Source organism: Streptomyces griseofuscus, assembly GCF_014673495.1.
In the GTDB taxonomy this organism is placed as follows: Bacteria; Actinomycetota; Actinomycetes; order Streptomycetales; family Streptomycetaceae; genus Streptomyces; species Streptomyces murinus.
Window position 1 is genome coordinate 4,838,260 of the sequence record NZ_CP051006.1, and the last position, 115,343, is coordinate 4,953,602.

At 70.9% G+C, this 115,343-nt stretch carries 98 protein-coding genes, 2 tRNA genes and 5 pseudogenes (1 of these 105 running past the window's edge); 53 read left to right on the plus strand and 52 right to left on the minus strand.

Features of this window, described 5'->3' with window-relative positions:
- Positions 1–913, plus strand: partial view of a FadD3 family acyl-CoA ligase gene (locus tag HEP81_RS21710; RefSeq protein WP_051850294.1) — the 3' portion only. It extends 698 nt beyond the left edge of the window; 913 of the gene's 1,611 nt are visible here — the last part of the coding sequence; the start codon falls outside the window, past its left edge; its stop codon occupies positions 911–913.
- 467 nt (positions 914–1,380) lie between these two features.
- Here the strand turns inward: HEP81_RS21710 and HEP81_RS21715 are convergent, their stop codons facing one another.
- Positions 1,381–1,587 (minus strand): hypothetical protein, encoded by a 207-nt coding sequence (locus HEP81_RS21715; RefSeq protein ID WP_037657796.1) that lies wholly within the window; start codon positions 1,585–1,587, stop codon positions 1,381–1,383.
- A gap of 205 nt (positions 1,588–1,792) precedes the next feature.
- On the minus strand, positions 1,793–4,756 hold the full coding sequence (gene afsR, locus HEP81_RS21720; protein WP_078967465.1) for an SARP-family global regulator AfsR: 2,964 nt from the start codon (positions 4,754–4,756) through the stop codon (positions 1,793–1,795).
- 188 nt (positions 4,757–4,944) lie between these two features.
- Between afsR and HEP81_RS21725 the strand changes: the two genes are divergently transcribed.
- From HEP81_RS21725 to HEP81_RS21750, 6 genes are all read left to right on the plus strand, one after another.
- A complete protein-coding gene (locus HEP81_RS21725; protein ID WP_037657794.1) occupies positions 4,945–6,180 on the plus strand; it encodes an amidohydrolase family protein in 1,236 nt (411 codons plus the stop codon).
- Entirely contained in the window at positions 6,177–7,103 is a 927-nt protein-coding gene (locus HEP81_RS21730; protein WP_243279514.1) for a TIGR03619 family F420-dependent LLM class oxidoreductase, read from the plus strand. The genes HEP81_RS21725 and HEP81_RS21730 overlap by 4 nt, the downstream gene beginning before the upstream one ends.
- Positions 7,104–7,114: 11 nt before the next feature.
- Entirely contained in the window at positions 7,115–7,882 is a 768-nt protein-coding gene (locus HEP81_RS21735) for an SDR family NAD(P)-dependent oxidoreductase (protein ID WP_037657790.1), read from the plus strand.
- An 85-nt stretch (positions 7,883–7,967) separates the two neighbouring features.
- Entirely contained in the window at positions 7,968–9,086 is a 1,119-nt protein-coding gene (locus HEP81_RS21740; RefSeq protein ID WP_037657788.1) for an LLM class flavin-dependent oxidoreductase, read from the plus strand.
- A gap of 15 nt (positions 9,087–9,101) precedes the next feature.
- Positions 9,102–10,832: an N-acyl-D-amino-acid deacylase family protein gene (locus HEP81_RS21745; protein WP_037657787.1), complete on the plus strand. Its 1,731-nt coding sequence runs from the start codon at positions 9,102–9,104 to the stop codon at positions 10,830–10,832.
- Positions 10,727–12,310, plus strand: a complete 1,584-nt coding sequence (locus HEP81_RS21750) for an aldehyde dehydrogenase family protein (RefSeq protein WP_078967464.1) — start codon at positions 10,727–10,729, stop codon at positions 12,308–12,310. The genes HEP81_RS21745 and HEP81_RS21750 overlap by 106 nt, the downstream gene beginning before the upstream one ends.
- A 40-nt stretch (positions 12,311–12,350) precedes the next feature.
- Here the strand turns inward: HEP81_RS21750 and HEP81_RS21755 are convergent, their stop codons facing one another.
- Complete coding sequence (locus HEP81_RS21755; protein ID WP_037657786.1) at positions 12,351–12,743, minus strand: nitroreductase/quinone reductase family protein; 393 nt, start codon at positions 12,741–12,743, stop codon at positions 12,351–12,353.
- Positions 12,744–12,836: 93 nt separating this feature from the next.
- The gene (locus HEP81_RS21760; protein ID WP_037657784.1) at positions 12,837–14,384 is read right to left on the minus strand and encodes a CehA/McbA family metallohydrolase; all 1,548 of its coding nucleotides are present in this window, start codon (positions 14,382–14,384) and stop codon (positions 12,837–12,839) included.
- Between the two features lie 124 nt (positions 14,385–14,508).
- On the opposite strand from HEP81_RS21760, the gene HEP81_RS21765 reads away from it, so the two are divergent.
- Together HEP81_RS21765 and HEP81_RS21770 are read left to right on the plus strand one after the other, a co-directional pair.
- Positions 14,509–17,097, plus strand: coding sequence for a bifunctional FO biosynthesis protein CofGH (locus HEP81_RS21765; protein WP_037657781.1), 2,589 nt, complete (start codon positions 14,509–14,511; stop codon positions 17,095–17,097).
- 133 nt (positions 17,098–17,230) lie between these two features.
- Positions 17,231–17,797, plus strand: a complete 567-nt coding sequence (locus tag HEP81_RS21770) for a hypothetical protein (RefSeq protein WP_037657780.1) — start codon at positions 17,231–17,233, stop codon at positions 17,795–17,797.
- Between the two features lie 10 nt (positions 17,798–17,807).
- Here the strand turns inward: HEP81_RS21770 and HEP81_RS21775 are convergent, their stop codons facing one another.
- Positions 17,808–18,347, minus strand: coding sequence for a DUF2165 domain-containing protein (locus HEP81_RS21775; protein ID WP_037657777.1), 540 nt, complete (start codon positions 18,345–18,347; stop codon positions 17,808–17,810).
- Between the two features lie 90 nt (positions 18,348–18,437).
- On the opposite strand from HEP81_RS21775, the gene HEP81_RS42175 reads away from it, so the two are divergent.
- Positions 18,438–21,449 (plus strand): tetratricopeptide repeat protein, encoded by a 3,012-nt coding sequence (locus tag HEP81_RS42175; RefSeq protein ID WP_063755249.1) that lies wholly within the window; start codon positions 18,438–18,440, stop codon positions 21,447–21,449.
- On the opposite strand, the gene HEP81_RS21785 is transcribed toward HEP81_RS42175, so the two are convergent.
- Positions 21,437–21,613, minus strand: a complete 177-nt coding sequence (locus HEP81_RS21785) for a DUF397 domain-containing protein (protein WP_078967463.1) — start codon at positions 21,611–21,613, stop codon at positions 21,437–21,439. The genes HEP81_RS42175 and HEP81_RS21785 overlap by 13 nt on opposite strands.
- A gap of 266 nt (positions 21,614–21,879) precedes the next feature.
- Complete coding sequence (locus HEP81_RS21790; RefSeq protein WP_037657776.1) at positions 21,880–22,905, minus strand: alpha/beta fold hydrolase; 1,026 nt, start codon at positions 22,903–22,905, stop codon at positions 21,880–21,882.
- 68 nt (positions 22,906–22,973) lie between these two features.
- Between HEP81_RS21790 and HEP81_RS21795 the strand changes: the two genes are divergently transcribed.
- Both HEP81_RS21795 and HEP81_RS21800 read left to right on the plus strand, forming a co-directional pair.
- Positions 22,974–23,777 (plus strand): TetR/AcrR family transcriptional regulator, encoded by an 804-nt coding sequence (locus HEP81_RS21795; RefSeq protein ID WP_243279516.1) that lies wholly within the window; start codon positions 22,974–22,976, stop codon positions 23,775–23,777.
- A gap of 95 nt (positions 23,778–23,872) precedes the next feature.
- Positions 23,873–24,985: an ADP-ribosylglycohydrolase family protein gene (locus HEP81_RS21800; RefSeq protein WP_037657774.1), complete on the plus strand. Its 1,113-nt coding sequence runs from the start codon at positions 23,873–23,875 to the stop codon at positions 24,983–24,985.
- 25 nt (positions 24,986–25,010) lie between these two features.
- Here HEP81_RS21800 and HEP81_RS21805 read toward each other — a convergent pair whose 3' ends face one another.
- The gene (locus HEP81_RS21805) at positions 25,011–26,927 is read right to left on the minus strand and encodes an MFS transporter (protein ID WP_172636935.1); all 1,917 of its coding nucleotides are present in this window, start codon (positions 26,925–26,927) and stop codon (positions 25,011–25,013) included.
- 196 nt (positions 26,928–27,123) lie between these two features.
- The gene (locus tag HEP81_RS21810) at positions 27,124–29,895 is read right to left on the minus strand and encodes a D-alanyl-D-alanine carboxypeptidase (RefSeq protein ID WP_037657772.1); all 2,772 of its coding nucleotides are present in this window, start codon (positions 29,893–29,895) and stop codon (positions 27,124–27,126) included.
- A 195-nt stretch (positions 29,896–30,090) separates the two neighbouring features.
- Here HEP81_RS21810 and HEP81_RS21815 point away from each other — a divergent pair, with 195 nt between their 5' ends.
- The 3 genes from HEP81_RS21815 (at position 30,091) to HEP81_RS21825 (ending at position 32,355) form a co-directional block, all read left to right on the plus strand.
- Positions 30,091–30,846, plus strand: coding sequence for a GOLPH3/VPS74 family protein (locus tag HEP81_RS21815; protein ID WP_037657770.1), 756 nt, complete (start codon positions 30,091–30,093; stop codon positions 30,844–30,846).
- Positions 30,847–31,116: 270 nt separating this feature from the next.
- Positions 31,117–31,974 (plus strand): helix-turn-helix domain-containing protein, encoded by an 858-nt coding sequence (locus tag HEP81_RS21820; RefSeq protein ID WP_190276023.1) that lies wholly within the window; start codon positions 31,117–31,119, stop codon positions 31,972–31,974.
- A 189-nt stretch (positions 31,975–32,163) separates the two neighbouring features.
- Complete coding sequence (locus HEP81_RS21825) at positions 32,164–32,355, plus strand: DUF397 domain-containing protein (protein WP_037657766.1); 192 nt, start codon at positions 32,164–32,166, stop codon at positions 32,353–32,355.
- A 135-nt stretch (positions 32,356–32,490) separates the two neighbouring features.
- Here the strand turns inward: HEP81_RS21825 and HEP81_RS21830 are convergent, their stop codons facing one another.
- The 3 genes from HEP81_RS21830 to HEP81_RS21840 all read right to left on the minus strand — a co-directional run bounded on the left by HEP81_RS21830 (position 32,491) and on the right by HEP81_RS21840 (position 34,945).
- Positions 32,491–33,354, minus strand: a complete 864-nt coding sequence (locus HEP81_RS21830; RefSeq protein ID WP_037657764.1) for a MerR family transcriptional regulator — start codon at positions 33,352–33,354, stop codon at positions 32,491–32,493.
- Positions 33,355–33,431: 77 nt separating this feature from the next.
- Positions 33,432–33,920: a glutathione peroxidase gene (locus tag HEP81_RS21835; RefSeq protein ID WP_037657763.1), complete on the minus strand. Its 489-nt coding sequence runs from the start codon at positions 33,918–33,920 to the stop codon at positions 33,432–33,434.
- A 44-nt stretch (positions 33,921–33,964) separates the two neighbouring features.
- Positions 33,965–34,945, minus strand: coding sequence for an ArsR/SmtB family transcription factor (locus tag HEP81_RS21840; protein WP_037657762.1), 981 nt, complete (start codon positions 34,943–34,945; stop codon positions 33,965–33,967).
- Positions 34,946–35,035: 90 nt separating this feature from the next.
- Between HEP81_RS21840 and HEP81_RS21845 the strand changes: the two genes are divergently transcribed.
- The gene (locus tag HEP81_RS21845) at positions 35,036–36,250 is read left to right on the plus strand and encodes an MFS transporter (protein ID WP_037657760.1); all 1,215 of its coding nucleotides are present in this window, start codon (positions 35,036–35,038) and stop codon (positions 36,248–36,250) included.
- Here HEP81_RS21845 and HEP81_RS41570 read toward each other — a convergent pair.
- Positions 36,204–38,765 carry an amino acid permease gene (locus HEP81_RS41570; protein WP_063755248.1) on the minus strand — a complete coding sequence of 854 codons (2,562 nt, stop codon included), beginning with the start codon at positions 38,763–38,765 and terminating at the stop codon, positions 36,204–36,206. The two genes, HEP81_RS21845 and HEP81_RS41570, sit on opposite strands and share 47 nt — an antisense overlap.
- Before the next feature lie 365 nt (positions 38,766–39,130).
- Here HEP81_RS41570 and HEP81_RS21855 point away from each other — a divergent pair, with 365 nt between their 5' ends.
- The 7 genes and pseudogenes from HEP81_RS21855 (at position 39,131) to HEP81_RS21880 (ending at position 48,969) form a co-directional block, all read left to right on the plus strand.
- Positions 39,131–39,715: a hypothetical protein gene (locus HEP81_RS21855; RefSeq protein ID WP_106979961.1), complete on the plus strand. Its 585-nt coding sequence runs from the start codon at positions 39,131–39,133 to the stop codon at positions 39,713–39,715.
- A gap of 225 nt (positions 39,716–39,940) precedes the next feature.
- Positions 39,941–42,589, plus strand: coding sequence for a pullulanase X25 domain-containing protein (locus tag HEP81_RS21860; protein ID WP_051850291.1), 2,649 nt, complete (start codon positions 39,941–39,943; stop codon positions 42,587–42,589).
- A 1,030-nt stretch (positions 42,590–43,619) separates the two neighbouring features.
- Positions 43,620–44,192, plus strand: coding sequence for a GNAT family N-acetyltransferase (locus tag HEP81_RS21865; protein WP_037657756.1), 573 nt, complete (start codon positions 43,620–43,622; stop codon positions 44,190–44,192).
- Positions 44,193–44,344: 152 nt separating this feature from the next.
- Entirely contained in the window at positions 44,345–44,797 is a 453-nt protein-coding gene (locus HEP81_RS21870; protein WP_051850290.1) for an effector-associated constant component EACC1, read from the plus strand.
- Positions 44,700–45,407 (plus strand): annotated as a pseudogene (locus tag HEP81_RS41575) (caspase, EACC1-associated type); the annotation flags it as partial. The gene HEP81_RS21870 and the pseudogene HEP81_RS41575, both read left to right, overlap by 98 nt.
- A gap of 222 nt (positions 45,408–45,629) precedes the next feature.
- Positions 45,630–46,553 (plus strand): annotated as a pseudogene (gene cdgB, locus HEP81_RS41580) (diguanylate cyclase CdgB); the annotation flags it as partial.
- A 661-nt stretch (positions 46,554–47,214) separates the two neighbouring features.
- Positions 47,215–48,969 (plus strand): GmrSD restriction endonuclease domain-containing protein, encoded by a 1,755-nt coding sequence (locus HEP81_RS21880; RefSeq protein ID WP_037657752.1) that lies wholly within the window; start codon positions 47,215–47,217, stop codon positions 48,967–48,969.
- 261 nt (positions 48,970–49,230) lie between these two features.
- Here the strand turns inward: HEP81_RS21880 and HEP81_RS21885 are convergent, their stop codons facing one another.
- The 3 genes from HEP81_RS21885 to HEP81_RS21895 form a co-directional block, all read right to left on the minus strand.
- Entirely contained in the window at positions 49,231–49,482 is a 252-nt protein-coding gene (locus HEP81_RS21885) for a hypothetical protein (RefSeq protein ID WP_078967461.1), read from the minus strand.
- A 308-nt stretch (positions 49,483–49,790) separates the two neighbouring features.
- Positions 49,791–50,963 carry a serine hydrolase domain-containing protein gene (locus tag HEP81_RS21890; RefSeq protein ID WP_037657750.1) on the minus strand — a complete coding sequence of 391 codons (1,173 nt, stop codon included), beginning with the start codon at positions 50,961–50,963 and terminating at the stop codon, positions 49,791–49,793.
- Between the two features lie 72 nt (positions 50,964–51,035).
- Complete coding sequence (locus HEP81_RS21895) at positions 51,036–52,379, minus strand: NsdA family TPR-like regulatory protein (RefSeq protein WP_037657749.1); 1,344 nt, start codon at positions 52,377–52,379, stop codon at positions 51,036–51,038.
- Positions 52,380–52,657: 278 nt separating this feature from the next.
- Here HEP81_RS21895 and HEP81_RS41585 point away from each other — a divergent pair, with 278 nt between their 5' ends.
- From HEP81_RS41585 to HEP81_RS21915, 4 genes are all read left to right on the plus strand, one after another.
- Positions 52,658–53,128: an ATP-binding protein gene (locus HEP81_RS41585; protein WP_243279517.1), complete on the plus strand. Its 471-nt coding sequence runs from the start codon at positions 52,658–52,660 to the stop codon at positions 53,126–53,128.
- A 458-nt stretch (positions 53,129–53,586) separates the two neighbouring features.
- Positions 53,587–53,754, plus strand: coding sequence for a hypothetical protein (locus HEP81_RS21905; RefSeq protein WP_157854473.1), 168 nt, complete (start codon positions 53,587–53,589; stop codon positions 53,752–53,754).
- A gap of 88 nt (positions 53,755–53,842) precedes the next feature.
- Entirely contained in the window at positions 53,843–55,039 is a 1,197-nt protein-coding gene (locus tag HEP81_RS21910) for a JmjC domain-containing protein (protein WP_037657747.1), read from the plus strand.
- Entirely contained in the window at positions 54,973–55,830 is an 858-nt protein-coding gene (locus tag HEP81_RS21915) for an aldo/keto reductase (protein ID WP_037657745.1), read from the plus strand. Before HEP81_RS21910 ends, HEP81_RS21915 begins: the two co-directional genes overlap by 67 nt.
- Here the strand turns inward: HEP81_RS21915 and HEP81_RS21920 are convergent.
- Positions 55,818–56,675 (minus strand): hypothetical protein, encoded by an 858-nt coding sequence (locus HEP81_RS21920; RefSeq protein ID WP_037657744.1) that lies wholly within the window; start codon positions 56,673–56,675, stop codon positions 55,818–55,820. The genes HEP81_RS21915 and HEP81_RS21920 overlap by 13 nt on opposite strands.
- Before the next feature lie 413 nt (positions 56,676–57,088).
- Between HEP81_RS21920 and HEP81_RS21925 the strand changes: the two genes are divergently transcribed.
- Entirely contained in the window at positions 57,089–57,571 is a 483-nt protein-coding gene (locus HEP81_RS21925; protein WP_037657832.1) for a DUF5994 family protein, read from the plus strand.
- A gap of 93 nt (positions 57,572–57,664) precedes the next feature.
- Here HEP81_RS21925 and HEP81_RS21930 read toward each other — a convergent pair whose 3' ends face one another.
- From HEP81_RS21930 to HEP81_RS21955, 6 genes are all read right to left on the minus strand, one after another.
- On the minus strand, positions 57,665–58,012 hold the full coding sequence (locus HEP81_RS21930) for an STAS domain-containing protein (protein ID WP_037657743.1): 348 nt from the start codon (positions 58,010–58,012) through the stop codon (positions 57,665–57,667).
- An 11-nt stretch (positions 58,013–58,023) separates the two neighbouring features.
- Complete coding sequence (locus tag HEP81_RS21935) at positions 58,024–58,296, minus strand: hypothetical protein (RefSeq protein ID WP_243279519.1); 273 nt, start codon at positions 58,294–58,296, stop codon at positions 58,024–58,026.
- Between the two features lie 10 nt (positions 58,297–58,306).
- Positions 58,307–59,026 (minus strand): DUF5994 family protein, encoded by a 720-nt coding sequence (locus HEP81_RS21940; protein ID WP_037657741.1) that lies wholly within the window; start codon positions 59,024–59,026, stop codon positions 58,307–58,309.
- Positions 59,027–59,229: 203 nt separating this feature from the next.
- Entirely contained in the window at positions 59,230–60,456 is a 1,227-nt protein-coding gene (locus HEP81_RS21945; protein ID WP_381125863.1) for an HTTM domain-containing protein, read from the minus strand.
- Positions 60,446–61,009 (minus strand): DUF5819 family protein, encoded by a 564-nt coding sequence (locus HEP81_RS21950; protein ID WP_078967458.1) that lies wholly within the window; start codon positions 61,007–61,009, stop codon positions 60,446–60,448. The genes HEP81_RS21945 and HEP81_RS21950 overlap by 11 nt, the downstream gene beginning before the upstream one ends.
- 286 nt (positions 61,010–61,295) lie before the next feature.
- Entirely contained in the window at positions 61,296–62,540 is a 1,245-nt protein-coding gene (locus HEP81_RS21955) for an ice-binding family protein (protein ID WP_037657739.1), read from the minus strand.
- Positions 62,541–62,876: 336 nt separating this feature from the next.
- Here HEP81_RS21955 and HEP81_RS21960 point away from each other — a divergent pair.
- Together HEP81_RS21960 and HEP81_RS21965 are read left to right on the plus strand one after the other, a co-directional pair.
- Positions 62,877–63,747 (plus strand): annotated as a pseudogene (locus HEP81_RS21960) (helix-turn-helix domain-containing protein).
- Positions 63,748–64,156: 409 nt separating this feature from the next.
- Entirely contained in the window at positions 64,157–65,131 is a 975-nt protein-coding gene (locus HEP81_RS21965) for a magnesium transporter CorA family protein (RefSeq protein ID WP_037657736.1), read from the plus strand.
- A gap of 399 nt (positions 65,132–65,530) precedes the next feature.
- On the opposite strand, the gene HEP81_RS21970 is transcribed toward HEP81_RS21965, so the two are convergent.
- Complete coding sequence (locus HEP81_RS21970; RefSeq protein ID WP_078967457.1) at positions 65,531–66,433, minus strand: serine hydrolase domain-containing protein; 903 nt, start codon at positions 66,431–66,433, stop codon at positions 65,531–65,533.
- On the opposite strand from HEP81_RS21970, the gene HEP81_RS21975 reads away from it, so the two are divergent.
- Complete coding sequence (locus HEP81_RS21975) at positions 66,411–67,646, plus strand: PP2C family protein-serine/threonine phosphatase (RefSeq protein WP_243279524.1); 1,236 nt, start codon at positions 66,411–66,413, stop codon at positions 67,644–67,646. The genes HEP81_RS21970 and HEP81_RS21975 overlap by 23 nt on opposite strands.
- 15 nt (positions 67,647–67,661) lie before the next feature.
- Complete coding sequence (locus HEP81_RS41590; protein WP_338058775.1) at positions 67,662–68,108, plus strand: ATP-binding protein; 447 nt, start codon at positions 67,662–67,664, stop codon at positions 68,106–68,108.
- On the opposite strand, the gene HEP81_RS21980 is transcribed toward HEP81_RS41590, so the two are convergent.
- The 6 genes from HEP81_RS21980 to HEP81_RS22005 form a co-directional block, all read right to left on the minus strand.
- On the minus strand, positions 68,066–68,440 hold the full coding sequence (locus HEP81_RS21980; RefSeq protein ID WP_078967456.1) for an ATP-binding protein: 375 nt from the start codon (positions 68,438–68,440) through the stop codon (positions 68,066–68,068). The genes HEP81_RS41590 and HEP81_RS21980 overlap by 43 nt on opposite strands.
- 184 nt (positions 68,441–68,624) lie before the next feature.
- Positions 68,625–70,334, minus strand: a complete 1,710-nt coding sequence (locus tag HEP81_RS21985) for a relaxase/mobilization nuclease domain-containing protein (protein WP_037657732.1) — start codon at positions 70,332–70,334, stop codon at positions 68,625–68,627.
- Positions 70,331–70,981, minus strand: coding sequence for a plasmid mobilization relaxosome protein MobC (mobC, locus tag HEP81_RS21990; RefSeq protein WP_078967455.1), 651 nt, complete (start codon positions 70,979–70,981; stop codon positions 70,331–70,333). The genes HEP81_RS21985 and mobC overlap by 4 nt, the downstream gene beginning before the upstream one ends.
- Positions 70,982–71,103: 122 nt before the next feature.
- Positions 71,104–71,958: a DUF2637 domain-containing protein gene (locus HEP81_RS21995; protein ID WP_037657727.1), complete on the minus strand. Its 855-nt coding sequence runs from the start codon at positions 71,956–71,958 to the stop codon at positions 71,104–71,106.
- A gap of 220 nt (positions 71,959–72,178) precedes the next feature.
- On the minus strand, positions 72,179–73,432 hold the full coding sequence (locus tag HEP81_RS22000; RefSeq protein ID WP_037657725.1) for a DUF3631 domain-containing protein: 1,254 nt from the start codon (positions 73,430–73,432) through the stop codon (positions 72,179–72,181).
- 136 nt (positions 73,433–73,568) lie between these two features.
- Positions 73,569–73,808 (minus strand): helix-turn-helix transcriptional regulator, encoded by a 240-nt coding sequence (locus HEP81_RS22005; RefSeq protein ID WP_078967454.1) that lies wholly within the window; start codon positions 73,806–73,808, stop codon positions 73,569–73,571.
- A 465-nt stretch (positions 73,809–74,273) separates the two neighbouring features.
- Here HEP81_RS22005 and HEP81_RS22010 point away from each other — a divergent pair, with 465 nt between their 5' ends.
- Both HEP81_RS22010 and HEP81_RS22015 read left to right on the plus strand, forming a co-directional pair.
- Positions 74,274–74,555 (plus strand): helix-turn-helix domain-containing protein, encoded by a 282-nt coding sequence (locus HEP81_RS22010; RefSeq protein ID WP_037657824.1) that lies wholly within the window; start codon positions 74,274–74,276, stop codon positions 74,553–74,555.
- Positions 74,556–75,794 (plus strand): tyrosine-type recombinase/integrase, encoded by a 1,239-nt coding sequence (locus HEP81_RS22015; RefSeq protein WP_167739855.1) that lies wholly within the window; start codon positions 74,556–74,558, stop codon positions 75,792–75,794.
- A gap of 89 nt (positions 75,795–75,883) precedes the next feature.
- Here HEP81_RS22015 and HEP81_RS22020 read toward each other — a convergent pair whose 3' ends face one another.
- From HEP81_RS22020 to HEP81_RS22040, 6 genes and pseudogenes are all read right to left on the minus strand, one after another.
- On the minus strand, positions 75,884–76,231 hold the full coding sequence (locus HEP81_RS22020; RefSeq protein ID WP_037657721.1) for a hypothetical protein: 348 nt from the start codon (positions 76,229–76,231) through the stop codon (positions 75,884–75,886).
- A 114-nt stretch (positions 76,232–76,345) separates the two neighbouring features.
- Positions 76,346–76,418 (minus strand) — tRNA-Arg (locus tag HEP81_RS22025).
- Entirely contained in the window at positions 76,381–76,869 is a 489-nt protein-coding gene (locus tag HEP81_RS42690; RefSeq protein WP_381126048.1) for a hypothetical protein, read from the minus strand. The genes HEP81_RS22025 and HEP81_RS42690 overlap by 38 nt, the downstream gene beginning before the upstream one ends.
- 54 nt (positions 76,870–76,923) lie before the next feature.
- Positions 76,924–76,986: pseudogene (locus tag HEP81_RS42695) on the minus strand (TetR family transcriptional regulator); the annotation flags it as partial.
- A 634-nt stretch (positions 76,987–77,620) separates the two neighbouring features.
- Complete coding sequence (locus tag HEP81_RS22035) at positions 77,621–78,781, minus strand: alpha-hydroxy-acid oxidizing protein (RefSeq protein WP_037657717.1); 1,161 nt, start codon at positions 78,779–78,781, stop codon at positions 77,621–77,623.
- 96 nt (positions 78,782–78,877) lie between these two features.
- Positions 78,878–80,194 (minus strand): M6 family metalloprotease domain-containing protein, encoded by a 1,317-nt coding sequence (locus HEP81_RS22040; RefSeq protein WP_037657715.1) that lies wholly within the window; start codon positions 80,192–80,194, stop codon positions 78,878–78,880.
- Positions 80,195–80,527: 333 nt separating this feature from the next.
- Here HEP81_RS22040 and HEP81_RS22045 point away from each other — a divergent pair, with 333 nt between their 5' ends.
- Positions 80,528–81,187 carry a TetR/AcrR family transcriptional regulator gene (locus HEP81_RS22045; RefSeq protein WP_037657713.1) on the plus strand — a complete coding sequence of 220 codons (660 nt, stop codon included), beginning with the start codon at positions 80,528–80,530 and terminating at the stop codon, positions 81,185–81,187.
- Positions 81,188–81,352: 165 nt separating this feature from the next.
- The gene (locus tag HEP81_RS22050) at positions 81,353–82,888 is read left to right on the plus strand and encodes an MFS transporter (RefSeq protein ID WP_037657712.1); all 1,536 of its coding nucleotides are present in this window, start codon (positions 81,353–81,355) and stop codon (positions 82,886–82,888) included.
- Positions 82,889–82,916: 28 nt separating this feature from the next.
- On the opposite strand, the gene HEP81_RS22055 is transcribed toward HEP81_RS22050, so the two are convergent.
- The gene (locus HEP81_RS22055; RefSeq protein WP_037657711.1) at positions 82,917–83,426 is read right to left on the minus strand and encodes a MarR family winged helix-turn-helix transcriptional regulator; all 510 of its coding nucleotides are present in this window, start codon (positions 83,424–83,426) and stop codon (positions 82,917–82,919) included.
- A gap of 116 nt (positions 83,427–83,542) precedes the next feature.
- Here HEP81_RS22055 and HEP81_RS22060 point away from each other — a divergent pair, with 116 nt between their 5' ends.
- Positions 83,543–84,337 carry a dioxygenase family protein gene (locus tag HEP81_RS22060; RefSeq protein ID WP_037657710.1) on the plus strand — a complete coding sequence of 265 codons (795 nt, stop codon included), beginning with the start codon at positions 83,543–83,545 and terminating at the stop codon, positions 84,335–84,337.
- A gap of 24 nt (positions 84,338–84,361) precedes the next feature.
- Here the strand turns inward: HEP81_RS22060 and HEP81_RS22065 are convergent, their stop codons facing one another.
- Positions 84,362–84,892 (minus strand): GNAT family N-acetyltransferase, encoded by a 531-nt coding sequence (locus HEP81_RS22065; RefSeq protein ID WP_037657709.1) that lies wholly within the window; start codon positions 84,890–84,892, stop codon positions 84,362–84,364.
- Between the two features lie 192 nt (positions 84,893–85,084).
- Between HEP81_RS22065 and HEP81_RS22070 the strand changes: the two genes are divergently transcribed.
- Both HEP81_RS22070 and HEP81_RS22075 read left to right on the plus strand, forming a co-directional pair.
- Positions 85,085–86,086, plus strand: coding sequence for a sigma-70 family RNA polymerase sigma factor (locus HEP81_RS22070; RefSeq protein WP_037657708.1), 1,002 nt, complete (start codon positions 85,085–85,087; stop codon positions 86,084–86,086).
- 837 nt (positions 86,087–86,923) lie between these two features.
- Positions 86,924–87,331, plus strand: a pseudogene (locus tag HEP81_RS22075) (TetR/AcrR family transcriptional regulator); the annotation flags it as partial.
- A gap of 550 nt (positions 87,332–87,881) precedes the next feature.
- Here the strand turns inward: HEP81_RS22075 and HEP81_RS22085 are convergent.
- Positions 87,882–88,868 (minus strand): helix-turn-helix transcriptional regulator, encoded by a 987-nt coding sequence (locus tag HEP81_RS22085; RefSeq protein WP_190276025.1) that lies wholly within the window; start codon positions 88,866–88,868, stop codon positions 87,882–87,884.
- Between the two features lie 186 nt (positions 88,869–89,054).
- Here HEP81_RS22085 and HEP81_RS22090 point away from each other — a divergent pair, with 186 nt between their 5' ends.
- Entirely contained in the window at positions 89,055–89,303 is a 249-nt protein-coding gene (locus tag HEP81_RS22090; protein WP_037657706.1) for a hypothetical protein, read from the plus strand.
- Positions 89,304–89,356: 53 nt separating this feature from the next.
- On the opposite strand, the gene HEP81_RS22095 is transcribed toward HEP81_RS22090, so the two are convergent.
- The 4 genes from HEP81_RS22095 to HEP81_RS22110 form a co-directional block, all read right to left on the minus strand.
- Complete coding sequence (locus HEP81_RS22095) at positions 89,357–90,103, minus strand: DUF6227 family protein (RefSeq protein WP_037657704.1); 747 nt, start codon at positions 90,101–90,103, stop codon at positions 89,357–89,359.
- 157 nt (positions 90,104–90,260) lie between these two features.
- Positions 90,261–91,475: a L,D-transpeptidase gene (locus HEP81_RS22100; protein ID WP_172624661.1), complete on the minus strand. Its 1,215-nt coding sequence runs from the start codon at positions 91,473–91,475 to the stop codon at positions 90,261–90,263.
- A gap of 150 nt (positions 91,476–91,625) precedes the next feature.
- Complete coding sequence (locus tag HEP81_RS22105) at positions 91,626–92,648, minus strand: P1 family peptidase (protein ID WP_037657702.1); 1,023 nt, start codon at positions 92,646–92,648, stop codon at positions 91,626–91,628.
- A gap of 104 nt (positions 92,649–92,752) precedes the next feature.
- Complete coding sequence (locus tag HEP81_RS22110; protein WP_037657700.1) at positions 92,753–94,003, minus strand: low temperature requirement protein A; 1,251 nt, start codon at positions 94,001–94,003, stop codon at positions 92,753–92,755.
- Between the two features lie 94 nt (positions 94,004–94,097).
- Here HEP81_RS22110 and HEP81_RS22115 point away from each other — a divergent pair, with 94 nt between their 5' ends.
- The gene (locus HEP81_RS22115) at positions 94,098–94,274 is read left to right on the plus strand and encodes a hypothetical protein (protein ID WP_086812599.1); all 177 of its coding nucleotides are present in this window, start codon (positions 94,098–94,100) and stop codon (positions 94,272–94,274) included.
- A 4-nt stretch (positions 94,275–94,278) separates the two neighbouring features.
- On the opposite strand, the gene mscL is transcribed toward HEP81_RS22115, so the two are convergent.
- From mscL to HEP81_RS22145, 6 genes are all read right to left on the minus strand, one after another.
- Complete coding sequence (mscL, locus tag HEP81_RS22120; protein ID WP_037657698.1) at positions 94,279–94,737, minus strand: large conductance mechanosensitive channel protein MscL; 459 nt, start codon at positions 94,735–94,737, stop codon at positions 94,279–94,281.
- 138 nt (positions 94,738–94,875) lie between these two features.
- Positions 94,876–95,502 (minus strand): CpaB family protein, encoded by a 627-nt coding sequence (locus tag HEP81_RS22125; RefSeq protein ID WP_037657696.1) that lies wholly within the window; start codon positions 95,500–95,502, stop codon positions 94,876–94,878.
- Positions 95,503–95,681: 179 nt separating this feature from the next.
- Positions 95,682–96,515, minus strand: a complete 834-nt coding sequence (locus HEP81_RS22130) for an S-methyl-5'-thioadenosine phosphorylase (RefSeq protein WP_037657694.1) — start codon at positions 96,513–96,515, stop codon at positions 95,682–95,684.
- Positions 96,516–96,629: 114 nt separating this feature from the next.
- Entirely contained in the window at positions 96,630–96,944 is a 315-nt protein-coding gene (locus HEP81_RS22135; protein ID WP_078967453.1) for an FmdB family zinc ribbon protein, read from the minus strand.
- A 67-nt stretch (positions 96,945–97,011) separates the two neighbouring features.
- Complete coding sequence (locus HEP81_RS22140) at positions 97,012–98,307, minus strand: MFS transporter (RefSeq protein ID WP_037657692.1); 1,296 nt, start codon at positions 98,305–98,307, stop codon at positions 97,012–97,014.
- A gap of 293 nt (positions 98,308–98,600) precedes the next feature.
- Positions 98,601–100,226, minus strand: a complete 1,626-nt coding sequence (locus HEP81_RS22145) for a potassium/proton antiporter (protein ID WP_037657818.1) — start codon at positions 100,224–100,226, stop codon at positions 98,601–98,603.
- A 216-nt stretch (positions 100,227–100,442) separates the two neighbouring features.
- Here HEP81_RS22145 and HEP81_RS22150 point away from each other — a divergent pair, with 216 nt between their 5' ends.
- A complete protein-coding gene (locus HEP81_RS22150; protein ID WP_037657690.1) occupies positions 100,443–103,298 on the plus strand; it encodes a penicillin acylase family protein in 2,856 nt (951 codons plus the stop codon).
- Positions 103,299–103,367: 69 nt separating this feature from the next.
- Here the strand turns inward: HEP81_RS22150 and HEP81_RS22155 are convergent, their stop codons facing one another.
- Positions 103,368–103,919 (minus strand): 5-formyltetrahydrofolate cyclo-ligase, encoded by a 552-nt coding sequence (locus tag HEP81_RS22155; RefSeq protein ID WP_051850284.1) that lies wholly within the window; start codon positions 103,917–103,919, stop codon positions 103,368–103,370.
- A 185-nt stretch (positions 103,920–104,104) separates the two neighbouring features.
- Here HEP81_RS22155 and galU point away from each other — a divergent pair, with 185 nt between their 5' ends.
- From galU to HEP81_RS22190, 7 genes are all read left to right on the plus strand, one after another.
- Positions 104,105–105,016, plus strand: coding sequence for a UTP--glucose-1-phosphate uridylyltransferase GalU (gene galU, locus HEP81_RS22160; protein WP_154823068.1), 912 nt, complete (start codon positions 104,105–104,107; stop codon positions 105,014–105,016).
- Positions 105,013–106,335: a molybdotransferase-like divisome protein Glp gene (gene glp / locus HEP81_RS22165; protein WP_037663557.1), complete on the plus strand. Its 1,323-nt coding sequence runs from the start codon at positions 105,013–105,015 to the stop codon at positions 106,333–106,335. The genes galU and glp overlap by 4 nt, the downstream gene beginning before the upstream one ends.
- A gap of 104 nt (positions 106,336–106,439) precedes the next feature.
- Entirely contained in the window at positions 106,440–106,952 is a 513-nt protein-coding gene (gene moaC / locus HEP81_RS22170; RefSeq protein ID WP_037663560.1) for a cyclic pyranopterin monophosphate synthase MoaC, read from the plus strand.
- A complete protein-coding gene (locus HEP81_RS22175; RefSeq protein WP_037663561.1) occupies positions 106,949–107,449 on the plus strand; it encodes a MogA/MoaB family molybdenum cofactor biosynthesis protein in 501 nt (166 codons plus the stop codon). Before moaC ends, HEP81_RS22175 begins: the two co-directional genes overlap by 4 nt.
- Before the next feature lie 20 nt (positions 107,450–107,469).
- On the plus strand, positions 107,470–108,078 hold the full coding sequence (locus HEP81_RS22180; protein WP_172636937.1) for a GNAT family N-acetyltransferase: 609 nt from the start codon (positions 107,470–107,472) through the stop codon (positions 108,076–108,078).
- Between the two features lie 121 nt (positions 108,079–108,199).
- A complete protein-coding gene (sepX, locus tag HEP81_RS22185) occupies positions 108,200–109,372 on the plus strand; it encodes a divisome protein SepX/GlpR (protein ID WP_172636938.1) in 1,173 nt (390 codons plus the stop codon).
- A 90-nt stretch (positions 109,373–109,462) separates the two neighbouring features.
- Positions 109,463–109,536, plus strand: a tRNA-Ala gene (locus HEP81_RS22190).
- Between the two features lie 137 nt (positions 109,537–109,673).
- Here HEP81_RS22190 and HEP81_RS22195 read toward each other — a convergent pair.
- Positions 109,674–110,150, minus strand: a complete 477-nt coding sequence (locus HEP81_RS22195; RefSeq protein ID WP_037663564.1) for a GNAT family N-acetyltransferase — start codon at positions 110,148–110,150, stop codon at positions 109,674–109,676.
- An 85-nt stretch (positions 110,151–110,235) separates the two neighbouring features.
- Between HEP81_RS22195 and HEP81_RS22200 the strand changes: the two genes are divergently transcribed.
- Positions 110,236–111,030, plus strand: coding sequence for an exodeoxyribonuclease III (locus HEP81_RS22200; RefSeq protein WP_037663603.1), 795 nt, complete (start codon positions 110,236–110,238; stop codon positions 111,028–111,030).
- 39 nt (positions 111,031–111,069) lie between these two features.
- Here the strand turns inward: HEP81_RS22200 and HEP81_RS22205 are convergent, their stop codons facing one another.
- The gene (locus tag HEP81_RS22205; protein ID WP_051850695.1) at positions 111,070–111,747 is read right to left on the minus strand and encodes a MerR family transcriptional regulator; all 678 of its coding nucleotides are present in this window, start codon (positions 111,745–111,747) and stop codon (positions 111,070–111,072) included.
- A 146-nt stretch (positions 111,748–111,893) separates the two neighbouring features.
- Between HEP81_RS22205 and HEP81_RS22210 the strand changes: the two genes are divergently transcribed.
- From HEP81_RS22210 to HEP81_RS22220, 3 genes are read left to right on the plus strand one after another with little or no spacing between them, the layout of a single operon-like run.
- The gene (locus HEP81_RS22210) at positions 111,894–113,432 is read left to right on the plus strand and encodes a flavin-containing monooxygenase (protein ID WP_037663566.1); all 1,539 of its coding nucleotides are present in this window, start codon (positions 111,894–111,896) and stop codon (positions 113,430–113,432) included.
- Positions 113,429–114,379 (plus strand): alpha/beta fold hydrolase, encoded by a 951-nt coding sequence (locus HEP81_RS22215; RefSeq protein ID WP_037663568.1) that lies wholly within the window; start codon positions 113,429–113,431, stop codon positions 114,377–114,379. The genes HEP81_RS22210 and HEP81_RS22215 overlap by 4 nt, the downstream gene beginning before the upstream one ends.
- Entirely contained in the window at positions 114,376–115,260 is an 885-nt protein-coding gene (locus HEP81_RS22220) for an SDR family oxidoreductase (RefSeq protein ID WP_037663570.1), read from the plus strand. Before HEP81_RS22215 ends, HEP81_RS22220 begins: the two co-directional genes overlap by 4 nt.
- Positions 115,261–115,343: the final 83 nt, after the last annotated feature.

Genomic DNA, 115,343 nt, shown 5'->3' on the forward strand with positions numbered 1-115,343 from the left:
CCACACGTTCGGTTACAAGGCCGGGGTGCTCGCCTGTCTGATGCGCGGGGCGACGATGATCCCGCAGCCGGTGTTCGACGTGGACACGACGCTGGCCCATATGACGGCGGAACGCGTCTCCGTCCTCCCCGGCCCGCCGACCCTGCACCAGACCCTCCTGGACCACCCCGCCCGCGCCGCGCACGACCTGTCCGCGCTGCGGCTGGTGGTGACCGGCGCGGCGATGATCCCGCTGCGCCTGGTGGAACGCCTGCGCACGGAGCTGGGCGTCGGTACGGTCCTCACCGCGTACGGCCTCTCGGAGGCGACCGGGATGGTCACGATGTGCCGGCGCGGCGACGAGCCCTCGGTGATCGCGGCGACGTCGGGGCGGGCGATCCCCGGGGTGGAGGTGCGCGTGGTGTCACCGGCCGGTGCGGCGGTCCCCGCCGGGTCGCCGGGCGAGATCTGGGTGCGGGGCTTCAACGTGATGCGCGGCTACGACGCGGACGGGCCGGCCACGGCGGAGGCCATCACGCCGGAGGGGTGGCTGCGCACGGGTGACATCGGGGTGCTGGACGAGGCGGGCAATCTGCGGGTGACGGACCGCCTGAAGGACATGTTCACCGTCGGCGGCTTCAACGCCTACCCCGCCGAGATAGAACGCCTGCTCTCCACCCACCCCGAGGTCGCCGACGCCGCCGTGGTCGGCATCCCCCACCCCCGCCTCGGCGAGGTCCCCAAGGCCTACGTCGTCCGCCACCCCACCTCCCACCTCACCGCCACCGACCTGATCACCTGGTCCCGCGGCACCATGGCGAACTACAAGGTGCCGAGAGAGATCGAGTTCCTCCCGGAACTACCGAGGAACGCGAGCGGGAAGGTGGTGAAGGGGGTGCTGCGGGGACGGGGGAGTGCCTACTCGTTCGGGTGAGACACCAGCGCTCGCCCTCCGCGCCCGGCCGACCGCTCGTTGACCACATCGCCGAGCTGGACACGAGAGAGTACGAATGAGCACCGTCCGCTGGGCGGACAGTTGCGTGTGGTCGCGGACTTCGGGGACACGCAGTACACGGTGGCCTGAACCCCGCCCCGCGCGCGGCGACCTGCCCCCGGACACGCGTCGGCCGCGACGGCTCCCCCTCCGCGCCGCCGCGGCCGATCCCCCGTTTGTGGCTCCCTCGGACCGCTCCCCGGATCCGGCCCCCGTCGGGCCGTTCCCCCCCGTTGCGGTCCCCTTGAACCATTCCCCCGATGCGGCCCCCCGGGACCACCCCGTTGCGGTCCCCCCCCGGGACCACCCCCGTTGTGATCCCCCCCGGGACCCATCCCCGTTGTGATCCCCCCGGGACCCATCCCCCGTCGCGGCTCCCCCGAGCCGCCCCCGGCGGGGGAGAGTGCTTACGCCTTCTCGGAACCGGCGTGGTTCTCCGCCGGCTTCACGATGTCCTCGGCCACGAGACCCGCGTGGTTCTCGAGCGGCTTGATGGTTTCGTTGCCCGCCACGGCGCCGGCGTGGTTCTCCAGCGGCTTGACGGTGGCGCCGGAGTCCGGGCTGCCGGCGTGGTTCTCCATGGTGCTGATCTTCTTCTTCGCGGTCTCGCTCATCGTCGGCAACTTCCTGTCGGCGTCCTGAAAGGGCGATTGAACCGTCCGGCGACTCCCCCGGGTGCCGCCGGACGGATTTGGAGGCCGTCACCCTAACGGTGAGACCAGGCGCCGGTTCGTCTGGCCCCCCGCCGCGACGAACCGGCACTCATGAGAATGGGGTGCGGCGATAAACAAACAATGAACGCCGGACCGGTGCGGCCCGTCAGGCCGCCGCTGCGGGACTGAGGAAGGCCCGCACCTGCTCGGCCTCGGCCGCGCCCGACCGCTCGTGCTCGGCGAGCGCCTCCTGCCAGCACGCGCGGGCCCGGTCCGTCTGCCCGAGGCGGCTGAGTGCCTGCCCCAGCGTCGTCAGCACGTTGGCCCGCATCCAATCACCTCCGATGACGCGAAGCGCAAGAGCCTGCTCGGCGTGGCGCGCCGCCAGCGCGTACTGGCCGCAGGCGAAGTGGGCTTCTGCGATACGGAAGTTGGCCGTACCCTCCCACAGGCGCTGCCTGTTCTCCTGGAACAGCCGCAGCGCCTCGTGCAGTTGGTCCAGTGCCTCGCCGCCCCGGTCCGCCGCGTTCAACGCGATGCCCAGGGCGAGCCGTGCGTTGGCCACCCGCAGCGTCATGCCGAGCTGGTCGTAGACGGCCAGGCCCTGCCGTGCCAGCTCGACCGCGCTCTCCAGCCGACCGAGTTTGACGTGGATCCGGGAGAGGTTGCACAGGGCGCTCGCCTCACCCGGGAGGTTGCCGTCGGCCCGGTAGTTGGTGATCGCCTCCCGCAGATGCCGGGCGCCGTCGTCGTTGCGGCCCTGGTAGAGGGCGATGATGCCGCGGTCGTTGGGAACCCAGCAGCACGGCGCGAGATCGTTCGCCGCCTGCGCCAGCTGGATGGCCAGCCGGGCCTCCTCATCGGCCTGGTTGAACCGGTCGGACACCAGCAGCGCGTTGGTCAGGGCGGTGCGCGCACGGCCCTCGGCCCGCTGGTCGCCCGCGTCCCGCGCCATGTCCCGCACGGCGACGGCGGTCGTCTCGTACTGGTAGGCATTGGCACCCGACTCGGCCAGGTCCTTGGCCACCCACAGCAGATCGACGGACCGTCTGAGCATGCCCTGGCCGGCGCTCTGCCGGACACACGCCAGCAGGCAGTCCCCCTCGGCGTGCAGCCAGTCGACGGCGCCCTTGGAGTCGCCGAAGGACAGACCTGGATGCCGCGTCGGCTCCAGATGGTCCACCAACCGGTCGCCCGGTCTCTCGATCGCGTACACCCCCGCCGCCGTCGCCAGATAGAAGTCCAGCAACCGCGACATCGCCGCCCCCCGCTCGCTCGGCGGCTGTTCGTCGCGTTCCGCGCAGGCGCGGGCGTAGAGGCGGACCAGGTCGTGGAAGCGGTAGCGGCCGGGGGCCGCGGACTCCAGGAGGGAGGTGTCGACCAGGGATTCGAGGAGGTCTTCCGTGGACTCCAGCGGGAGGTCGAGGACCGCGGCCGCGGCGGCCAGGGAGATGTCCGGGCCGTCGGCGAGGCCGAGGAGGCGGAAAGCGCGGGCCTGGACGCGGTCGAGCTGGCCGTAGCCGAGCTCGAAGGTCGCCTTCACCGCGAGATCCCCGGCCTGGAGTTCGTCCAGGCGGCGCCGCTCGTCGGCCAGCTTCGCGGCGAGCACCGAGACCGTCCAGGTGCGCCGCGCCGCGAGCCGGGAGGCGGCGATGCGGATGGCCAGGGGCAGGAATCCGCACGCGGCGACGACATCGAGCGCGGCGTCCCGCTCCGGGGTCACCCGCTCCGCGCCGACGATCCGGGTGAACAGCGCCAGCGCCTCGTCGGGGGACATGACATCGAGGTCCACCAGATGCGCCCCGGCCAGCCCCACCATCCGCACCCGGGAGGTGACCAGCGCCGCGCACCCCTCCGTGCCCGGCAGCAGCGGTCGTACCTGCGCCGCGTCCTTCGCGTTGTCCAGCAGGACGAGGACCCGGCGGCCGTCGAGGACGGAGCGGTACAGCGCCGCCCGCTCCTCCAGGGAGTCCGGGATCGCCGAGTCCGCGGTGCCGAGGGCACGCAGGAAGGAGCCGAGGACCGTCTCCGGTTCGGCGGGGCGGGGTCCCGCGCCCTGGAGGTCGACGTAGAGCTGGCCGTCCGGGAAGGAGGTCCGGGCCCGGTGCGCCACATGCACCGCGAGCGTCGTCTTGCCGACACCCCCGATCCCCGCCATCGCGGAGACCGCCATGACGCTGCCCTCCGTCTCCCCGGCCGACGCCAGCACCGCGCTGAGCTCGTCCACGAAGGAGGCGCGGCCCGTGAAGTCCGGTACGGACGCGGGCAGCTGGGCCGGCCGCACCGGCGCCGCGGGCGGTTCCGCGACCGGTGCGGAGGGCTCCGCGAGGGCTGGGTCGGCCTGGAGGATGCGCTGCTGGAGCTCGCGCAGCCCGGGGCGCGGATCGACGCCCAGTTCCTCGGCGAGCAGCCGGCGCGTGTCGGCGTACACCGCGAGGGCCTCCGCCTGCCGGCCGCTGCGGTACAGCGCCAGCATCAGCAGTTCGCGCAGCCGCTCGCGCAGCGGGTGCGCGGCGGTGAGCGCCGTCAGCTCCGACACCGCCTCCGCGTGGCAGCCCTGTTCCAGGTCCATGTCCAGACGGGACTCCAGCAGACCGAGCCGCCATTCCTCCAGGCGCACCCGCTGCGTCTCCGCGTAAGGTCCGGGCACTCCGGCCAGGGGCTCGCCGTCCCACAGGTCCAGCGCCTCGTTGAGCAGCGCGCGGGCCCGGGTCAGATCCCCGGTGCCGCGTGCCTTCTCCGCCTCCGCGCCGAGGTCCTGGGCCTGTACGAGGTCCAGCGCGCCCTCGCCGAGCCCGCGTATCGCGTACCCGCCGGACTCGCTCACCAGCACCCCGGGGTCCAGGACCTTGCGCAGCCGGGACGCGTAGGTGCGGACGGCCGCCAGCGCCTGGGACGGCGGTTCGGGCCCCCACAGCGCGTCGATCAGCTCCGCCGCCGTGGCCGTACGGCCCTCGCGCAGCAGCAGGGCGGCCAGCAGGGCCCGCTGCTGCGGGGAGCCCGTGGCCAGGGCTTCCTCGCCGCGCCAGGCCCGCACCGGACCGAGCACGCCGAACCGCAGCGCCTCCGGTTCCGCGCTTCTCGCGGAGCCGGAACGCCGCTGCTCAGGCACTCGCGGCCGACCGTCCATGCGTTCGCCCCCTAGGCATCACAGACAACCCCGTCAGTTTGCCTTGTTCCGGCTGGTTGCGTCAGCCGTGCGAGACGCCGATCACAGACCGCCGAGCGGCAGTCCACAAACCCCACACATGCTCTTCGCACATACCGGGCCCTCCGCGACAGCTGACGGTCCGTCAGATCGGCGCTACCGTGGGCGTCATGGACACCCACGCGAGCACGTTTCCGCTGATCATCTCCGTGGACGACCACACCGTGGAGCCCGCGGGCGTCTGGCAGGACCGGCTGCCGGCGCGCTACCAGGACACCGCGCCCCGTGTCGTGCGGGCCCCGCTCAAGGAGATGACCTTCCTCGGCGGCCGCTTCCGGCCGGTCATGGGTGAGCCCGGCGACGAGGGCCCGCTCGGCGACTGGTGGGTCTACGGCGACCTGCGCCGCCCCCTCACCCGCCTCGACACCGCCGTCGGCGTCGACCGCGACGAGGTGCGGCTGGAGGTCATCACCTACGAGCAGATGCGCCCCGGTTCGTACGACGTCCCCGCGCGCCTGGCCGACATGGACGTCAACCATGTGCAGTCCGCGCTGTGTTTCCCCACCTTCCCCCGCTTCTGCGGCCAGACCTTCACCGAGGCCCGCGACCGTGAGCTGGCCCTGCTCTGTGTGCGCGCCTACAACGACTGGATGGTGGAGGAGTGGTGCGGGCCGCGGGCGCGGGGCCGACTGATACCGCTCACCCTCATCCCTTTGTGGGACCCGGAGTTGGCCGCTGCCGAGGTGCGGCGGAACGCGGCGCGCGGGGTGCGGGCCGTCGCCTTCTCCGAGATCCCCCCGCATCTCGGCCTGCCCTCCGTGCACACCGACGCCTGGGACCCCTTCCTGGCCGCCTGCGACGAGACCGGCACGGTCGTGGCCATGCACATCGGCTCCAGCAGCCGGATGCCCTCCACCTCCGCCGACGCCCCACCCGCAGTCGGCTCCGTCATCACCTTCGCCAACTGCTGCTTCTCCATGGTCGACTGGCTGATGAGCGGCAAGTTCGAACGCTTCCCGAACCTCAGAGTGATGTACGCCGAGGGGCAGATCGGCTGGATCCCGTACATCCTGGAACGCGCCGACGTGGTGTGGGAGGAGAACCGCGGCTGGGGCGGGGTCGCCGACAAGGTCACCCGGCCGCCGTCCGAGCTGTTCGCCGAGCACGTCTACGGCTGCTTCTTCGACGACGCCTTCGGCCTGCGCAACCTCGACTCCATCGGCCTCGGCAACGTCCTGTACGAGACCGACTACCCGCACTCCGACTCCACCTGGCCCAAGTCCCGCGAGGTCGGCGAGGCCCAGATGGGGCACCTCCCGGCGGACGTGGTGGAGCGGATCGTACGGGGCAACGCGATCGAACTGCTGGAGCTGACCTCGGACGGCCTGTGGCAGGGGCCCGCGTGAGTCTCACCCACGGCATCCAGCTGCCCGTGCAGTCGCAGAGCACCCTGTACGCCGAGGCGTGGGAGGCCGGGGCCGGGCCCGCGGATCTGGTGGCGGTCGCCCAAGCCGCCGACCGGGCCGGCTTCGGCTATCTGGCCTGCTGCGACCATGTGGCCGTGCCGCGCCGGCTCGCCCCGGCCATGGGCACGGTCTGGTACGACCCCGTCGCCACCCTCGCCCACCTCGCCGCCGTCACCGAACGCGTCCGGCTGCTCAGCCATGTCGCCGTGGTGGGCCTGCGCCACCCCCTGCTCACCGCCAAGCAGTACGCCACCCTCGACCGGCTCTCCGGCGGCCGGCTGATCCTCGGCGTGGGCGCCGGACACGTACGGGAGGAATTCGAGGCCGTCGGCGCCGAGTTCGAGCGGCGGGGCGCGGTCCTGGACGAGACGATCGACGCGCTGCGCTCCGCGCTCGGGCCCGCGGAGTACCCCGAACACCACGGCAAGCACTACGACTTCGCCGACCTCGGCCAGCTGCCCCGCCCGGCGCAGCGGCACGTCCCCCTCTGGGTCGGCGGTTCGTCCCCCGCCGCCGTACGCCGGGCCGCGCTGAAGGCGGACGGCTGGCTGCCGCAGGGGGACCCGCGCGGACGGCTGCCCGGACAGCTCGCCCGGATCCGCAGGCTGCGTGAAGGGGCGTCCTTGGACGGGGAGTTCACCGTCGGCGCGATCACGGAGGCGCTGTACGTGGGGGAGCCGGGCTGGGACGTCGGGCCGTGCACCCTCACCGGGGCGCCCGAGGAGATCGCCGGGTCGCTGCGGGCGTACCCGGCGATGGGCGTGGACCAGATCCAGGTGCGGTTCCGCAGCCGGAGCCGGACCGAACTCATCGACCAGATCGGCGCGTTCGGGGCCACCGTCGCGCCGTTGCTCACCGACTGACGAGGAGCGTCATGGGTGAACTGGACGGGCGGGTCGTCGTCATCACCGGCGCGGCGCGCGGGCAGGGTGAGCAGGAGGCGCGGCTCTTCCGGGCGGAGGGCGCGCGGGTCGTCGTCACGGATGTGCTGGACGAACAGGGGCAGGCGCTGGCCAAGGAGATCGGGGCGCTCTACGTCCACCTGGACGTCGGCTCCGAGGACGGCTGGCGGGCGGCCGTCACGGCGGCCAAGGAGGCGTACGGGCGGATCGACGGGCTGGTCAACAACGCGGGCATCCTGCGCTTCAACGCCCTCGTGGACACCCCGCTGGACGAGTTCATGCAGGTGGTCCAGGTCAACCAGGTCGGCTGCTTCCTGGGCATCAGGACGGTGGCGCCGGAGCTGGCGGAGGGCGGCACGATCGTCAACACCGCCTCCTACACGGCGCTGACCGGCATGCCGGCCGTGGGCACGTACGCGGCGACCAAGCACGCCATTCTGGGGCTGACCCGGGTGGCCGCGCTGGAGCTGGCCCCCCGGCGGATACGGGTCAACGCGATCTGCCCGGGCGCCATCGACACCCCCATGTCCAACCCGGCCCGCCTGGACCCGGATGCCGACCCGGAGGAGCTGAACCGGGCGCTGGACGAGCTGTACCGCAAGCTGGTGCCGCTCGGCCGGGTGGGCCGGCCCGAGGAGGTGGCCCGCCTCGCGCTCTTCCTCACCTCGGACGACTCCTCGTACATCACCGGGCAGCCCTTCGTGATCGACGGGGGCTGGCTGGCGGGCGTCGGCTATTGACGGTCGCGGTGGCCGGTGCGACAGTCGGCCTCTATCTGACGGTGTGTCAGATCTGCTCACTCAACCTCTGGGACGGTGAACCGCCGTGGAATTCGGGCTCTTTGTACAGGGATACGTCGGCAAGCGCGCCGAGACCGACCCGCTCGCCGAGCACAAGGCGCTGATGGAGGAGACCGAGTACGTCATCCAGGCGGACCGGTCCGGCTTCAAGTACGCGTGGGCCTCCGAGCACCACTTCCTGGAGGAGTACTCCCATCTCTCCGCCAACGACGTGTTCCTGGGCTACCTGGCACACGCCACCGACCGCATCCACCTCGGCTCCGGGATCTTCAACCCGCTCGCCCCCGTCAACCACCCGGTGAAGGTCGCCGAGAAGGTCGCCATGCTCGACCATCTCACCGAGGGCCGCTTCGAGTTCGGCAGCGGGCGGGGCGCGGGCAGCCACGAGATCCTCGGCTTCCTGCCCGGCATCACCGACATGAACCACACCAAGGAGATCTGGGAGGAGACGATCGCCGAGTTCCCGAAGATGTGGCTCCAGGACGAGTACGAGGGCTTCCAGGGCAAGCACTGGCAGCTCCCGCCGCGCAAGGTCCTGCCGAAGCCGTACGGGAGGTCGCACCCGGCGATGTGGTACGCGGCCGGGTCCCCGGCGTCGTACGCCATGGCCGCGAGGAAGGGGCTCGGCGTGCTCGGCTTCAGCATCCAGAAGGTCGCCGACATGGAGTGGGTGCTGGAGCAGTACAAGACGGCGGTCGTGGACGCCGAGCCGGTGGGGGAGTTCGTCAACGACAACGTGATGGTGACGACGACGGCGATCTGCGCGCCGACCCACGCGGAGGCGATCGAGATCGCGGTGAACGGCGGGCTGCACTATCTGCCCTCGCTGGTCTTCCGCTACCACGACACGTTCCCGCGGCCCGAGGGCTTCCCGGAGTGGCCGGAGACGCTGCCGCCCTACACCCCGGAGTTCGTCGAGCTGCTGATCGAGGAGGAGCTGCTGATCTGCGGCGACCCCGCGGAGGTGCGGCGGCAGTGCGGGCGCTGGGAGGAGGCGGGCGCGGACCAGCTCAGCTTCGGGCTGCCGGTGGGGGTGCCGAAGGAGGAGACGCTCCAGACGATCAGACTGATCGGGGAGCATGTGATCCCAAAGATCGACACGGACCCGGTGCACCGGACGTCGCGGTTCCGGCAGGCGGTCTGAGGGGGTTCGGAGAACATGCTCGATCACCTCATCAAGGACGCCACCGTCGTCGACGGCACCGGCAACCCCGCCTATGTCGCCGACGTCGGCCTGCGCGACGGACGGATCGCCGCCCTCGGCCGGATCGACGCCGAGGCGCGCACCAGCGAGGACGCCCGGGGACTCGTACTCACCCCCGGCTTCGTCGATCCGCACACCCACTACGACGCCCAGCTGTTCTGGGACCCGTACGCCACCCCTTCCCTCAATCACGGGGTGACGACCGTGGCCGCCGGGAACTGCGGGTTCACGCTCGCGCCGCTGCACCCCGGCCGCCCCGAGGACGCCGACTACACCCGGCGGATGATGTCCAAGGTGGAGGGCATGTCCCTGGTCGCGCTGGAGCAGGGCGCGCCCTGGAACTGGCACACCTTCGGGGACTACCTCGACGCCCTGGAGGGGCGGACGGCGGTCAACGTCGGCTTCATGGTGGGGCATTGCGCGCTGCGCCGGTACGTCATGGGCCCGGACGCCGTCGGCGGGCAGCCGGACGAGCAGCAACTGAACGCGATGGTACGGCTGTTGCGCGAGGCCATGGACGCCGGCGCCTGGGGTCTTTCGACCACCCAGTCCCGCACCCACTCCGACGGGGACGGCCGCCCCGTCGCCTCCCGGCACGCCGGACCCGCGGAGCTGATCGCGCTGTCCCGGGCCGTCGGGGAACACGAGGGCACCCAGATCGAGGCGATCGTGGCCGGCTGCCTCGACCAGTTCAGCGACGCCGAGATCGATCTGCTGACCGAGATGAGCGCGGCCGCCGGACGCCCCCTGAACTGGAACGTCCTCACCGTCGACGCCGCCGTGCCCGAACGCGTGCCCCGGCAGCTCGGCGCGAGCGAACGGGCCCGGAAGGCGGGCGGCCGGATCGTCGCCCTCACCATGCCGATCCTCACCCCGATGAACATGTCCCTCGGCACCTTCTGCGCCCTCAACCTCATTCCCGGCTGGGGCGAGATCCTCGGACTCCCGGTCCCCGAACGCATCGCGCGGCTGCGGGACCCCGACGTCCGTGCCGAGCTGCTGCGCCGGGCCCGCTCCAAGGAGGCGGGCGTCTTCCGGCGGCTGGCGAACTTCGGGCGCTACGTCATCGGCGACACCTACAGCGAGGCCAACCGGGGGCTCGGTGGCCGGGTCGTCCGGGACATCGCGGAGGAACGCGGGCAGGACCCCTTCCACTGCCTGGTGGAGATCTGTGCCGCCGACCGGCTGCGTACGGTCCTGTGGCCGATGCCCACCGACAACGACCCCGCCTCCTGGGCCCTGCGCGCCGAGACCTGGCGGCACGAGGACGTGCTGCTCGGCGGCTCCGACGCGGGCGCCCATCTGGACCGGATGTGCGGGGCGCCGTACACCACCCGCTTCCTCGGGGACTGTCTGCGCGGCCGGAAACTCGTCGCTCTGGAGCAGGCCGTGAAGATGCTGACCGACGACCCCGCGCGGCTGTTCGGGCTGCGTGAGCGCGGGCAGATCCAGCGGGGCTGGCACGCGGACCTGGTCCTCCTCGACCCGGAGCGGATCGACGCGGCCCAGGCCCGGCTGGTGCACGATCTGCCGGGGGACAGCCCCCGGCTGGACTCGCGGGCGCTCGGGGTGCGGGCCGTATGGGTCGGCGGGGTGGAGGCGATCCGGGACGACGTGGTGAGCGGGGCCGTACCGGGCAAGGTGCTGCGCTCGGGGCGGGACACCCGGACGGTGAGCACCCGGTGAGCGGCCGGCCCCTCGCGGACCATGGGCTTCTCGCCGGCCAGCGGCTCTTCATCGCGGGGGAGTGGGCCGATCCTGACCTCGGCCACTACCCGGTCACCGACCCCGCCACCGAGGAGACCGTCGGTCACGCCCCCGAGGCCTCGCCTCAGCAGGTCCGGGCGGCCTGCGCGGCGGCCCGCGACGCGTTCGGGCCCTGGTCGCGGACCCGCCCCGAGGAACGGGCCGCGCTGCTCGGCCGCGCGGCCGAGATCATCCGGTCCCGCCTGGTGCCCTACGCCGACCTCGCCACCGCCGAGACGGGCGCCACGACCGGCACGGCCCGCGCCCTCCAGGTCGGCGTCGCCGCCGCCCGCTTCCGCCGCTACGCCCGGGTGGAACCCGCCGAGTGGCCCGTTGTGCCGCAGCTCAACGAGGCCGGGCCGATGGGCGGGGCGGCCGTCATGAGCGCGCTGGCGATCCGGCAGCCCGTGGGCGTCGTCGCCTGCGTCACCTCCTACAACAACCCCTGGGCCAACCCCGCGGGCAAGATCGCCCCCGCGCTCGCCATGGGCAACACGGTCGTGGTCAAACCCGCCCCGCAGGACCCGCTGTCCGTCTACCGGATGGCCGAGGCGCTGGCGGAGGCCGGGGTGCCGCGCGGTGTGGTGAACGTCGTCTCCGGCCGGGCCACCGCGGTCGGCGAGGCGGCGGTGGCCTCGCCCGACGTCGACATGGTCAGCTTCACCGGTTCCACCGCCGTCGGCCGGCGCATCGCGGAGGTGTGCGGCCGGGGCATGAAGCGGCAGCTGATGGAACTGGGCGGCAAGGGCGCCGCGTTGGTGTTCGCCGACGCCGACCTCTCCGCCGCCGTCGCGGGCATCGGCACCACCTTCTCCTTCTACAGCGGCCAGATCTGCACGGCCCCCACCCGGGTCCTGGCCCAACGCCCGGTGTACGACCGCCTGGTCGAGCAACTGGCCGCCTACGCCCGCCGCCTGCCGATCGGCGACCCCCGTGACCCGGCCACGGTCGTCGGGCCGCTCATCTCCGCCGAGCACCGGGCGCGCGTGGAGTCGTACGTCGAACTGGGCCGCAAGGAGGGCGCGGCGGTGGTGACGGGCGGCGAACGCCCACCCCTGGACCGGGGTTTCTACCTCCGCCCCACCCTCCTCGCGGACTGCGCCAACGACATGCGGGTCGCGCGCGAGGAGATCTTCGGGCCCGTGGTCTCCGTGATCCCCTTCGAGGACGAGGACGAGGGCGTGGCCCTCGCCAACGACTCCGACTACGGCCTGATCGACTACGTCTGGTCCGCCGACATCTCCCGCGCCTTCCGCGTCGCCCGCCTCCTGCGCGCCGGCGGCGTGGGCGTCAACACCGTCGCCCGCAACATGGAGGCCCCCTTCGGCGGCTTCAAACAGAGCGGAGTGGGCCGCGACGTGGGCGTGCACGCCCTGCACGCCTACAGCGAGGTGCAGTCGATCGTCTGGCCGGGGTGAGACACCCCCAGCCCACCAGGTCCGCCCGGCGGGCCCGCCCTCAGTCCGCCAAGTCCACCCGGATGGTCAGCAGATCCGTGCCGAGGGCCCGTACCGCTGTGCTGTTGAGCCGGGGCAGGCCCCGCAGCCGGGCTCGTGGATCGTCGTCCGGCAGCAGATGGGCGGTGCCGTGGTGCCACCGTCCCGCGATCCGCACCCGCACCCTGGGGTCGGCCTCGATGTTGCGTACGTACTGCGACCTGTGCCCGAACTCCGACACCAGCCAGAACGCCCCACCGACCCGCCGCCCGCCCACCGGCGTCCGCCGCGGCACCCCGGAGACACGGCCGGTGGTCTCCAGCACGGTCTGCAAGGGGAGCCGTCGGATCAGCGGATTGAGCCGGCGCTGGAAACTGGTCACGATGTGGTGCTTGCGGTCTGCTCGGCCGGTCATGGCTCCGGAACCTCCTGCGGAATCCTGCGGGACGGCGGTTGCTCGGCCCAGGATGCCGCAACCGGCAGCCCCACCGGCACAGGAAGCGCCGTGTCAGGAAGCCCCGAGGAAGACCGGGTTGGTGAACGCCGCCAGCGCCCCCGGCAGCGGGCCCGCCGCCGTCTCGTGGCGGACCTCCGCGCGGACGTACGCCGCGTACGAGGGGGTCGTACGCCATTCGACCGTGCCCGCGCCCGACACCGACAGGGGGTCGCTCGTGTACAGGGTGCCCTCGTCGGTGACGAGGTGGAGGGTGCAGCGGGGCGCGCCGGTGACGGCGAGGCGGACGGTCACCGGGGCGTCGGCCGGCAGCGGCAGCCGCTCCCCGATGCCCGCCCGCTGCCCCCGCCCGCCCGTCGCGGTGAGGGAGACGGTGATGTGCTGGGACTCGGCGACATAGGAGCGGCCCGCGCGGATGCCCTCCTGGACGGCCTCCCGGGTCAGATCGTCGGCGAGGACGACGGTCTGCGGAAGCCCGACCGCGTCCGGATCGCGGTGGGCGTCGCTGTTGCCCATCGCCGGGAGCCAGGGGCGGCCCTGCCGTACCGCGGCGACCAGGAGGTTGTCCCACTCGGCGAGGGTGACCTCGTCGTCGGGCGTGTAGGGGCCGTTCCACACCTCCACCGCGTCCGCCTCGGCGAAGCCGAACTTCCAGCCGCAGCCGACGCAGGTGGCGTGCGGATGGGCCGGTACGACCAGGCCCCCGGCGCGCCGGATGTCGCGGGCGAAGCGGGCCCAGCGGTTGTCGCGGGCACGGTAGCGCCAGTCCACGAAGGTGCCGGGCTCGGTGCCGAGCGCCACCACATGCCCGTTGCGGGTGGTGATCTCCTCGCCGAGCATGATCAGAAGGTCGTCACCGGCCTCGTTAGCCCAATGGGGGTGGGACGTATGGGTGTTGTGGTCCGAGGAGTTGACGAAGTCCAGGCCCGCCGCCCGGGCGAGGGCCGCGATCTCGGCGGGGGTGCGGCGGCCGTCGGAGTACCAGGAGTGCAGATGGCAGTCGCCCCGGTACCAGGCCCGGCCCCGCCCCTTGGCCCGGGACGGCGGGTACACCGGGCGGGGGGTCTCGCCGCTCTCGCCATAGGTCAGGGTGATCGTCAGCTCGTACGACAGCCCCTGTGGCGCCACCGTGTAGGGGCCCAGCGCGATGTGCCAGGTGCCCGCGCGCACCGGTCCCGGCACATAGCCCGGGGTCGCGTCGTCGGTCCGTACGAAGAACTCCGTGCGGGCGCCGCCCGACCAGCCCCGGAAGCCCTTGCCGCCCAGCTCGGTGCCGTGCTGGTCGAAGAGGCCGATGTCGAGCGCGTTGCCCTGGGTGCCGGCCGGGACCGAGGGCCTGTCGTAGGTGTAGGAGACCTTGAACTCCCACACCCCGGAAGGCACTTCGACCGGTACGTACACGAAGTCGGGGGCGCCGGGCGGCAGAGTGCCCCGCACCGTCCGCGTCTCCTGGCCCTGGCTCTGACCTCGGCCCTGACCTTGGCCCTGACCGTCCGCCGCCGCGAAGTTCACGGATCCCAACGTAAGGGCAGCGGCGGCGCCGGTCACGAACAGCGCGCGCCTGGCGATTCCCCCGGCGTGATCGTGCGTGTCGTCACACATGGCCCTCATTGTGGGGGCCGTACGTGAACTCCCCCAGAAGAAAAGGAGACGGGGTCCACGCCATCGCGGGACCGCCCCCTCGCCCCTCATCCGTCCTGATCATCCCCCTACGTATCGTGGAGTCATGACGACTCCCGCGCCCCCAGGACCCGGCCGTCCCACCGAGAACTCCATGCGTCGCGCCCTCAAACGCGCCCGTGACGGCGTCGCCCTCGACGCCTCCGAGGCCGCGGTGCTGCTCCAGGCCCGGGGCGAGGACCTGACCGACCTCGCCGCCTCCGCCGCCCGGGTGCGCGACGCGGGCCTCGACCAGGCGGGCCGTCCCGGCGTCATCACCTACTCGAAGAGCGTCTTCATCCCGCTGACCCGGCTGTGCCGGGACAAGTGCCATTACTGCACCTTCGTCACCGTCCCCGGCAAGCTCCGCCGCGCCGGCCACGGCATGTTCATGTCCCCGGACGAGGTCCTCGACATCGCCCGCAAGGGCGCCGCGCTCGGCTGCAAGGAAGCCCTGATCACCCTCGGCGACAAGCCCGAGGACCGCTGGCCCGAGGCCCGCGAGTGGCTCGACGCGCACGGCTACGACGACACCATCGCCTATGTCCGCGCCATCTCCGTCCGCATCCTGGAGGAGACCGGCCTGCTGCCCCACCTCAACCCGGGCGTCATGAGCTGGACCGACTTCCAGCGCCTGAAGCCGGTCGCGCCGAGCATGGGCATGATGCTGGAGACCACGGCCACCCGCCTGTGGTCCGAGCCCGGCGGCCCGCACCACGGCTCCCCGGACAAGGAACCGGCCGTACGGCTGCGGGTCCTGGAGGACGCGGGCCGCTCCTCCGTCCCCTTCACCTCGGGCCTGCTGATCGGCATCGGCGAGACGTACGAGGAGCGCGCCGAGTCCCTCTTCGCGCTGCGCAAGGTCTCCCGCGCCTACCACGGCGTCCAGGAACTGATCATCCAGAACTTCCGCGCCAAGCCGGACACCGCGATGCGCGGCATGCCGGACGCCGAACTGGACGAACTGGTCGCCACCATCGCCGTCGCCCGGCACATCATGGGCCCCGCCGCCTGCCTCCAGGCCCCGCCGAACCTGGTCGAGGGCGAGTACGAGCGGCTGATCGGCGCCGGCATCGACGACTGGGGCGGGGTGTCGCCCCTGACCATCGACCATGTCAACCCCGAACGCCCCTGGCCGCAGATCGAGGAACTGGCGGAGCGGTCCCGCGCGGCCGGCTTCGAGCTGCGCGAACGCCTCTGCGTCTACCCGGAGTTCGTCCGGCGCGGCGAGCCCTGGCTGGACCCCCGGCTGCGCCCGCACGTCGCCGCCCTCGCCGACCCGGAGACCGGCCTGGCCCGCCCCGGCGTGCTCCCCACCGGCCTGCCCTGGCAGGAGCCCGAGGACAGCTTCACCCCCACCGGCCGCACCGATCTGCACCGCACCATCGACACTGAGGGCCGTACGAGCGACCGCCGTGACGACTACGACGAGGTGTACGGCGACTGGGACGCCCTGCGCGAGGCGGCCGCCCCCGGGATGGCGCCGCAGCGCATCGACACCGACGTCCGCGAGGCCCTGCGCACCGCGGGCGACGACCCCACCCGGCTGACCGACGCCGAGGCCCTCGCCCTCTTCCACGCGGACGGCCCGGCGCTGGACGCGCTGTGCCGGATCGCCGACGATGTGCGCAGGTCGGTGGTGGGCGACGACGTGACGTACATCGTCACCCGCAACATCAACTTCACCAATGTCTGCTACACCGGCTGCCGCTTCTGCGCCTTCGCCCAGCGCCGTACCGACGCCGACGCGTACACCCTCTCCCTGAGCCAGGTCGCCGACCGCGCCCAGCAGGCGTGGGACGTCGGCGCGGTCGAGGTGTGCATGCAGGGCGGCATCCACCCCGACCTGCCCGGCACCGCCTACTTCGACATCGCGAAGGCGGTCAAGGAGCGCGTCCCCGGCATGCATGTGCACGCCTTCTCCCCGATGGAGGTCGTGAACGGCGCCACCCGCACCGGCATGTCCATCCGGGAGTGGCTGACGGCCGCGAAGGAAGCGGGCCTCGACACCATCCCCGGCACGGCGGCGGAGATCCTGGACGACGAGGTCCGCTGGATCCTCACCAAGGGCAAGCTGCCCACGGCCACCTGGATCGAGGTCGTGAAGACCGCCCACGAGCTGGGCATCCGCTCCTCCTCCACGATGATGTACGGCCATGTCGACCAGCCCCGCCACTGGCTCGGCCATCTGCGCACCCTGGCCGGGATCCAGCGGGAGACCGGCGGCTTCACCGAGTTCGTCACGCTCCCCTTCATCCACACCAACGCGCCGGTCTACCTCGCCGGCATCGCCCGCCCCGGCCCGACCACCCGCGACAACCGCGCGGTGACGGCCATGGCCCGCCTCCTGCTGCACCCCTGGATCCCCAATATCCAGACAAGCTGGGTCAAACTCGGCACCGAGGGTGCGGCGGAAATGCTCCGCTCCGGCGCGAACGACCTGGGCGGCACCCTGATGGAGGAGACGATCTCCCGGATGGCGGGCTCGTCGTACGGCTCGTACAAGTCCGTCCGCGACCTGGTGGCCGTCGCGGAGGCGGCCGGCCGTCCGGCGAAACCGCGCACGACGCTCTACGGCGCGGTGCCGGACGAGCGGCGGCGGGCGGCGGCGGCCTCCGACGGCCACCTCCCCGAGCTGCTGCCCGTGCTCGACTGAGCCGCCGGTACGCGGTGCGGGGGCGACGGGTACGCGGTGCGGGGGCGACCGGTACGTGGTGCGGGGGCGACTGAGTACGATGATCCGACCCCCGGACCGTGTGGGGGACCCATAGCGGAGGAGATGCGTACCCGTGGCTGCCCGACTGCCCTCCTGGGCCTGGGTCTCCGGTCTGACGGTGGGGGCGACCGTGGCCGTCGTCGCCCTCGCCGTGCAGGCGGAGCACGGGCCGCATCCCACGGCCGCGAGCGTGAAGCCGAGCACCTCGGTGTCGGCGGGCACCCATGGCTCGGCGAAGCCGAAGCCGCCGGCGGGGCCGCCCGCGCTCCCGGCGGACTCGGGGGACGGCCGCCGGATCGTGTACGCGCTCGCGGCGAAGCGGCTGTGGCTGGTCGACGCGACCGGCAAGGAGATCAGGTCATTCGAGGTGTGGCCGGGGACGGTACCACCCGCCCCCGGCCGCTACTCGATCACGCTGCGCACCCAGTCCCTCAAGGGCTCGGACGGCGTGGAGATCGAGCACGTCATGTACTTCACGAAGGTGGACGGCGTGAACGTGGCCTTCTCCAACGCTCTGGACGGCGCCTCGCCGCCCCCCGCGGAGGGCAAGAAACTGGGCGGCATCCGCATGCGCAAGCAGGACGGCGCCGCCCTGTGGGCCTTCGGTGCTCAGGGCACGAACGTGACGGTGGTCAAGTAGGAGCCGGTGGTCAGCTGGTAGGGGGTTCCTCGACGGCTGCCCTGCCGCCGCCCGGCAGGTGATTGACGATCAACGCCACCCCGCTGAGCAGGAAGACGCGGGTGGCGGAGTCCTCGCCGTTCCACGCCTTCGCCTGCCACATCGCGAACCACTCACCGCCGATCGCGATGAACCCGGCGCCGAAAAGCAGCAGGAGCATCAGCAGTCCATAGGTGGAAACGCGCCGCGCGAACGCCTCGTCCCGGCGCGCCGCCCACAGGTACGTGCCCCAGATCAGGACCAGCGCGGCCACCGTCTCCCACGCGATGATCAGAACATAGGCGGTGTCCTGGAGCGCGGTGCTGGTGATCGCCCGCCACATCAGATCGTGGTCCTTGAAGGTGCTGTCCATCGCCAGCACATGCCGTACGAACTGCTGGTTCGTGCCGAAGTCCGTGATGTTGCCGAACGCGACGAGGGCGATGTACAGCGCGAGTATCCCGGTGAGTACACCGGCGGCCAGTGCCTGACCGGAGTGTCTGGAGTGCCGTGTGGGGTCGGTGGTGGTCATGGCTGGATTCTCCCCTGTGGACGACCGGTTGGCGCGTGGCCATTGCGCCATCATGGAAAGGGGGCCTCCGGGGGAAGGGCAGGTGTTCGGATGGTGCGGGCACGACCGTCGATGCAGGAGCTGATCGGACGGCGCAGACGAGCGGGCTTCATCGGCCGTGGCGGGGAACGGGCCGCGTTCCGCGAGAACTTGGACCTGCCGCCCGAGGACGAGCGTCATCGCTTCCTCTTCCACATCCACGGCCAGGCCGGCGTCGGCAAGACCTTCTTGGTGCGGGAGTTGGAGCAGACGGCGCGTGAACGCGGCGCGCTGACCGCGTACGTGGACGAGGGCGTGGGCAGCGTCCCCGAGGCGCTGTCCGCCCTGAGCCGCGAATTCGCCCGCCAGGAGGTGGAGTTCAAGAAACTCGACCGCGCGCTGACGTCGTACCGGGAACGCCGCCACGAGGCGGAGGCGGTGGCCGCCGGCCTGGACTCCACGCCCCCCGACGGCCCCTCCCCGGGGACGGCCACGGCGGTGCGGGCCGGACTGGCGGGCCTGGGCCTGATACCCGGCGCGGGACCGTTCGTGGGGGCGGTCGACCCCGCCCAAGTGGCCCAGGCGGCGGATCGGTTGAAGCGGGGCCTCAGCGCGAAGTTCGGCAGCCAGGACGACGTTCAACTGGTGTTGTCGCCTGAACGCGCCTTGACGCCGAAACTGTTGGACGAACTGGAGTCGGCCGCGTCCACGGTCCCCTGGATCGTCCTCTTCTTCGACACGTACGAGCGCACGGGCCCGTTCCTCGACCACTGGCTGCACGACCTGATGACCACCGACCGGTACGGTGCCCTGCCGGCCGATGTCATCGTGGTCACGGCGGGCCAGCAGCCGTTCGACCGCGCCCGCTGGGGCGGCTTCGCGGACTTCATGACGGAGATCCCGCTGGGCCCCTTCACCGAGGCGGAGACACGGGGCCTGCTGGCGGACCGCGGCGTGGTGGCCGAGCCGGTGGTGACGGAGGTGCTGCGGTTGACCGGCGGACTCCCGCTGCTGGTCTCGACGTTGGCGGAGCAACGTCCGGCGGATCTGGAAGACGTCGGGGACCCGAGCGCCACGGCGGTGGAACGGTTCCTGAAGTGGGAGCAGGACCCGGCCCGCAGGGCGGTGGCACTGGCGTGCGCGCTGCCGAGAAGCCTGGACCTGGACGTATTCCGCGCGGTCGTGGACGCCCCGGAGTCCGACGCCCTCTTCGGCTGGCTGAGCGGCCTGCCCTTCGTGGACGATCGCCGCGACCGGCTGCGGTACCACGACCTGGTGCGGGAGACGATGCTGCGACTGCTGCGCCGACGGTCTCCGCAGCAGTGGCGGGAGCGCCATGAAGTGCTGGCGGCGGCCTACGGCGGGTGGTGCGAGGAGGCGGCAGAGGGAGTTCGCCCGGATGCGCTGTGGGAGGAGAAGCGGTGGCGCGCGCTGCGGCTGGAACAGACGTATCACCTGCTGTGTGCCCGGCGGGGCACGGAGCTGGCGATGGCGCTGGCGCGCGTGGTCCAGGCCTGCACCTGGGAGCAGGCGGAGGGCCGTCGCTGGGCCCGCATGCTGGAGGAGGCGGGGACGGCGGCGGACGACACCGCCGTGCGGGACTGGGGACGGCGGCTGCGGGAGGCGCTCGCGGATGATCAGCAGGGGCTGGGCACCGTCGCCGACCTGCTGTCCTCCCGGCCCGGACCGGACCTCACCGTGCGCGCGCTGGCGTACGGGCTGCTCGGAAAGCACTTGGTCAGACGCGGCGAGGACGCACCGGGCCTGGCCGCGTTCGACCAGGGCCTCGGGCTCGGTGAACGGGCCGGCCTGCCCCAGCTCGAACTGGCCCGGCTGCACTACGGGCGCGCCATCGCCCACCAGACACTGGAGAACTTCACGGCCGCGATGACCGACCTGGACCGGGCGGACGCCTTGTGGCCCGACACCGTGGAGATCCTCTGGGAGCGCGGGGAGACCCAGCGGCTCGCCGGGCGCCCGGAGGAGGCCGTCACGGAGTTCGAGCGTGCCCTCGCCTTGGATCCGGCGCACGCGGACTCCCTCGCCTGCCGGGCGGTCTGCCGGCACGCCCTCGGGCAACTGGACGAGGCGCTCGCCGACTTCGACCGCGCGCTGGACATCGCGGAGAACGACCTGTGGACCCTTGTGCGCAGGTCGCATCTGTGTCGCGACACGGGGGAGTGGGAGGAGGCCTTCGCGGACCTGGACCGTGCCTTCGCCCTCGCGCCGGACGTGGCCTGGATCGCGAGTGAGCGAGGGGACGCCTATCGGCTGGCGCACCGCTACGAGGAGGCGGTCGCCGAGCTGGGCCGTGCCGTCGAGCTGAAGCCGGACTATGCCTCGGCCCTGGCGAGCCGGGGTGCCGTCCACTTCGAGCTGCGCCGGGCCGAGGAGGCGTTCGCCGATCTGGACCGGGCCATCGCCCTGGTTCCCGATTACGGCTGGGCCCTGGGCCGGCGCGCTCGCGCCGCCCTGGTGGTCGGCCGCACGGAGCGAGCCCTGGCCGACCTGGACCGGTGCGTCGCCCTGGACGCGGCGGCGAACTGGGCTCGTGGACGGGCCGTGGACCTGCTGATGCGCTGCGGTCGCTGGACGGAGGCCCTGGACCGCCTGGCGGAGGCGGACCGCCTGGCCGTTCCCGACCTGGAGGAGGAGCGCGCGGAAGCCCACCGCCACGCGCGCCAGTGGGCGGCGGCCATGAGGGAGGCCGAGCGGCTGGTACTTCGGGAGCCGCTCGACGGCACCATATGCCTCGCGCTGGCCGTCGGCGGATGCGAGGGCCAGGAAGCGGCACGGCCACTGTGGCGGGCGGCCGAGCAGCTGCTGCCGCGGGCCGACCTGGACAGTTCGGCCCGCGCCTACACCCGCTGCTTCCTGGCCTGTGCCCTCGGCGACTGGCCCACGGCCGACGCGGTGCTGACGCACATCCTGGCCGAGAAGCACGACTGGGACGACCTGGCACTGCTGGCCGCCCTCCTCACCGAACTCCTCACCACCCCCGGAACCGACCGCCTCCGCCTGGCCCCCCGCCTGGCGGCCGTGGAGTCGGCCCGGGACGCGATCCAGGCGCGTTACGCGGAGTGAGCCGCGAACTCCACGAACTCCGTCCAGCCGGCCTCGTCGACGGTGAGCCGGGCGCGGTCCTTGTCCCTGGAGTCGCGGATGTGGACGGTGGCGGGGGCGAGGGCCACCTCGACGCAGTCGGGCCCCTGGTCGTTGCTGTCGCTGCCTTCTCGATGAACGCGCATCAACAGACGGAAGGACCCGCCCGGCGATCTCCAGGCGGCGTTCCGGCTGCCGCCGCAGGGTCACCTCTTCTTGTACGAAGGTGATCGACGGCTTCGGCGCCCGCTCGAAGGTGGCGTTAGGGCGGGGACGGAATCGGCGACGCGTGCCGCGTCACCGCCGTACTGCCTCTTACACCGTGCCGTGTTCGTCGCCGTCGAACGTCACCCTCACCGGGCTGCTTGCCTGCGGGAGTTGGAAGCCGACGTGGGCGCCCGCGGCTGCGGACTCAACCACCCACCCCCACCCCCGTCACCACCGGCCTCACCCTCCCCACCAGCAGCTCCAGGAACACATCCGGACGCCGGAAGGCGGCGAAGTGGGAGGCGTCGGGAATGAGGGCGAAGTCCTTGAGGGGAGCCGTCAGGTGGTCGTGGAAGCGGCGGGCCGGTTCCGGTGGGGTGAGGACGTCGGAGGCGCCCTGGAAGAGGAAGACGGGGAGGTGGAAGGTGGTGCCCTCCGCGTATTCGTCCAAGGACATGGCCTGTGGGCCCAGTTGTTCGGAGAAGGTCATGCCCTTCAGGTAGGCGCGCAGGTCGCGCAGGGTGTGGAGGGGGGAGAACCAGAGGGAGCGGATGACGACCGTCTTCATGGTGTCGTAGGTCAGGGGGTCGGTCGTGGTGACCGTCTTGGCGTAGCAGGACCACTCCTCGGCGGACCAGGACGTGGGGTCCGGGCCCATCGCGGTCAGCCGGGACAGCTGCCGCCGCTTACCGGCGCCGCGCAGACGGGCGAGCAGATCGTCGTAGGCGGAGCTGTCCGTGCCGCCCGCGATGATGTTCTGGTCCGTGCCGACGTACGCCGAGTAGCGCTCGGGGTGGTCGCGGGCCAGGCGCAGGCCGGTGACGGTGCCGAAGCTGTTGGCGAGCAGGACGACCTTCGGCATGCCGAGGCGGGCGCGGATGTGGTCGGTGACCTCCAGCGCGTCGGCGTAGAGGCGGTCGAGGGTCAGCTCGCCCTGGCCGGCCGGGCCGTGCGCCGCGAAGGTCCGGCCCGCGCCGCGCATGTCCCAGCGGACGATCGTGAAGTGCCGCTCCCAGGCGCGGGTGCGCGGCGTGAAGATCGAGTTGGAGGCGCCGGGACCGCCGTGGAGCTCCAGGAGCACGGGGTTCGACCGGTCCTCGCCCCGGACGGAGATCCACTGGTCGACGCCGCCGATACGGACGTACGACGACTCGTCGACGCCGTTCGGGGTGGTGATCCGGAGGGACTTGGCGAGGGCGCGGCGTTTCAGGGCGCGATAGGTCAGCAGCATGGTGTTCCCCCTAAACTGTTTATGTCGTCAGCAGTAGGCTGTGGTTTACGGTATATACAGTTGATGGGGTGCCGGTCAAGGGGCGGGTACCGCAGGGGAGTCGGGAGCGGATCGTGGTCGAACGGGACGGCGTACGGAGCAAGGGGCAGCAGGACGAGACGCGCGACCCCCGTGCCGTCCTCGCCCTTCTCTGGGGCGAGCAGGAGCAGCCCACCCGGGGGCCCAAGCCGAAGCTGACCCCCCGGCGCATCGCCGCGGCCGCCGCCGAACTGGCCGACCGGGAAGGGCTCGACGCCGTCTCCATGAGCAAGGTCGCCGGCGGGTTCGGGGTGTCGGCGATGGCCCTGTACCGGTACGTCCCCGGCAAGACCGAGCTGGTCGAGCTGATGGTGGAGGAGGTGATGGGGGAGGGGCCCGAGATGCCGGAGAGCGGCGAGGACGGGCGCTGGCGCGAGGCCGTACGCGCGTGGACCCGGCAGTGCGCGGATGTGTACGCCGCCCACCCCTGGCTGCTCACCGCCACCGCCCTGCGCCGCCGTGCCCTCGGCCCCCGGCAGCTGCGCTGGCTGGACGCGGCGCTCGCCGCCCTCGAACCCACCGGCCTCGACGGCGCCCAGCGGCACCGCGTCTTCCTGCTGCTGATCGGGCTCGTGCGCAACGTCGCCCAGCAGCAGGCCGACCACGAGGAGGAGCAGTCGGCCGAATGGGACCGGCTCGCCGCCGACCTCCTCGCACGGCACGCCGAACGCTTCCCCGCACTCACCAAGGCCATCGCGGACGGCGCATTTCAACCGGACGGCATCGATCCGCTCGAATTCGGGCTGGATCGCATTCTGGATGGTGTCGAAGCGGTCATCGGCGGACGTGAATGACCCGTGAGGGTCGCCCCGGCCCACCGAGGGCCGTCTTCGCGGTCGATTAGAGTGCGGACCGTCGTGCGGGCGGACGGTGCCTGAGGAGGGTCTGGGTGGCGACGACGACCGGTGCCGTCTGGGGCCGTGCCGAGCAGCAGGACTTTCGCAGCAGGGTGCGCGGCACCCTGCTCGGGGCCGCCGTGGGCGACGCGCTCGGCGGGCCCGTCGACGCGCTCACCCTGGAGGAGATCCGCGCGGCCCACGGCCCCGAGGGGCTGCTCGACCTCACCGCGGGGCACGGGCGGCGCGGCACCATCACCCACCACACCCAGCTGACCCTGTTCAGCGTGGACGGGCTGATCCGCGCGCAGGTGCGCCGCGACACCGGCGCCTGGCATCCGCCGACCGATCTGCACCGCGCGTATCTGCGCTGGGCCGCCACCCAGCGGGACTGGGGGCCGGACGAGCGCCGCGCGGAGGACGGCTGGCTGGCCCGCGAGGAGTGGCTGTACGCGCGCCGGGGGCCGAGCAGGTCGCTGCTCATCGGGTTCGGCGACGACAAGATGGGCACGCTGGACAAGCCCAAGAACCCCGCCGAGCGGGGGCCGGAGGCGGTCGCCCGCTCCGCGCCCTTCGGGCTGCTGGTCGGCTGGGAGCCCCAGCTCGTCGTGCAGCTCGCGGTGGAGTGCGCGGCGCAGACCCACGGCCACCCGGTCGGCTGCCTGTCGGCGGGCGCGTACGCCGTGATCGTGCACGGCCTCGCCCGCGGGGAGAGCCTGGACGGCGCCGTGCAGCAGGCCCTCGCCCTGCTCGCCGTCCGCCCCGGCCACCAGCCGGTCTCCGACGCCCTCCAGCACGCGCTCGGCGCGGTACGGCAGGGCATGCCGAGCCCCGCGCGGGTGGAGGAACTGACCGGCGACGGCACGGCCGACGGGCTGCTCGCGGCCGCCGTCTACTGCGCCCTGGTCGGCGAGGACGTACGGCACGGCCTGTGCCTCGCCGTCAACCAGAGCGGTCCCTCGGCCGCCGCCGGCGCCCTCACCGGCGCCCTGCTGGGCGCCCTCCACGGCGAGACCGCCCTGCCCCCGGCCTGGCTCGCCGAGCTGGAGGGCCGCCCCACCATCCTCGAACTCGCCGACGACTTCGCCATGGAGATGACCCAGGGCCCCGCCCTGCACGGCCCGGCGGGCTCGGCACCGGGGTGGCTGGCCCGGTATCCGCGCTAGGGCCTCTCCTCCGGACCCCAGGCGCCTACTTCAGGGCGTCGGGACACGGCGTGCCCCGCGGCAACTGGTACGGGGCGGCCAGCCGGTACGTGCCCGCGCGCGGCGCGATCAGCATCGTCCATTTGTCGCCGTTCGCGTCCTCGGGGGTCTCCATGAGGCACCCGTTGACATTGCGGTACTTCTTCTCAGTGCCCGGCGGCGAGGGGATCACCTGCGGGCCCTTCAGGCTCTTGCCGTGGGCGTCGACCACGCTGAGCCAGGGGGAGTAGGGGATCCGGATCAGGATGCGGCCGGCCTTGCGCACATCCAGGGTCATCTCGCCCTGCTCGGCACGGTCCACCCGCGCGTTCGGCTCGGCCAGCGGGGTCGGGTCGGTCACCTTGAACAGCTGCCAGTTGGCATCGCCCCAGATCTGCGTCAGGTACGGCATCCCGCGCCGCAGCAGCTGCTGCTCGCGCTCACCGCCGTCCCCGTCCGGGTTGTCCTTGGGCAGCACCACGAAGTGCACGGCCCACCGCTGGAGCCACTCGTGGTAGTTCGCCGAGTTGAGCGTGTCGTCGTAGAAGAGCGGGTTGCGCTCCATGTCGGCCTGCCGGTTCCAGCCCCGCGCCAGGTTGACGTACGGCGCGAGCGCGGACGCCTCGCGGTGCGAACGCGCCGGTACGACCTCCACCCGCCCCCGTTCCGCGCCGACCTTCTGCAACTGGTTGACCAGCGGCGCCAGCTCGTGCGCCCAGGACGCGGTCGGGGTCGTGTGCATGATGTCGTCGACCGACTTGTAGCCGATCCATCCGACGAACCCCAGGAACGCCACCACCGTCGCGTACCACTTCCGCGACTTCGGCACGGTGAACGGCAGCGCCGCGATCAGCGTCGCGCCCGCGAACAGCATCGGCAGCCGCGAGATGTTCGAACCGATCTGCGAGCTGACCACCCACACGGCCACCACCATGGCGCTGTAGACGGCCGCCGTCAGCCGGACCGTGATCCATTCCTTCGGCACCAGGAACAGGCAGAGCAGGCCGTAGATCAGCGGCAGGCTGACCGAGCCGATCGTCATCGGCTGGGTGCCGGAGAAGGGGAAGAGGAAGTACGACGCGGCCACCACCGCCGCGGGGGCCAGTCCGAGCGCCCATGCACCCGGCCGTCGCTTCTGCAAAAACAGTGCGACCGCGACAAGGCCGACGAACAGTCCGGAGACCGGCGAGGCCATGGTGGAGAGCCCGGCCAGCGGGGCCGCCACCGCCGCCTTCGCCCAGCGTTTGTGCCGCCAGCGGTACGGCCAGCAGAACACCGCCGCCACCGCGCCGAGCGCGATCATCGTGCCGAGCCCGAAGGTCACCCGGCCCGACATCGCGTTGCATAGCAGCGCGAAGACTCCGGCCATCGAGGCCCATAGGGGGTTCCGCACGGCCCGGCTGCGGATGAGGATCAGCGTCAGCAGGCCCGCCGAGGCGGTGCCGGCGATCATCATCGTCGTACGGACGCCGAGGACCGCCATCAGATACGGCGACACCACGCTGTACGACACCGGGTGCATGCCCCCGTACCAGGCGAGGTTGTACGCCGAGTCCGGGTGCCGGCCGACGAACTCCGCCCAGGCGTCCTGCGCCGCGAGATCGCCGCCGCTGTTCGCGAACGTGAAGAACCAGATGATGTGCAGCACGCCGGCGAGCACGGTGACCCACAGCACCGGGTGGCGCAGCATACGGGCGCGAAGGGGTTCGAGGGGCGCGAGGAGGCGGGTGAGGCGGGTGCCGGGCACGTCGTCCGTACGATCGCTCGCACCGGCGGTCGTACGACCGCTCGTACGGCTGCTCGTACGGCCGCTTGTACGACCCTTCGCGCCGGTGTCCGCGTCAGGCGTGGACAGGCGTATTCGTGGGCCGTTTTCCGGGCCCGGTCCGGCGTCGTCGGCGCGTGTCGGCTCCGCAGTGGCCACCTGAAGGCACTCCCCGTGTCCCGTCTTCTGTTCTCGGCCGTTTTCTTCGGTTTCCCGGCCGCTTCTCGTCCAGTTCGCGGCCGTGTCCCGGGAACCGGCGACCTGCCCCGATTCGTGACGCTAGCACGCACCCCGCCACGGGGCGCCCGGGTGGGGCGCTGTGACGGGGTGCGCGGGGGGTGTGCGGGACGTGCGCTCAGCCGATGCGGGTGAGCTTCGCGCCGAAGCCGGGCTCGGCCAGATCCTGCTGGAGGGCCACCGGGACCTTGACGCCGGCCGTGCTGCCGTCGCCCACCGTGAGGGCGCCGACCTGGGTGCCGGCCTTCGCGGTGTGCGGGACGGTGCCGGCGGCGAAGGACAGCTTGACCTTCAGACCGGACCAGCCGACCGCGGTGACGTCCTGGGTGACCACGATCGGGGTCTGCCCGCCGAGCTGGTCGTCCACGTAGCCGACGACATCGCCCTTCTTCAGGATCTTCGCCGAGGTCAGCGCGTGCTCGGCGCCGAGCAGCGCGGTCTTGCTGACCTCGTTGACGGTGTCCAGGATCGACGGCTTGTGCTGGCCGAGGATCGCGCCGACGACGGTCACCGTCTGGCCGCCGACCTTCTTGCGGGCGGCGAACAGGAGGTTGCCGCCGGCCGCGGTGGTGGTGCCGGTCTTGATGCCGATGGCGCCGATCCAGTAGGGGAGCGAGTTGTAGTTCGGCCAGTTCTGGCCGGTGGGGTCGGTCCAGCTGGCGGCGCTGGTGATGGTGACCAGGGCGGGGATCTTCACGACCGCGCGGCCGAGCTTCACCTGGTCCTGGGCGGTGGAGACGGTGGTCTCCTTCAGGCCCGAGGGGTCGGTGTACGTCGTACCGGTCATCCCCAGCTGCTTGGCGGTGGCGTTCATCTTCTGCACGAACGCCGCCTCCGAGCCCGCGTCCCAGCGGGCCAGCAGCCGGGCGATGTTGTTGGCGGAGGGGATCATGACGGCCGACAGGGCCTGCTTCTCCGTGAGGGAGTCGCCGGCGTGGACGGTGTTGAGGGTTGACTCACCGCTCTTGTTGTAGCCGCCCTCCTTCTCCGCCGTGGCGTCCACCTTGATCTTCGGGCCCTCCTGGCCCGGCTTCAGCGGGTGGTCGCGCAGGATGATGTACGCGGTCATCGTCTTGGCGACCGAGCCGATGGCGACGGGGGTCTGCTTGCCGAAGTTCCCCATCGTGCCGATGCCGTCGCCGTCCATCCAGCCCTGGCCCTCGCTCGGCCACGGCAGGTTCACCCGGCCGCCGTCGAAGGTGTAGCTGTCCTTCGCGGTCAGCGCGAGGGTGGGGGACGGGAGGGGGCGCAGGGTCTGTACGACCGCGAAGATGATCACCAGCAGGAGGACCAGCGGGGTCCAGATCTTGACCCGTCGCAGCGCCGTGCGGACCGGGGTCTCCGGGGGCGGCGGGGTGTTGGTCAGCTCCGCGAGGAGGTCGAGCGGGGGCTTGGGGGGCAGGGGCTGCTGGGTGGTGCGCTCGGGGCCGATCTGGGGGACGGCGGTGGTCTCGTCGGCCGGCGTGGCGGCGGGCTTGTGCCGGACGTCGTCCTTGAGCGCGACGAACTTGCTGGTGCGCTCGGACTCGGGCTCGTCCTGCTTGGCCCCCTTGCCGACCTTGAGCATGGTCGTGGGCTGGTCGACCTGGTCCTTGGGGCGTACGGCCTTGAAGATGGCGGTCGGCTGGTCGACGGCATCCGCTCCGCCGGTCTTGCCCTTGCCCTCGGCTTCGCCTCCGGCCGTCTTCGTACCCGCACCACCCGTGCGGCTCTCGTCGTCAGCCGCGGGCGGCCCCTGAGGGTCCTCCGCGCCATCGGCGTCCGCGGGCCCGTCGCCGGTCTTCCGGGCCTCGCCCCCGCCCTCGGCGCCCTTCTCCTCGGCCCCGGCCCCGGCCTCGGCGTCACTCTTCGGGTCGGCGTCAGCCTTCGCGTCGGCGTCACCTTCCGCCTCGGCGTCGGTCGTCGCGCCCGCGGTGTCGGCGTCCGCCGGAGTCTTCGGCTGAGCGCCGGTCTCCGTACGGGAAGCGGTCTTCGCCCCGGCGTCGGTCTTCGCCTCGGCGTCGGCCGTCGCGCCCGCGGTGTCGGCGCCCGCCGGAGTCTTCGGCCGAGCGCCGGTCTCCGTACCGGAAGCGGCCTTCGCACCGGTGCCCGCCTTCGCGGCCGCGTCGTCCGCCAGGGCCTCCGCCTCCGCGCCGGCCGTCTCGGCGGCGGTCTTGGCGCGGGCGGCCGCGGCAGCGGCGGCATCGCCGGCGGAAGCCTTCTCCTCGGCACCGGCCTTCGTGTCGGAGCCGTCCTCCGCGTCGGCGCCCGGCTCCGAGCCCTCGGCCGCGTCGGCGCCCGCCGGGGCCTTCTCGTCCTCGGCACCGGCCTCCTGGGCCTTCAGCTCGCCCTTGGCGTCGGCCTTCGCGCTGCCGTCGCCGTCATCGGGCCCCGCCTTCACGCTCCCGGCCCCGGCCTTCGCGCCGTCACCCTTCGCACCGGAACCGGCGTCCGCCTCCGCGCCGTTGCCCTCGGCGGTGGCCTTCGCGTCCGCACCGGAGCCGGCGTCAGCCGCACCCGTGTCCGCAGCCTCCGAGCCCGCGCCGTCGCTTATCGCGCCCGTCGCTTCCTTCGCGTCCGTGCCGCCCTCGGTGTCCTCAGCGTCCTTCGCGGGAGCGTCCGTTGACGCCTCCGGGTCGTCCGCGTCCCGGACCCAGGACGAGACCGCGTTGCGCAGGGCGGTGTCCTCCTCGACCGCGGGGGTGCGGAACACCTTCGTCGCGGTGTCCGCGCCGCCGTTCGAGGAATCCTTTTGCCCGCCACCGGCCCCGGCCCCGGTGCTCCCACCGGACCCGCTCCGGGCCACCGCGAGGCGGGGATCGCGGGCCTCGGGAACCGAATCCGCGTTCCCCGACGTCGCTCCTGCCGACGACTCGCGCTGCTTCGACCTGTCGGGGGACTCGCCCGCCACCGATGCCTCCTCATGCGCCGCACGCCTACGCGCGCGCCCTGTCCGAACCATGTACCAGTGTCCTGTGTGAGGGCTTGGCCCCTGCGATAGACGAGAACGACATACCTACCGGTTCCCTCACGAACCGGTCACGCGCCCTCGACAGACCAATGTGAGAGGGGTCACCCTGTCATTCATCCACGCGGGGAGGCATGGATGGGCAGGAGCCGCAGAACACTTCCGGAGGAGCTTCTGCTGCTGGCACTGGACCCGGCCACGGGTACCACTGCACAGCCGCAGTCGCTCGACCTCGGTCTGGCCGGTGCACAGCTAGTGGAGCTGGCGCTGGCCGGACGGATAGCCCCAGACGGGGATCGTATCGCCGTGGTGGTGCCACGGCCGACAGGAGATCCAACTCTGGACTGCGCGTTGGAGTTGCTGCGAAGGCGCGGCGCTCCGGTGCGAGCCGTCCACTGGATCGGCGGGCCCCGGCTGGGGCTGCGCCAGACGTACCTTTCGCATCTGGAGCGGTGCGGCATGGTCGCCGCGGTGCCGGGCCAGATGTGCGGAGTGCTGCCGACGACGCGCTACCAGGCGACGGAGACAGCCATCAGCCGGGAGATCCGAGGCCGGCTGGACTCCGCGATCCGCACCGGCGTACCGCCGGACCCGCGGACCGCGGCGCTCGCCGCCCTGGCGCACGCCGTCGGGCTGGGCAAGCATCTGTATCCGGGCAACGAGGGCCGATCGTCCCGTTCCCGGCTGCGGGATCTGATCCGGCACGACCCGATGGGCGGGCTCGTCGCGCACGCCGTGATGGACGTGCAGAACGGCGCGGCCGCACCGCCGCGCCGCGCTCCGGTCGTCACGGGCCGGCCGCCCGGGCCGGGACCCCGGTCCGCGGCCGAACCCGCGCACGGGGTGCCGATGCAGCCGCGCCACGGGTCCATGGCCCGCGCCGTGGCCCACTGATCCACCGCGCCGCAACGACCGTCCCCACAGGCCCGGTTCGGGAGCCGCAGGGCGAGCGGGGTGGCGGGACCTCCGGGTCCCGTCACCCCGCTCGGCCGTATCCGGAACCGTGCCCGTCCCGGGCGGCCCGCGCGAACCGGCGCCCGAACAGACACGCATGCGTGCCGCATATCGAGCATTTCCCAGCGCCGGTGCGCGCCTTGGTGGCAATCTGCTCAGCAGCAGATACGGAAAGTGTCAGTACAGGCAGCAGCCGGAGGTGCGCGTCCCGTGGCGTCCAATGTCAATCCCACCGTTAGGCGGCGCCGGCTGGGCCAGGAGCTTCGAAAACTCCGCGAGCAGAAGAACATGACGGCCGAAGAGGTCGCCGAGCGTCTGCTCGTGTCCCAGTCGAAGATCAGCCGTCTGGAGAACGGCCGCCGCAGCATCAGCCAGCGCGATGTGCGCGATCTGTGCGGCGTCTACGAGGTCGAGGACCAGCGGGTCGTGGACTCGCTGATGGAGATGGCCCGGGACTCCAGACAGCAGGGCTGGTGGCACACCTTCGGGGACATCCCCTACAGCGTGTACATCGGTCTGGAGACCGACGCCGAGTCGCTGCGGGTCTACGAACCCCAGATCGTCACCGGTCTGCTCCAGACCCCGGCGTACGCCGAGGCACTGGTGCGCGGCGCGCTGCCGGAGACCTCGGCCGCGGAGATCGAGAAGCGCGTGGGCGTGCGCATGCGCCGCCAGGAGCGGATCACCACCGAGAACGACCCGCTGCGGCTCTGGATCGTCCTGGACGAGGCCGCGCTGCACCGAGTCGTCGGCGGCAAGCGCGTGATGCGCGAGCAGTTGGAGCACCCCCTGAAGCTGTCCGAGCTGCCCCATGTCACCGTGCAGGTGATGCCGTTCGAGGTGGGCGCGCATCCGGGGCTCAACGGCCAGTACGCGATCCTGGAGTTCGCCGACGCGGCCGACTCCAGCGTGGTCTACCTGGAGGGCGTCACCAGCGACCTGTACCTGGAGAAGGCCCAGGACGTGCAGAAGTACGCCGTGATGTACGAGCATCTGCGGGCCCAGTCCCTCAGCGTGGAGGCGTCCCGGCAGCTGATCGACGAGACGGCGCAGCGGTACACGGAATAGGGCCCGGCCGCGCAGGGCGCGTGATCCTACAGGGTGGGCGCGCTCCCGTGGAAGGTACGTTGGAATATGCCATCCGGTCGAGTGAACGCCCCCTCCGGCCAAGGCAGTTGCCCGGTAGCGTCGATCACGCCAATCGGACATCGGGTTGGCGTGAACCCGCACTATCGCAACTCGCACACAGGAGTGGACATGGCACTGATTCAGGGCGCTTCGGAGACGTGGCTGAAGTCCTCCTACTCCGCGGGCAACGGCGCCTGCGTGGAGGTCAAGTCGCCCGTCACCGCCGAACTGGCCGTCCGTGACTCCAAGGTCGCCGAGGGCCCGATCCTGGCCTTCCCCGCCGACGCGTGGAACGCCTTCGTGGCCTCGGTCAAGGCGTAAGGGGCTCGCGGGCCTCGTCCCTGATCGCCGTTCCGGCGATCACAACTGCACACGCACCACCCAAGAGCCCTCTCGACCAGACGCCGTCCTTGCCGAGAGGGCTCGGTCGTGCCCGGCCCCGCGGGCCGGGCCGACTCAGCGGGCGCGCACCGGGAACGCCACGTCGCACACCGGGTCCTCGGGCCCCGCCGCGGCCCAGTCGGCGAAGTAGATCTCCCGGCAGGGCCCGGCCGGCTCCAGCCCCTCCCGGCCCAGCCACTCCTCCACCGCCTCGAACGCGGCGAGGATCTGCGGATGCGCCACCTGCGCCTTGGTGATCCGGACGTACGCCAGCCGGGCCGCCGGCTCCACCCGCACCCCGGTCTCCCGGCCCCGCCCCTGCCGCCCGGCCCAGGCCCGCGCCGCCGCCTCGTCGGCCACCGGCACACAGGCCTGCGCGGGGCCGTCGCTCTCCATCGACACCTCGGCGTGATAGACGACGAACGGCGCCGCCACCACACCCCCGCACTCCTGGGCGGCCGCCTCGAGCCGGCCCAGCGCGGCGCCGATCCAGGCCGGCAGCTCGTCCGCCAGCGTGTGCCGCGACTCGGTGATCACCACCCGCGCCGGCACGTCCACCGTCTCGACCGCGAACTTCCCGTACATCTCGTCACTCCTCCCGGACAGCCGTCCACGGAGGTACTCGGCGAGGGTCCGCTGCCCGGCCACCCGGGCCTCCACGTCCGCCCAGTAGGCGCCCAGCAGCCGGGCCGCCTCGGTGCCCTCGGCCCCGGCCACCTCGGCGATCCGGGCCAGCGGCATGTCCAGCTGCCGCAGCAGGGCGACCAGCCGGGCGCGCTCCACCTGGGCGGCGCGGTAGTAGCGGTAGCCGCTCGCCCCGTCGACGTACGCCGGGGCGAGCAGGCCGAGGCGGTCGTACAGCCGCAGGGCCTTGGCGGACAGCCGGGCCCGCGCGGCGAACGCCCCGATGGTGAGCAGATCCTCGTGCACCGATGTCATCCTCCGTCGCCGGGCGGTTCCTCCCCGCCCGGCGACAGCGACGCTCCGCCCTGCCCCAGGGGCAAGGTCAAGCGTGGTCAGCCGAGCTGGGCCTCGATCGCCGCGACGACCTCCGCCGACTCCGGCTCGGCCTGCGGCGAGAACCGGGCGACGACGGTGCCGTCCCGGCCGATCAGGAACTTCTCGAAGTTCCAGCGGATGTCGCCGCTGTGGCCCGCCTCGTCCGCGAAGCCCACCAGGCGCTCATAGAGGGGGTGCCGGCCCTCGCCGTTCACCTCCACCTTCTCGGTCAGCGGGAAGGTCACGCCGTACGTCGCCGAGCAGAACTCGGCGATCTCCTCGGCGCTGCCCGGCTCCTGCCCGAGGAACTGGTTGCAGGGCACGCCCAGCACGGTGAAGCCGCGCTCGGCGTAGCGCTCCTGGAGCTTCTCCAGGCCCGCGTACTGCGGGGTCAGGCCGCACTTGGAGGCCACGTTCACGATGAGGACGGCCTTGCCCGCGTACTGCGGCAGGTTCGCGGCGCCGCCGGTGAGGGCGCCGATCTCGGTGTTCAGCACAGTGGTCATGGGCGCGATGGTATGCGGCCGAGGTGTCCTGCGGGCGGCGGCGGTCACCCCGGCTCGGCGGGCGCGGCCGCCGCCACCACCGTGTCCCCGGCCGCCGTCCTGCCGTACAGCACCGACCGCCCGGTCCTGCGCCCCACCACCAGCCCCGCCTCCCGCAGCACCTTCAGATGCCGCCCGACCGAACCGAGCCCCTGGCCCGTCACCGCCGTGAGCTGGCTGGTGGTCATGGGGGAGTCGAGGAGGACCAGGACGCCCGCGCGGGCCGGGCCGAGCAGGGTGGCGAGGGCGGCCGGGACCGCGCGGGCCCCGGCGTCGGCGAGGACGCCCGCGCAGGGGTAGACCAGGGCGTACCGCTCCCCGTCGTCCCAGGACACCCAGCCGTGCCGCTGCGGGGTGACCGGCACGAAGAGCATCTCGGCGCCGGAGATCTCACGCGGCGGGTACTCGTGCAGATTGACCTGGAGCCGGTTCCGGCCCAGCCACCGGGTGCGGCCGGGCCGCAGCGAGTCCAGCACGCTCACCCAGCCGCCCTGCCCGGCCCGCGCGGTCCGCGCGACCACATCCGCCTCCAGCACCCGCCGCTGCCGCCCCCAGTACGGCCGTACGGCCTCCCGCCACACCCATTCCAGGAGCGCGGCCGCCCGCTCGGGCAGGTCCTCCCGGTCCAGCACGGCGGGCAGCGGCCCGGCCAGGGCGGTGCGCAGATGCCCGCGGGCGAGGTCCGGCGCGACCGAGCGCACCCGGGCGACCTCCGCGGCGAACTCCTCCCCGTCGCGGGGCGTGGGGGTGAGGAAGTCGGCGATCCAGTCCCGCCCGAGGCCCGCCCGCACCAGCCGGTCCGTCACCGGATCGGCGGCCAACAGGGCCTGGTACGAGGGCAGATGGGCCCGCAGCCAGTCCCGCTCACCGGGATGCGCCGCCTCGCCCGCGTGCAGCAGCTTCAGCCGCGCGAACGTCTCCGCGAGCGGCGAGATCACGAACCGGCTGCGCGCGAGCGTGTCCGCGTTGACCTCCCACCAGCCCACCGCAACCCCCGAACCGATGTCCCCCGTACGACCTTTCGCGCTGCCGCGAAACAATAACGGCCCGGCCCGGCCCGGCCGAGACTCCCCGGTGTGACCAGCTACAGATCCCTGTTCCGCACCCCCGAGTTCACCCCGCTCTTCCTCGGCTCGGCCGCCCAGACGGCGGCCGGCACCGTCGGCGGCCTCGCCCTCGGCACCCTCGTCTACCGGGCCACCGGCTCCCCACTGCTGTCCGCGGTGAGCATGTTCGGCCCCTCCCTGGCCCAAGTCCTCGGCGCCACCGTTCTGTTGTCCGGCGCCGACCGGCTGCCACCCCGTACGGCCCTGACGGCGATCGCGCTCGTCTTCACGGCCGGCACCGCGCTCCAGGCGCTGCCCGGACTGCCGGTCGGCGCGGTCTTCGCCGTGCTGCTCGCGATGGGCCTGGTGGCCTCGCTCGGCGGCGGGGTCCGCTGGGGCCTGCTGAACGAGATCCTGGCCAAGGACGGCTATCTGCCCGGGCGTTCGGTGTTCAACATGATGAGCGGCCTGACCCAGATCGCCGGATTCGCCACCGGCGGCGCCCTGCTGGCCGCGCTGTCGCCCCGCGTCTGCCTGCTGCTGTCGGCGGCCCTGTACCTGACGGCCGGGCTCGCGCTGCGCCTCGGCCTGTCCGCCCGCCCGCCGCGCAGCGCGGGCCGCCCCTCCGCCTCGGCCACGTGGCGCGCCAACTCCACGCTGTGGTCGGACCGTTCGCGCCGTCTCACCTATCTGGGCCTGTGGCTCCCGAACGGCATGGTCGTCGGCTGCGAGTCCCTGTACGTGTCGTACGCCCCGCACGCGGCCGGCACCCTGTTCGCCTGCGGGGCGCTCGGGATGTTCGCCGGGGACGTCACGGTGGGCCGGCTGCTGCCGCCCGGGGTGCGCCGGCGGCTGGCGACACCGCTGCTGCTTCTGCTCGCCGTGCCCTATCTGGCGTTCGCCGCGCATCCGCCGCTGCCGCTCGCCGCGCTCTGTGTCACCCTCGCCTCCGTCGGCTTCGGTGCGAGCCTTGTGCAGCAGGAGCGGCTGATGGACCTCACCCCCGGCGAACTAGCGGGCCAGGCACTCGGGTTGCACTCCTCCGGCATGCTGACCATGCAGGGCGCGAGCGCGGCAGCCGCGGGCGCGGTGGCCCAACTGTCCACCCCGGCCGCGGGGATGGCGCTGATGGCGGCGGGCTCGGTCGCCGTGACCCTCGTACTGGCCGCGGCGGGCCGCCGTACCCCCCGCCCGCTGATCACCCCTGCGTCGGCGGCGGTGGAAGGGTCTGCTCGGTCCAGATGACCTTGCCGGTGGGGGTGTAGCGGGTGCCCCAGCGGTGGGTCATCTGGGCGATGATGAACAGCCCCCGGCCGCCCTCGTCGTCGCTCGCCGCGTGCCGCAGATTCGGGGTGGTGTGCCCGGTGTCGGAGACCTCGCAGGTCAGGGTGCGGTCCCGGATCAGACGCACCTGGATGGGGCCGCCGACATAGCGGATGGCGTTGGTGACGAGCTCGCTGACGATGACCTCGGTGGTGAAAGCCAGCTCGTCAAGACCCCAGTCGTCCAGCTGCTTGCTGACGCTGCTGCGCAGGGCGGCGACCGCGGCCGGATCGGCGGCCGGCTCCCACTGGGCGAGCCGGGTCCGGTCGAGCAGCCGGGTGCGGGCCAGCAGCAGCGTCGCGTCCTCGTCCACCGCGCCGGTCAGCATCGCGCTCACCGTCTGCTCGCACAGCTCGGTCAGGGACCCCCGAGGGCCGGTGAGGGAGTCGGCGAGCCGGCGCAGCCCCTCGTCCTGCTGATCGGCCGCCTGGAGCAGCCCGGCGGTGAACAGCGCGAGGACACTGCCGGGGGCGAGCCGCAGCTCGGTGTTCTGATACGGCAGACCGCCGACCCCCAGCGGCGGCCCCGGCGGCACGTCGAGACTCCGGGCGACGCCCGTGTCCCCGGCCACCAGCACCGGCGGCGGGCCGCCCGCGCGCGCCATGCTGCACCATCCGGAGACCGGGTCGTACACCGCGTACAGACAGGTCACCAACGCCTCGTCGGCGGGGGGCGGGGCATGGCCGGGCACCGGGGCGGTGCTGCTCGGGGCGGGCGCGCGCTCCTGGGCGGTCTGCTCGGCGAGGTCGTCGAGCCGGGTGAGGACCTCGTCCGGGGACAGGTCGAGGCGGGCGAGGACCCGCAGCCCGGTGCGCAGCCGGCCCATGGTCGCGGCGGCGGGCAGCCCGTGCCCGAGCACGTCCCCGACGACCAGGCCCACCCGGGCGCCGGACAGCCCGATCACGTCGTACCAGTCGCCGCCCACCCCGGACCCGTTGTCGGCGGGCAGATAGCGGCTCGCCGTCTCGCACGCGGTCTGCGGGGGCAGCCGGCCCGGCAGCAGGCTGCGCTGGAGCTTGAGCGCCGTGCTGTGCCCCCGGGTGACGACCGGCAGCAGCAGGAAGCCGATCGCGAGAGCGCCGAGCCCGAGGACGGTCACCCCGCCGACCCGCCCGACCACGGGGAGGTCGACGGTGCTCGCGCCGTACCCCGGTTCGGCGTAGACGACGAAGGCGGCGTACCCGAACAGCAGCACCATGAGCAGCCCGCCGAGCCCCGGCATCAGGCCCTTGCAGATCAGGTCGTGGGGGCTGCGGGTGAGGACCTTGCGGTGGTACCAGAGGCAGGCGAAGCCGGTCAGGCCGTACTGGAAGGCGATCGCGAGACCGACGGAGTCGACCGAGTCGGCGAGAACGTTGCGGCTGAAGGACGACAGCAGGACGAGCAGCGCGACGGAGGCCACGCCCATGCCGAGCGTGGCCCAGGTCGGGGTGAGGAACCTGCGGTGCACCCGGGCGAACCGGGCGGGCACCGCCTTGTGCACGGCCATCGAGAAGACGGTCCTGGCCAGCGGCAGGATGGTGGTCTGCGCGGAGGCCAGCGCCGAGGTCAGCACCATCAGGATCAGCAGCCGGGACAGGAACAGCCCGGTGCCGCCACCGCCGAAGACCGCTTCCCCGAGTCCCGAGAACACATCGTCGTGGTGATCGGCGTTGCCCAGCCCGATACCGGTGGTGCCGACGCCCGCGAAGGACTGCGCGGCGGTGGCGACCAGCCCGTACATGACCAGCAGCAGCACGGGGGACAGTACGGCGGCCCGGCCGGGGATCCGGGTGCTGTCGACGGTCTCCTCGTTGACGGACACCGCGGTGTCCCAGCCCCAGTAGATGAAGACGCCCGCGAGGACGCCCGAGGTCAGGGCCCGTACGGAGGACACCTCGAAGGGGTTGAACCAGGACGTGGAGACATGGATCGCGGTCGACGGCGGATCGGTGTAGACGCGGACCAGCGCGGCGACGGCGAACAGCAGCAGGACGGCGACCTCCAGACACAGCAGCCAGCGCTGTACGGCCGCGGAGACCGTGATGCCGACGTAGCAGATCGCGGTGAGCAGCCCGATCCAGACGACCCCGGCGACCGTGACCCACAGCCGGCTCTGGCTCAGCGAGTCGAGACCCACCAGCCGGAACCCGTAGGCACCGGCGACGGTGGCGAGGTTCGCCATGACGATGATGTTGGCGACGATCAGCCCCCAGCCGCCCATCCACCCGGTGCGCGGCCCGAACGCCCGGGTCGCCCAGGTGAAGGTCGTCCCGCAGTCCGCGTCGCTCGCGTTCAGCTCCCGGTAGGCGTACGCGATCAGCAGCATCGGCACGAACGCCAGCATGGTCACGATCGGCGCCTGGAGCCCCACCCCCGCCACGATGATCCCCAGCGTGGCGGCGAGGCTGTACGCCGGTCCGGTCGACGCCAGCGCCATGACGACCGAGGAGAACATCCCCAGCGTGTCCCCGCGAAGCCCCTTCCGCCCCACCCCGGAACCCGGAGCGGGCCGCCCCCCGGACACGCCGCTGCTCCCGAAAAGCCTCACATTCGATTCCAACGCGGGGGTGGCCGGCGTGCAAATACAGGGACGGCCGATGGGTGGCCCCCCTCTTCCCTCACTCCTCCTCTCCCTCCCGTCCCCCACCCCGCACGCCCCGGTCGCGTGCGCGTTCCCCGTGGGGCAGCATGAGGCCGTAACCGGGCGATCACGGATCAACCGGACATCGACGGGTCGGCCGGAAGGGAACGGATGCCATGGGTAGCGGCGTGTCGAGGGGCGGACGACGGCTGCGGGTCCGGCGTCTGCGGAGTGCGGGCGTGGCCGTCGCGGTACTGGCCACCGCGGGCACCCTGACCCTCACGGCCTGCGGCGGCGGCAACAACAACGGCGGCGGTACGACCGTCAGACCCAGCCCCACGCCCCCCGCCACGGAGTCCTTCACGGGCACCCCGCCCTCCCCCCTCTCCTCGGCCGCCTCCTCCGCCGTCGCCTCGGCCCGCGCCTCCGCCTCCGCCGCGGCCTCCTCCGCCTCCGCGCGGGCCGACGAGTTCGAGGCCTCGGTCTCGGCGGCGGCCGAACGGGCGAACCAGGAAGCCCACAAGCGGCTGGCGAGCGTCCAGGGCCGGGGCAACGCCGCCTCCGACGTCTCACTGAGCGGCATCCCCCGCGCCCAGGTGAACGACCTCCAGGCCGCCCACGTCAACATCCACAACTCCACGGACAAGACCGCCGACTTCGCCGTCCAGGTCGACTTCCGCGACCCGAACGGCAAGGTCGTGGAGACCCGTTACGTCGGCGCGCAGAACGTCCGCCCCGGACAGACGGTCCACCCCTACGCCATCAGCCACCAGCCGCCGCAGCCGGTCCTGAAGCCGGAGGTGGCGAAGGCGGAGCGGTACTGAATGGACCTTCCGCAAGTTCCGGAAAGAGTTTGCACGACACCTTGACGGGCGGTCGGCCCGGCGCGATCGTCGTCGCCCGGGGCAACCGTGTCACCGGTCAGGGCACGGCGCCTCCGGCAGGGCCATGTCCGCCCTGCCGTGTCCACCGTGCGCGAGGCACCGGTGCCGGGGCCGCACGCGGCCGGCCGCGCCGGCGCCGTGACCTGCCCTGGAGGCAGTCGTCCCATGAGCCGCAGACTCTCCCGGCGCATACCGTCCCCGTGCAGGCGAATACCCTCCTCATGCAGAGGCGCCAACTCCCTCCGTATCGCCGCCTCCCTCCGTACCGCCGCCCGCCGGGCGGCCACCCTCGCCGCCTCCATCGCCCTCCTGGGCGGCGGCAGTGTCGGCCTGTCCACCCCCGTCGTCGCCGCTCCCGCCGCTCCAGCCGCCGCGCCGACCTCGGTCGTCCTGGCGGGCACCTTCGACACCGAGCTGGGCTGCTCCGCCGACTGGCAACCCGACTGCGCCCAGGCGAAGATGACGCTCCGGGCCGACGGCCGCTGGAAGGCGTCGCTGAACCTGCCCGCGGGCAGCTACACCTACAAGGCAGCCGTCGACAACAGCTGGACCGAGAACTACGGCTCAGGCGGCGTCCCGGGCGGCGCGAACATCTCCCTGACCGTCCCCTCCGGCGGCGAGAAGGTCGGCTTCGTCTACGACCCCGACACCCATGTCGTCACCGACGACTCGGCGATGCCGGTCGTCACCGCGGCCGGCGACTACCAGTCCGGCCTCGGCTGCGCCGCGAACTGGTCCGCCACCTGTACGACGACCACCATGACGGACCCCGAGGGCACCGGCGTCTACACCTACACCACCACCGCCATCCCGGCCGGCGCCTGGAACACCAAGGTCATCCTCGGCCACTCCTGGGACACCAACTACGGCGCGGCGGGCGCCGCAGGCGGTGCGAACATCCCCTTCACGGTGCCGGCCGACGGGGCCCGTACGACGTTCTCCTTCAACTCCGCGACCCACCTGATGACCGTGGTGAGCAACCAGGGGGCCACCGCCCCGCTCGACACCCTGGGCGCGCTGTACACCTCGGCCGCCACCACGTTCCGCATCTGGTCGCCGGAAAGCTCGAACGTCTCCGTGACCGTCGGCGGCGCGAGCCACGCCATGACGGCGACCACCCTCAGCGGCTACACGAACGTCTACCAGGCCGTCGTACCGGGGGACTTGAAGGACCAGCCGTACCAGTTCTCCGTGGGCGGCGTCGCCGTACCCGACCCGTACGCGCAGATGGTCAAGCCCGGCACCACGCAGGGCGTCGTCGTGGACACCGCCGCCGTGACCCCCTCCGCCGGCGGCTGGGGGTCCCGCCCGGCCCTGGTCAACCGCGAGGACGCGGTCGTCTACGAGCTGAGCGCCCACGACTTCACCGTCGACCCCAGCTCCGGCGTCGACGCGGCCAAGCGCGGCAAGTTCCTCGGCCTGGTGCAGACGGGGACGACGTACGGCGGGGTGCGGACCGGCATCGACCACCTCAAGCAACTCGGAGTGACCGCCGTCCAGTTGATGCCATCGTTCGACTTCGGCAGCACGGTCCCGAACTGGGGCTACGACCCGGTGGACTACAACACCCCGGAGGAGCAGTACTCGCAGTTCACCGCCCCCGAGGACCGGATCCGCGAATACAAGGACATGGTCGACCAGTTCCACCGGAACGGGATCCGCGTGATCATGGACGTGGTCTACAACCACACGTACACGAAGAGCGTGTTCGGGAACATCACCGGCAAGTACTACACCGGGACCGATCTGTCCGGCACCGGCAACTCGATCGACGACGGCGACCCGATGGTCAGCCGGATGATCCAGGACTCACTGGAACACTGGGTCCGCGACTACGGCGTCGACGGTTTCCGCTTCGACCTCGCGGGCGTCCACTACTACAAGGACGCCTACAACTGGGCGAATTACCTGGAGACCACCTACCCCGACCGCGACCTGATGTTCTACGGCGAGCCCTGGAACGGCGGCGCCGGCGACCCGAACGAGGCGCAGAAGGTCCGCTACGGCACCCTGCCCGCACTCGCCCCCGTTCACTTCGGTGCCTTCAACGGCGTCTACCGGGACGCCATCCGGGGCGGCACCAACGACAACGTCATGGGATTCATGGGCGGTTCGGGCAATCCGTCGGCCATCGCCTTCGGCCTGACCGGCTCACCCACCGACGCCGACAGCACCGCGACCCTCTCCGACCTGTGGACACCGGCCTTCGCCGACCGCCCGGACCAGACGATGAACTACGTCTCGATCCACGACAACCTCAACCTCTACGACAAGATCACCTACTCCGGCGCGACCGGCGGCGCCACCGGCACGGCCGGCCGCATCGACCGCCTCGCCGTCGGCACCGTCCTGACCTCCCAGGGCGTCCCCGTCATCGCCGAGGGCGACGAGTTCCTGCGCTCCAAGGTGGTGAACGGCGACTACGACACCGCCAAGAACTCCTACAACGCCCCCGACAGCGTCAACGCGATCCACTGGGGCGACAAGATCACCAACGCGAGCGCCTTCACCTACTACCGCGACGCCATCGCCCTGCGCAGAGCCACCGCCGCCCTGCGGCTGACGACCTGGTCCGCGATCCACAACCAGCTGACCACCCAGGTCGACGGCTCCACGGTGATCGCCCGGATCAGCTCCGACCCCGGCGCCCCGACCACCCCCGACACGATCGTCGTCGCCAACCCGACGACCACGGCCTACACCGCCACCCTTCCCTCCGGCACCTGGACCAAGGCCCTGAACTCCTCCGGCGCGACCTCCGCCACGGACACGTCCTGCGACCCTCAGTCGGTGACCGTCTTCACCCGGACCTGACCACCTCACCGGAGTGCCACGAACTATCGGGCGTCCTGTTTAGGTTCGCGGTTCGCCCTGGCCCTGTCCCTGGCACTACCGGGCCTGCTCGCCGGCCTCACCACCCTCACCGCCGCGTCCGCCGACACGGCACACAGGGCGGCGGTGACCGGGGGCGCCAAGTCCGGTGGTGGCGACGGCGATTACGGCGGCGGCCGGGCCGGCGGCGCGACCGGTCCGTCGGGTCCGAGGGTCCGGCCGGGTCCGGAAGGTCCCTCGGGTCCGACGGGTCTAACGGGTCCGGCGGGTCCGGCACGGGGAGCGCCCCGCCCGTTTCCGTCACCCGCAGTCGACGTCCGTCAATCCCCCGTGTACGACGGGATCGGTACTCGTACCTCTGACCTGCAAAAGCCCCCCGCCCGGCCCCCAGTCCAACGTGTACGTCCCGCCGGCGACGGGCCGATAACCGTCATCGACCGTCCAGGACCCCGCCGCACCCAGCGCCAGCCCCGTACGCCCCACGGCGTACGCCTCGCCGTTCCCGATCACAAGGAACGACGTCTCCCGCACCACAGCCGTACACCCTCCCGGCCCCACGGGTCGCAGCACGACGTACCTCGCATCCGAGACCAGATCGTCCACCGCCCCCCACACCGTGCCGAACACGGCGACGCCGATCAGCACCCGACTTCCGACCCGCACCCACCTGCTCCGCGCGGCGCCCCCCACCCGGTGAAGCCCCCACCGAAGAACAACCGCCAGCCCGAGCAGAACCGCACTGACCCCCCACCCGGGAACCACCTGCCCCCGCACCACCAGCAACGTGCTGCTCCAACTCGCCACCGTGGCAAGGCAGATCCCCCCAGCACCCACCGCCGTGCGGACGGCCGGCGCCCCTCTCTCCCTGCGCATCGCGCGCGGTTCGTCCATGGCGGGTACGACTCCCCTCAGGCGCCGACGGTTGCGGTCGGGGCCCGTCCTCGCACCCCGCCGGAAGCCCTCCCGAGGGCAGAGCCATCGAAACGCCCGCGCACCCGGCAGGATCAGCGTCATGGATTACCGACATGCCGTCGCGACCGATGCCCCCGCCATGGCGGAACTCTTCGCGGCCAACCACTACGACGCCCTCACGGAACGGGAACGCGCGGAACAGGGCTTCGTACAGGGCGCTTTCGACACGGAGGCACTGCGCTCGATGGCTGAGCACGGAACCTTGCTCGTCGCCGACGACGACGGCCACCTGGCCGGCCTCCTGGGCCTCGCCACCCCGGAGAACCTCACCAGCCCACCTCCCCCGATCCGGGCACTTCTGGCCGCCCAGGACTCCCTGCACTGGCAGGGCCACCCCCTCCGCTCCACCCCCTTCCTCCTCTACGGCCCCGTGGTGGTCGCCGCCGCCTACCGCGGCAGGGGAGTGGCCCGAGGCCTGTTCACCGCAGCCCTCCGGTCCGCCGCGGGCCGGGCCGACCTGCTGATCGCCTTCATCGAACTCTCCAACCAGACCTCCTGGCGAGTCCACGTGGACGGCTTCGGCATGACCCCCCTGGGCGACTTCACCATCGGCTCCCGCACCTACGGCGTCGTCGGCGTATCCACCCACCCGGAGGGCAGTCCCGGCACCTGACCCGATCGCGCATCCACAGGACGGGCGGAGCCGAAGTCCCTCTTTCCCGCGCTTCCCGGACTCCTTGATCACCGGAATGTCATGCTCCGCGTCATGAGCCCTAGACTGCCCCACCCGCTGTCGTGGGCGGGCCGGAAACGAAGGGACCGCGGGTGAGGCTGGGCCTCGGTTTGAAGGACGACGACACGGCGGAGAGCGAGCTGCGGTCGCTGCACGCCTGGCTGCTCGCGGAGCCCCTGGCGCGCCGCCACGCACGTCCCGTACTCGACACGGCACGGTCGCCCGGAGCGGGGGCCCAGGGCGATGTGATCGATCTGATCTCGCTGGTGGTGGGCAGTGGCTTCAGCGCCGCCTCGCTCGCCCTGTCCTTGGTCTCCTGGCGCGCGACACGGACAGGGCAGCCGGTCATCACCGTGGAACGCCCTGATGGCGCCCGGATCACCATCTCCGACTTCTCGCCGGAGGAGACGCGGTGCCTGCTGGAGTCTCTGACTGACGTCGGGAGCGATGACGGAGACGCCCGGACCGGCAGTCAGGACGGCCGGACCGAAGAACAAGACGACCGCACCGAAGAGCAAAGGGACGGACGTGGCGATTCCGCCTGACCCCGCGACCTCGCGCGCGGTACTCATAGGAGTCGGCGCGTTCGACATGTTGCCCGGTCTGCCCGCTGTCGAGAAGGGAGTGAGGACGCTCGCGGATCTCTTTGCCCAGCCGGGGATCTGGGGACTTACTCCAGAGAACTGCCATGTGGTTCTCGACCCACGGACACCGCGTCAGCTCTCCAAGGCCGTGGCGGACGCGGCGGAAGCCGCCAAGGACACCCTGCTGGTGTACTACGCGGGGCACGGGCTGATCGAATCAAGGACGGGCCAACTGCACTTGGCCGTCGGGGACAGCGACCGGATGTCCGTGCATGACACGGCCGTCCCCTACGAATGGATCCGCCGGTCGATCGAGCACAGCACCGCCGCCCGACGGATCCTCATCGCGGACTGCTGCTACAGCGCGCGTACCTTCGGTATCCAGTCCGCCGGAGCCGAACTGGAGGTCGAGGGCACCTTCCTGCTCGCCGCGGCCGCCGAGAACGCGGTCGCCCTGTCCCCGCCCGGCGAGCCGTTCACCGCGTTCACGGGCGAACTGATCAGACTGATCAAGGACGGTGTCCTGGAAGGCGGCGAATTCCTCGATCTGGACACCATCTACCAGCGATTACGGGTCGAACTCGGCCTGAAGGCCCTACCCGAGCCGCACCGGCTCTGCCGCGACAGCCTGGGCAAGGCACCGTTCCTTCGCAACACGGCTTTCCGCGCTGTGGACGCGAATCCGCAGCGAGGCTGGGACAACTGGACCGCGACGCAGACGTCCGACGGGTATGACGCGGAATCGACCACCACCGAGACGGAACCGTATGTCCGACTCGCCAGCCTCCGGAGCCTGCTCGACCAGCTCATCACCCAGGTGTCGCCCGCGCAGAGCCTCGCCGACACCCTTCAGTCCGTTGCCGACGGCGTCGTCGCAGGACTCGGCTACGAACTCGCCGCCGTCAATCTGGTGCGTCCGGACGGTGACCTGGTCGTCGCCGCCACCTCAGGCAGTCCTGCCACCGGTGCCCTGATCACCGGCCGAGTGGGCTCGCGTGCCTCCTGGGAACGACGCCTCACCATGGGGGAGGGGTGGGGCTCGCTCCGCTTCATTCCGTACACCGAAGGCTGGGTTCTCGACAACGACGACGTACCGCAGTTGTTCACCGATGGGCCCTTACCCCAGTTTGACGACGCATGGCACCCCGCCGACCGGCTGTTCGCACCGATGTATCTGCCGCGGGAGCGTGAGGGGGAACTCCTCGGCGTCATCTCGGTCGACCGGCCGCGCAACGGACGGCACCCCGGGGCGTGGGGCCAAGAGGCGCTTCAGGTCTACGCCGCCCACGCGGCAGTCGCGATAAGCAACGCCCAGCTGCGCGGGAACATGCAGCGGGCCCTCGTACGCCTGGAGCGGGAGCAGCAGGCGCTGCGGGCCAGCGAGGAGTCGTTCCGGCAGGCGTTCGAGTACGCGCCCAGCGGTATGGCCATCTCCGAGATGGGGGGCGAGCAGCACGGTCGCTTCCTGCGGACCAACGACGCGCTGTGCCGACTGCTCGGCCGGCCGGCGTCCACGATGCGCCGGTACTCCTTCTCCGATCTCGTGCATCCCGAGGACATCGGAACCCTGCTACGCGCCTCGGCCGAAGGAGGCCGCGCCGAGCTGCGCCTCGGGCGCCGTGACGGCTCGTTCGTCTGGGTCTCCATGCGCAACTCCGTCGTCGCAGACACAGCGGACGGTCCCCGCTACCTCCTGACACACGTCGAGGACATCGAGGGCCATAGGCCCCCGGGCACCCTTGAGACTGCCCCATAAACAGACCACTTGCCACACAGGCGCCTCGACCACGCCTGCACCGACCCCAGAACCAGACGCCAAAGGCCCCGGACCAAGATCGGTCCGGGGCCTCCGCACTGGTGCCCCCGGCAGGATTCGAACCTGCGACACCCGCTTTAGGAGAGAGGCTGGGGCGTAGGGCCGGCGACCAGCGGCTTCGATGCCTGGCGAGATGTCCCGCAACTCGACTGCCAGACACCCTCGTTGACCGTGGCTGACCGCTGCATCTGGCACGGCAGTGGCACGAACCTCAGCCGACGACAGCCAGCCAAGACGGCGGGTGCGCCGACCGACTGCGCACGCGTATGCCTCGCTGCACCCCCACCGGCCTCAGCCACGCTAATGGCTTGCGCCGTCGACCAGAGCAACCCACGACGGCCGACCGGTGACTACGGTGCGGGGAGCCCTCTGCCGGGGTGAGCGGAGACGTAGCGGTTGGGGGCAACGTAGCGACGCGAGCAGGTGTGACCTGCCAGCCCACTCCTTGCACAAACTCAGACACAGTACGCCCGGACGTGCCAAGCTGTGTGTACTGCACACCGCACACGCGAGGGAGCGGACCTTGTCGTCTGAAGTCCACGTTTCCATTACCCCCCGAGGCATGAGCGTTCAGGAAGCGTATCGGCTTTTCAGGGACGACTCACTCCTGGTGAATCGACGGTACCAGCGAAAGCTCGTATGGTCTGTAGCCGAAAAGCAGCTCCTAATTGACAGCATCCTGGACGGCTACCCCATCCCCCTGATCCTTCTTGCTGAAAGACCGGAGATTCACGGGAGCGGAAAGTACGAGATCATCGATGGCATGCAGCGCCTAGATGCCATCTTTGCCTTCATCGAGCAGAAGTTCGAGTATAACGGCATGCACTTTGACCTAGGGCAAAGCGCTCGGGCGCGTCAGGCTGCTGAGGCGAATTCCTTCAAGCCGGTCGAAACGGAGAACCTGCTGCCTGCTGCCAAGTGTGCGAATCTACTTGATTACCAACTAGCCGTCACGATCTTTCCGACCCAGACTGAAGGGCAGATTACAGACGTATTCAGTCGGATTAACTCGAATGGTCGCCAGTTGAGCGCTCAGGAAAAACGGCAGGCCGGAATGCTCAACTCCTTTTCGGAATTGGTGCGGACTGTCGCAAGCTCCCTGCGAGGGGATGTTTCCGATGATGTTCTACTTCTCCATGACATGCCCAGTATCTCCATTGAGTCATCTCGCGAAAAACAGCAGTACGGAGTTCGTGCAGAAGACACGGTATGGATCCGGCACGGCATTCTCAATGTAAAGCAACTGCGGGAAGGTGACGACGAACAGATGGTGGCAGATGTTGCGGCCTCCATTTTGCTTGGTAGCCCTTTCCCTGCCAGTAAAGAAGAATTCGACGAGATCTATGATTCGCAAAGCGAAAAACATAAGCGTATCGAGCGAACTCTTGCGGCCCACGGTATTCGGCGGCTGCAAGAGGAGATCCAGTCCACATTCTCCGTACTGACGGAGGTGATCGACTCTCAGCTCCCCGGTCCGAATGGTCTCAGGAATCTGGTTCGCCCTGGGAGTGGAAACCCCATCCGGACACCTTTCTATGCCATTTTTATGGCTTTCTTTGAACTCATTGTTCGCCAGCAGAAGTCGCCCGCCGACAATGCGGCCATTGTTGCTGCACTCAGGAATGTTGGGCCTCGCCTTAAGAGTGCGCGACACTACACTTCAGCCGAGGAGCGCACTTCTAATATTGATACAATCACGGGGCTTATTCAGAGGCATTTTGTGAACAAGGTGCCCCCTGTTTTCGGGCATGGGCCAGGGTTGGCTCTGGACTTCGAGAACTCGTTGCGTCGATCCAGGATTGAAACCAGCCGGTACGAGTTTAAGCAGGGGGTTCTCAGGCTAGATAACCGCAGAAAGTGGGATGACGCACTTTTCCAGCGACTGGCCGAAACTATTTGCGGAATTGCTAATGTGCAGCGAGGTCACGAGGGTTACCTGTTTGTTGGGGTAGCCGACAAGGAACCCGATGTGCAGAGAATCGAAACGCTTGATTCTGTGACATCGATGAAAGTCGGACAGCACCACGTCGTGGGCGTAGACAGGGAAGCGAAGATTCTTAAAATCTCACTGGATGCTTATGTGCAACGCTTCGTGGCGAAACTTGCCCAACAATCGATCAGTGAACCTTTGGCGACCCAAATCATGAGTGGCGTGGACACGATCGAGTATAAAGGCCTCTCCGTCATTAGAGTCCTGATCCCCGGTCAGAATGATCTTTCCTATTGCGGAGATCGGGTATTCGTTAGGCAGGGATCTTCCACGGAAGAAATCACCGACTTTAGAAAAGTGGCAGCTCTAGTGAAGGGGTTCAGCTGACGATCGGGCAACCCACAAGCAGGCCGCTGTAGCGATTTGTGATGGCGTCCCTTTGTCGCGAGTGATCATGGCCCCGTAAGGCGGACCGCTTCAGCCACGACGTACCCTTCTCCGGCGTCAGGCCGCCAGATGGCCTGAGCGCGGCACGGGCGCCGGCCGGGCTGGAGCGGGGCGGAGACAGGAGCGCAGGCCCCGGCCGGGGGCCGGGCCGCGCGCGGGGAGCGGAGCGAGCCGCCTTGAACCAGTGAAGAAAGTTGTAACTCACGGGCTTGGGCTGGAGGTTCCCTCAAATCCCGAGCGCCGGGCTTTTCCGCCCTGGCGGCACTGGGTGGCAGCTCGTAGCAGTGACTTGGCCACTCGTTCGGCGTCGTCGAGGTGGAGGTAGATCTCCTGAGTCCAGAGCAGGGACAGTCGCACGGTGCCGTTCAGCAGGTTCGTTGCCACGTCCACTTCGACGCCGTTGCCTGTGGCGTCTGTGACGTTCAGGTCCAGGTCGCCGCTGTAGGCGTTCATGTGTGGAGCATGCCTGAGGCCGGGCCTCAGACGCGGTCGGGCCCTGATCGTCGAATGATAGGAGACTGCGGTGGGCCTGAAGTCGTAGCCGCAAGGGAGGAGTTCGGCATCTTGTCGGTGTATGAGTGGCAGGTAGAGCACCGGGCGGAGCGCCCAAGTGGTCCGTGTAGCGCCATGGTTCACTGACCCCGAGCACGGCTCGGCACGCAGGAGAGCTCGTCGGCCTGGCCCGGCGTTTGGAGTTGTCCGTGGATAGGCAGGTGCCGATCCGGTCAAGCGGGGCCATCGAACGATGTGCTCACGCCTGGCTACGACAGTGATCTCCGGACGGCGTCGACCAGTGCAGCCGCACGCACATCGTCGTCGCCAGCGATGATCTTGTTCATCGCGTATCCGAAGGCAACACCATGCTCCGGATCAGCGAAGGCGAGCGACCCGCCTCGACCAGTGTGGCCGAAAGAGCGCGGCCCGATCATCGGGTTGCTCTCCGTGGCCAGCATGTACCCGGCGCTGAAGCGGCTCGGGATGAGCATGACCTGGTCCTTGCCGCTGGCCTGCTCCTCGGTCGCAGATGCCAGGGTGGCGGGGGCGAGCAGGCGCACGCCGTCCACCTCTCCGATCAGCGCGGCGTACATACGCGCAAGGGCGCGTGCGGTGCCGATGCCGTTGGAGGCCGGGAGCTCGGCAGCCTGTACTTCCGGTGAGTCGAAGTCGATCTCGGCTGGGTCGGTGACCGCGTAGGCCCGGTTGCTGAATGAGTTCGGGTCCCGCCAGGAGGCGACCTGTTCGCGGAGTTCCTCAGGGACCGACTCGGTGGGCAGGGTGGTGAGGTCGACGTCCGGTCGCTGGTACACCAGGCGGCTGACTCGGCCGCGTTCGTCGGGGGGCAAGCCGATGAAGAAGTCCAGGCCGAGTGGCACAGCGATCTCGTCGGCGAAGAGGCGGCCCGGCGAGCGGCCGGACACTCGGCGGATCACTTCGCCGACCAGCCAACCCCAGGTCCGGCCGTGATATCCGTGCGCTGTGCCCGGAGCCCAGAGGGGACGTTGAGCGGCCAGCGCTGTCACCATCGGATGCCACGCCAGCGCATCCTTCAACGGCACCGGCCGATCCAGCGCGACCAGGCCGGCCTGGTGGGCCAGGAGCCAGCGCACCGGGATGTCCGCCTTGCCGTTCGCGGCGAACTCCGGCCAGTACTTCGCGACAGGCGCGTCCAGGTCGAGCTCTCCGCGCTCGGCCAGCATGTGTACCGCGGTCGCGGTCGCGCCTTTGGTGGCTGAGTAGACCAGTTGCAGCGTGTCCCGCGTCCAGGGACGACCGGTGTCGGCGTCGGCCACGCCACCCCACAGGTCCACGACCGGTCGGCCGTTCCGGTACACGCACACCGCCGCACCGAGGTCTCCGTGCCGGGTGAAGTTGTCCATGAACGCCGCGCGCACCGACTCGAACCCGGATGCCACCTGACCGTAGATCGTCGTCATGTCGGACATCCTGGCAGTCGTGCGGCCCTCTTCACCGAGACGGGCTCGTCCCCAGTGCTCAGGCGGTCGACATCAAACGGCGACGGTCAGTTCCTGTAGACGTTCACGGAAATCGAGGACGGAGGGAACGGACCTGTGCGGCTCAAGCCGTGTGGAGAACTCCTTGAGGCGGTTCAGGGCCCGGATGGAGCTGACGTTGTCCTCCAAGAGTTCGGCGCCGTAGTTCGCGGCGTCCAACGCACCCTCCAGGTCGCCGCCGGCGAGCCGTGCCTCAGCGAGACGGCTTGACCGTACCGCCTTGTCCCGGGGGGCAGCTCTCGTCACGGAGGCCTCCAGGGAACTGGTTGCGCGTTCCACCTGACCCGAGCGCAACAGGACCTTTCCCTCGGTCGACCGCAGTTGTGCCTCGCCGAACCAGTCGAGCCAGTCAGGGTTGTCGTCCGTCATCTGGTGTTCCCACAGGAGGGTGGCACGGTTGAGGGCCGTGCCGGCCTCACGGTGGTCGCCGTCGCGTGAGAGGGCCTCTGCCTTGTGCAAGTAGAGGAACGACTGCGTGCGGGGCGAAAGAGAGCGTGGCGCGTTGTCGATGGCGGTCGAGATGAGGTCGACACGCTCAGCGGTACGCCCCGCTTCGGAGACGTGCACGCCCATTTCCGCGAGGACGAAGGCGCCGAAGGCGTCGTCGCCGGTGGTGCGGGCGCTGCGCAGGGCGCCGATGTAATAGCGCTGGCCTGCGGATCGTAGTCCGGCGTCGTAGGCCATCCATCCGGTCAGGTGCGACACGCGGGCCGCCAGCGCGTACAGCCGGAGCCTGACACTGTCCGTGTAACGGCCACCGCCGAGGAGGCCGGTGACCAGAGCCAGGTCGCCTCGTGCCTGTTCCAGCAGTCGAGCGCCTCCCAGTTGGTCGTCGAGCGTGCGGAGGGTGCTGATGCGCTGCTCGATCGTCGAGACCATCGTGTCCGTGACCCGGTCACCGTTGAGCGCCGAGGCCATGGCGGAGGGCGCGTCCACCCAGCACGCCGCGAGACCGGTCAGGGCGGCTCCCGTGATGGTGAGGAAGCCTCTGCGATCCATCCGCCCACTCCCCACCAGATCGGATAATGCCTCGACCGTACCGGCCTCTGTCCACGGAGCGGTGAGGCCGGTCACCTCCCAGACGGGGAGCCAGCGTGGCCACCCCTCCGCACGCGCCTGCTCGTACGGGACGCCCAGCAGGTCGGCGAGGACGCGTTGGGCGTCCGCGTCCGGTTCTTGGCCCTGTGCCCACTTCCAGACAGTCGTCCGGTTGGTCGCGAGCGGGATCCCGAGTTTCCTCCCGTGTTCCTGCATGAGCCGGGCGAATTGGGCCTTGCCCCATCCATGTGTCTGGAGGAGGAAGGCCAGCGGGTGGACTGCTAACGGCTCGATAGGCACTTCATCGCTCCTGTCGTCCCCTCAAGGCGTGGTGGGAAGGCTACTTCCCGTGTCCGAGCGTTGAGGGAGAGCGTCGCCAGGAGAAACCCCATGGAAACGTTCCGGTGGGCGGGGCGGCGCCGTTGACTGAGTATCAGCCGCCGACGAGCGAACTCAATTGGAGTGCTCGCGGATCGGTTCCTCAGATCGGCAGCTCCATTCCCGCGCCCCCGGCGGTGATGGAGCCGCTCTCCAGCTCTTCGGAGGCGTCCGCCATGCCCACGCAAATCCACCGGTTCATGCTCGCGGGTATCGAATCCGAGGTGCCCCTGGCTCGGCATGAGATCGTCGACAAGGTACGTGCATGGGGTGTGCCGCTGGACGAGGAGACTGCCGACGCCATCCGGCTCGTTGCCTCGGAGCTCATCACCAACGCGGTGGTCCACGGGTCGGGGCCGATCACCGTCACGCTGTCCAGTCGGTCCGACCGCTTGGTGATCGATGTCCTGGACGGCGACCCGTCGGTTCCGCGGACCGGGTATGCCCAGGCGGACGACGAGAACGGGCGTGGCTTGGCCCTGGTCCGACTGCTTTTGACGCGCTGCGCCTGGAAGCCCGCCGACCCCGGTAAGCGTGTATGGGCTGAGATGACGCTCCCCATGGGGGTGGAGGCGATCCCTGCCGCTGCCGTTTCGCGTGGCCTGTCCGCGATCTGGGCCAAGCACACGGATGGAGCCGAGCCCGATTCGCTGACGTTGGCCGTCGGGTGATGGGGAGGCACGCGGTACGGGCGGCTCTGGACCGCGACACGGTCTTCCGTCCCACCCGCCGCGACATCGACCCCGTCACCGGGGAGCCGACGGGCAATGCGCTGTGGGACCGGCATGAATGGCAGGCGCATGGCGCGTGTTGGTTGTGGTGCGGCCGTGACGACGTCGAGGTGACGTGGATCGGGCCCGTCCGATCGAGCGGCATGCACGCAGCAATCTTCGCGTGCCGTGCCTGCCTGTACGAACTGGACCAGCGCGTCCTGGAGGCGAACCTGCGCCAGGATGCGGCCGTCCCGCCGACGAGTGGCCGGTCCGCTCGGTCGTAGGCGCAGAGCTGTGGCTCACCATGCCGCTCAGAGACCGCCGCCTCACAGAAAACCATCTCTCCCACGGCCGTGAGGCGGCCATGACCTTCCGCCGGAACCCCGGTGGGAGACCCGAAGAGGAAGGAGCACGAGGTGGAAGAGCGCACGACACCGCCTCCGGCCCGTAGCGGCCTGCTGATGGCGGTCGAGGAGCTGACCGCCGTCCACGACCGGTACGACAGCCTCCGGTCCGACAACGCCGGAAGCTCCGGCGACGCGCCGTGGCCGGGCGGCGACGGCAACCTGCACGACAGCGAGTAGGCCCGCACCAAGCGGCTGGGGTCGGTACGACTGGCTGTGCCGGCCCCGCCGTGTCCGCATCAGGTGACCACCCCACGGAGGGACAGCGATGGAACACCGGTTGATCAGCGCGATCGAGGCAGCACTCGGGTGGAACGGGGCAGAGGAGCTGGGCAAGGGCTTCGCGCGGGGCAGTACGAACGACCCCGCACTCCTCTCCCGCATCCTGACCCCCACCCGGCTGCTGGACATCGCCATGCGCAGGAGCCTGAGTCGTCCGCAGTTCCGGTGTTTCCAGAACGGTGTGGAGGTGCACCCGGCCGTCTACTGCACCGACAGCGTCAGCCCTCGCGGCCAGAGCATCCCCATGGTCAACATGCGCAGCCTCGGGAACCTCCTGCGGGAAGGCGCGACGCTCATCCTCGACCAGGCCAACACCTTCGACCCGACGATGGAGGTCGCGTGCCGGGCGCTGCAGTGGTGGTCTCATGAGCGTGTGCAGGTCAATGCGTACCTGACGACGAACGACGCCGCCGGCTTCCCTCTGCACTGGGACGACCACGACGTCGTGATCGTGCAGCTCGCGGGGGAGAAGGAATGGGAGGTGCGTGCGGCTTCCCGTAAAGCTCCCATGTACCGGGACTCCGACCCCAACAACACCCCGAGTGACGAGATCATCTGGTCCGGCGTGATGAAGAGTGGCGACGTCTTGCACATCCCCCGAGGCCACTGGCACCAGGCGACCAGGACCGGCAGCGGTTCGGGCAAGAGCCTCCACGTCACCTTCGGCATCACCAAACGCACCGGCGCCGCCTGGCTCGCCTGGCTCGCCGATTGGTGCCGTGAGCGCGAGATCTTCAGGCACGATCTGGATCGCCGGCACGGTCCTGACAGCGCGGCTCTGATCGAAGCCGCCGAGGCACTGCTCGGCGAGCGCTCCCCGGCCGACTACCTGGCCGCGTACGAGCAGGAGACGACCCTGCCTCGGCATGTGCCGTTCCTCGACGTCCTCGGGCCGCTCGACGCTGTGGTGTGCACCACCCACTTCCCTCCCCGCATCCAGGAGAGGGGGGAGGCCGCCGACGTCTTGGTCTCCGGGAAGAGGCTGGCCCTCGCGGCCAAGGCCCTGCCGGCGCTGCGTCTGCTGCTGAGCGGCAGGCCGGTCGTGCTGGAGCAGGCCGCGGCCGTCGTAGGTGCCGACGTGGTGGAGGTCGCCGAGATCCTGGTGGAGGAGGAGTTGTGCGCGGTCCTGACCCCCGAGTTGTCCTCGGGCTACACCGGTCTCGTCACGAACGCCGGCTCCTGACCGGGGCGCTGGACCTGGGCGTCACCGCGCTCGACACCAGCACCAACTACCTCGGCTTCCGCTCGCATCAGGTCCTGGCCCGGACAGCCGGTGACCTGCTGCCGAAGTTCACGGTCTCCACGAAGGTCGGCTACTTCCCGGCGCCCGGCGGGACGGAGCACTCCCTGGATCCCATGCGGCTGACTTCGGCCTTGGAAGAGGCGGCCAAGGACCTCCGACGGGAGCCGGACCTGGTCTTCCTGCACAACCCGGAGCAATTGCTGCGGGAGGCGGTTCCACCCAGCAAGGATCTGCTCGCAGGGGCGTGTGCCGCCCTGAACGACGCCACAGAGAAAGGGCTGTGCGCCGCCTGGGGCGTGGCGTCGTGGGACCCGTCACCGTTGCTGAGTCTGGTCGACGGGACCTTGCCGAGGCCGTCGGTTCTCATGATGCGCGCCGGCTTGCTGGTCGGCGCCAGGACGCTGGACGCGGCGGACACCCTCATCGATGCGTGGGATCTGGGCAATGGCGAGGTCTGGGGGATGAGCCCCTTCGGAGGCAGCACCGGGGCCTCGGTGTGGGACAGGATCGACCCGCGCCTCTTCCTTCACGACTGTGGTCGGCTCTCTCGCGTCCAGGCAGCGTTCAGAACCGCCTTCCATCTCCCGCGGGTCGACTCCATCGCCGTGGGCACCGACGAACCGACCCACCTGGAGGAACTCGTCGGAGCCCTGGCAGGCCAGGTGGAGGAGCGGGCTGTCCAGGAGTACCGCAGGCTCCTCCGTGACCGCTCGCGTGATCAGTCCGCCTGAAGTTCCTCGATGACCTGCTCGGCCATGCGCCGCGCGGGCTCCAACCGAGGATCCGCCGGGTGCGCGTACGGCCCGAGCATCTTCGAGCAGACGAACAGCGTCATCAGCTTGCCGTCCCGACTCTCGAAGTCCCGCCGACGCTCATGCCGTACACGATCGGCCAAAGACGGGACGGCAAGCGAACTCCCCCACAGTGAGGCGGAGTCCAGCCCCTGCGGCGCGTTCCCCCAGTCCTCCCAGTCGAAGAGGCTGAACACCGGGGCCGTGATGTTGGCCCAGTTTAGGTCGGCATGGGCTGGCACCCAACGCTGGACGGTCGTATCGAAGTCGCCGGAGAAGACGGCTCGGATGGACTCGGTGACCGACGCCTGGGTGATGGACTCGGTGTCGGGTGTGGCGAGCCGCCCCGTCCGATGCGCGGTCAGCGCGTCCAGTGAGGCGTTCAACCCGTCCCACCACTCGTCCGGGAGTTCCGGGGCCTCACTCAGAATGGCGCTTCCGACGGGAGGCGCCGGCAGGAGATCGGTCTCGTCGGCCCGCCACATCACCGGTTCGGTCGTGTCCCGCCAGACAACGCATCCCTGCCATGCCGGCTGGGCGACGCCATCCAGGCGGGCGGCGCACTCCGCGCCGTTCCATCCTTGATCGGTGATCTTGTCGAGCAGGCGTCGTTCGATGCGGACCCAGGTCTCGCGGTCCGTCCGGGCGCCCACGGACCGGCGCTTGCGCACCACCGTGTCCAAGAGCAATCGCACGTGCAGAGAGCGCGCGACGCGGTCCAGAACCTCATCAACTGGCTTTACGCGTAGGTCAACAGCCTGACTCGTGGAGGCCGAGAGCGTCATACACGCGACCGTAGCAGCGAGGCAGCGAGAGCCGTGCGCCAGATGGATCGGGCTCTTGAGGGGATGCCAGGACCAGACGCCAAAGGCCCCGGACCAAGATCGGTCCGGGGCCTCTGCACCGGTGCCCCCGGCAGGATTCGAACCTGCGACACCCGCTTTAGGAGTTTTCCCTGGGCGGGGCTGTGACCTGCGGAAACGTCGGTCGGAGTGCGTCTGGCCTGGGAAAACACCACTCCCTAGTTCTTCAGTGTTCACGGGGCTTCCCGTCCTCGTGTGTGCTGGATCCGTTCCGTCGGGGGCGGGGCGAGAGGGCGGGCGGTCTGCGGACGTCGGTGCGTGTGGCGCCAGGATTAGCGTGGGAGCTGCGGGGCGGAGTCCCGCCGTCGCACCCGCGCTACAGACGGGTGGTCATCATGACCAGCTCGGAAACACCACCTGTTCCCCGGCGTCTGCCCAGTGGCGTCCACGAGGCCGTGCGGCCGGGATCTGCGCTTCTCCGGCTGGAGACGACCGAATCACGCAAAGGCGTCCTCGACGGCGCGTGGTGGCCGCGCTCGCACGACTTCGGCGCCGAGCTGCCCGCCCTGTTGAGTGCCCTCGTCGCCCACCTCGGCCCCGTGTCCCGTGTGGGGCTGGATGCCGCCGCCTGGGAGGGTCTCCCGACGCGTATCGTCGTGGACGACCGCGTGGTGCACATCGACTCCTTCCCGGTGGGTGACGACACGGTCCTGATCACCCGGGGTGACCGGGACATCTTCTCGCTGCTGGTCGTCCCGCCCGACACGGCACCGGATGCCGCCCGTGCCGCGATGGCCCAGGCGGTCCAGGCGGACAACGTCAGCGACGCGGAACAGATCCTCATCGACACGGGGAGCGGGCGTGGTCCTGTGGGCTGACGGGGCGGCGCGGGGCGCGACCGGCGTACGGCTCGGCCGGCGCACCGGCGCCCTCCGTCCGGCGGGCCGTTCCCTGGGGCGCTTCTGCCGACGTCAAGCCCGCTGAGGGCGCGCCCCTCCCGGCCTCATCGGATAGAGCAGACCATCGCAGCCCGTGTCCATGAGCCGTCGTTCGGTCTGCGGGGAGGGGTGGTGCAGCAGGAGGAACGCCTGGGCCTCGGCGGCATGCTCGGACACGTCGAGGAAGACGCGCAGGCCGCTGTCGTCACAGCGGTCGACGGTGGTCAGATCGACGTCGATGAGGGTGATGCCGTCCCGCAGACACTGCTCAAGAGCGGCGCGCACCCGGGGCGCGGTGACGGGGTTTATCACACCGGCCAGGGTGACCAGGGCCCGCGTCCCCCGGTCGTGCCGGTAGATGTTCAGCCGTGGAAGAGTCATGACACCTCCGTTCAGATGCTCGGATCCTCGGGTATTCCAGAGCCTGCGTCAGGCCCCGGGCTCGCGTCGCCGCGGGCCGGGTGGGTGGTGGGCTGGGCGGTCGGACGCCCGGACCCATGGTGCGGGGTGCGGCTGGGGCGCGCCATGGCCGCGGCGACCGGGCCGGGAGGTGCTGTACCGTACGCCGCGATCCTGTCGGCGTGCTGGAGCCCGAGCCGGTGGATCACGTATGCCGCCACTGCGGCGAGGACCAGGAAGGCGGTGGCCGTCAGGAAGGTGCTCATGGCAGCCTCCTCACATACCGATGATCAACCGGCTTGCCGGCCCTGGCGTACCGGTCCGTCCGGTGACGGTCGCGGACACCGGCGAGGCGCCGCCCTCGTACTCCCATGCCTCGTCCGGGTCCAGTGCCTGGTCGACGGGGGAGACGGCGTGCCGGGCCTCCTCTGTTGCGATCAGCTCTGCTGCGATCAGCGCGCTGGCGGTCAGGGGTGGACCGTCGTGGTCGGACGCGGCTGCCAGCAGCCGGGCCGCCGACTCCGCCCCGGTCCCGGGCGGGACGACCAGCAGGTCCCAGCGGCCGGTGCCGTAGGAGAGCAGCAGCAGCTTGTGCGGGTCGATCTCTGAAGTGAACCAGCCGACCTTGACGGTGTGCCCGCGCACGGGGATCTCGCGGGGGATGACCGGCCAGTGCTCCGGGCTGACGGCGATACGGGTGATGCGGCCCCACAGGGGGTCCAACACGCCAGTGAGCGCCGGCAGTTCGCTGAGCAGGTCCCGGGACCGTGGCCACCAGGCTCCGTCCAACAGCCCGCGGGAGGTGCCGTCGGTCTTCAGTGCGAGGCGCGCGGCTGGGGCTGCGACGGGCTCCGAGTGCGGCAGGGGGGGAACAAAGGCCGCCGGCATGGTGCGGACCCGTCTCCGGGCTGCCTCCGCGGCGGCCTGGGTTTCATCTTTCGCCGGGGACGACCCGGCGTGGAAGCCGGTGTGCGAGATGCCCTCGGTACTGCCCACACTACTCCGCGTTCCGTTGCGGTGCGGAGCAGCGGCCGCATGGAGTGGAGTACCGGCCGGGTGGCCTCCCGGCCGTGCCCCAGTGCACAAGGCAGTCCCTCGGACTGTGTTCCGGGACCTGGCGCTGCCACCCGGTGCGCGGGAGACGTGAGGAGTGCTCACGAGTTGGGCGGTTGCTTCGTGATCACGAGTCCGCGCGGCTTCTACTGTGCCACCGTCGGGCCGGACGGTGGCGGACCGGCGTGACCGCTCGCCGGGCGTGACACCGGCCTGTACTCCTCCCGGCCGTCCGGGTGGGCGCACTGCTGGGGGACGGACCCGAGCGCTGCTCCCTGCCCCGGTGTCGGCACGTTGCATCGACTGGCGCTGCGCCGAAGGAGGTGAGGCAGGAACGTGTAGAAGCGGTCGGGAAGGAACACGGCGTCCGCGACGATCATCGTGGCCGAGAAGAGCGGCAGTCCGAGAACCACGGCGATGGCGACGTGCATGCCCAGCAGGACGCCCAGGACGGGGTACTTGAGCCGGCCGAACAGCACGAACGGAAAGGCGACCTGGGTGAGAACGGTCAGGTAACCGACGACCGCCATCGCGAGCGGGTACCGGTCCATGGCGTGGGAGAGCGCGGGCCACGGCTGGAAGAGATCCAGGTTCAGCACGTAGTGGAGCGCGGTGCCATCGTCCCAGAACGAGCCCTGGACCTTGTACAGACCGGCCGATCCGTACAGGAAGCAGACCTGCGCCGCGATCACGAAGACGCCGCAGTTGTGGACCACGGTGGCCAACGTCGTGCGGGCCGCCCGCAGGTCCTGCGGGACATGGCTCCGCGCTCGCGTCGTCGGCGTGCCGTCCGCACGTGCCGACTTGATCCGCGCCCTGCGCGCGTCCAGCGACCAGCGCCGGCCGCACGCGGTGAGCGCGAGGTAGAAGGCCATCAGCAGGAGGAGATTGTCGCCCCCGTCCGTCATGAAGATCGCCCTGGCGTGGAAGGAGGCCACCACAGTGGCGAAGACCACGGACGTGACCCGGGTTCGCCAGCCCAGCATGAACAGCGTGGACGTCACGAGGGCCAGCGCATAGCAGAGCTCGAAGTAGGCACGGCTGTCCGAAAGGATCAGGAAGCTGTACCAGCCCGTCTGGTCGAAGAGCTGTGCCGCCAGTGAGGGTGTCCACGGGGAGCCGGGGCCCCAGATCTCGTCCCGGTGCGGGAACTCCCGCAGGAGGAAGCTTAGGTAGAGCAGCCCGTAACCGATACGCAGAACGGACGTGGCGTACAAGGACACCGGCCGGCCGGTGAGAAAGTCCCAGAAGGCATCGGTCCGTGCGAGGAGCAGGCGGTGGACCGCCCCGGGGGCCCATGCCCCGCCCCCGCCCCCGGACCCGCCCGGTGCCGTCGGCGCGGCCGGGAGTTCGCGGATCTGCTCATTTCCCACGGGGTGTCACCTTCCACCAGGGCAGGAGCCGGTTCTCCACCGGTGTCGGCGGCCGGTGCCCGGCCGCCGTGCCGGGCGCGACGACGGGCGCCGTGACGACCCGGAGCTGGACGAACTCGAACGTGCCTCCGCGGAGACCGGCGACGCGTTCCGCGGCGATGTTGCCCAGATACTTCTGCATCATCACGGCTCGCGCCGAGCGTGCCGTGTCGTCCGCGCCGTGTGTGTCGACGTAGGAAGACCAGGCACGGCGCAGGAGGTTCTGAGCCGAGTGGCTCGGGAACGGGTCGTGTTCGACGGCGGCACGGTCCAGGGCGGTCAGGTCCGTCCAGGGGCTGACCCGCGCCGAGCCGTCGGGCTGGGTGTGCGCGGTCCTCGCCCACACCCTCCGGTTCACGGAGTCTGGATTGGGGGCGAAGAGCCGCCAGTTCTGTTCGAAGAAGGGGTACACCCACGCGTCGACCTGCCGGCTGTACCGCTGTGAGACCGGGTTGGGAGGCGCCACATGGAGAAAGACGGCACCGAGGTGGACCAGGGTCGTCACGACACACATGAGGACGGCAGCGCGCAGCCCCGCTCTCAGAGCCCTGACACCCCTCGGCCGCTTGGGGGGCAGGGCCGCGCCGTCACACCGCTCCCCCGGCGGCGGGCCGGCATCGGACCGTCGGCCTTCCCTCACGTGCGCTGAATCAGTTCCGCTCGGCACCGCCCACCTTGCTTTCTCGCTTCCACTGCCCGACGACCGAGGTTTCGTGGACCGACACCGGCGGCGTGCGGCGGAATCGAGGGATCCCGCCGCACGCAGTCATCCGGTGTACGGATCTCTCGCAACCCGCCAACTAGCCTTCCTGGCTGTCGACCTTGGGCGCGTTGCCGTAGCCGTAGTTGCCGCTGTTGTCGCCGTAGCCATAACCGTTGTCCTCAGGCTGACCACCCTGGCCGTACTCCGGCTTTCCGGGCGCACCCTGCTGTTCACCGCCCGGCTTGCCGTTGTGGCCAGGCCCGCCCCCGTGGCCCGGTCCCCCGTGCTCCCCCGGCTTGCCGCCGTGCTGGCCCGCGGTGTTTCCGACCGTGTTGCCCGCCGTGTTCCCGGAGGTGACGTTGTTCCCCGCGGTGTTGCCCACGGTGTTCCCGGAGGTGGCGCCGGCCGTGACGTTGACGATGGGGCCGCCGAGGAGACCACCGCTGACCAGGCCGCCGCTGAGCAGACCGCCGCTGACCAGTCCTCCACCGACCACACCGGAGGTGCTGCCGGCCGTGGTGCCGGTCGTCGTCCCGGCCGTTGTCCCGGTCGTCGTCCCGCTGGTGGTACCAGTCGTCGTGGTGCCACTGGTCGTGCCGGTCGAGCAGGAGTTGAGGAAGATCCGGTTGGTGTCGAGCGTCACGGCACCGTTGCGGGCCAGCGCCCGGCCCTCGATGTTCGTCCCCGTGGTCACGTGGATGTCCGTCAGCGCCATGATGGTGCCCACGAAAGTGGAGTTCGTCCCGAGGGTGGCAGAACTCCCGACCTGCCAGTACACATTGCACGGCGAAGCGCCGTTCGTCAGGAGCACCCGGCTGGAGGTCGCGGTCGTCAGAGCCTCCGGAATCTGGAACACCCAGACGGAATTCGGATTGCCCCCGGCGTCGAGGATCAGGTCGCCGGTGAGCCCGACACCGGAGGAAGCGGTGTAGACGCCCGGAAGCAGCGTCGTGCCACCGCCGATTCCCGCCGCGAGCGCGAAGTCCGTGGCCTGGCCGGCCGCATTGTTGTACGCCGTGACCAGGTCGGACTTGGCCTGAAGCGCCACGGCGTCGGCGGCGTGCACGGCACCGAGCACCTGGCCGGGCGGGAAGCCGGTGATGGACGGGTTCGGGTGCGTTCCGAGATCGTGACTGATCACCGTGGCACCGGTGTTGGTGACGCCCGCGCCCGCGAGAACGGAGAAGCTCGCCGCTGTGGCCAGCGGTACGGGCGTGGCGATGGCGACTGCCTGGGCGGGCGACAGGACGACCATCGCGGCGGCGACGGTCGCGGCGAGGGCCGAGGCCATCAAACCGGGCAAAGTTCGACGGCGGGCCATTTCAGGGATCTTCAGCTTCATCAAGAGGCCATTTTCTGTGGGGGGCCATGGCGTGCCGGGCCCTAATCAAATGCCCGGGGAGCCCTGATCTCGCCGTGCATATTACGGAAGAATTTCACAGGTGCCGCATAAAACGTGCGAAAGCCGCGATTCCCGGGCATTGAGCCGCCGAATGCAGGGCAATTATTGGGGTGTTCATATATCCGATAATCGTCCCGGTCGGCCGAGGGGAATGCCAACGTCACAGTCAGTTTTTCCTGCCCTGCGCACATGGAGCGTGGCACGTGATCGACGGGCGTCTTCCTGTGACAGCCTTCGGACCGGGCATTGATGTGACGTCGGAGGTACACACCGTTCATGGCGGCGAAGACCACTCCCACGGTGAGGAGACGACGGCTGGGGGCCGAACTGCGCCGGCTCCGTCAGGAAAGCGGGCTGACCAGCGTGGAAGTGGCCAAGCGGCTCATGGTTTCACAGCCTAAGATCAGCCACATCGAGAACGGCCGCCGTGCCATCAAGCCCCGCGATGTGCGCGACCTCTGCGCCCTCTACGGGGTGACGGCCCAGCAGGCGCTCGACTCTCTGCTGCGCATGGCCCGGGAGTCTGGACAGCGGGGCTGGTGGACGTCTACGGTGACCATCCCCGGAGCGTCTACATGGGGCTGGAGACGGACGCCGCCTCGATCCACATCTTCGAGCCCATGGCGATCCCCGGTCTGCTGCAAACCCCCGCCTACGCCCAGGCCGTCATCGAAGAATCGTTCCCCCGGATTGCCGTCGAACAGGCCGCCCGGCGCCTCAACGTACGGCTGCGCCGCCAGCACCGGATCTACGACCCGGTCTCCCCGCTGCGCCTGTGGGTGGTCCTGGAGGAAGCGGCACTGCGTCGTCTCGTCGGCAGCCCCCAGATCATGCGCGAGCAACTGAAGCACCTGAACGCACTGGGGACCGAGCCCCACATCACCCTGCAGGTACTCCCGCACGTGGTGGGAGCCACCCCGGCCTGTGCGGACCGTTCTCCGTCCTGCACTTCGCCGACAGTCCCCAGGCGGGGGTTGTGTATCTGGAACGCTTCACCAGCGACCTCTACCTGGAGAAACAGCCGGACGTGCAGCACTACGGCATGTTGTACGACAACCTCCAGGCCCAGGCCCTCAACCCCGACGACACGCGTGACCTCATCCGCGGCGTCGTCGAGTCCTGCGTGGCGACCCGACACCACTGCTGATCGCCGGGGACCCGGTGAGACGGAAGCCCGGACAGGCAAACGCCCGATGGCCGGGCCGCTTCCGCGGTCGGGCCCTTGCCCGTCGCACGACTGCGCGGTGGCCGTGGTATCGCCGCGGCTCAGGAACCGGTGTCCACGGTGGTGGCCGGGCGCCCGTGCACGGCTGCTGTAAGCCCGGCCCGACCGGCGGCGAACACCCGGCGGACCAAACGCCGCTGCCACGGCACCTCCACGGCACGCGGGTGGTGGTTCCGCCGCACCCACGCGAACTGGAGGGCTGGCGCGCGTGGGGTTGTCCCTGCCGGGCGGGCGCCCCGCCTTCAAGGCAGTCCGGGCGGTGCCGCCCGCCGGGTGCGTCTCCGGCAGTGGTGTCCGCCGATGTTCCGCTGGTGCCGTTAGGGTGCGCGATATGGCCCATACCCGGCTGTACCGCGACGGTTCCCTGGTTGAGGAGGACTTCCCGGTCCGGGACATCTCCCGGCATCTGGCGGACTCTTCTGCGACCGTGTGGTTGGATCTGTACCGCCCGGACCGCGCCGAGTTCACGGCGGTCGGCGAGGAACTCGGTCTCCATGAGCTGGCTCTTGAGGGCGCGCTGCACGAGGGGCAGCGGGCGAAACTCGACAACTACCGGACCCATCACTTCCTCAGCGTCTACGCGGTCGCCGTCGACCCGGACAGTGCGGAACTGACGATGAGCGAGCTCGCGGTCATCCTCACGTCGCAGGCGCTGATCACGGTCCGCAAGGACGCCGCGTTCGCTCTCGACGAGCTGGTCGCCCGCTGGGACCGCACCCCGGCTCTGGCAGCGCACGGGGTGGCCTTTCTGCTCTACGGTCTGCTCGACCATGTCGTCGACGGGCACTTCGCCGCGGTACGGCAACTCGACGAACGTATCGAGGAACTGGACGCCCTGATCTTCGCCGAAGGCGGCCGGCAGATCCAGACCGTACAGCGCCAGTCCTACGCCCTGCGGAAATCACTGGTCCGGCTCCGTCGCGTGGTCCTGCCCATGCGGGAGGTCGTCAACGCTCTCATGCGCCCCGACCTCGACATCGTTGATGATCCCTTGCTGCCGTACTACCGAGATGTGTACGACCACGTGCTGCGTGCCGGCGAGTGGACGGAGTCGCTGCGCGACCTAGTGGCTTCGGTGATGGAGACCAACTTGTCCGTGCAGGCGAACCGGATGAATCTGATCATGAAGAAGGTGACGAGCTGGGCCGCGATCATCGCCGTGCCCACGGCGATCACTGGCTTCTACGGACAGAACCTTCCCTACCCCGGCTTCGCACACCAATCGGGTTTCATCGTTTCCAGCGCCGTCATCGTCGTTGTCTCTCTGACGCTGTACTTCGTTTTCAAGCGCTGGGAGTGGCTCTGACCGCGCACTCTGCTGCGTGCCAGTCGACAGATTGGCGTTGGGTTCGTTTCCGAAAGACCTGCTGTAGCGGTGAATCAACCGCTGAACCCGTCCGGACGGCCAGCGCGAACCCGACGACAGGGCGCCCGAAGGATCATGTCTTGAGGCGGCTGACTGTGAGGCGCTGGCCCTTCAGCAGCGGAAGGTGCGCACGTGGAAGGCGTGGACGCCCGTGACGTCGCTCATCTCGTCCGGGATGTGCGGTATGGCTGCGAGGTAGGCGGCCGTCGAGTTCACGATGTACAGCATGTCGTCCGCGTCGGGTTGACGATGACCGAGTCAGTGGAGGCCGGCCTCTGTGAGCGCGTCGCGGGGGCTTCTCCCAGTGCCTTGGTAAAACCCGGCCCCTCGTCCAGTTCCCTATACGAAGGCGAGTGCGCGGAATGTGTTGCGGACGTCGGTCAGTGGTGCGCGGTCGCGGGTGTAGTAGAGCTTGTTGGTCAGGAGTACTGCCCACCGGCCCCGAGCAGGCGAGACCCACATTCCTGTGCCGGTGAAGCCGTAGTGGACCCACACATCCTCTTCGACCAACGTACCAGGGGCGGGGTGCCAGAACAGCCCACGGGCCGGCTGGAGCCCGCCGGTCTGAATGGTCAGGGAGCATGCGGTCCACGCGGTCGTGAAGCCTGCGCTGGTGCGGGACTTGGAGCCGTCAAGCATGTAGCGGAGGAAGGCCGCGAGGTCGTCCAGGATGGTGAAGACGCCTGCGATGCCGCAGGCACCGCCCAGGAGGCGTGCGGAGAAGTCGTGGGCCGTTCCCTTCAGGTGCGTATCGGTGTCCTGGTCGAGTTCGGTGGGTGCGCAGCGGTCGGCGATTTCGGCAGGCAGGGGGCCGAAGCGGGTGGAGGTCATGCCCAGGGGGCACCAGGTGCGGGCGGTGGCCAGTTGGTCCAACGGGTGGCCGGAGAGGTATTCGGCGAGGTAGCCGAGGATGAGGGCGGACCGGTCGATGTACTCGACGGCTTCGCCGGGCGAGCGGTGGAGAGGCTCGTGCAGCACGCCGCGGCGGATGTCGTCCGGGTTGGTGCCGTAGAGGTTCTTCAGCTGGGCTCGCAGTGGGACGCCGGCGGTGTGCGTCAGCAGCTGCCTGGCGGTGACGGCTCCGAGTGGGTGCCCGGCGACCTCCTGCCAGAAGCTGCCGAGCGGCTGGTCGAGGTCGAGGATGCCCTCCTCCCACAGGGCGCCGATGGAGGACCAGACGGCCAGAATCTTGGTGAGGCTGGCATTCGCCGAGATCCTGGTGCCCGAGATCGCCGACTTCATCGCTGTCGACTTGATCGGGGCCGTTCTGGGCGGCCGTGAACCCGATGCCCGTTCCGTCGCCCGGACGGGCGACACGCGCCGGGCCGTCCACCGATCCGTCCGCGAGGACCTGCCCGAAGTCGTCGTCCCACCTGGCGGCACGGTGGGGTATGCGGACGGGTCCCCGCAGTGGCAGTGTCTTGCAAGCGGGCGCCCCGTCCTGAACGCGGTGTTGGCGCCTTCGAGTCCTTGGCTGGTGGAGGACAGCGCGCGCAGCACCGTCAGACGAGAGCTGGGCATCCACTCCCGCATGGTGGTTCCGCTCCGGGCCCGGGACGTGACCATGGGAGTGGCGACCCTTATGCGGTGGCGCAGCCCTGAACCCTTCACACCGGAAGACCTGCTCCTCGTCGAGGAACTCGCTGCCCGGGCTGCTGTCTGCATCGACAACGCACGCCGGTTCACCCGAGAGCGGCACTCCGCGCTGATGCTCCAGCGCAGTCTGCTGCCGCACGAAATGCCCGCCCGCGCGGCCGTGGAAGCTGCTTACCGCTATCTGCCGGCCGACTCTGAGGCAGGGGTGGGCGGAGACTGGTTCGATGTCCTGCCCCTGGCGTGTGCCCGGGTGGGGCTGGTGGTCGGCGACGTCGTCGGACACGGCCTGCGTGCCGCTGCCACCATGGGCCGGCTGCGCACAGCCGTGCACACGCTCGCCGATCTGGATCTGCCCCCCGACGAACTGCTGGCACACCTCGACGACCTGGTCCAGCGCCTGGCCGAGGAGGCCGAGATCGCGCATCCCGAGGGAGCCGAGGGCGTGGTCGGTGCCACGTGCCTGTACGGCGTCTACGACTCGGTCACGCGGCGTGCGACGTTCGCCAGCGCCGGGCATCCGCCACCTGCCATCGCACACAGGAACAAGCCGGTGGAGTTCTGCGACATCCCGATCGGCCCCCTGCTCGGTGTGGGCGGTATGCCCTTCGAAGCGGTGGAGGTCGACATCCCGGACGACTGGGTCGTGGCTCTGTACACCGACGGTCTGATCACGGCCTCCGAGTCCGATACGGACATCGGTCTGGCGCGACTGAGCTTCGCGCTCGCCCATCCGGACCGCCCACTGGAAGAGATCACCGGCACCCTGGAGCGCATCCTGCTGCCCGATCGTCCTCCGGACGACGTCGCCTTCCTGGTTGCCCGGCCTCGCCCCCTGCCTGCCGACTGCGTCGCCTCATGAGGGCTGGCCTTCGAACTGGAAACGGCCGGACGGGCCCGCCCGCTGACCGGCGAGCGCCTCGCTCATTGGCGGCTTGAGGAACTGACCTTCGCGGCCGAGTTGATCGTCAGCGAACTGGTCACCAACGCGGTCCGGCATGCGTGTGGCCCCGTTTCCCTGCGGCTCATCCGGACGGAGAACCGTCTCATCTGCGCGGTCTCGGACGGCAGCAGCACCGCACCCCACATGCGAAGGGCGAAAGCCGGCGATGAAGGAGGCCGCGGCCTCTTCCTGGTGGCACAGTTCGCCGCGCGCTGGGGCACCCGCCACACCTCGGACGGCAAAATCATCTGGGCGGAACTGCTCGCCCCTGCGGCAGAAACGGGCACTCTTCCCCTGACATCGACCGCCGCCCACAGCACCCATGGCCATGTCGCAACTCAGTGGGCCACTGGCAGGACGGCACGGACGGACTTGCCCTGACTGTGGACCTCGACGGTGATGTCGGTGGCCAGCTCCTGGACGAGGTACCAGCCGAACCCACCTGGCTGGAAGGCGTTGGTGCGACTGAGTCGTGGAGGGTCGGTGCTGGCGTCGGAGACGGTGACCACGACGCTGCCGGGCCCGGCAGCCAGCCGGAACCCTTTGACGCCGCCGGCGTGCCGCTCGGCGTTCGTCACCAGCTCGGATACCACGAGGAGCAACCGCTTCGGCTTCCGCGCCGTTCGACGGCCCCACCGATTCCAAGAAGCTGCGGGTGATGTCACGCGCCTGGGCTGCCGTGTGTATGTACGCCTCGTAGGTTCCGCGGTCATTGTCCTCCGCGGATGAGTGCACCATCACTTTCTCCAGTGTCTGACTGTCTCGGTCCAGTCTTGTGCCCAGAATGTGGTTGATCATCCGCATTCCGGATCGCCGCAGCCAGCTCAGGGTCGGGCGGGGTGAGGCACCTTCCTTTCTGCGGACAGCCTCCCGGTGGCGAGGCCGTCAGCGCCGGGCCTACCGGTACCGAGCAGGTGCCGCAGTACCAGGTTCCGACGGGTTCGGCGGGGTCTGGCCAGGCTGTGCCGGTCGTGCTGTCGCGCTTGTGTGGGCTTGTGCGGCTCGTGCTCGATCGCTGGGCGACTGCCGGGCAGCGAGCCGTTGGATGTGCCAGGTGAGGGTTCTGGCGGTGGAGCGGGCGTCGTCGAGGGTGCGCCGCTGTGCGGCGTGCCGGAGGAGCCGCTCGGGGTCGTGGCCAATGTTCTCGGCTTCGGTCAAAGCGGCGGCCAGTGCCGGCCAGGCGGGGTCGTCGAATACCTGTTGGGCGTGCTCGGGCAGGATCGCGATGATGCGCTGGGTGTGACGTTCCACGATGTCGGCGGGTGGCTGGCGCTGGGCCAGGGCGGCCAGCGGCTCGGCAGCAGCCTGTCGGTAGGCGGCCTGGAGATGGACCAGGGTCTGGTGGGCGGCGGTGACCTGCTGGTCGTGCCCGCGGGCTTGGTGCCAGCGGGCTGTGGCTATGACGACGAGGACGGCTATGTCGAGGAACATGGCCAGCCCGGAGCCGTCGCCGGTGACCGGTGCGATACGCAGGGCGCGCACTGCGCTCCGCAGAGCGCGGGCCTGGTCCTGCTGGGCGCGGATGCGGGAGCGGGTGGCGCGTTCGAAGACGATGGCGGCCTGCTGCAGGTGTGGCCGCAGGTGGCTGGGGGCGAGCAGCGGCAGCACGTCTATGGCTTCGCCGAAGGCCGCGATGTGGGCCTGGGCGGCTGAGTCGTCGCCGTGGTCGAGGTGGTGGCGGATGCGCTCGCTTGCTGCGGCGGCCTGGTGCCAGGGGTTGGGCCTGCGCCGGCTGCCCGCCTGCGAGACGGACGGGGCCTCGACCGCGGTGAGGCGTTCCGCGATCTTGGGGAAGGACAGGTCGGGGGCGAGTTTGGCGCCGGAGAACCAGATCGGCTCGCCGGCGGTGTTGGTGTCGCCTTCCACGGCGACCTTGTAGCCGCGCACGTCGCCGGAGGGGAAGCGCTGGAAGTCGACGAGGACGCCGTCGACGCCGTCGAGCAGGTGGAGGAAGTCTTCGGGGCTGGTGGCGATGGAGACCAGTTGGCGGACGGTGGTGCGCAGGCGTTCGCGGGAGGTCTTGGTCTTGCCGGTGCGGCGGGCCTTCTCCGTCTCGGCGCGGGTGGGGCGCTGGGCGGCGGTGCGGTCGCCGCGCACCACCCGCTTCAGGCCGTATTCCTTCTCGATGGCCGCGAGTTCCTTATCCGCGGTCAGGTAGTCGTTCCAGTGGCGGGCGGTGCGCAGGTCGCCTCGGACCTTGGTGGCGGCGATGTGGATGTGGTCGTCCGCGTGGCGTACGGCGACCCACCGGCACCCATCGGGATCGCCTTGTGGCGCGATGCCGGTGGCCGCCACAATCCGGTGGGCGATGTCGGCCCACTCGGCGTCGGTGAGGTGCCGGTCGCCGGGCGCGGCACGTACCGAGCAGTGCCACACGTGCCGCTCGGGCGCCCGGCCCAGTCGGCGGGCTTGCTTGACCCGCAGGTCGAGGTCGGCCACGAGGCGCTTCTTTGTGGCGTCGGAGTCGTTGGCGCGGCCGGGGTCGGGGGCGAAACCGTCCCAGGACGCGACCAGGTGCGGGTCGGTGTGGTCCTTCGCCTTCTTCGTGTCGAACAGGTACCGGATCAGGCCGGCGGTGCTCTTGCCGCTGCCGATCTTGGCGATCACCGGGCCGCCTTCGCGGAGACGGCCCGGTTCATCGTCTGCGCGATGTCGCCGATCGCGGCGCGGACGGCGTCCAGGGTGCGCTCGGTCTGGGCGAGGACGGAGGTGTCCCCAGGGTGTGGATCGCCTCCAGCGTTGAGACGGTGGGCGATCTGGTTGACGTTGTTGCCGATGCGGGCGACTCCGGCCCGCAGGGCGTCGAGCTTGTCGAGGCAGTCGTCGAGCTGGGTGCGCTGCCCGGCCAGGCCCATGGTGAGGTCACCGTCGAGGTAGGCCATGATCACGGCGCCGACGAGGTGGGCGGCGGCGATGCCCAGCTTGCGGGCGCGGGTGAGGATCCGGGTCTTCTCGTCGATGCTGTAGCGGACGTCGACACGCTCTTTGCGCTGGACGCTCTCGCGGGTACGACGGCGGGCGATACGACGCAGGGTGACTTCGTCGGCAGACGCGGCGGGGGACTGCTCGGCTGCGCCGACGGGCGTTTCCTCCTCGGGCACCCCCTGGTGCCCGAGGTCCTCCGCCACCTCCGGGGCGGACGTGTCCGCGTTGGACCGGCCCTTGGACGGTCCAACGTCATACCTTGCTGCGCTGGTGGCGGTAGTGGTCATCTGCTGCGGCAGGCTTGGCACTTCGTGGTGCGGGTCGTGCATCGGGCGGTTCTCCGTGCGTTGTGGGAAAGAGGTCATGGTTCCAAGACCGCTCGTCCCGCGGCGGGCTGTGCGGGGACGAGCGGGAGGAGTCGAGCGCGAGGGGGACGGACGTGCCTGCGGACTCAGTGGGCGCCGACGGGTTCCTTGTCGGGCTCGTGCTGCCGCCGGCGGGCGGCCTGGTCGAGTTCGGCCTGCACGTGGTCCTTGATCTGGGTCAGGCGGTCCTTGCCGATGCGGTACCCAGCGGCGCGGATGGCCGCCTCGATGTTGCGGCGTGAGGCGCGGTCCCCGCGTCCCAGTGGTGCGGTGCGGGCGATAGCGAGCAGCTCGTCGAAGGTGGCGTCGCGTTCGTGGCCGCCTTCTTTGGCGAGCGGCCTCGGGGCCTGGGGCACCTTGACTGCTGCCTCCGCTACGTTCGCGCGCTCGGCCACATCGGGCGAGCACCGCACCTTCTTCGGCAGGGAGGTCTCATCGGCCGAACGGACAGGCGGCTCGGCACTGTGTCTGCCGTTGTGGCTGTCGCGGACCGTTTGGCTCGTTGTGGCGGCAGCCTCATGCGCGCGGGGTGTGGGGTGGCGGCGGATGACGAGGTCGAGGTGGACCGCGCCGGCGAGCGCGAGAGGGGCGATGGCGGACAGGGCGCCGACGGTGATGTCGTCCAGGTGCAGTCCGGCGGTGCGTGCCTGCTGGTTGAGGCGGATGGCGTGCAGGGCGTTGGCCCATATGCTCGTGACCGTGGCGAGCCCGACGAGTGCCCAGACGTACAGGCGTGAGCGCCAGGGTGCGGTGCGCAGGATGAGCAGGGCGGCGACGCCGATGGCGATGAACCCGTCGATCACCAGCGGGAAGGCGTATGTGAGGACTCCGCGGACGTGGATGGCGACGGCCATCTGCCGCAGGGCGTCGTAGGAGAGGGCGAAGCCGATCGTGCCGACCAGGGCGACCCCGAGGCGGATCGCTACGGTCACTGGCGGCACGGGAGTTTGGGTGGTGCGTGAAGGCAAGCGTGGTACTCCAGGGAGAGACGGCTGCCATAGCCACAGGGCAGGGCTGCCGGTGGGGAGGGGGCGGACTCGTCGCACCCGTCGCATGCCTGGTCAGGGCAGGTACGGGAGCCTTGCGTGATACGGGAGGACCCGTCACAGTTACCGGACCCGTCACGGGGTTGACCTGCAATGCGACGTGTGCGACGTGTGTTTACGGGAGTACAGCCGACTCGTGACGGGTGGTCTCACCGCTGCCGTCGGGAGGCTGCTCCTCAGGGCAGTAGCGGGCCCAGGCGTCGGTGAACTGCGTGCGGGTGAATCCCCGGGCCTGCCGTCCGCCCTCGAAGCGGAGGACGGTCGCCTGGATACCGAAGTCCTTCAACAGGATCCCCAGGTGGCGCGGGGTCAGACCGGTGTTGCGGTACTCCGCCCACGGTGCCTCGTGGTCCTTGAGCAGTTCCTCCAGCAGGTCCCGCGTGCGTACGCTGTCGGGATCGCCGTAGCACGCGAAGACGCGGCGGATGTCCTTCAGCAGGCGCGTCTTGACGTTGGACTCGTCGTCCTGGCCGACCTCGGCCGCACACATCGCCGCACAGGCTGTCCGTGCTTTCTTGGGCCAGGTGCCGCCTGCCAGTTCGGCGACGACGACCAGCGGTTCCCAGGTGTCGGCTGCCCGGTCCTGCACTGGCATGGGCGGCACCAGGTCGGCTGCGGTGTCCATCAGCGGGCGCAGCCAGGCGGTGAGCCGATCGCGCAGGGCGTGCAGGGCGGGGATGTCGCGGCGGGAGCGGAACTGCTCCACCCGCTCACCTGCCTTGCGCCGCTGCATGCGGATCACCACAGCCCGGTCCATGACCGTGTCCGGCAGGTCCCCGATGCCGGCGAGCGCGGCCATCGCGAAGGTGGGGAACGCCTGCGGCTTGTGCTCCGGCCCGGAGATGCGCAGAGCGGGCCGGTTGCGCTGGTGGCCGGCGTTGAGCAGGCCGCGCAGCTCCTCGTTCTTCTCGGCGGCCTTGATGCTGCCGAAGATGGTGTCGGCCTCGTCCACCAGCAGGGTGGGCGGGTCGTCACCGATGGCGCGGAAGACAACCGCCGGGCTCGTGTTCACAGTGATCAGCGGCTCCCGCACCGTCTCCGTGATCACATCCAGCAGGCGGGACTTGCCACACCGTTTCGCCGGCCCGACCACCGCCAGACGCGGTGCGTGCTGCAGCGCGGGCTGGATGTGCGTGGCCGCCACCCACAGCGTCACGGCGGTCAGCGCCTCACTGCTGGGCAGGATCACGTACCGCGCGATGGCTTCACGCAGCTCGTCCAGCAGTTGCGCGCCTTCGCCGACCTGCGTGGGCTCGTCGTCCTCGGCGGCGGAGGCACCCAGGGCGGGAGCCTGGCGGGGGGTGGCGACGGCCGGCCAAGCGGGTATGGAGGATGCGGCGGGGGTGGTCGGAGACGTAGATTCGTCCACAGGCGTTCCTTCCCGGTGGGCCGGACGGGCAAGGCCCGGCCCACCGATTCGATTGTTCAAGGGCGATGGGGCAGGGACTCTGCGGCTCTCGGCGGTGGCTCGCCGAGAGCCGTTTCGCTCTCCTGGTGGGGCGGCTTCAGGCCGTCAGGTCGTACGCGGACTGGGCGTTCACCCAGGCGTCCACCTCGGTCCAGCGGTAGCGCAGGTGGCGGCCGACCTTGTGCACGTTGGGGCCGATGCCGCGGTACTTCCACTGGTAGAGGGTCTTCACCGGCACTCCGAGATGTGCGGCAACCTCCGCGGGGGTGGCAAGCGGGCCACGGGCAGCTGCAGCGGTTGCAGGGGCATTGGTGTTACGGGGAGAAGAGGTCGGCACGAGGCTCCTTTTCGGTCTTGGACAACGGCCTGGACAACACAGCCACACCTCATGGAGAGAAGTCCAGAGTTGGTTCTGAAACTCTGTACTACTTCTCTCTGCGTGGCCGGGTGGATGGAAACACTAAGGGTGGATGCGCGGTTGCCGAAATCGCTCCCGAGGAACTCGAAATTTTTTGACGTGAAGCCTTCCGTAGAGGTGTCGGAATCCGATACCCCTAGTTCGGGGGTGTCCCGGGCGTGGGCGGGTGCTATCCGGTGAACACGGTTGACTGTTCGGCTTATACCTGCTCGAATCGCCCATCAGCAGAGCGTGAAGGGAAAGTAACACGGCATTCCCGGAGGAACGGCTCGTGATGTGCCGGAATTCGATGAGAGGAACGCCACTCGGCCCTGAGGTGACTTCTGTAGGGTTTAAGAATCAACTCTTGCCATGGCGGCCGGACGCAAGTTACAGCTAACTGTCATGGCAACCCGACCTGTCGAAATAGGCCCCGCCGGCCTCCACACCGCCCGCGCCATCGAGCGCCTACGCCTCGTGCGCGGCCTGACCCAGCACCAGCTCGCGGCCCGCTGCACCGCACTGGGCCGCCCGATGACCAACACGGCCCTGAGTCGCACCGAACGCGCGCGCCGTCGCTGCGACATCGACGACCTCGTCACCATCGCCGGCGCTCTTGGCATCCCTGCCACGACACTGCTCCTGCCATTCCCGTCGGTGCCCAGCGGCGACCGGGAGGGGTGCTAGTTGGCGCGGGTCTGGATTGAGGACCGCATAGGGCACACGGCGTACGTACGGGCCACGGCGGAAGCCAAGCGGGCGGGCCGTACGCCGCCGGGGCGGTACCGCGTGCGCTGGTACGACCCCGACGGCAGGCCGAAGATGAAGACCTTCGCCCGCAAGGTCGACGCCGAGGCGGAGCGGACAAGGATGGAGTCGCGTCTCAACGACGGCTCCTATCGCGATCCCGCAGCCGCGCGGGTGAAGTTCGCAGAGGTGGCGGAGTCCTGGCTGGCGGCGCAGCTCCACCTCAAGCGCTCAACCCGGGCTCGCTACCGCGGTGTTCTCGACGTCCACGTGATCCCCAAGTGGGGCACCACCCCGCTGGACCGCATCCACTTCGAGGACATCGCCGAGTGGCTCGCGGATCTGCTGTCCGGCGAGGCGACCGGCGGCAGGAAGCTCAGCCCCCGGTCGGTCCGCAAGGCGTATGTCGTCCTCAGCCGCGTTCTCGGCTACGCGGTCAAGGCCCGTCGTCTGGCAGCCAACCCGGCTGTCGGCGTGCCCCTGCCGAAGGCGATGCCCGCTGATCACGTGTACCTCGACGACATGCAGGTCGACGCGCTGGCTAACGCGTCAGGGGCCTACCGGGTGTTCATCCTGCTGCTGGCCTACACCGGACTGCGCTGGGGTGAGGCATCCGCGCTCAAGGTGGGCCGCGTCGACCTGGACGCCTGTCGGGCCCACATCGTGGAGGCGTACGCCGAGGACAACGGCAAGCTCTACCTCGACACCCCCAAGAACCACGAGCGCCGGTCCGTACCGATCCCGCGGTTCCTGGCCGAGGAGCTGAAGCCTCATGTCCAGGGGCGGGGAGATGACGACTTGCTCTTCACCGCCCCGCAGGGCGGGCCGCTGCGGGCCCGCAACTTCCGTCAGCGGTTCTTCGCGCCGGCGGTCGTGAAGGCCGGACTGGGGCACCTCAAGGTCACCCCGCACAAGCTGAGGCACACGGCAGCCTCGCTCGCCATCGCCAGCGGCGCGGACGTCAACGTCGTCCAGACGATGCTGGGCCACAAGTCCGCGACGCTGACCCTGGACACGTACGGGCATCTCTTCCCGGACCGCCTGGACGAGGTCTCGAAGAAGATGCACAAGCGCCGCTCCAAGCAATTGGCCAAGGCGAAGGCCAAGCTGGAGAAGGCGGAGCGGAAGGCCCGTGAGGCCGCCGAGACAGTGGTCGCCTTGGAGGAAGACGCCGCGTGATGTGGGCCTAACCCGTGCCGGGGCGCCGTAACCGAAGGGGGTACCCCACCGCGCTGATGCGGTGGGGTGCCCCCTTCGTCTTCCTCGGATCAGGTCAGTCGCGGCCGGCGGCTTTCCTCCCAGAACCGGTCCATAGCAGCAGCGGCCGCATCCCCAGCCAACCGCTCGATCCTCTCGGGCACCTCGCGCTCGTCGAGGACGAAGAGCCTCCCGCCGACAAGGCGGGTGGTCGTCTTCCAGCCGAGACGCCGTCCCGCCTCCCTGGCGGCACGCCGGACGTCCTTGAGCTCGCCCATCTCCGCAAGATCGTCAGAGCCGAGGATCAGCTGCCCGTAGTACCCCTCGTACTCCGGCCTCAGCGCGGCCAGCATCATCGACTCAAGTCGGTCGATCAGCCTCTCGTGCCGGCGGCGGGCCAGCTCGTCCTTCGCGGGCATATCGCACAGCTCCCCACCTCTGCCCGCAGCACCCATGTGTGCCATATGTGTGCTGCGAGTACGAAGGCCCTCCCGTCCGACGGACGGAAGGGTCTCTGACCAGGTGTTTCTTTGTGCCCCCGGCAGGATTCGAACCTGCGACACCCGCTTTAGGAGAGCGGTGCTCTATCCCCTGAGCTACGAAGGCGGGGCTCGACCCACAGGGTACCGGATCGGGGATCGGGCGGACGTCGGGTTCGGTCGCTGGGGGAGGGGTGGGGGCAGGGGCGGGTCACGATGCCGTTCAGCAGGAGCTCCGATGCCTGCATCAGTTCCTGTTCCAGGCGGCCCTCGGGCTCGTTCTCCGCCTCGCGGAACCAGCGGTAGAGAGTGCCCAGGTATATGTCCCGGAGGACGTTGCCCACCTGTTGGGGGATGACGTCCTCGCGCAGTTCGCCGGTTCTGCGGCCGTCCTCGACGATCTCGGCGAAGAGTTCGGCGACGTAGGGCTCCTCCCTCAGGGGGCGGCCGGCCTTGACCCAGGCGACCAGCATCGCGGCCATACGGTCGTGTTCTTCCTCGTTGATGTGGCCCAGGACGGTCATGCAGCGGCGCAGCCGGTCCGCGGCGCCCGTCCGGTCGGGGAAGGCGTCCGCCATGATGCTGACCAGGCGTTCCCGGCGGCGTTCGCCCCAGGTGCCGATCAGGTCTTCCTTGCGCGGGAAGTGGTTGAAGAAGGTGCCGCGGGCCACGTCGGCGCGTTCGGCGATCTCGTCGACGGAGGTCCGGTTCTAGCCCTGCTCGGCGAAGAGTTCCAGCGCCGCCGTGTACAGGCGCTCCTTCATCTTGATCTTGTTTCGCCCGCGGCGCCCCAGGGGCTGGCCCTCGCCCTCGGCCGGGGACGTGTTCATCTCTTCCTTCTGTACTTCATCTCTTCCTCCTGTACGCGCGATGCCGGTACCAGGACAGAGACACGCGCCGCAGCTGAGTGCGAGCACCGCCATCTCCGGTCTGCTCTTCTTCGTCCAGGCCCTGGGCGCGGTCTCCCGGGTGTGGAGCGGGCGCTGGACGGACAGCAGGGGCGGCCGGCACCGCCGTACCCTCGTCATCGCCGAGATCGCGATCATGGCGCGCAAGGAGCGCTCCGGGACCGCCCTCGGGCTGGAGAACACCGTGGTGTTCGCGGGTGCCTTCCTCACTCCGCTGGGATCCCCGGGATCCTCTCGGCCACCGACTGGCCCGTGGTCATGCTGCTCATCGGGGCCGTGCCCGCCGTGCTGTCGGCGGTGGTCATGCCCCGTGAGGGGAAGTGGCCGCCCGCCCGGTTCGCCGGACGTCCGCCCCGCCGCGCACCTCGTGCGGCGGGGCGGTGGCGTGTACGGCCCGCGTGTACGGCCTGCGGGCAGAGGTTCAGCGGAGGTGGCGCAGGGCGCCCGGGGTGAGGTCGGCCAGGGTGGGGTAGCCGTCGACGGCCATCAGCAGATCGGCCTCGGCGAGCAGGGTGCGCAGGACGTGCACGATGCCGTCGGCGCCGTCCAGGGCGAGGCCGTAGGCGTAGGGGCGGCCGATGCCGACGGCCCGGGCGCCCAGGGCGAGCGCCTTGACGACGTCGGAGCCGGAGCGGACCCCGGAGTCGAAGAGGACGGGCAGCTCACCGGCGGCCTCGACCACACCGGGCAGGCAGTGCAGGGCGGGCAGCCCGCCGTTGGCCTGGCGGCCGCCGTGGTTGGAGCAGTAGATGCCGTCGACGCCCGCGTCCCCGGCGCGGCGGGCGTCGTCCGGGTGGCAGATGCCCTTGAGGATCAGCGGCAGATCGGTGAGCGAGCGCAGCCAGGGCAGATCGTCCCAGGTGAGCGGGTTGCCGAAGGTCAGCGCCCAGTGCAGGACGGCGGCCGAGGGGTCGTCCTCGGGGGACTTGGCGAGGCGGGAGCGGAACACGGGGTCGCTGGTGTAGTTGGCCAGGCAGTGCCCGCGCAGCTGGGGGAAGTTGCTCGCGGCCAGATCGCGGGGGCGCCAGCCGGTGATCCAGGTGTCCAGGGTGACCACGATGCCCCGGAACCCGGCCGCCTCGGCCCGGTGGACCAGGCTCTCCGCCAACTCCCGGTCGGTGGGCGTGTAGAGCTGGAAGAAGCCCGGGGTGTCGCCGAACTCAGCGGCCACCTCCTCCATCGGATCCACCGTCAGGGTGGAGGCGATCATCGGCACCCCGGTACGGGCGGCGGCGCGGGCGGTGGCCAGATCGCCGTGCCCGTCCTGCGCGCACAGGCCGATCACCCCGACCGGGGCCATGAACAGCGGGGAGGGCAGCCGCATCCCGAACAGGTCGACGGACAGATCGCGGTCCTTCGCCCCCACCAGCATGCGCGGGATCAGCCCCCACTCCTCGAAGGCGGAGACGTTGGCCCGCTGGGTGTGCTCGTCCCCGGCGCCGCCCGCGACGTACGACCGCACCGAGGGCGGCAGCGCGGCCAGCGCGGGCGGCTCCAGCTCGGCGAAGGTCATCGGCAGCCGCGGTGTCACTCCGCGCAGGCCGTCGAGGTAGATCTCGTTCTGGTAGTCGGCGAACGCCATGGGGTCCTCCTGCTCCGGCCCGCCGCGTGCGAGCCGCTGGACCCTACAGCGCGGGCCCGGCCCCGGGGAACGGCAGGCACGGACCGGGGGAACGGTTCAGGTCCGTGTCACCCGCACCCGGTACGTCCCGTCGTCCTCCCCCGCCACCCGCACCACGATCCCGTGCCGCGGGTCCTTGAAGGTCTGGCCCGGGGTGAAGGGGGCGTCGGAGAGCTCGGCCTGGACATTGGGGCTGCGGGTGCAGCCGCCGCTGCCGCGGTGGGCGTCGTAGACGGTGATGGGGCCCCGGCCGGTGTCGACGGTCGCGTCCACCTTGTAGATGAGGACGCCGGGGCAGCAGATCGCCTCGTCGTTGCCGCCCTGCGCGCGGACCTCCAGGGCGTACGCCGAGTGGCCGTTCACCGGGATGATCACCAGCTTGCCGCCGCCCGACTTGTACAGCGGGGTCAGGGAGTACTCGACGCTGCCGCCCTTCGCCGCGCAGCCCACCTGGGAGCCGTCCAGCCAGCCCAGTTTCCACTTGTCCCAGGCGAGCATGTCGTTGTTGGCGCCCCAGTCCTCGCTCATGATGTCCCAGTGCCCGACCGCGCCCCCGCCGTCCTGGGTGTACAGGTCGGGCAGGCCGAAGGTGTGGCCGTTCTCGTGCGGCAGCACCCGGTAGCCGGTGTGCGGGAAGGAACCGGAGCCGTCGTCCTGGCGGGAGTAGATGAAGGAGGCGTTGGCGACCGGCACCCCGTCGGCCACCGGCGCGTCCGCGTTTCCCGCGAAGGTCACCGACAGCACCGTGTCCAGCGCGGACGGACCCGCGTTCGGCGTGACCAATATGTTCAGCAGGTCGTACGAGCGGAAGTCGACCCTGGGATCGGCCGCGGTCACGATGTCCTGCACCAGCTGCCGGTATCCGGGGTCGAAGGGCGCGCCGCGTTCTATGCCGTACGCCTTGAACGGCTTCGGCATCCGCAGCCAGTCGCTCACCGGTGTCTCGGGCCGGTAGTCCAGGCGGCCGTACGACGAGGTGCGGAACCAGTCCTGGGTGCGCGGGAAGAACTCGTGGAAGCGGTCCATCGCGCTGCCCTCGCCGGGCGCGTCGGAGAAGTCGACCATCAGGGTCAGGGCGTGCACGGTGCCGGTGGAGCGGGCGTAGCCGTGGGGGGTGGGCACGCCCTCGGCCATCTGGACGTCGGAGCCGCCGTGGATCATGCAGGGGGAGAGGGCCGCGGTGCGGGCGAGTCCGGTCGGCCCGGCGGTGGAGGGCGCCGAGAGACGGGCGGTCCCCGCGGAGGTGGTGATCGCGAGGGTCAGCGCGGTCACCGCGGCGAGCGCCATCCGGCGCGAGGGTATGCGGCGCGTGGATATACCGCTGGGGTCCTGGTCGGGGGATATGCGGCGGGGCGACTGCGGCTGCGGCTGCATGCACGGACCCTTCGCTCCACGGCAGCCGCCGGACTCCTGGCTGCGCCCTTGCGATCACCCTGTGCCGGGGTCCCGGCGGGCGCGCGCTGGGCGAGACCGATCGTGGGAAGGGCGGCCCCGAACGTGGGAAGTGCGGGGGCGGGAGGGTGAATTCGGGTCCCCGGCGCATGTGGCTCAGCTCACAGGTTCTTCTTCCGCGGGCGGGAAATAAGTGGGGACCCTCTCCCCGTTTGGAACTGTGTCCGCCCGAAACGGGGACCCGGTCCCCGGATCATCAGGGCCCACCGACTACGCATCGACATCGCATCGACCGAACCGACCGAGGAGCACGCAGTGACGACCGCCACCCATCCCGCGCCGCGCAAGGTGACCCGGCCCCGCGCCGACGCCCTGCGCAACCGGGAGCGGATCGTCACCGCCGCCCGGGAGATGTTCACCGAGCACGGCCCTGACGTGCCGCTGGACGAGATCGCCCGCCGGGCCGGCGTCGGCAATGCCACGCTGTACCGCAACTTCCCCGACCGCGACGCCCTCGTCCGCGAGGTCGTCTGCTCCGTGATGGACCGTACGGCCGAGGCGGCCGAAGGGGCCCTCGCGGAGACCGGGGACGCCTTCGCCGCGCTGGAGCACTTCGTGCACGCCTGCGCCGACGAGCGGATCAGCGCGCTGTGCCCGATGGTCTCCAGCACCTTCGACCGGCACCACCCCGACCTGGAAGCCTCCCGCGAGCGCGTCGAGAGCCTCGTGGAGGAGGTCATGGGCCGGGCCGTGACGGCCGGTCAGCTGCGGTCCGACGTCGGGGTGGGCGACCTGATGATCGCGGTGGCCCAGCTGAGCCGGCCCCCGGCCGGCACCGGTTGCCCGCAGGGCGACCGGTTCGTCCACCGCCACCTCCAGCTTCTCCTCGACGGCCTGCGGGCCCCCGCGCGCTCCGTGCTGCCGGGCACCGCCGTCACCGTCGGGGAACTCCGCCAGTGCGGTACGGCCGCATAGTCCGAACCGCTCCCGCCCGCCGCACCAGCCGCTTCCGTCGTTCTCGCTCTTGTCGTCCGTTTTCCTGACGCGTTCCGTTCACTGTCGTTTTCTCGTCATTTTTCCGTCACCTGGTCACGAAGCTCCGCACTCGTGAACTCCCGAAGTCCCGAAGTGGGTACCCCCATGTCCGAAGCCCTCAAGGCTCCCCGCATCGCCGCGCCATCCGGCGATGCCAACCGCTGGAAAGCGCTCGTCTTCATCGCGCTCGCCCAGCTGATGGTCGTCCTCGACTCGACCATCGTGAACATCGCCCTGCCCTCGGCCCAGAAGGACCTCGGCATATCCGACGGCAACCGGCAGTGGGTCGTCACGGCCTACGCCCTCGCCTTCGGCGGTCTGCTGCTGTTCGGTGGCCGGATCGCCGACAAGTGGGGCCGCAGGCGCGCCTTCCTCACCGGTCTGATCGGCTTCGCGCTGGCCTCCGCGCTCGGCGGCCTCGCCGTCTCGGGCCCGATGATGTTCGGCGCCCGCGCCCTCCAGGGCGTCTTCGGCGCCCTGCTCGCGCCCGCCGCGCTGTCCCTGCTGGCCGTGATGTTCACGGACGCCAAGGAGCGCGCCAAGGCGTTCGGCATCTACGGCGCCATCGCGGGCGGTGGCGGCGCGGTCGGCCTGATCCTCGGCGGCTTCCTCACCGAGTACCTGGACTGGCGCTGGACGTTCTTCGTGAACGTGCCGTTCGCCATCGTCGCCGCGCTCGGCGCCACCCTGGTCATCCGCGAGCCGGAGGGCGGCCGCAACCGCGCCCCGCTCGACATCCCCGGCGTCCTGCTGTCCACCCTCGGCCTGGTCGCGCTGGTGTACGGCTTCACGCGCGCCGAGTCCAACGGCTGGGGCGACGCCCTGACCATCTCGATGTTCGTGGCGTCCGCGGTGCTGCTGCTGTCGTTCGTGCTGGTCGAGTCCCGGGTCAAGGCCCCGCTGCTGCCGCTGCGCGTGGTCCGCGACCGCAACCGCGGTGGCATCTACCTCTCGCTCGGCCTCGCCATCATCGGCATGTTCGGCCTGTTCCTCTTCCTGACGTACTACCTCCAGATCGTCCAGGGCTACTCCCCGGTCAAGACCGGCTTCGCCTTCCTGCCGATGGTGGCCGGCATGATCACCGGCTCCACCCAGATCGGCGCCCGGCTGATGACCCGGGTGCGGGCCCGGTTCCTGATGGGCCCCGGCTTCCTGGTCGCGGGTCTCGGCATGCTGCTGCTGACCCAGCTGGAGATCGGTTCGTCGTACACCACCCTGCTGCTGCCCGCGATGGTGCTGCTGGGCCTCGGCATGGGTACCGCGTTCATGCCCGCCATGTCCCTGGCCACCACGGGCGTCGAGCCCCGGGACGCCGGTGTGGCCTCCGCGATGGTCAACACCTCGCAGCAGGTGGGCGGCGCGATCGGCACGGCGCTGCTGAACACCATCGCCGCGTCCGCGAAGTCGTCGTACCTCAAGGACCACATCGCCGGTGCCACCACCAAGCCGCAGCAGCAGCTCGTGGGGCTCCAGAGCATGGTGCACGGCTACAGCACGGCGATCGCCTTCGCCGTCGGCATCCTGGCCGTCGCCGCGCTGATCGCCTTCACCTTCGTCAACGCCGGCCGTCCGGGCACCACGCAGGTGGCCTCCGGCGCGGGCGCCGAGGACGAGGTGCCGGTGCCGGTGGTGGCCCACTGAGCCTCGGGTACTCGGTGAGCCAGGTGACTTAGCGGAGCCAGGGGAGGTCCGCACCCTCCTCGTCCGGCTGTAGGCCCTCGGCGACGATCTCCATGATCTCGCCGAGGGCCTTCTGCTGTTCCGGGCTGAGCCGGTCGAACAGGGCCTGGCGTACGGCGGTCACATGGCCCGGGGCGGTACGGCCGAGCACGGCCGCGCCCTCCTCGGTGAGCACCGCGAACTGACCGCGCTTGTCGGAGGGGCAGTTCTCGCGGCGCACCCAGCCGTTCTTCTCCAGCCGGGCGATCGCGTGCGAGAGCCGGGAGCGGGTGATCTTCGCCGTCATCGCCAGTTCGGTCATCCGCAGCCGGCGCTTGGGTGCCTCGGCGAGCGTGACGAGCAGGCCGTAGTAGATGTGCGGCATGCCCGCGTCGCGTTGCAGCTGCCGGTCGAGGTGGTCCTCCAGCAGGGTGGTGGCGTGCAGGTACGCGCGCCACACGCGCTGCTCCTCGGGGGTGAGCCAGCGGTGTGGTGCGGCGGAGTCCGGTGCCGTGTTCATGGGTCCACTTTACGAAAGGCCTCTTTGAAACTTGAACTAGTTGGGCGTACGGTGTTTCCAGTAAAGCTTGAGAGTTAAAGTATCTGGTCTCGCCGGGACGAAAGGGAGTCGCCGCCATGTCCGTCGCCGCCGCCAAGGAGCGCATGCCCGCCCTCTACCTCAGTCACGGCGCCCCGCCGCTCGCCGACGACCCGGTGTGGCCCGGCCAGCTCGCCGCCTGGGCCGCGACGCTGCCCCGTCCCAAGGCCGTCCTCATCGTCTCCGCCCACTGGGAGGAGGCCCCGCTCGCCCTCGCCGCCACCGAGACCGTCCCGCTGGTCTACGACTTCTGGGGCTTCCCCGAGCACTACTACCAGGTCCGGTACCCCGCCCCCGGCGCCCCGGAGCTGGCCGAGTCGGTCCGCAAGCTGCTGCGCGCCCCCGGTACGCCCGTCCAGGACATCCCCGACCGCGGCCTGGACCACGGTGCCTACGTCCCGCTCGTCGAGATGTACCCGGACGCCGACATCCCCGTCCTCCAGGTCTCCATGCCCACCCTCGACCCGGTGCGGCTCATGGAGATCGGCCGCAGGCTCGCCCCGCTGCGCGACGAGGGCGTGCTGATCATCGGCTCCGGCTTCTTCACCCACAACCTCGCCGCCCTGCGCAACCCGGGCGGGGGCGTGCCGAGCTGGTCCGCCGAGTTCGACGACTGGGGCCGGCGCGCGCTCGCGGACCGCGACTGGGACGCCCTCCTCGACTTCCTGGGCAAGGCCCCGGCGGGCCGCTACGCCCATCCGCGCACCGAGCACTTCGCCCCGCTCTTCGTCACCATGGGCGCGGCGGAGGCGGCCGGCGAGCTGGACGCGCAGAAGTCGGTGATCGACGGGTTCTGGGCGGGGCTGGCGAAGCGGTCGGTGCAGTTCGGGTAGTCCCGAGGGGCCGGTTTTCGGGGGCTAGAGCTCCTTCGCGTACCAGGCCACGTCCCAGTAGCGGCCGAACTTGCGGCCCACCTCACCGAACGTGCCCAAGTGCCGGAAGCCGAAGCGCGTGTGCAGCCGTACCGACGCCTCGTTCGGCTGGGTGATCCCGGCGTAGGCGCGGTGCAGGTCCTCGCCGGACAGGGACTGGAAGAGGGCGTCGTAGAGCAGCGTGCCGAGGCCGCGCCGGCCGGCGTCGTGGGCGACGTACACCGAGGTCTCCACGGAGGTCGCGTACGCGGGCTTCGGCCGGTGCGGGCCGGAGGTGGCGTACCCGAGGATCCGCTCGGCGCCGGTGCCCGGCTCGCTCCGTGCGGCAACCATCAGGCGGTGCGGGCCGTCTTCCGGGTGGGAGAGCAGCCAGGGCAGGCGCTCACGCGGGGTGAGAGGGACGGTGTCGAACGTGATGGCCGTCTCGCGCACATAGTGGTTGTAGATCTCCGTGAGCGCATCGAGATCTCCCTCGACTCCTGGTCTGACCTGCACCTCTGTGGGCTCGGACACCATCTCGCCTCCCATGCGGCGGAACAGGGTACTGCATGATCAGAAAAATTGAGGGGCGGGTTGGGAATTCTGTCCTGATTCCAGTCGTTGTTTCCATCGGATGCAGGGCACTCAGAGGAGAGTCCGCAAGGACACCCCGGAGAGCCGAGCGTTCAGCAGGACCACCCGCCAGCCCACCATCGCAAGGGAGCACGCATGGCAACCCGTGCCGTCGCCCGTCGTAAGTCCGCCGTCTCCGGCGAGACGGCCGACTCGGCAAGCAGTGTTCGCGCTCATGGCGGCGAGATCGCGGACCGCGACCTGGTCGGCATGTACCTCGACGAGATAGCGCGCACACCGCTGCTCGACGCCGCCAAGGAGGTCGAGCTGTCCCAGACCATCGAGGCGGGTGTGTTCGCGCGACAGGTTCTCGACGGGTTCGAGGACACCACCTCGGACGCCACCCGTGAGGAGCTGGAGTCCCTGGTCGCCGCGGGCGAGCGGGCCAAGGACGTCTTCATCCGTTCCAACCTCCGCCTCGTCGTCGCGGTCGCCCGGCGCTACCCGCGCAGCGGTCTGCCCCTGCTCGACCTGATCCAGGAGGGCAACGCGGGCCTGGTGCGCGCCGTCGAGAAGTTCGACTACCGCAAGGGCTTCAAGTTCTCCACGTACGCCACCTGGTGGATCCGCCAGGCCATCACCCGCTCCATCGCCGACCAGTCGCGCACCATCCGCCTCCCCGTCCACCTGGTGGAGGAGCTGGGCCGCATCCGCCGGGTGCAGCGCGAGTTCAACCGCGAGCACGGCCGTGAGCCGGAGCCCGCGGAGATCGCGGCGGAGCTGGGCTCCACGCCGGAGCGCGTCACCGACGTCCTCGACTGGGCCCGCGACCCGGTCTCGCTGAACATGCCGGTGGACGACCAGGGCGAGACCCAGTTCGGCGACCTGCTGGAGGACACCTCCGCGGTCAGCCCCGAGCAGTCCGTGATGACCCTGCTGCGCAGCGAGGAACTGGACGACCTGATCGGCCGCCTGGACCAGCGCACGGCCTCCATCATCAAGATGCGGTACGGCATCGAGGACGGCCGCGAGCGCACCCTGACCGAGGTCGGCAAGGAGCACGGTCTGACCCGTGAGCGCATCCGGCAGATCGAGAAGCACGCCCTGCTGGAGCTGAAGAAGCTGGCGCGGGACACCGGGTTCGACGCGGCGGCGTAAGGGATCCGGGGAGCTGGGGGGCCGCGTACGCCGGGTGGCGAAAGACGGCGCAAACATGGCGCTCCGGGGCCGCTTCAACCGCCGGGCCCGAGGGAACAACCTCTCCGGGCCCGCCAGCGGGGCCCCGCGAACACCGCACTCCCCACATCGCGTCACCCGCAGACCAGCCGAACCAGCTCTCCCAGCCGACACACCGACCCGCAACCGGCCGCCCCACGCACCTTCGGCCGATCCCACGCGAGCCATGTCCCTGCGCACATCCCCCCCCCCGGCGCCGGGACTTCCGAGAGCCGGGCTTCGGCGCCCACCCCCCCCCGGGCGCCGGAGCCCGGCTTCTTCTCGCCCCGGACGGGACGGCGGCACCGGCCTCCCCTGCGTGCGGGCGGCCGTCGAGGGGACACTCCAACGGCTTCTCGGGTCCCACGCCCACGGGTTCGAAACGGCGTTTCCGCGCCATGCGGCCCGAACCCCTCGACCTTGCGGGGCCCTTGAGGCCGGAACGGCCCACCGCCCGTTCCCCGCGAGGCGGTTGGCGGCCCGGCGCGGACCGGTGTGCGGTCCTCGCTGCGGACGCGGCCCGGCCGTGCGACGCTGGGAAGCGGTGCGGCGGCGAAGCCGGAAGGGGACCGCGGCGAAGACGGCAAAGGGCGGCCCACCCCGTACCTGAACCCCGGGGTGAACCGCCGGATGGCAGATTCTGCCACACGGGCATAGCCTGCCGAGATGAGCACCACCCCCCGTCCTACCCCCCGCTCCACCTCCGGCACCACCCCGCAGTCACCTTCCGGCGCCGCGCCGACCCCCTCCCTCACCGAGCGCCGCAAGGCCGAGACCCGGATGGAGATCGCCCGGGCCGCGGCCGCGCTGTTCGTCCGCCAGGGACTGCGGGCCACCCGCGCCGAGGACATCGCCCAGCGGGCGGGCATCGCACCGCGCACCTTCTACCGCTATTTCGCCACCAAGGAGGAGGCGGTCGCGCCCCTGTACGCCGCAGGCGCCCAGCGCTGGGCCGAGGCCGTCCGCACCGCCCCGGCCCGCCTCACCGTCCCGCAGGCCCTGGAACACGCCGTCGAGCACACCCTCACCCCCGGCGTCGGGGTCTCGGCGGCCTCCTGGGAATGGGTGCGCACCCTGATCCGCCTGACCGACACCAGCCCCGCCCTGCGCAAGGTCTGGGCCGAGGTGGGCCAGACCTCGGAGGAGGCACTGGCGGAGATCCTGGCGCGACGGCTGGCGACCCCGGGATGGGGAGTGGCGTGCGCGGAGGCAGCGGGCGCGGGCGGGGAAGGGGTGGCTGCGGGAGAGACGGGTGGGGGAGAGACGCCTGCGGGGGAGCCGTACGAGGGCGATCCGCCCGCGGGGGAGCCGTACGTGAGTGGGTCGCCCAGCGGTGGGCCGACCAGGGGTGGGTCGATCGGGGGTGGGGCGCACGCGAGTTCGCCGTCGTTGGATGAGCCGTTCGTAGGTGAGCCGTTCACAGAGGAGCCGTTCACAGACGAGTCGGTCGCTGGTGAGCGGTTCGCCGGTGATCCGCTCGCCGGGGAGTCGCTCGCGGGCGGGCCGGGAGCCGTCGGCGCCGGGGAGGCGGAGTCGGCCGAGCCCCCGCTCGCCGTCCCGGTGATCACCCCCGACCTGCGCTTCGCCGCCGCCGTCGCCGGGAGTGCCGTACGCGTCGCCGTGCAGTCCTGGGCCGCCACCGCCTCCCCGCCCGCCGGCCCGGACGGCCCCGCCGCGCTGGCCCTGCGCAACCTCAAGGCCCTGGGCGACTTCGACTGGGACGGTGCCCGCTAGGGCCCTAGGCGTTCCCGAGAGGCCCCCGGGCATCCCCGGCCCGGCTCAGCCGTCCCCCCAACTCCCTTACACACGACAGCAGTTCATCCGGCCCCCGCACGGCGAACTCGTACCCCGTCAGCGCCAGCCGGACCGTCAGCCACTCCACGGGGTCGCCGGTGGCGCCCGCCAGGACGCAGCCGCCCTCACCGTCGTCCGTGAGCGTCCCGAGCGTTGCCGGTAGTCGCTCGGCGACATCCGCCGCCGACGCGGCGAACCGCACCTCGAAGGTGTACGCCTCCTGCCACTGCTGGATCGACTGCCGCAGATACTCCGCCGCGCTGCCCCTCGGCAACTCCCGCTGCTCGAACCGGACTCCGGTGGCGAACGGCTCGCTCACCCGGTCCACCCGGAACGTGCGCCAGTCCGCGCGATCGAGGTCGTACGCGACCAGATACCAGCGCCGCCCCGTCGACACCAGCCGATGCGGCTCGGTCAGCCGGCGGGACGCGCCGCCCTCCTTGTCGCGATAGGCGAACCGCAGCCGCTCCCGGCCCGCCACGGCCCCGGCCAGCAGGGTCAGCGTCTCCGCCGGGATGCTCGCGCCGTCCCCGACGGTCAGCGGGGTGGTCGCCGCCTGCAAGGTGGACACCCGGTGCCGCAGCCGGGCCGGCAGGACCTGCTCCAGCTTGGCGAGGGCCCGTACCGACGCCTCGTCCACGCCCGCCACCGCGTGCCCCGCACCGGCCCGCAGCCCGACCGCGATGGCGACGGCCTCCTCGTCGTCCAGCACCAGCGGCGGCATCGCCTTGCCCGCGACCAGCCGGTACCCGCCGTCCGAACCCTTCGTCGCCTCCACCGGATAACCCAGCTCGCGCAGCCGCTCGATGTCCCGCCGCACGGTACGACGCGACACCGCGAGCCGCTCGGCCAGCTCACCGCCGGGCCACTCGCGGGGCGTCTGGAGGAGGGAGAGCAACTGGAGCAGCCGTGCCGGGGTGGCGGTCGTCATACGCACGAGGATGCCGCACCAATAGGACGGCGCCTGACCTAGTCGGAGCGGACGTCCGCCGCACCTCTTCCACTTGCCCCATCAGCCCTATTGATCCGGTTGATTCCGTGTGTGTTGTTCACGGCACCTGCGAGATACGTCACGGTCCGGGTCCGAAGCGCCCCGCCGTGGTGTGTACTGGTGGGTATGCCCGAGCATCTGTCGACTCTCCAGCTGGTCGCCGCGGTCTTCTTCACCCTGGCCGGCGTGGTCTGGGCGATCGGTGTGCTGCGGCTGCTGCGGCGGTTCCGCGCACAGGCGCTCCGCGAACTCGCGGCCGCCCGGCTGCCGTTCCTCCCCGCCCAGCGGACCGGCCCGCCGCGGGAATCTGTGGAGCTGACCCCGGCCGAACAGGACGCCTTCGCCGGGCTGATACGACAGCTCGGCCACCGCTGACCGACCCGGCAGGGCCGCTCGCCCCGCCGCCCGCTTCGCCGTCGGTCCGCCCGTCAGCCCTGTCGTGCCGCGCGCCGCTCCATCGCGGAACGGGCCGCGTCCTCCGACAGGTACACCTCGCACATATGGCGGCCGTCCGGCGTCGCCGTGTGCTCGACCTCCCACAGGGAGATCTCGCTGTCGTCCGGCAGCAGGAACGCGTGCTCGTACAGCACATAGCTCAGCCCCGAGCGGCCCGCCCGGCCCGGACGGCCGAAGGCCTGGGTGATCTCGTGCGCCGTCGCCGTGGCCAGCAGGGTGGCTGTGCGGTCATCGGGATGGTCCGCGTTCTCCGCGCGGCGCAGCAGCCGGCGGGCGTGGTCGGCGGAGTCGCCGCAGGCGAACACATGCCGGGGAGCGGGGACCGCCCACAGCCAGATCGGCGCGGGCAGCTCCAGCTCGGGTGTGTCCGGGGGTAATCCGAGCCGCGAGGTGGCCGTCTGGAGCTCCTCCTCGTCGGTGTACACCTCATGATCAGGGGCGCCGCCCGGGGTGGCGTTGTGCGCCAGCTCCCAGAGCGTGACCGCCGAGCCGTCGGCGAGCAGCCAGGTGTGCCGGTACGTCTCCCGGTGCAGCCCGGCGCTGTGGTGCGCGGAGTGCAGCGAACTGTCGTACGCCAGCGCGCAGTCGAGCCGTCGGATCACCTCGTCGGGCAGTTCGAAGGAGTTCAGGGCGCGGCCGAGGAGTCGCGCGAGGTGCTCCTCGGGCGACTCCGGCGACTCGGCTGGTTCGGGCGCTGCCGTCTCATACGGAACGCTCAAGGCATCTCCCGGCGTTGCTGCATGTCACCTTGTGGGTGCATACCGTAGCCCCTCGATCGGACATCATGTCCGGGAATGGGGAAAACGAACACCGGAAAAACGCGCGGGCCGCGCGAGATGTTCCCGCGCGGCCCCAAAACCCGTCAAAACCCGTCGGTCAGGCGGCACTTCCGGCGGTCCAGGCGCTCCAGGACATGTTCCAGCCATTGAGGCCGTTGTCCGGGGACACGGTGGTGTCGGGGGAGTTCTTCACGATCACCACATCGCCGATGAGCGAGTTGTCGAAGAACCACTTCGCCGAGGTGTCGCCCTGCGCGCCCTGCACATCCGCGAGGCCGACGCAGCCGTGGCTGGTGCCCTGCCGGCCGAAGGGCGGATTGCCCTTGTTGTACCAGTAGTTGCCGTGGATGAAGGTGCCCGAGGACGTCAGGCGCATCGCGTGCGGCACATCCGGGATGTCGTACTCCCCGCCGAAGCCGACCGTCGAGCCGTTCATCCGGGTCTGGGTGAACTTCTCGGAGATCACCATCTGCCCGTTGTACGTGGTGTGCTCCGGGCTGCCCGCGGAGATCGGCACCGACTTGAGCGTCTGGCCGTCGCGCACCACGGTCATCGTCTGCGTGTTCACGTCGACGGTGGAGACCTGCGAGCGCCCGACGGTGAAGGAGACCGTCTTCTTCTGCACGCCGTAGAGGCCCTGGGCGCCCTGCACATGGTCCAGGTCGATCTTCATCGTGACCTTGGAGCCGGCCTTCCAGTACTCCTGCGGCCGGAAGTCCAGGCGCCGGTCGCCGAACCAGTGCCCGACCACCTGCTGGCCGCTGCTGGAGTTGACCGTGATGTGCGACTGCACGGCCTTCTTGTCGCTGATCGACTTGTTGAAGGTGAACGACACCGGCATGCCCACGCCGACCGTGCTGCCGTTGTCCGGCGTGTAGGTGCCGATGAAGCTGTTGGCCGAACTGACGGTGCTGAAGATGGCGTTGGCCGCCGCCGGGCGACCCTCGGCGTCCTTCGCCCGCGCGGCTATCTGGTACTTCGTGCCGAGCTCGAGGCGCTGCTTCGGCTTCCAGCTGTGGCCGTCCGCCGATATCGCGCCCGGCACGGCCTGCTCGGACCCCGACACGGTCATCTTCACATCGGTGAGCGTGCCGTCGCTGACCTTCACGCCGGTCGCGTTGACGGACGCGTCCGTCGCGCCGTCCTTCGCCGAGATGGCTATCTTCGCCGTCGAGGTCTTCGGGGAGTCCTTGCCGCCGCCCTTGTTCGAGGCGTTGGCGTCGCCGCCGCAGGCGGTCAGGGTGAGGGCGCCGACCATCAGGGCGGCACAGGCCCCCAGTGCGCGCCGCGCTGCAATGTCCGGCCTTGTCACGGGCTGCTCCAGGTTCGTGTGATGTGCGTGGTCCGTTCCCATGCGCCAAGAAAGAGTGCGCAAACAGTCCCTGAGGTTCCCCCCAAGACCTCGTAAGGCCACGACGTGACAGAACCGCGACAATCCGCGTCCGACGGCGACGCGCTCCCCCTACGACCGCCCGTACAACTCCCCGTACGACGGCCACACTCCGCCCGGTCCGTCGACCGGCTCGGCCGCGCGCACCGCCTTGACGATCGCCCGGGTCACCAGGTCCGCGCCCGCGGCCAGCAGCTCATTGAGGGCGAGCGGATGCGCGGCGAGCGGCCGGGTGCCGGTGGCCAGGGTGAAGACCGTGTCGCCGTCGTGCAGCAGATGGACCGGGCGGACGGCGCGGGCGATGCCGTCGTGCGCGGTGCCGGCCAGCTTCTGGGCCTGTGCCTTGGTCAGTTCGGCGTCGGTGGCGACGACCGCCAGCGTCGTGTTCAGCGGCGGCGTACGGCCCGCGCCGGACTCCTCCAGCCGCCGCAGCGCGGCCTCGTGCACCTCCTTCTCCGGGTACGCGACCCGGCCGTCGTACAACTCCCCGTACAGCACCCCCGTCCGCGGATCCAGCACCGATCCCGCCGCGTTCGCGACCACCAGGGCGGCGACCGTGATCCCCGATTCGAGGACCGTGCTCGCCGTGCCGATGCCGCCCTTGAGCCAGCCGGCCGCCGCGCCGGTGCCGGCCCCCACACAGCCCTGCGGCACCGGGGCGCCCGGCGCGCTCGCGGCCGCCGCCTCCACCGCCGCGCGGCCCGTCGCGGCGTCCGGCCGGGCCCGGAAGTCACCGCCGCGCCCCAGGTCGAAGACGCAGGCCGCGGGCACCACCGGCACGACATGCGCCGGGTCGGGTCCCACCCGCACGCCCCGCCCCCGCTCCTCCAGCCAGGCCATCACCCCGGACGCCGCGTCGAGCCCGTAGGCGCTGCCCCCGGTGAGCACGATCGCGTCGACCCGCTGGACCACATTGCGCGGATCGAGCGCGTCGGTCTCCTTGGTGCCGGGTCCGCCCCCGCGCACATCCACGGCGGCCACGGCCCCGCCCTCCGGCGCCAGTACGACGGTGGTCCCGGTGAGCCTGCCGTCCCCGGTCCGGGTGGCGTGTCCGACCCGTACCCCGGCGACATCTGTCAGTGCGTCAACTGTCATGGCCGCCAGTCTGCCCGAGCCCCGCCCGCCACCGAAGGGCTCGGTCGCCGTCGAATGGCTCGGTCTGTCACCGCGGGGCCCGGCCGGCCGGCCTTCCGCAGGGCTCAGCCGGCCGGTGTTTCAGCGCTCGCCGCACGCTCCCTTCGGACCATGCGGGCCGTCAGGGTCACCCCGGTCGCCACCGCCGCCGCGCAGACCAGGCCCGCCGCGAGCACCGACCGGCCGCCCAGGAAGGTGCAGCAGAGCACCAGCAGCGCGGTGACCGGCAGCACCAGCTGCTGCGCGATGCCCACCTTGAAGTGCCGTGCGTGCAGGGCCCAGACGGTCAGCAGATACAGCGCCGTCGGCAGGGTCACCGCCGCCGACGCGGCCGCCGTGGAGATGTGCGCCGAGCCGACGGTCTCCTCCACGGCCACCTCCAGGCCCGCGCCGATCGCCGCCGCCGAGGAGAAGATCAGATAGTGGCCGTACCCCCACAGGAACGCCCGTCCGCTGGAGCGCAGATGGCCGTGGATGGGCACCACGAAGTAGATCCACCAGGCGGAGAAGACGATCAGGAGCCCGCCCGCCGCGATCGGCAGCAGCTCGCCCAGCGCCGAGTGCTCGTCCACGGCGGACTTCACGGCGACCGTGGCGGAGGCGATCGTCTCGCCGAGCACGATGATCGTGAACAGTCCGTACCGCTCGGCGATGTGGTGCGGATGCCAGGAGGTCTCGTAGCGCCGCTCGGCGAACAGCGGTACGCACATCTCCGCGATCGCCATCACCAGGAACACCCAGGGCCGCGCCGGCTGCGGCAGCACCACCAGACCGGCCCAGCCGACCTGGCACAGCAGCACTCCGCCCGCGTAGCGCAGCGCGGCTCTGCGTTCGGCGCCCTCGGCGGTCCGCGCGGCTCTCAGCCACTGGGTGGCCATCGCGAGGCGCATGATCACATAGCCGAGCCAGACCGTCATGTAGTCGTGCTGCTCGAAGGCCCGGGAGACACCGGCGGCCAGCACCAGCACGCCGGCGATCTGCACCAGGGTGACGACCCGGTAGAGCACGTCGTCGTTGTCGTACGCCGAGGCGAACCAGGAGAAGTTCATCCAGGCCCACCAGATGGCGAAGAACACCATCGCGTAGTTCAGGACCCCGGTGCCTGCGTGGCCCGCGGAGACGGCGTGCACCAGTTGCGCACCCGCCTGGGAGACCGCCACGACGAAGCACAGGTCGAAGAGCAGCTCCAGCGGGGAGGAGACCCGGTGGGCCTCCTGGCGCCCGCGCGCGGTGAGCCGTCGCACGGGGCCGGAGGGATGGGATGCGGGGTGGGATGCGCCCGGAGCAGCGGGCGCCGGGGTGGAACTCGGCGTCATGCCTCTCAGCACAGCAGAAAACCGGGCGGAAGGCTTGCTCGGGCGCTCACCGGCGGCCGGCGGCCCACCGGGACGGGGGCCGTACCCTGGACGCATGAGCGATGCCCCCGCACCCGGACCGCGTGACCCGAAGCCCGCGCTGGTCTTCGACGATCCGCTGGACCAGCAGTCCTCGGACGACACCGACCGCGGCTGGGGCGAGCGGCCGGCCGGCGACAGCGCCGCCGACCTCAAGCGCTTCCTCGACGAGAAGCCGCCCCACCACATCTGAACCGTCAGTGGTCGTCGCGGCCGGTGCCGCGCTGGGCGACCAGGGCGTCGCGGATCTCCTTGAGCACCTCCAGCTCGGACACCTCGATGACCTCCTTGGTGCCCTCCCGCGCCTCCCTGCGGGCCGCCTGCCGGGCCAGGTACTTCGACATCGGCAGGACCATCAGGAAGTACACCACCGTGGCGGTGATCAGGAAGGACAGCGCGGCGCCGAGGACGGAGCCCCACATCAGCTGGATGCCGTGCGTGCCGTGGCACGAGTCGCTCAGACACGTGCTGTAGTTGTCCAGGTTCTGGGTGCCGATCGCGCCGACCAGCGGGTTGATGATCCCCTTCACCAGCGCGTTGACGATGTTGGTGAAGGCGGCGCCGATGACGACCGCCACTGCCAGGTCGATGACATTGCCGCGCATCAGGAAGGCCTTGAAGCCTTGCAGGACGCTCGGTTCCTTCTTCGCGCTCACCTCGGAGACGCTCCTCGCATGCACAGGTGGTGGAACAAAACGCTCCGCAACCTACGGCACGGTACGGCCATACTGTCCAATCCTGTCCCCCGAAGGAGCGACTTGACAGCGCGCCGCCGGGAAAAAGTCCGACGCGGTTCAGCACAGCGTCACCGCCAGCCGCGCCGTGGCACTCGCACCGACGAGCCCGGCCGCCAGGGCGCGCGGCACCGCCAGCACCACCAGCGCGCCGCTCTCGGCGGCGCCGTCGAGCGGCTCCGGCACCCGTGTCACCCGCACTTCGCGCGCGAGCACCCGGGCGCCGCCCCCGCCCCCGGCCGCCGGATCCTGCGCGGCGATCACATCGACCCGGTCGCCGGGGCGCAGCAGCCGGACCGTGGCCGCGTCGGCGATCCGCACCGGCGCCGCGACCAGGCCCTCCGGGCGCGGCGGCGGGCGTAGGGGAGTCGCGGGCGGGTGTCCGCGCGCGGACCGGGCGGGCCGCGGTGCCGTGTGGGCGCGGTGTGCCTGTGCCGAGGTCCCCGGGCCCGCGGCCACCAGCGCGGCCGCGGTCACCGCGAGGCCGGCCGCCACCGCCCGCCCCCGGTGCCGTACCAGCCGCTGCACCCGGTACCGCCCGCCGCGCACCCGCACCGGCGGGAACGGCGGCACCTCGCAGGTCGCGGGCGCGTCCGTGCCGAGGGGAGGGGGGAACGCGCTGCGCGAGGCGGCCGCGGTGGGGGAGGAGGGCGCGGGTGAGGGAGCGGAGGAGAAGGGGTGGGGCATCGGGATCACCGCCTGTGACGAGGGACGTCGGCTTGCGATGCCCACGATGACGCCTCGCACCGGATCCCGCCGGAGCCGGTGGACCACCGCCCGGTTGTGGACAACTCGCCCACTCGAACGGGTGGTTCCGCTCCCGCTACGGCGACTTGTCCACAGCTCCGGTCACCCCGTCCGCCCCGCTACGGCAGCTCGAACCCCGGGTCCATCCCGCCGAGCGCGTGTACGCACAGGCAGTCCCGCTCCCCGGTCGCCGGCAGCGCGGCGACCGCGTCGAAGAGCACCCCGCGCAGCCGTTCCACATTGGCCGCGAACACCTGGAGGACCTCCTCGTGGGAGACGCCCTCGCCGGTCTCGGCGCCCGCGTCGAGGTCGGTGACCAGGGTCATGGACGTGTAGCACAGCTCCAGTTCGCGGGCGAGCGCCGCCTCGGGGTGGCCGGTCATGCCCACCACCGACCAGCCCTGCGCCTGGTGCCACAGCGACTCGGCGCGGGTGGAGAAGCGGGGCCCCTCGACCACGACCAGCGTGCCGCCGTCCACCGGCTCCCAGTCCCGGCCGCGGGCGGCCTTCAGCGCGACGGCCCGTCCGGTGGGGCAGTAGGGGTCGGCCAGGGACACATGCACGACGTTCGGCACCGTGCCGTCCGGCAGCGGCAGCCCGTCGAAGTAGGACTGGGCCCGGGACTTCGTACGGTCCACGAACTGGTCCGGCACCAGCAGCGTGCCGGGGCCGTACTCGGTGCGCAGACCGCCCACCGCGGAGGGGCCGAGGACCTGCCGGACGCCGACGGAACGCAACGCCCACAGGTTGGCGCGGTAGTTGATGCGGTGCGGTGGCAGATGGTGGCCGCGGCCGTGCCGGGGCAGGAAGGCGACCCGCCGGCCGGCGATCTCGCCGAGGAACAGGGAGTCGCTGGGCGGCCCGTAGGGGGTGTCCACTTGTACCTCGGTGACGTCCTCGAGGAACGAGTAGAAGCCCGAGCCGCCGATTACGCCGATCTCTGCGTTCGCCATGGCCAAGACATTAGCTGGCCGTGACGCCGCGCAGGAGACCTTGCCGGGGAACGCCGAATGCCCTGCCGTCCAGGGACGGCAGGGCGGACGTCAAAAAAGACGGGGCGTGCGGCCTCAGGCGGCGGACGTGCCGGCCGAGCTCGACGTGGACGTCGAGGACGTCGACGACGGCTTCGAGTCGGACGACGCCGAGGTCGAGCCGGACGACGAGGAGCCGGACGGCTTCGTCGCCGGGCTGCTGCTCGACGTGGAGCCGCGCGAATCGTTGCGGTAGAAGCCGGAGCCCTTGAAGACAATGCCGACCGCGGAGAACACCTTCTTCAGGCGCCCGTTGCAGTGGGGGCACTCGGTCAGGGCATCGTCGGTGAACTTCTGCACCGCCTCGAGGCCCTCGCCGCACTCGGTGCACTGGTACTGGTAGGTCGGCACTGTCTTCCTCCTGGCACTCTCACTCATTGAGTGCTAACGACGCTCCATAGTGACGTATTCCCGGGGATCAGTCCACCGTCACCGGCGAGCGGTGACCGACGCCACGTGCCACGGTCTGCGTCTCCTGGCGCGTGATCAGCGCGGATCGCAGCGCCACCAGGGTCAGCAGAGCGAGCACCGTACCGCCCATCGGGACCAGGAATCCCGAGCCGTCCCACAGCCGGTCCTCCAGCTGTCCGGCGACGGTGACCGCGGCCGCCTGGCCGAGCGCGACCGCGCCGGTCAGCCAGGTGAACGCCTCGGTGCGGGCCCGGGCCGGGACCAGGGCCTCGACCAGCGTGTAGCCGGTGATCAGCGACGGCGCGATGCACATGCCGACCAGCAGGCCGAGCGCGGCGAGCAGCAGCACCGAGTGCGCCGTCCACAGCGCGGACGCGGTCAGCGCGAGCGCGGCGTAGCCGACGAGCAGGCGCCGCTGGGGCGCCGTCTTCCAGGCGATCGCGCCGCAGACGATGCCGGACAGCATGTTTCCCGCGGCGAAGACGCCGTACAGGACGCCGTTCAGACCGGGCTCGCCGATCGACTGGGTGAAGGCGGCCAGGGATACCTGCATGCCGCCGAAGACCGAGCCGATGCCGAGGAAGGTCACGATCAGCACGCGCACACCGGGGATCCGGAGCGCGGAGCCGTGCTCCACGTGCGCGGCCCCGCCCGTGGCCGTCACCGCGGGCTGCGTGCTCTTCTGCGCGGCGAACAGCAAACCGCCCACGAGGGTGAGCGCCGCTTCCGTGAGCAGACCGGCCGCGGGGGTGACGGCGGTGCACAGGGCGGTCGCCAGCAGGGGCCCGAAGACGAAGGTCAGCTCGTCCGTGACCGACTCGAACGCGGCCGCGGTGCCCATCAGGGGCGAGCCCTGGAGCTTCACGCCCCAGCGCGCCCGCACCATGGGCCCGACCTGCGGCACCGAGGCACCGGTCGGCACGGCCGCCAGGAACAGCGCCCACAGCGGGGCGTGCGCGAGGGCGAGCGCCGTCAGGGACAGACCCGACACGGTGTGCACCAGGACGCCGGGGAGCAGCACGGCGCGCTGGCCGTAGCGGTCGGCCAGGCGCCCGCTGTAGGGCGCGAACAACGCCATGGAGACGCCGGTGACGGCCGCGGCGGCGCCGGCCGCGCCGTACGAGCCGGTGGTGTGCTGCACCAGCAGCACGATGGAGAGGGTGAGCATCGCGAACGGCTGGCGTGCCGCGAAGCCGGGGAGCAGGAAGGTCCAGGCGCCGCGGGTGCGCAGCAGTGCTCCGTATCCGGGGCGGGAGGAGGCCGGCGAGGTCTTCGCCGAGTCGTCGGTGACCGTGGATCCCACGGCCCGTGCCTTTCTGCCGCCTGGTAGCGCGCGTCCCCGTGCGGGGGTCCGGGCGCCGAGAGCTGTCCTCTTGCGCGGACTGCGGTAGATACCGGCGCCCACGGCAAGGTGGGGGGCGTCACGGCCGCCATACGGTCGCGCCAGCTCTGCGTCAGGCAGAGTTGGTTCGATCAGGGTGCCCCTTCATCGTACAGGGGCCACCCCCGCGTGGGCTGTGAAAGCGAGCACCAGCGGATCGGTCGCCTGGGATTCCGCGGCGCGTACGCCAGGTGTGAACCGTAGGAAACCCGTTCTTAACGCGAGCCCCCGGAGCGCGAACCCCCGGACCGCGCGCTCCCCGGCTTCGGGCCCCCGGCCTGTGCGCCCCCGGAGTCCTCCGCCCCGTCCGTGCCCAGCCAGCTCGCCAGCTTGCCGCCGTGGGCGACCGCGCGCAGCCGCGCCTCCGCCGAGTCGCGGACCGGGTCGGTGGCGACCACCAGGAGTTCGTCGCCGCGCCGCAGCACCGTGCTGGGCAGCGGTACGAAGGACTTCCCCTCGCGCACGACGAGCGTCACGGCGGACCCGGACGGCAGCCGCAGCTCGGCGATCTCGACGCCGTGCATCCGCGACTCCTCGGGGATGGTCACGGACAGCAGATGCCCGCGCAGCCGCTCCAGGGGCGCCGACTCGATGCCGAGGTCGGCCGCCTCGCCCTTCTCGCCGAGGCGCAGCTTGCGCGCCAGCCAGGGCAGCGTCGGCCCCTGGACCAGGGTGTAGACGACGACCAGGACGAAGACGAGGTTGAAGATCCGCCGACTGCCGTCGACGCCGTTCACCATGGGGATCGTCGCCAGGATGATGGGCACGGCGCCGCGCAGTCCCGCCCAGGACATCAGGGTCTGCTCCTGCCAGGGCACCCGGAACGGGGTCAGGCTGAGCACCACGCTGAGCGGGCGGGCCACCATGGTCAGGATCAGGCCGATGACCAGGGCGGGCACGATGTCGTCGCCCAGTTCGTGCGGGGTGACCAGAAGGCCGAGCAGGACGAACATGCCGATCTGGGCGATCCAGCCGAGCCCCTCGGCGAAGCCGCGGGTGGCCGGCCAGTGCGGCAGCTTGGCGTTGCCGAGCACCATGGAGGCCAGATAGACCGCGAGGAAGCCGCTGCCGTGCCCCAGGGCGCCGGCCGCGTACGCCGAGATGGCGATCGCGAGGACGGCGATCGGGTAGAGGCCGGAGGCGGGCAGCGCCACGTGCTTGAGTCCCCAGGAGCCGACCAGGCCCACCGCGAGTCCCACGGCGGCGCCGATGGCCAGCTCCAGGGCTATCTCGCCGATCAGCATGTACCAGTGCTCGACCGGTCCCGCCGTGGAGAAGGCGACGACCAGGATGACGACCGGGGCGTCATTGAACCCCGATTCCGCCTCCAGGGTGCCCGTCACCCGTGCGGGCAGGGGGATTCTGCGCAGTACGGAGAAGACCGCCGCCGCGTCCGTCGAGGACACCACCGCGCCGATGATGAGCGACTGCCGCCAGTCCAGCCCGACCAGATAGTGCGCGCCCGCCGCGGTGACCCCGACGCTGACCGCGACGCCCGCGGTCGCGAGCACGGCGGCGGAGGACAGGACCGGCCGGACCTCCTTCCACTTGGTGCCGAGGCCGCCCTCGGCGAGGATCACGACCAGGGCCGCATAGCCCATGACCTGCGTCACGGCGGCACTGTCGAAGTGGATGTGGCCCAGGCCGTCCTGGCCCATGACGATGCCGATCCCCAGGTAGACGAGCAGGCTGGGGAGCCCGCTGCGCGAGGAGATCCGCACGGCCGCGACGGCGACCAGCAGGACCAGGGAGCAGACGAGCAGAAGCTGGTTGAGGTGGTGAACAGTCAGCGGCGGTTCCCTTCCTTGGCCCGAGCGCGGGGCGCGCGGACGCGCGAACACAAGATCCGAGGCTGCGGCGCACCGCATCCAGGTACTTCGTTACCTTACCTAATTCTTGACGCTTTCTTGACGCTAGGGGGAGAAGATCGAACGCTCGTGCGCGCTGGTTCCCGACTCCGCGTCAAGGCGCACAGGGTCCTGCGCCTATGGTTGCTCCAGCGCTCATTCAAAGTCATGGCCCGACCTGCCGCTCGCGTTAGGACAGCAAGGACAGCGATGCCCCCGAACACCACCGCCACAACGGGTGACACCGCCACCACCGGTGCCGCGCCCGCCAAGTCAGGCAGGAAGAAGGGGCGCAAAGCCCGACTGCTCGTCCTGCTGCTGGTCCTGGCCGTCATCGCGGGCATCGCCTACGGCGGCTACTGGTCGGTCAGTGCCGTCCGTGCCTCCCTCCCGCAGACCACGGGCACGATCACGCTCGACGGGCTGTCCGGCCCGGTCGACGTCAAGCGGGACGGCAACGGCATCCCGCAGATCTACGCGTCCTCCGACGCGGACCTGTTCATGGCGCAGGGCTACGTCCAGGCGCAGGACCGGTTCTACGAGATGGACGTGCGCCGGCACATGACGGCGGGGCGCCTGTCGGAGATGTTCGGCAAGAGCCAGGTCAAGAACGACGAGCTTCTGCGCACCCTCGGCTGGGAGCGGGTCGCCAAGCAGGAGTACGACACCAAGCTGTCGGCCTCCGCCAAGAGCTATCTGGACGCCTACTCCAAGGGCGTCAACGCGTATCTGAAGGGCAAGAGCGGCAAGGACATCTCCCTGGAGTACGCCGCCCTCAACCTGACCAACGACTACAAGCCGCAGCAGTGGACCCCGGTCGACTCGATCTCCTGGCTGAAGGCGATGGCCTGGGACCTGCGCGGCAACATGCGGGACGAGATCGACCGCGCCCTGATGACGAGCCGCCTCGGTCCGCAGCAGATCCAGGACCTGTACCCGGAGTACCCGTACAGCCGGAACAAGCCGATCGTGCAGGAGGGCCAGTACGACGCGCTGACCAAGAGCTTCGAGCAGAGCGCCGCCGCCGGCACGCCCGTGGGCACGGGCACGAGCACCGGCACGACCGGGGCCACGGGTGCGACGGGCACCACCGGCGCCACGGGCTCGTCTGCGGGCACGACGGGCGCCACCGGCTCCGGACCCTCGGGTACCTCCGGTTCGGGCCTCACGAGTCAACTGGGGGGCCTCTACAGCTCCCTGGACGACCTCCCGACCGCCGTCGGCGTGAACGGCCAGGGCATCGGCTCCAACTCCTGGGTCGTCGGCGGCCAGCACACCATCACCGGCAAGCCGCTCCTCGCCAACGACCCGCACCTGGAGGCGTCCCTGCCGGGCGTCTGGTACCAGATGGGCCTGCACTGCCGGACCGTCTCGGCCAAGTGCCAGTACGACGTCACGGGTTACACGTTTGCCGGGATGCCCGGTGTGATCATCGGCCACAACGCCGACATCGCCTGGGGCATGACCAACTCCGGGGTCGACGTCAGCGACCTCTACCTGGAGAAGGTCACCGCCGGCGGCTACCTGTACGACGGCAAGGTGCGGCCCTTCAAGACCCGCGAGGAGACCATCAAGGTCGCAGGCGGCGCCTCCAAGACGATCGTCGTGCGCGAGACCCAGGACGGGATGCCGCTCCTGTCGGACCGCGACGACGAGCTGGTCCAGGTCGGCAAGAAGGCCGGCGTCGCCGCCGCCGCCCCCGACCGCGGCGACGGCTACGGCGTCGCCCTGAAGTGGACCGCGCTCGACCCGGGCGCCTCCATGGACGCCATCTTCGCGCTCGACAAGGCCGGCGGCTGGAAGGACTTCCGCGCGGCGGCCGCCAAGTTCGACGTCCCCTCGCAGAACCTGATCTACGCCGACACCCGCGACAACATCGGCTACACCCTGCCGGGCAAGATCCCGACGCGCTCCGCCGCGGACGACGGCTCCGTGCCGGCGCCCGGCTGGGACCCCAAGTACCGCTGGACCGGCTACATCCAGCAGGACGAGCTGCCCTACGAGTACAACCCCAAGCGCGGCTACATCGTCACCGCCAACCAGGCCGTGGTCGACAAGGACAAGTACCCGTACACCCTGACCACCGACTGGGGCTACGGCACCCGCAGCCAGCGGATCACCGACCTGATCGAGTCCAAGATCAAGGGCGGCGGCAAGATCTCCACCGACGACATGCGGCAGATGCAGCTGGACGACAGCAGCGAGATCGCCAAGCTCATGGTGCCGAAGCTGCTGAAGATCAACCTGTCCGACAAGAACGTGCGGGACGCGCAGAAGCTGCTGGAGGGCTGGGACTACACCCAGGACTCCGACTCCGCGGCCGCCGCGTACTTCAACGCCGTCTGGCGCAACGTCCTCAAGCTTGCCTTCGGCAACAAGCTCCCCAAGGAGCTGCGGGTCAAGGGCCAGTGCCTGTGGGTCGACAAGGTCGACAGCACCGGTCCGGTGGACGACGACAACACCAAGGTGCGCGAGTGCGGCATGCGCGCCGCGGACCAGGCGCAGCCGGACGGCGGCGACCGCTGGTTCGAGGTCGTGCGCAATCTGATGAACAAGCCGGACAGCGACTGGTGGAAGACGCCCAAGCAGGGCACCCGCCCGGCGGCGAAGAACATGGACCAGCTCTTCGCGCGGGCCATGATCGACGCCCGCTGGGAGCTGACCGCCAAGCTCGGCAAGGACATCGACACCTGGAACTGGGGCCGGCTGCACCGCCTGTTCCTGAAGAACCAGACGCTCGGCACCGACGGCCCCCAGGCGCTCCAGTACCTGCTCAACCGCGGCCCCTGGAAGCTCAACGGCGGTGAGGCGGCCGTGGACGCGACCGGCTGGAACGCCGCGGGCGGCTACAACGTGGTCTGGGTGCCCTCGATGCGGATGGTCGTCAACCTCGCCGACCTCGACAAGTCCAAGTGGATCAACCTGACCGGGGCCTCCGGGCACGCGTTCAGCGCGCACTACACGGACCAGACGGACAAGTGGGCCAAGGGCGAGCTGCTGCCCTGGTCGTACTCCTCGAAGGCGGTCGACAAGAGCACGAGCGACACCCTCGTCCTCCAGCCGTAACCGCCGCACCCGGTACACGGAACGGCCCTCCACACGCGCGTGGAGGGCCGTTCCGCGTCTCCGCGGGCCTCAGGTGAAGCGGCGTGCCCCGGAGGGCGTCACCACCGCGTGCACCGGCCGGTCGTGCTCCTCCACGGGGACCCGTGCGACGACCTCCGTGTCGTAGAGCAGCACCACCAGGCGGGGACGCGCGCCCGCGCGCTCCAGCCGGGCCAGGACACGGTCGTACGAGCCGCCGCCGCGCCCCAGCCGCATCCCGCGCGTGTCCACCGCGAGTCCGGGCAGCAGGACCACGTCCGCGCCCGTCACGGCGTCCGGGCCGAGCCGGGTGCCGGAGGGTTCGAGGAGGGCCATCTTCGAGCCGTGCCGCACCTCGGTCAGCGAACCGGGCCCGGTGTACTCCCCCCAGTCCAGGTCGTTGTCCGCCAGCAGCGCGGGGAGCAGGACCCGGGCGCCCCGCGCGCGCAACGCGTCGAGGAGTGTGCCGGTGCCGGGCTCCGCGCCGACGGAGACGTACGCGGCGACCGTGCGCGCCCCCGCCAGTTCGGGCAGCTCCAGGGCGTGCGCGGCCAGCGCGCGGGCCGACTCCCGTACGTCATCGTCCGGCAGCCCGTTCCTCATCGCGAGGAGGCCCCGCCGCAATGTCCTCTTGTCAGGCTCGTCCACGCGTCCGTCGTGTTCCACGGGTCGTTCCCGCACCCTTTCCGTCCGCCGTTCACGGCGTCCATGTCGTCCCGGTCGTCGTCAAAGGGTGGGCCAAGCGCAGCCCCAGGTCGCGCCAAGGATCGCCGGTTAAGGTGGCGGGCATGACTCAGGCGCACCCCAGGATCAGCAAGGCTGTCATTCCGGCGGCGGGACTTGGTACCCGGTTCCTGCCGGCGACCAAGGCGACTCCCAAGGAGATGCTGCCGGTCGTCGACAAGCCCGCGATCCAGTACGTGGTCGAGGAGGCCGTGTCCGCGGGGCTCGACGACGTCCTGATGATCACCGGTCGTAACAAGCGTCCCCTGGAGGACCACTTCGACCGCAACTACGAGCTGGAGTCGGCCCTTCAGAAGAAGGGCGACGCGAGCCGGCTCGCCAAGGTGCAGGAATCCAGCGACCTGGCGACCATGCACTACGTCCGCCAGGGCGACCCCAGGGGCCTCGGCCACGCCGTGCTGTGCGCGGCCCCGCACGTCGGCCACGAGCCCTTCGCGGTCCTGCTCGGCGACGACCTGATCGACCCCCGCGACCCCCTGCTCCAGCGCATGATCGAGATCCAGGAGCAGCACGGCGGCAGCGTGATCGCCCTCATGGAGGTCGCGCCCGAGCAGATCCACCTCTACGGCTGCGCCGCCGTCGAGGCCACCGCCGAGGGCGACGTCGTCAGGATCAGCGGACTGGTCGAGAAGCCCGACCCGGCCGACGCCCCCTCCAACTACGCGATCATCGGCCGCTATGTCCTCGACCCGCATGTCTTCGACATACTGCGCAAGACGGAACCGGGCCGCGGCGGCGAGATCCAGCTGACCGACGCGCTCCAGCAACTCGCCGACGACGAGCGGGCCGGCGGCCCGGTGCACGGCGTCGTCTTCCAGGGCCGCCGCTACGACACCGGCGACCGCGGCGACTATCTGCGTGCCATTGTCCGGCTCGCATGCGAACGTGAAGACCTGGGCCCGGACTTCCGGACCTGGCTCCGCAGTTACGTAGCCGAGGAGATGCAGCAGAGTTGAGCAGCGCCGCGACCCGCCCGACCGGCGAAGACGACCTGTGGTCGGTGGACCAGCACCTGGCGGACATCCTCGCCACGGTCCAGCCCTTGGAGCCCATCGAACTCCAACTGCTCGACGCCCAGGGCTGTGTCCTGGTCGAGGACGTCACGGTGCCGGTGTCACTGCCGCCGTTCGACAACAGCTCGATGGACGGGTACGCGGTACGGGTCGCCGATGTCGCGGGCGCCAGCGAGGAGTTCCCGGCCGCCCTGGAGGTCATCGGGGATGTCGCGGCCGGCGCCGACGACCCGGTGCGTGTCGGACCGGGCCAGGCCGCCCGCATCATGACCGGCGCCCCGCTGCCGCCCGGCGCCGAGGCCGTCGTCCCCGTCGAATGGACCGACGGCGGGCTCGGCGAGGGCCCGGCCGGCGGTATGCGGGCCCGCAGCCTGGCCCCGGAGGACGCGGAGGGCCAGGTGCGGGTGCACCGGCCCGTCGAGGCACGCGCGCATGTACGGGCCGAGGGCAGCGATGTGAAGGCGGGCGACCGCGCCTTGGCGGCCGGCGCGATCCTCGGGCCGCCGCAGATCGCGCTGCTCGCCGCGATCGGCCGGGGCACGGTGAAGGTGCGCCCCCGCCCGCGCGTGGTCGTCGTCTCCACCGGCAGCGAACTCGTCCAGCCCGGTGAGCAGCTGGGCCACGGCCGGATCTACGACTCCAACAGCTTCGCCCTCACCGCCGCCGCGCGGGACGCGGGCGCCATCGCCTACCGGGTGGGCGCCGTCGCCGACGACGCCGACACCCTGCGCTCGACCATCGAGGACCAGCTGATCCGCGCCGACCTGCTGGTCACCACGGGCGGCGTGAGCGTCGGGGCGTACGACGTGGTCAAGGAGGCGCTGGCGGACATCGGCGACGAGGACGTGCCGGGCAGCGGCATCGAGTTCCGCAAGCTGGCCATGCAGCCCGGCAAGCCCCAGGGCTTCGGCTCCATCGGCCCCGACCACACACCGCTGCTCGCGCTGCCGGGCAACCCCGTGTCGTCGTACGTCTCCTTCGAGCTGTTCGTCCGCCCCGCGATCCGCGCCCTGATGGGCCTCACCGATCTGCACCGGCCGGTGGTGCGGGCCACGCTCACCGCCGACAAGGCGCTGCGCTCCCCGAAGGGCCGCCGGCAGTTCCTGCGGGGCCGGTACGCCGACGGGGAGGTCACCCCGGTCGGCGGCGCGGGCTCCCACCTGGTGGCGGCGCTGGCGCACGCGGACGCGCTGATCGTCGTACCCGAGGACATGGAGTCCGTCGAGCCCGGCACCGAGGTGGAGGTCGTACCGCTCGGCTGAGGCACGTCCTGGGCGGCTGCGCGGCGCTACTTGGCGGTACCGTGTCGCGCACAGCAGGCCCGCGCCCCGCACGGCGCGGGCCCGGACCGGGAGCGCCGCACAGCATGACCGAACCGTCCCGGGGGCAGACCCCCGGATCCCCCGCCCAGGACCACCTCACGCACCTCGACGCGGCCGGCGCGGCCCGCATGGTCGACGTCTCCGGCAAGGACGTCACCGCGCGCACCGCACGCGCCGGCGGCCGTGTCCTGGTCTCGCCCCGCGTGGTCGAACTGCTGCGCGGCGAGGGGGTGCCCAAGGGAGACGCGCTGGCCACCGCGCGGATCGCGGGCATCATGGGTGCCAAGCGCACCCCGGACCTGATCCCGCTCTGCCACCCGTTGTCGGTGTCGGGTGTGAAACTGGATCTGTCGGTCGCGGACGACGCCGTGGAGATCACGGCCACCGTGAAGACCACGGACCGCACGGGCGTCGAGATGGAGGCCCTCACCGCGGTGACGGTCGCCGCGCTCACCGTGATCGACATGGTCAAGGCGGTCGACAAGGGAGCGGTCATCACGGACGTACGCGTGCTGGAGAAGACGGGCGGCAAGTCGGGCGAGTGGAGCCGGGCATGAGCTACCGCGCCCTGGTGATCACCGCCTCCAACCGGGCCGCCGCGGGCGTCTACGAGGACCGGGGCGGCCCGCTGATCGCCGACGGCCTCACGCGCCTCGGCTTCGCCGTGGACGGCCCCCGGGTGGTGCCCGACGGGGAGCCGGTCGAGGCCGCCCTGCGCGAGGGCGTCGCCGCCGGGTACGACGCGATCGTCACCACCGGCGGCACCGGCCTCACCCCGACCGACCGCACCCCCGAGGCGACCCGCGCCGTCATCGACCACGAGGTGCCGGGCATCGCCGAGGCGATCCGGGCGTTCGGCAGGGAGAAGGTGCCGACCGCCGCGCTGTCCCGGGGGGTGGCCGGGGTCGCCGGCCGGACCCTGATCGTCAACCTGCCGGGGTCCACGGGCGGGGTGAAGGACGGACTGGCCGTCCTGGAGCCCCTGCTGGCCCACGCCGTCGACCAGCTCCGCGGCGGCGACCACGCCAGACCCAGCTCGGGAGGTGCGAACTGAACGGGTCGACCTGGCCGGTCGTGCTGGTGGACGGCGACGTCGTCCTGCGGCCGATAAAGCTGCGCGACCAGCGCGAGTGGCGCGAGGTGAACCGCCGCAACCGGGACTGGCTGCGCCCCTGGGAGGCCACGATCCCGCCGCCCACCCCGAGCGGCCCGGTCGCACACCGGCCGACGTACCGGCAGATGGTCCGGCATCTGCGCCGTGAGGCGCACGCGGGCCGGATGCTGCCGTTCGTCATCGAGTACCAGGGGCGCCTGGTCGGGCAGTTGACGGTCGCCGGGATCACCTGGGGATCGATGTGCTCCGGGCACATCGGCTACTGGGTGGACGAGTCGGTGGCCGGGCGCGGGGTGATGCCGACGGCCGTCGCGCTGGTGGTGGACCACTGCTTCCGCACCGTCGGACTGCACCGCATCGAGGTGTGCATCCGCCCCGAGAACCGGCCCAGCCGCCGGGTGGTGGAGAAGCTCGGATTCCGCGAGGAGGGGCCCCGGCCGCGCTATCTGCACATCGACGGCGCCTGGCGCGACCATCTGGTCTTCGCGCTGACCGCCGAGGAGGTGCCGGACGGGCTGCTCGGACGGTGGCGGCGGGCGCGGTCGGCGGCACAAGGACCGAGAAATTGAATATGCGTTCGAAATACTGATCCTAAGGGTCGCAAAAAATGCTGGAAATATCAGCCAGATCGTGCGACACACCGGCTCAATTGGCGGATCCCTTCGGCCAAACCCCTCTACCGTGTGAGGCGTGAGCAGCAGCGGCCTCATCTACGCAGTCATTGTCGGGGCCTGGGCCGCCTACTTGGTGCCGATGTGGCTCCGTAGGCAGGACGAGCTGAATGAGGCCCGTCCGACGGAACGCTTCAGCACCGCCATCCGGCTGCTTTCCGGACGGGCGGGGATGGAGCGCCGATACGCCAAGGACCTGCGGGCGCGCTCCACCGACGAGGGGGAGCAGGGCGCCGTCGATCCGGACGCCGTCACCGATTCGGTGGACGTCCGGGCCTTCGCCATGCCCCCGACCCGCCGTCAGATCCCGGTGGAGGGCGAGCCCGAGGTGTCCCGGAGCCCCGAATCCGACCGGGGCCACGCCCCCGCGGTCCCGGCGCAGCAGCACGCACCGGCACCCCGACGCGCCCCCTCGGCACCTTCGGCACAGGCGGCCGCAGCGCGCGCCCGGCGCACGAAGGTGCTCGCGCGCCGTCGGCGCACCACCGTGCTGCTCTTCCTCGCCTTCACCGTCGGCGCGATCGTCGCCGCCGTCGGCGGCCTCGCCTTCCTGTGGGCGCCCGCCGCGCCCGCGCTGCTCCTGAGCGCGTACATCGGCTATCTGCGCACCCAGGAACGCCGCCGCTTCGCCTACCAGATGGACCGCCGCCGCGCCGAGGCCGCCGCCCAGCGACTGCGTGAGCGCCAGCCGCGCCGGCGCGCGACCCCGGAGGCCGCCCGCGCCGCCGACGAACCGGAGGAGGCCACAGGGACCGACACGGACCCCGGCCTCTCCACGCTCGCCGCCGACCGGCGCGCCCTGGTCGAGCAGACCGACCACGCCGAGTGGGTCGACCAGCAGCGCGAGCGGCAGCGGCGGCCCGGCCACGGCGACAGCTGGGACCCGGTGCCGGTACCCCTGCCCACGTACGTGACCGCGCCGGTCGCGCCGCGGGCCACCTCCGGCGTCGATCTCGGCGGGCCGGACACCTGGAGCTCGGCGCGGTCCAGCTCGGTCGCCCCGGAGCAGGAGACGGGCCAGGCGCCCGCGGCCGAGGAGAGTGAGCCCGCGTCCGCCGCGGCGGACCGGCCGGCCGACGGCCGCGGTGGCGCGCGCCGCGCCGCCTCCGCCCGCCGCTCCCGTGAGCGCGGGCGCACGCCGCTCTTCGACCAGTACGAGGACGGCGACCGTCCGCGCGCCGCCAACGAGTGACGGCCGTCGCATCCGGAAGCCGCCCCTGACCAGTTCGGGAACGGATTTCCAAGCACCCCGATCAGGGTGCTAGAGTTTCACTCGTTGCAAGGGCCTGTGGCGCAGTCCGGTAGCGCACCTCGTTCGCATCGAGGGGGCCAGGGGTTCGAATCCCCTCAGGTCCACGCAGCTCAAAGCCCCGGTCGGGAAACCGACCGGGGCTTTGACATGTTGTACGACCATTTCACCGGGCGCGCGTCCCGCAAGCCGTGGCGGGGCTTTCGTGTCCGTCGCTCCGGCCCCGCCCGGGCCTCCCCTCGGCCTACAGGTCCTTCGCGAAGCAGCGGCTCTCCTCGTGGAAGCGGTAGTAACCGAACTTGGGGCAGCGCGTGTAGCCGCTGGAGGTGTACAGGGCGATGGCCTCCGGCTGCTTGGTTCCCGTCTCCAGGACCATCCGCAGGCGCCCGGCCGCGCGGGCGTCCTCCTCCAGGGCGGCCAGCATCCGGCGGGCCAGGCCCCGGCCGCGCACCTCCTCGACCACATACATGCGCTTCAGCTCGGCGTCACCGTCCGAGTAGCCCTCGTCGTTGCGTTCCTGGCTGCGCCAGCCGCCGGTGGCCACCGGGCGGTCGGACTCGTCGTACGCGATCAGGTACACGCCCCGGGGCGGGAGGAAGTCCTGCGGGGTGAGGAAGGTTTCATCGCCGTCGTCGCCGTAACGGAGGGCGTATTCGGCCTGCACCGCGTCGTTGAGCTTTATGGCGTCGGGGTGGTCGAAACCTACGCGGCGAATGTTCATCTGGGCATCGCGCTTCCATGCGGGAGGGATCCCTCGCTCGTGAGGGCTTCGTCCAGTGTGCCGGTATCGTGCTGTGGTGCTGACTGTGACCTCGGTGAACGTGAATGGGCTGCGGGCCGCCGCCAAGAAGGGCTTCGTGCCGTGGCTGGCCGGGACGGAGGCGGACGTCGTCTGCCTCCAGGAGGTGCGCGCCGAACCGCATCAGCTGCCCGAGGAGGTGCGCGAGCCCGAGGGCTGGCATGTGGTGCACGCCCCGGCGGCCGCCAAGGGGCGCGCGGGTGTCTCCCTGTACACCCGGCGCGAGCCCGACCGGGTGCGGATCGGCTTCGGGTCCGACGAGTTCGACGGCAGCGGGCGCTATGTCGAGGCCGACCTGCCCGGTGTGACCGTCGCCTCTCTCTACCTCCCCTCCGGCGAGGTCGGCACCGAGCGGCAGGACGAGAAGATCCGCTTCATGGCGGAGTTCCTCGACCACCTCGGGGCACTGCGCGAACGCGCCGCCGCCGAGGGGCGCGAGGTGGTCGTCTGCGGCGACTGGAACATCGCCCACCGCGAGGCCGACCTCAAGAACTGGCGCGGCAACACCAAGAACTCCGGCTTCCTCCCCGAGGAGCGTTCCTGGCTCGGCCGGGTCCTCGCCCCTGAGGAGGGCGGCTACGTCGATGTCGTACGGGCCCTGCATCCGGACGTCGACGGCCCGTACACCTGGTGGTCGTACCGGGGGCGGGCGTTCGACAACGACTCCGGATGGCGCATCGACTACCAGATGGCCACGCCGGGCCTCGCCGCGCGGGCCCTCAAGGCGCGGGTCGAGAGGGCGGCCTCGCACGCCGAGCGCTGGTCCGACCACGCGCCGGTGACCGTGACCTACGGCGCTTAGCCCCCTCCGACCGTTTACTCCCCTTAATTCCCCCTCCCCCTACTCTCCTTTGCTGAGCTGCCGGTCCATCGCCAGGGACAGCTCCGCCTCCACCACGCTGCGCGCCAGGGGGCGCAGCCGGTGCAGGTCCTCCTCGGGGGCGTGGCGCAGGATCAGGTCGGAGAAGAGGGTGGCCAGGGCCTCGGCGTGCTCGCGGACGCGGGCGCCGGCCGTCAGGACCTCCGCGAGCGGGATGCCCTCGCGGACCAGGGCGGAGGAGACGTCCAGCAGGCGCCGGCTGATGTGCACGATCTTGTCGCCGTCGGTGCCCAGATAGCCCAGCTCCATGGCCGCGGCCAGGTTCTCCGGGGTGACCTCGCCCTCGAAGCGGGCGGCCAGCTCCTCCGGGGTGAGGCGGATCGGCTCCTCCTCGGTGGGGGCGCCGACGCCGAGCAGGTCGGCGACGTCCCGGCCCTGGTCCAGGGCCTCGGCCAGCTCCGCGATGCCGGTCAGGGTGTGGCCGCGCTCCAGCAGGGCGCCGATGGTGCGCAGCCGGGCCAGGTGATGGTCGTCGTACCAGGCGATACGGCCCTCGCGGCGGGGCGGCGGCAGCAGCTTGCGTTCGCGGTAGAAGCGCAGGGTGCGCACGGTGATGCCGGCCCGTCGCGCCAGCTCCTCCGTGCGGTACTCGCGCGGGCCCCGACGGGCTGCCTCCGGGTGTTCGGTCTCTGCTGCCACGCCCGAAGCCTATGGCGTACCGCCGGTAACTTTCCTTCCCGCGCCCCCTACCGCTCGGTACGGAGCTGCTCTACAGTCCCATCGTGCCAGTGTTCACTGGCAGCATTGACGGGCGGCATTTCAAGGCGAGGCGTGGAGGCTCCGGGATGGCCGAGCACGAGCATGTGAGGGTGGCGGTGATCGGGTCCGGCTTCGGCGGGCTGGGTGCCGCCGTGCGGCTGCGCCGCGAGGGGATCACCGACTTCGTCGTACTGGAACGGGCCGAGGACGTCGGCGGCACCTGGCGGGACAACAGCTACCCCGGGTGCGCCTGCGACGTGCCCTCCCATCTGTACTCCTTCTCCTTCGCGCCCAACCCCGAGTGGCCGCGCACCTTCTCCGGGCAGCGGCACATCCGCGCCTACCTGGAGCACGTCACCGATGTCTTCGGACTGCGCCCGCAGATCCGGTTCGGCGCAGAGGTCAAGCTGCTCAGCTGGGACCGGGAGAATCTGCGCTGGCACATCGAGACCACGCGCGGAGCGCTGACCGCCGATGTCGTCGTCTCCGCCACCGGACCGCTGTCCGACCCCAAGGTGCCCGACATCCCGGGCCTGGACTCCTTCCCCGGCAAGGTGTTCCACTCCGCCCGCTGGGACCACGACTACGATCTGCGCGGCAAGCGCGTGGCCATGGTCGGCACCGGCGCCTCCGCCATCCAGATCGTGCCCGCCATCCAGTCGCAGGTCGGCAGGCTCACCCTCTTCCAGCGCACCCCGCCCTGGGTGATGCCCCGGGTGGACCGCGCGATCAGCCCCGCGGAGCGCTGGCTGCACCGCGCCCTGCCGCTGACCACCCAGCTGCGCCGCGGCCTGCTGTGGGGCATCCGGGAGCTCCAGGTGCAGGCGTTCACCAAGCGCCCCGACGAACTCGGCCTGGTCGAGCAGCTCGCCAAGCGCAATATCGCCCGCGCGGTCAAGGACCCGGCCCTGCGCGCCCGGCTCACCCCCGACTACCGCATCGGCTGCAAGCGGATCCTGCTGTCCAACACCTACTACCCGGCGCTGGCCCGGCCCAATGTGGACGTCGTCGCGAGCGGGCTCAGCGAGGTGCGGGGCTCGACCCTGGTCGCCGCCGACGGCACCGAGGCCGAGGTCGACGCGATCGTCTTCGGTACGGGCTTCCATGTCACGGACATGCCGATCGCCGAGCGCGTGGTCGGCGCGGAGGGCATCACCCTCGCCGAGTCGTGGAAGGGCGGCATGCAGGCGCTGCGCGGTGCCACCGCCGCCGGGTTCCCCAACTTCATGACGGTCATCGGGCCCAACACCGGCCTCGGCAACTCCTCCATGATCCTGATGATCGAGTCCCAGCTGAACTACATGGCCGACTATCTGCGCCAGCTCGACGTCCTCGGCGGCCGGACCGCCCTCGACGCCCGGCCCGGCGCCGTCGCGGCCTGGAACCACAAGGTCCAGGAGCGCATGAAGCGGACCGTGTGGAACACCGGCGGCTGCACCAGCTGGTACCTCGACGCCAGCGGGCGCAACACCACCGTGTGGCCCGGCACGACGACCGAGTTCCGGCGCGCCACCCGGCAGGTGGACCTCGGGGAGTACGAGGTGATCCGCGGCGCCGGGACCCGCCAGGCCCCCAAGTCCCCTGACGACGCTGAGGCTTCCCGCACCGACGAGGTCGCCGCATGAGCGGCCCCCGTGTCACCCACATGACCTCCGGCGCCTACGCCCCGCCCGCCCCGGCCCGGGAACTCACCGTCCCCTCCACCGACGACGCGCGGCTGTACGTCGAGGTGCACGGGCCGCAGGACGCGCCCGCCGTCGTCCTCTCCCACGGCTGGACCTGCTCGACCGCCTTCTGGGCGGCGCAGATCCGCGAACTGGCCGGGGACCACCGGGTGATCGTGTACGACCAGCGGGGGCACGGACGCAGCCCCGCGAGCCCCGTGTGCACCACCCGCGCACTCGCGGACGACCTGGAGGCGGTGCTCGCCGCGACGCTCACAGACGGCGAACAGGCCTTGATCGCCGGGCACTCCATGGGCGGCATGACGATCATGGCGGCCGCCGAACGGCCCCGCTTCCGCGCCCACGCGGCCGCCGTCCTGCTGGCCAGCACCGGCAGTTCACGCCTGGTCGCCGAGGCCCGGGTGCTGCCACTGCGCGAGGGGCCGCTGCGCACCCGGCTCAGCGCCGGCGTCCTCGGCTCGCGCGCCCCGCTCGGACCGGTCACACCGCTCGCCAAGCGGATCCTCAAGTACGGCACGATGGGCGCCCGTTCGACGCCGGAGATGGTGGAGGCGTGCGCGCGGATCGTGCACGGCTGCCCGACCGGCGCCCGGCACGCCTGGTCCCAGGTGCTCGCCTCGCTCGATCTCGACCACGGGGTACGGCGGCTGGACATGCCCACCGCGGTCCTGCACGGCACGGCCGACCGCCTCGTGCCCCCGGTGCACGCGCACGCCCTGGTCGCCGAACTGCCGCGGTGCGCCGGACTCACCGAGCTGCCCGGCGCCGGCCATATGACCCCGGTCGAGGAGCCCGAGCGGGTCACGGGCCGGATCCGGGACCTCGTCAGCATGTATGTCACGGGGGCCGGCGAGCCCGCTCCCCAGCCGATCAAGGAGGGCGCATGAGCAGGGTCGATCTGGAGGGACAGGTCGCGGTCGTCACCGGAGCGGCGCGCGGCGTCGGCGAGTTGCTCGCCCGCAAGCTCTCCGCGCGCGGGGCGAAGGTGGCACTGGTCGGCCTGGAGGAGGAGGCCCTCAAGGAGGTCTCCGGGCGGCTGCACAGCGAGAGCGCCCACTGGTACGCCGATGTCACCGACCACGAGGTGATGGCCCGGGTGGCGCGGGAGGTGAAGGAGCGGTTCGGGAAGGTCGACATCGTGGTCGCCAACGCCGGTGTGGCGACGGGCGGTCCGTTCATCGACTCCGACCCGGACGCCTGGCGGCGGGTGATCGAGGTCAACCTCATCGGCTCGGCGGTGACCGCCCGCGCGTTCCTGCCGGTGCTGGTCGAGAGCCGGGGCTATCTGCTCCAGATCGCCTCCCTGGCGGCGATCACCCCGGCGCCGATGATGACCGCGTACTGCGCCTCCAAGTCCGGGGTGGAGGCGTTCGCGCACAGTCTGCGGGCCGAGGTCGGCTACCAGGGGGTGCGGGTCGGCGTCGGGTATCTGTCGTGGACCGACACCGACATGGTGCGCGGGGCCGATCAGGACGACGTCATGCGGGAGTTGCGGCAGCGGCTGCCGTGGCCGTCGAACAAGACGTATCCGCTGGGCCCCGCGGTGGACCGGATCGTCGCGGGCATCGAGCGGCGGTCCTCGCATGTGTACGCGCAGTGGTGGCTGCGGGGCATGCAGAGCGTGCGCGGGTATCTGCCGGGGCTCATCGGGTCGGTGGGGCAGCGGGAGATGAAGCGGTTCGGGCCGCGCCTCGAAGGGATGCGGTCCGGGCTGGTCGGCGCGGGCGGGGCGGCGGACGAGGCGGCGCGGGTCACGGAACGTAACTGATCCACATGCGCAGCGTGGTGGGCCGTGTGAATCTGGTCGTGGCCCCGCTGAGGGGCCGACCTCCCCACTCTCACTCACCACAG

What these genes read in the sequence shown, in the direction of transcription:
- HEP81_RS42175 (WP_063755249.1), top strand. Translation starts at nt 18,438, where the DNA reads ATGGTGCGGGCACGACCGTCGATGCAGGAGCTGATCGGACGGCGCAGA.
- HEP81_RS22175 (WP_037663561.1), top strand. Translation starts at nt 106,949, where the DNA reads ATGAGCTACCGCGCCCTGGTGATCACCGCCTCCAACCGGGCCGCCGCG.
- HEP81_RS21910 (WP_037657747.1), top strand. Translation starts at nt 53,843, where the DNA reads ATGGAACACCGGTTGATCAGCGCGATCGAGGCAGCACTCGGGTGGAAC.
- HEP81_RS22020 (WP_037657721.1), bottom strand. Translation starts at nt 76,231, where the DNA reads ATGCCCGCGAAGGACGAGCTGGCCCGCCGCCGGCACGAGAGGCTGATC.
- HEP81_RS22130 (WP_037657694.1), bottom strand. Translation starts at nt 96,515, where the DNA reads ATGGCGAACGCAGAGATCGGCGTAATCGGCGGCTCGGGCTTCTACTCG.
- HEP81_RS21815 (WP_037657770.1), top strand. Translation starts at nt 30,091, where the DNA reads ATGGGCAGGAGCCGCAGAACACTTCCGGAGGAGCTTCTGCTGCTGGCA.
- HEP81_RS22035 (WP_037657717.1), bottom strand. Translation starts at nt 78,781, where the DNA reads ATGGCGTTCGCCGACTACCAGAACGAGATCTACCTCGACGGCCTGCGC.
- HEP81_RS22055 (WP_037657711.1), bottom strand. Translation starts at nt 83,426, where the DNA reads ATGAACACGGCACCGGACTCCGCCGCACCACACCGCTGGCTCACCCCC.
- HEP81_RS21765 (WP_037657781.1), top strand. Translation starts at nt 14,509, where the DNA reads ATGACGACTCCCGCGCCCCCAGGACCCGGCCGTCCCACCGAGAACTCC.
- mobC (WP_078967455.1), bottom strand. Translation starts at nt 70,981, where the DNA reads ATGCACGACCCGCACCACGAAGTGCCAAGCCTGCCGCAGCAGATGACC.
- HEP81_RS22110 (WP_037657700.1), bottom strand. Translation starts at nt 94,003, where the DNA reads ATGACGCCGAGTTCCACCCCGGCGCCCGCTGCTCCGGGCGCATCCCAC.
- afsR (WP_078967465.1), bottom strand. Translation starts at nt 4,756, where the DNA reads ATGGACGGTCGGCCGCGAGTGCCTGAGCAGCGGCGTTCCGGCTCCGCG.
- HEP81_RS21920 (WP_037657744.1), bottom strand. Translation starts at nt 56,675, where the DNA reads ATGACGCTCTCGGCCTCCACGAGTCAGGCTGTTGACCTACGCGTAAAG.
- HEP81_RS21760 (WP_037657784.1), bottom strand. Translation starts at nt 14,384, where the DNA reads ATGTGTGACGACACGCACGATCACGCCGGGGGAATCGCCAGGCGCGCG.
- HEP81_RS21950 (WP_078967458.1), bottom strand. Translation starts at nt 61,009, where the DNA reads ATGTGTGTCGTGACGACCCTGGTCCACCTCGGTGCCGTCTTTCTCCAT.
- HEP81_RS21790 (WP_037657776.1), bottom strand. Translation starts at nt 22,905, where the DNA reads ATGCTGCTGACCTATCGCGCCCTGAAACGCCGCGCCCTCGCCAAGTCC.
- HEP81_RS21965 (WP_037657736.1), top strand. Translation starts at nt 64,157, where the DNA reads ATGGCCCATACCCGGCTGTACCGCGACGGTTCCCTGGTTGAGGAGGAC.
- HEP81_RS21970 (WP_078967457.1), bottom strand. Translation starts at nt 66,433, where the DNA reads ATGAAGTCGGCGATCTCGGGCACCAGGATCTCGGCGAATGCCAGCCTC.
- HEP81_RS22115 (WP_086812599.1), top strand. Translation starts at nt 94,098, where the DNA reads ATGAGCGATGCCCCCGCACCCGGACCGCGTGACCCGAAGCCCGCGCTG.
- moaC (WP_037663560.1), top strand. Translation starts at nt 106,440, where the DNA reads ATGACCGAACCGTCCCGGGGGCAGACCCCCGGATCCCCCGCCCAGGAC.
- HEP81_RS21930 (WP_037657743.1), bottom strand. Translation starts at nt 58,012, where the DNA reads ATGACTCTTCCACGGCTGAACATCTACCGGCACGACCGGGGGACGCGG.
- HEP81_RS22150 (WP_037657690.1), top strand. Translation starts at nt 100,443, where the DNA reads ATGCCCCCGAACACCACCGCCACAACGGGTGACACCGCCACCACCGGT.
- galU (WP_154823068.1), top strand. Translation starts at nt 104,105, where the DNA reads ATGACTCAGGCGCACCCCAGGATCAGCAAGGCTGTCATTCCGGCGGCG.
- HEP81_RS21830 (WP_037657764.1), bottom strand. Translation starts at nt 33,354, where the DNA reads ATGACATCGGTGCACGAGGATCTGCTCACCATCGGGGCGTTCGCCGCG.
- HEP81_RS21980 (WP_078967456.1), bottom strand. Translation starts at nt 68,440, where the DNA reads ATGACCGCGGAACCTACGAGGCGTACATACACACGGCAGCCCAGGCGC.
- HEP81_RS21860 (WP_051850291.1), top strand. Translation starts at nt 39,941, where the DNA reads ATGAGCCGCAGACTCTCCCGGCGCATACCGTCCCCGTGCAGGCGAATA.
- HEP81_RS21735 (WP_037657790.1), top strand. Translation starts at nt 7,115, where the DNA reads ATGGGTGAACTGGACGGGCGGGTCGTCGTCATCACCGGCGCGGCGCGC.
- HEP81_RS22105 (WP_037657702.1), bottom strand. Translation starts at nt 92,648, where the DNA reads ATGACAGTTGACGCACTGACAGATGTCGCCGGGGTACGGGTCGGACAC.
- HEP81_RS21880 (WP_037657752.1), top strand. Translation starts at nt 47,215, where the DNA reads ATGAGCGTTCAGGAAGCGTATCGGCTTTTCAGGGACGACTCACTCCTG.
- HEP81_RS21835 (WP_037657763.1), bottom strand. Translation starts at nt 33,920, where the DNA reads ATGACCACTGTGCTGAACACCGAGATCGGCGCCCTCACCGGCGGCGCC.
- HEP81_RS22065 (WP_037657709.1), bottom strand. Translation starts at nt 84,892, where the DNA reads ATGGTGTCCGAGCCCACAGAGGTGCAGGTCAGACCAGGAGTCGAGGGA.
- HEP81_RS41570 (WP_063755248.1), bottom strand. Translation starts at nt 38,765, where the DNA reads ATGTTCTCCTCGGTCGTCATGGCGCTGGCGTCGACCGGACCGGCGTAC.
- HEP81_RS22090 (WP_037657706.1), top strand. Translation starts at nt 89,055, where the DNA reads ATGCCCGAGCATCTGTCGACTCTCCAGCTGGTCGCCGCGGTCTTCTTC.
- HEP81_RS21750 (WP_078967464.1), top strand. Translation starts at nt 10,727, where the DNA reads ATGGGTCGGCGGGGTGGAGGCGATCCGGGACGACGTGGTGAGCGGGGC.
- HEP81_RS22050 (WP_037657712.1), top strand. Translation starts at nt 81,353, where the DNA reads ATGTCCGAAGCCCTCAAGGCTCCCCGCATCGCCGCGCCATCCGGCGAT.
- HEP81_RS21865 (WP_037657756.1), top strand. Translation starts at nt 43,620, where the DNA reads ATGGATTACCGACATGCCGTCGCGACCGATGCCCCCGCCATGGCGGAA.
- HEP81_RS42690 (WP_381126048.1), bottom strand. Translation starts at nt 76,869, where the DNA reads ATGGCGGACGCCTTCCCCGACCGGACGGGCGCCGCGGACCGGCTGCGC.
- HEP81_RS22085 (WP_190276025.1), bottom strand. Translation starts at nt 88,868, where the DNA reads ATGACGACCGCCACCCCGGCACGGCTGCTCCAGTTGCTCTCCCTCCTC.
- HEP81_RS21925 (WP_037657832.1), top strand. Translation starts at nt 57,089, where the DNA reads ATGACCAGCTCGGAAACACCACCTGTTCCCCGGCGTCTGCCCAGTGGC.
- HEP81_RS22125 (WP_037657696.1), bottom strand. Translation starts at nt 95,502, where the DNA reads ATGCCCCACCCCTTCTCCTCCGCTCCCTCACCCGCGCCCTCCTCCCCC.
- HEP81_RS21745 (WP_037657787.1), top strand. Translation starts at nt 9,102, where the DNA reads ATGCTCGATCACCTCATCAAGGACGCCACCGTCGTCGACGGCACCGGC.
- HEP81_RS41585 (WP_243279517.1), top strand. Translation starts at nt 52,658, where the DNA reads ATGCTCGCGGGTATCGAATCCGAGGTGCCCCTGGCTCGGCATGAGATC.
- HEP81_RS21775 (WP_037657777.1), bottom strand. Translation starts at nt 18,347, where the DNA reads ATGACCACCACCGACCCCACACGGCACTCCAGACACTCCGGTCAGGCA.
- HEP81_RS21715 (WP_037657796.1), bottom strand. Translation starts at nt 1,587, where the DNA reads ATGAGCGAGACCGCGAAGAAGAAGATCAGCACCATGGAGAACCACGCC.
- HEP81_RS21885 (WP_078967461.1), bottom strand. Translation starts at nt 49,482, where the DNA reads ATGAACGCCTACAGCGGCGACCTGGACCTGAACGTCACAGACGCCACA.
- HEP81_RS22070 (WP_037657708.1), top strand. Translation starts at nt 85,085, where the DNA reads ATGGCAACCCGTGCCGTCGCCCGTCGTAAGTCCGCCGTCTCCGGCGAG.
- HEP81_RS22215 (WP_037663568.1), top strand. Translation starts at nt 113,429, where the DNA reads ATGAGCGGCCCCCGTGTCACCCACATGACCTCCGGCGCCTACGCCCCG.
- HEP81_RS21890 (WP_037657750.1), bottom strand. Translation starts at nt 50,963, where the DNA reads ATGACGACGATCTACGGTCAGGTGGCATCCGGGTTCGAGTCGGTGCGC.
- HEP81_RS21955 (WP_037657739.1), bottom strand. Translation starts at nt 62,540, where the DNA reads ATGAAGCTGAAGATCCCTGAAATGGCCCGCCGTCGAACTTTGCCCGGT.
- HEP81_RS21825 (WP_037657766.1), top strand. Translation starts at nt 32,164, where the DNA reads ATGGCACTGATTCAGGGCGCTTCGGAGACGTGGCTGAAGTCCTCCTAC.
- HEP81_RS22060 (WP_037657710.1), top strand. Translation starts at nt 83,543, where the DNA reads ATGTCCGTCGCCGCCGCCAAGGAGCGCATGCCCGCCCTCTACCTCAGT.
- HEP81_RS21935 (WP_243279519.1), bottom strand. Translation starts at nt 58,296, where the DNA reads ATGAGCACCTTCCTGACGGCCACCGCCTTCCTGGTCCTCGCCGCAGTG.
- HEP81_RS22195 (WP_037663564.1), bottom strand. Translation starts at nt 110,150, where the DNA reads ATGAACATTCGCCGCGTAGGTTTCGACCACCCCGACGCCATAAAGCTC.
- HEP81_RS22155 (WP_051850284.1), bottom strand. Translation starts at nt 103,919, where the DNA reads ATGAGGAACGGGCTGCCGGACGATGACGTACGGGAGTCGGCCCGCGCG.
- HEP81_RS21755 (WP_037657786.1), bottom strand. Translation starts at nt 12,743, where the DNA reads ATGACCGGCCGAGCAGACCGCAAGCACCACATCGTGACCAGTTTCCAG.
- HEP81_RS22220 (WP_037663570.1), top strand. Translation starts at nt 114,376, where the DNA reads ATGAGCAGGGTCGATCTGGAGGGACAGGTCGCGGTCGTCACCGGAGCG.
- HEP81_RS21785 (WP_078967463.1), bottom strand. Translation starts at nt 21,613, where the DNA reads ATGCGCGTTCATCGAGAAGGCAGCGACAGCAACGACCAGGGGCCCGAC.
- HEP81_RS21725 (WP_037657794.1), top strand. Translation starts at nt 4,945, where the DNA reads ATGGACACCCACGCGAGCACGTTTCCGCTGATCATCTCCGTGGACGAC.
- HEP81_RS22010 (WP_037657824.1), top strand. Translation starts at nt 74,274, where the DNA reads ATGGCAACCCGACCTGTCGAAATAGGCCCCGCCGGCCTCCACACCGCC.
- HEP81_RS22040 (WP_037657715.1), bottom strand. Translation starts at nt 80,194, where the DNA reads ATGCAGCCGCAGCCGCAGTCGCCCCGCCGCATATCCCCCGACCAGGAC.
- HEP81_RS22210 (WP_037663566.1), top strand. Translation starts at nt 111,894, where the DNA reads ATGGCCGAGCACGAGCATGTGAGGGTGGCGGTGATCGGGTCCGGCTTC.